This is a genomic window from Rhodococcus sp. NPDC004095 (genome assembly GCF_053604015.1).
In genome coordinates this window covers 56,937-172,279 of the sequence record NZ_JBSGGS010000002.1, presented here as the reverse complement: position 1 = coordinate 172,279, position 115,343 = coordinate 56,937, and the positions used below count along the sequence as shown (strand labels likewise).

General features: G+C 70.3%; 108 protein-coding genes and 1 pseudogene (2 of these 109 cut by a window edge). 31 read left to right on the top strand and 78 right to left on the bottom strand.

All coding sequences use genetic code 11. The features are described from left to right. Positions 1-47, top strand: partial view of a non-homologous end joining protein Ku gene (ku, locus tag ACWEPG_RS04030; protein WP_450113785.1) — the 3' portion only. Its footprint begins 796 nt before the window's first position; only the last 47 of its 843 coding nucleotides appear in the window; its start codon lies off the left edge, out of view; the stop codon is at positions 45-47. 52 nt (positions 48-99) lie between these two features. Here the strand turns inward: ku and ACWEPG_RS04025 are convergent, their stop codons facing one another. From ACWEPG_RS04025 to ACWEPG_RS03985, 9 genes are all read right to left on the bottom strand, one after another. Further along, positions 100-558, bottom strand: a complete 459-nt coding sequence (locus ACWEPG_RS04025) for a DUF4334 domain-containing protein (RefSeq protein WP_450113786.1) — start codon at positions 556-558, stop codon at positions 100-102. Continuing rightward, positions 555-1,706, bottom strand: a complete 1,152-nt coding sequence (locus ACWEPG_RS04020) for an NAD(P)-dependent alcohol dehydrogenase (RefSeq protein WP_450113801.1) — start codon at positions 1,704-1,706, stop codon at positions 555-557. Before ACWEPG_RS04020 ends, ACWEPG_RS04025 begins: the two co-directional genes overlap by 4 nt. Positions 1,707-1,807: 101 nt before the next feature. Further along, complete coding sequence (locus ACWEPG_RS04015) at positions 1,808-2,212, bottom strand: metal-sulfur cluster assembly factor (RefSeq protein ID WP_450113787.1); 405 nt, start codon at positions 2,210-2,212, stop codon at positions 1,808-1,810. Continuing rightward, complete coding sequence (gene sufU / locus ACWEPG_RS04010) at positions 2,209-2,718, bottom strand: Fe-S cluster assembly sulfur transfer protein SufU (protein ID WP_450113788.1); 510 nt, start codon at positions 2,716-2,718, stop codon at positions 2,209-2,211. Before sufU ends, ACWEPG_RS04015 begins: the two co-directional genes overlap by 4 nt. A gap of 1 nt (position 2,719) precedes the next feature. Beyond that, entirely contained in the window at positions 2,720-4,024 is a 1,305-nt protein-coding gene (locus ACWEPG_RS04005) for a cysteine desulfurase (RefSeq protein ID WP_452593935.1), read from the bottom strand. Between the two features lie 4 nt (positions 4,025-4,028). Next, entirely contained in the window at positions 4,029-4,835 is an 807-nt protein-coding gene (gene sufC, locus ACWEPG_RS04000; RefSeq protein ID WP_450113790.1) for a Fe-S cluster assembly ATPase SufC, read from the bottom strand. Between the two features lie 49 nt (positions 4,836-4,884). Beyond that, complete coding sequence (sufD, locus tag ACWEPG_RS03995; protein ID WP_450113791.1) at positions 4,885-6,105, bottom strand: Fe-S cluster assembly protein SufD; 1,221 nt, start codon at positions 6,103-6,105, stop codon at positions 4,885-4,887. Further along, positions 6,105-7,559: a Fe-S cluster assembly protein SufB gene (gene sufB / locus ACWEPG_RS03990; RefSeq protein WP_450113792.1), complete on the bottom strand. Its 1,455-nt coding sequence runs from the start codon at positions 7,557-7,559 to the stop codon at positions 6,105-6,107. The genes sufD and sufB overlap by 1 nt, the downstream gene beginning before the upstream one ends. A 107-nt stretch (positions 7,560-7,666) precedes the next feature. Further along, complete coding sequence (locus ACWEPG_RS03985; RefSeq protein ID WP_450113802.1) at positions 7,667-8,335, bottom strand: helix-turn-helix transcriptional regulator; 669 nt, start codon at positions 8,333-8,335, stop codon at positions 7,667-7,669. 241 nt (positions 8,336-8,576) lie between these two features. Here ACWEPG_RS03985 and mptB point away from each other — a divergent pair, with 241 nt between their 5' ends. The 6 genes from mptB to ACWEPG_RS03955 all read left to right on the top strand — a co-directional run bounded on the left by mptB (position 8,577) and on the right by ACWEPG_RS03955 (position 15,192). Further along, a complete protein-coding gene (gene mptB, locus ACWEPG_RS03980) occupies positions 8,577-10,280 on the top strand; it encodes a polyprenol phosphomannose-dependent alpha 1,6 mannosyltransferase MptB (protein ID WP_452594068.1) in 1,704 nt (567 codons plus the stop codon). After that, positions 10,277-11,215 carry an ABC transporter ATP-binding protein gene (locus tag ACWEPG_RS03975; RefSeq protein ID WP_450113793.1) on the top strand — a complete coding sequence of 313 codons (939 nt, stop codon included), beginning with the start codon at positions 10,277-10,279 and terminating at the stop codon, positions 11,213-11,215. The genes mptB and ACWEPG_RS03975 overlap by 4 nt, the downstream gene beginning before the upstream one ends. A 2-nt stretch (positions 11,216-11,217) precedes the next feature. Then, positions 11,218-12,012 (top strand): ABC transporter permease, encoded by a 795-nt coding sequence (locus ACWEPG_RS03970; RefSeq protein ID WP_450113794.1) that lies wholly within the window; start codon positions 11,218-11,220, stop codon positions 12,010-12,012. 54 nt (positions 12,013-12,066) lie between these two features. Then, a complete protein-coding gene (locus ACWEPG_RS03965) occupies positions 12,067-13,497 on the top strand; it encodes a hypothetical protein (RefSeq protein ID WP_452594067.1) in 1,431 nt (476 codons plus the stop codon). A 141-nt stretch (positions 13,498-13,638) separates the two neighbouring features. Continuing rightward, positions 13,639-14,619, top strand: a complete 981-nt coding sequence (locus tag ACWEPG_RS03960) for a COX15/CtaA family protein (protein WP_450113795.1) — start codon at positions 13,639-13,641, stop codon at positions 14,617-14,619. Positions 14,620-14,703: 84 nt separating this feature from the next. After that, complete coding sequence (locus ACWEPG_RS03955; protein ID WP_450113796.1) at positions 14,704-15,192, top strand: SRPBCC family protein; 489 nt, start codon at positions 14,704-14,706, stop codon at positions 15,190-15,192. 84 nt (positions 15,193-15,276) lie between these two features. On the opposite strand, the gene ACWEPG_RS03950 is transcribed toward ACWEPG_RS03955, so the two are convergent. Continuing rightward, on the bottom strand, positions 15,277-15,642 hold the full coding sequence (locus tag ACWEPG_RS03950) for a hypothetical protein (protein ID WP_450115689.1): 366 nt from the start codon (positions 15,640-15,642) through the stop codon (positions 15,277-15,279). Positions 15,643-15,675: 33 nt separating this feature from the next. On the opposite strand from ACWEPG_RS03950, the gene ACWEPG_RS03945 reads away from it, so the two are divergent. Next, positions 15,676-16,641 carry a quinone oxidoreductase family protein gene (locus ACWEPG_RS03945; RefSeq protein ID WP_450115688.1) on the top strand — a complete coding sequence of 322 codons (966 nt, stop codon included), beginning with the start codon at positions 15,676-15,678 and terminating at the stop codon, positions 16,639-16,641. 75 nt (positions 16,642-16,716) lie between these two features. Here ACWEPG_RS03945 and ACWEPG_RS03940 read toward each other — a convergent pair whose 3' ends face one another. Then, entirely contained in the window at positions 16,717-17,697 is a 981-nt protein-coding gene (locus tag ACWEPG_RS03940; RefSeq protein ID WP_450115687.1) for a heme o synthase, read from the bottom strand. 406 nt (positions 17,698-18,103) lie between these two features. Between ACWEPG_RS03940 and tkt the strand changes: the two genes are divergently transcribed. From tkt to pgl, 5 genes are all read left to right on the top strand, one after another. Further along, positions 18,104-20,206 carry a transketolase gene (tkt, locus tag ACWEPG_RS03935; RefSeq protein ID WP_450135269.1) on the top strand — a complete coding sequence of 701 codons (2,103 nt, stop codon included), beginning with the start codon at positions 18,104-18,106 and terminating at the stop codon, positions 20,204-20,206. A gap of 5 nt (positions 20,207-20,211) precedes the next feature. Continuing rightward, a complete protein-coding gene (gene tal, locus ACWEPG_RS03930; protein WP_452593934.1) occupies positions 20,212-21,324 on the top strand; it encodes a transaldolase in 1,113 nt (370 codons plus the stop codon). A gap of 3 nt (positions 21,325-21,327) precedes the next feature. Then, positions 21,328-22,896 carry a glucose-6-phosphate dehydrogenase gene (zwf, locus tag ACWEPG_RS03925; protein WP_450115684.1) on the top strand — a complete coding sequence of 523 codons (1,569 nt, stop codon included), beginning with the start codon at positions 21,328-21,330 and terminating at the stop codon, positions 22,894-22,896. 67 nt (positions 22,897-22,963) lie between these two features. Continuing rightward, complete coding sequence (gene opcA / locus ACWEPG_RS03920; RefSeq protein WP_450115683.1) at positions 22,964-23,872, top strand: glucose-6-phosphate dehydrogenase assembly protein OpcA; 909 nt, start codon at positions 22,964-22,966, stop codon at positions 23,870-23,872. Positions 23,873-23,948: 76 nt separating this feature from the next. Then, the gene (gene pgl, locus ACWEPG_RS03915; RefSeq protein ID WP_450115682.1) at positions 23,949-24,695 is read left to right on the top strand and encodes a 6-phosphogluconolactonase; all 747 of its coding nucleotides are present in this window, start codon (positions 23,949-23,951) and stop codon (positions 24,693-24,695) included. 4 nt (positions 24,696-24,699) lie between these two features. On the opposite strand, the gene ACWEPG_RS03910 is transcribed toward pgl, so the two are convergent. Then, a complete protein-coding gene (locus ACWEPG_RS03910; protein ID WP_450115681.1) occupies positions 24,700-24,864 on the bottom strand; it encodes a hypothetical protein in 165 nt (54 codons plus the stop codon). A 107-nt stretch (positions 24,865-24,971) separates the two neighbouring features. Then, a complete protein-coding gene (locus tag ACWEPG_RS03905; protein WP_450115680.1) occupies positions 24,972-26,333 on the bottom strand; it encodes a DUF4185 domain-containing protein in 1,362 nt (453 codons plus the stop codon). Between the two features lie 88 nt (positions 26,334-26,421). Here ACWEPG_RS03905 and ACWEPG_RS03900 point away from each other — a divergent pair, with 88 nt between their 5' ends. Then, entirely contained in the window at positions 26,422-27,315 is an 894-nt protein-coding gene (locus ACWEPG_RS03900) for a glycoside hydrolase family 25 protein (RefSeq protein WP_450115679.1), read from the top strand. A gap of 10 nt (positions 27,316-27,325) precedes the next feature. Here the strand turns inward: ACWEPG_RS03900 and ppc are convergent, their stop codons facing one another. From ppc to secG, 3 genes are read right to left on the bottom strand one after another with little or no spacing between them, the layout of a single operon-like run. Then, positions 27,326-30,187 (bottom strand): phosphoenolpyruvate carboxylase, encoded by a 2,862-nt coding sequence (gene ppc / locus ACWEPG_RS03895; RefSeq protein WP_450115678.1) that lies wholly within the window; start codon positions 30,185-30,187, stop codon positions 27,326-27,328. Between the two features lie 43 nt (positions 30,188-30,230). Beyond that, positions 30,231-30,641, bottom strand: coding sequence for a PPOX class F420-dependent oxidoreductase (locus tag ACWEPG_RS03890; RefSeq protein WP_450115677.1), 411 nt, complete (start codon positions 30,639-30,641; stop codon positions 30,231-30,233). Position 30,642: 1 nt separating this feature from the next. Continuing rightward, positions 30,643-30,876 (bottom strand): preprotein translocase subunit SecG, encoded by a 234-nt coding sequence (secG, locus tag ACWEPG_RS03885; RefSeq protein ID WP_450115676.1) that lies wholly within the window; start codon positions 30,874-30,876, stop codon positions 30,643-30,645. Positions 30,877-31,173: 297 nt separating this feature from the next. Here secG and ACWEPG_RS03880 point away from each other — a divergent pair, with 297 nt between their 5' ends. Continuing rightward, complete coding sequence (locus tag ACWEPG_RS03880) at positions 31,174-32,097, top strand: tyrosine-protein phosphatase (protein ID WP_452593933.1); 924 nt, start codon at positions 31,174-31,176, stop codon at positions 32,095-32,097. Positions 32,098-32,166: 69 nt separating this feature from the next. Here the strand turns inward: ACWEPG_RS03880 and ACWEPG_RS03875 are convergent, their stop codons facing one another. Together ACWEPG_RS03875 and ACWEPG_RS03870 are read right to left on the bottom strand one after the other, a co-directional pair. Beyond that, positions 32,167-33,825: an FAD-binding dehydrogenase gene (locus ACWEPG_RS03875; RefSeq protein ID WP_450115674.1), complete on the bottom strand. Its 1,659-nt coding sequence runs from the start codon at positions 33,823-33,825 to the stop codon at positions 32,167-32,169. A 7-nt stretch (positions 33,826-33,832) separates the two neighbouring features. Next, a complete protein-coding gene (locus tag ACWEPG_RS03870; protein ID WP_450115673.1) occupies positions 33,833-34,435 on the bottom strand; it encodes a TetR/AcrR family transcriptional regulator in 603 nt (200 codons plus the stop codon). A gap of 118 nt (positions 34,436-34,553) precedes the next feature. On the opposite strand from ACWEPG_RS03870, the gene speG reads away from it, so the two are divergent. Next, positions 34,554-35,075 carry a spermidine N1-acetyltransferase gene (gene speG, locus ACWEPG_RS03865; protein ID WP_450115672.1) on the top strand — a complete coding sequence of 174 codons (522 nt, stop codon included), beginning with the start codon at positions 34,554-34,556 and terminating at the stop codon, positions 35,073-35,075. 18 nt (positions 35,076-35,093) lie between these two features. On the opposite strand, the gene ACWEPG_RS03860 is transcribed toward speG, so the two are convergent. After that, positions 35,094-35,537, bottom strand: coding sequence for a nitroreductase family deazaflavin-dependent oxidoreductase (locus ACWEPG_RS03860; RefSeq protein WP_450115695.1), 444 nt, complete (start codon positions 35,535-35,537; stop codon positions 35,094-35,096). Between the two features lie 165 nt (positions 35,538-35,702). On the opposite strand from ACWEPG_RS03860, the gene ACWEPG_RS03855 reads away from it, so the two are divergent. Continuing rightward, positions 35,703-36,608 (top strand): tyrosine-protein phosphatase, encoded by a 906-nt coding sequence (locus ACWEPG_RS03855; RefSeq protein WP_452593932.1) that lies wholly within the window; start codon positions 35,703-35,705, stop codon positions 36,606-36,608. Between the two features lie 99 nt (positions 36,609-36,707). After that, a complete protein-coding gene (locus ACWEPG_RS03850; protein WP_450135256.1) occupies positions 36,708-37,190 on the top strand; it encodes a nuclear transport factor 2 family protein in 483 nt (160 codons plus the stop codon). Positions 37,191-37,269: 79 nt separating this feature from the next. Here the strand turns inward: ACWEPG_RS03850 and tpiA are convergent, their stop codons facing one another. From tpiA to ACWEPG_RS03780, 14 genes are all read right to left on the bottom strand, one after another. Then, a complete protein-coding gene (gene tpiA, locus ACWEPG_RS03845; RefSeq protein ID WP_450115669.1) occupies positions 37,270-38,055 on the bottom strand; it encodes a triose-phosphate isomerase in 786 nt (261 codons plus the stop codon). A 2-nt stretch (positions 38,056-38,057) separates the two neighbouring features. Continuing rightward, a complete protein-coding gene (locus ACWEPG_RS03840) occupies positions 38,058-39,269 on the bottom strand; it encodes a phosphoglycerate kinase (protein WP_450135254.1) in 1,212 nt (403 codons plus the stop codon). Between the two features lie 5 nt (positions 39,270-39,274). Beyond that, positions 39,275-40,294: a type I glyceraldehyde-3-phosphate dehydrogenase gene (gene gap, locus ACWEPG_RS03835; RefSeq protein ID WP_450115667.1), complete on the bottom strand. Its 1,020-nt coding sequence runs from the start codon at positions 40,292-40,294 to the stop codon at positions 39,275-39,277. Between the two features lie 166 nt (positions 40,295-40,460). After that, positions 40,461-41,444 carry a DNA-binding protein WhiA gene (whiA, locus tag ACWEPG_RS03830; RefSeq protein WP_450115666.1) on the bottom strand — a complete coding sequence of 328 codons (984 nt, stop codon included), beginning with the start codon at positions 41,442-41,444 and terminating at the stop codon, positions 40,461-40,463. Further along, positions 41,435-42,499 carry a gluconeogenesis factor YvcK family protein gene (locus tag ACWEPG_RS03825; RefSeq protein ID WP_450115665.1) on the bottom strand — a complete coding sequence of 355 codons (1,065 nt, stop codon included), beginning with the start codon at positions 42,497-42,499 and terminating at the stop codon, positions 41,435-41,437. The genes whiA and ACWEPG_RS03825 overlap by 10 nt, the downstream gene beginning before the upstream one ends. Then, positions 42,496-43,392: an RNase adapter RapZ gene (gene rapZ, locus ACWEPG_RS03820; protein WP_450115664.1), complete on the bottom strand. Its 897-nt coding sequence runs from the start codon at positions 43,390-43,392 to the stop codon at positions 42,496-42,498. The genes ACWEPG_RS03825 and rapZ overlap by 4 nt, the downstream gene beginning before the upstream one ends. Next, positions 43,389-45,626 carry an excinuclease ABC subunit UvrC gene (gene uvrC, locus ACWEPG_RS03815; RefSeq protein WP_452593931.1) on the bottom strand — a complete coding sequence of 746 codons (2,238 nt, stop codon included), beginning with the start codon at positions 45,624-45,626 and terminating at the stop codon, positions 43,389-43,391. Before uvrC ends, rapZ begins: the two co-directional genes overlap by 4 nt. 64 nt (positions 45,627-45,690) lie before the next feature. Then, the gene (locus tag ACWEPG_RS03810; RefSeq protein ID WP_450115694.1) at positions 45,691-46,089 is read right to left on the bottom strand and encodes a PH domain-containing protein; all 399 of its coding nucleotides are present in this window, start codon (positions 46,087-46,089) and stop codon (positions 45,691-45,693) included. Positions 46,090-46,140: 51 nt separating this feature from the next. Next, positions 46,141-46,626, bottom strand: a complete 486-nt coding sequence (gene ribH, locus ACWEPG_RS03805; protein ID WP_450115662.1) for a 6,7-dimethyl-8-ribityllumazine synthase — start codon at positions 46,624-46,626, stop codon at positions 46,141-46,143. Beyond that, on the bottom strand, positions 46,623-47,876 hold the full coding sequence (locus ACWEPG_RS03800; protein ID WP_452593930.1) for a bifunctional 3,4-dihydroxy-2-butanone-4-phosphate synthase/GTP cyclohydrolase II: 1,254 nt from the start codon (positions 47,874-47,876) through the stop codon (positions 46,623-46,625). The genes ribH and ACWEPG_RS03800 overlap by 4 nt, the downstream gene beginning before the upstream one ends. Before the next feature lie 138 nt (positions 47,877-48,014). Beyond that, entirely contained in the window at positions 48,015-48,623 is a 609-nt protein-coding gene (locus ACWEPG_RS03795) for a riboflavin synthase (protein WP_450115660.1), read from the bottom strand. Between the two features lie 62 nt (positions 48,624-48,685). After that, a complete protein-coding gene (ribD, locus tag ACWEPG_RS03790; protein ID WP_452593929.1) occupies positions 48,686-49,741 on the bottom strand; it encodes a bifunctional diaminohydroxyphosphoribosylaminopyrimidine deaminase/5-amino-6-(5-phosphoribosylamino)uracil reductase RibD in 1,056 nt (351 codons plus the stop codon). Position 49,742: 1 nt separating this feature from the next. After that, entirely contained in the window at positions 49,743-50,426 is a 684-nt protein-coding gene (rpe, locus tag ACWEPG_RS03785) for a ribulose-phosphate 3-epimerase (protein WP_450115658.1), read from the bottom strand. A 10-nt stretch (positions 50,427-50,436) separates the two neighbouring features. Next, a complete protein-coding gene (locus tag ACWEPG_RS03780; RefSeq protein WP_450115657.1) occupies positions 50,437-50,793 on the bottom strand; it encodes an MmcQ/YjbR family DNA-binding protein in 357 nt (118 codons plus the stop codon). Positions 50,794-50,879: 86 nt separating this feature from the next. Here ACWEPG_RS03780 and ACWEPG_RS03775 point away from each other — a divergent pair, with 86 nt between their 5' ends. The 7 genes from ACWEPG_RS03775 (at position 50,880) to ACWEPG_RS03745 (ending at position 58,328) form a co-directional block, all read left to right on the top strand. Continuing rightward, complete coding sequence (locus ACWEPG_RS03775) at positions 50,880-51,530, top strand: hypothetical protein (protein ID WP_452593928.1); 651 nt, start codon at positions 50,880-50,882, stop codon at positions 51,528-51,530. A gap of 169 nt (positions 51,531-51,699) precedes the next feature. Continuing rightward, positions 51,700-53,067, top strand: coding sequence for a hemolysin family protein (locus ACWEPG_RS03770; protein WP_452593927.1), 1,368 nt, complete (start codon positions 51,700-51,702; stop codon positions 53,065-53,067). Then, entirely contained in the window at positions 53,064-54,080 is a 1,017-nt protein-coding gene (locus tag ACWEPG_RS03765) for a hemolysin family protein (protein WP_452593926.1), read from the top strand. The genes ACWEPG_RS03770 and ACWEPG_RS03765 overlap by 4 nt, the downstream gene beginning before the upstream one ends. A gap of 174 nt (positions 54,081-54,254) precedes the next feature. Then, positions 54,255-55,613: a hemolysin family protein gene (locus ACWEPG_RS03760; protein ID WP_452593925.1), complete on the top strand. Its 1,359-nt coding sequence runs from the start codon at positions 54,255-54,257 to the stop codon at positions 55,611-55,613. A gap of 23 nt (positions 55,614-55,636) precedes the next feature. Further along, positions 55,637-56,224 (top strand): Chromate resistance protein ChrB, encoded by a 588-nt coding sequence (locus ACWEPG_RS03755; protein WP_450115693.1) that lies wholly within the window; start codon positions 55,637-55,639, stop codon positions 56,222-56,224. Beyond that, complete coding sequence (locus ACWEPG_RS03750; RefSeq protein WP_450115652.1) at positions 56,221-57,405, top strand: MFS transporter; 1,185 nt, start codon at positions 56,221-56,223, stop codon at positions 57,403-57,405. The genes ACWEPG_RS03755 and ACWEPG_RS03750 overlap by 4 nt, the downstream gene beginning before the upstream one ends. 107 nt (positions 57,406-57,512) lie before the next feature. Further along, the gene (locus ACWEPG_RS03745) at positions 57,513-58,328 is read left to right on the top strand and encodes a CPBP family intramembrane glutamic endopeptidase (protein ID WP_450115651.1); all 816 of its coding nucleotides are present in this window, start codon (positions 57,513-57,515) and stop codon (positions 58,326-58,328) included. Between the two features lie 21 nt (positions 58,329-58,349). On the opposite strand, the gene ACWEPG_RS03740 is transcribed toward ACWEPG_RS03745, so the two are convergent. The 4 genes from ACWEPG_RS03740 to def are packed head-to-tail and all read right to left on the bottom strand — an operon-like array spanning position 58,350 to position 61,716. Then, positions 58,350-58,721 carry a hypothetical protein gene (locus tag ACWEPG_RS03740; protein WP_450115650.1) on the bottom strand — a complete coding sequence of 124 codons (372 nt, stop codon included), beginning with the start codon at positions 58,719-58,721 and terminating at the stop codon, positions 58,350-58,352. Between the two features lie 55 nt (positions 58,722-58,776). Next, on the bottom strand, positions 58,777-60,261 hold the full coding sequence (locus ACWEPG_RS03735; protein ID WP_450115649.1) for an RsmB/NOP family class I SAM-dependent RNA methyltransferase: 1,485 nt from the start codon (positions 60,259-60,261) through the stop codon (positions 58,777-58,779). Next, a complete protein-coding gene (fmt, locus tag ACWEPG_RS03730; protein WP_450115648.1) occupies positions 60,258-61,196 on the bottom strand; it encodes a methionyl-tRNA formyltransferase in 939 nt (312 codons plus the stop codon). The genes ACWEPG_RS03735 and fmt overlap by 4 nt, the downstream gene beginning before the upstream one ends. Before the next feature lies 1 nt (position 61,197). Continuing rightward, on the bottom strand, positions 61,198-61,716 hold the full coding sequence (def, locus tag ACWEPG_RS03725; protein WP_452593924.1) for a peptide deformylase: 519 nt from the start codon (positions 61,714-61,716) through the stop codon (positions 61,198-61,200). A 350-nt stretch (positions 61,717-62,066) separates the two neighbouring features. Between def and ACWEPG_RS03720 the strand changes: the two genes are divergently transcribed. After that, complete coding sequence (locus ACWEPG_RS03720; protein ID WP_452593923.1) at positions 62,067-62,879, top strand: matrixin family metalloprotease; 813 nt, start codon at positions 62,067-62,069, stop codon at positions 62,877-62,879. A gap of 43 nt (positions 62,880-62,922) precedes the next feature. Here the strand turns inward: ACWEPG_RS03720 and ACWEPG_RS03715 are convergent, their stop codons facing one another. The 20 genes from ACWEPG_RS03715 to ACWEPG_RS03620 form a co-directional block, all read right to left on the bottom strand. Continuing rightward, complete coding sequence (locus tag ACWEPG_RS03715; protein WP_450115645.1) at positions 62,923-63,939, bottom strand: esterase/lipase family protein; 1,017 nt, start codon at positions 63,937-63,939, stop codon at positions 62,923-62,925. 74 nt (positions 63,940-64,013) lie between these two features. Then, a complete protein-coding gene (locus tag ACWEPG_RS03710; RefSeq protein WP_452593922.1) occupies positions 64,014-64,862 on the bottom strand; it encodes a helix-turn-helix transcriptional regulator in 849 nt (282 codons plus the stop codon). A 126-nt stretch (positions 64,863-64,988) separates the two neighbouring features. After that, entirely contained in the window at positions 64,989-65,216 is a 228-nt protein-coding gene (locus ACWEPG_RS03705; protein ID WP_452594066.1) for a pentapeptide repeat-containing protein, read from the bottom strand. 263 nt (positions 65,217-65,479) lie between these two features. Next, positions 65,480-67,177: an alpha/beta hydrolase gene (locus ACWEPG_RS03700; RefSeq protein ID WP_450115642.1), complete on the bottom strand. Its 1,698-nt coding sequence runs from the start codon at positions 67,175-67,177 to the stop codon at positions 65,480-65,482. 27 nt (positions 67,178-67,204) lie between these two features. After that, the gene (locus ACWEPG_RS03695; protein ID WP_450115691.1) at positions 67,205-69,169 is read right to left on the bottom strand and encodes a primosomal protein N'; all 1,965 of its coding nucleotides are present in this window, start codon (positions 69,167-69,169) and stop codon (positions 67,205-67,207) included. 122 nt (positions 69,170-69,291) lie between these two features. Continuing rightward, entirely contained in the window at positions 69,292-70,506 is a 1,215-nt protein-coding gene (gene metK, locus ACWEPG_RS03690) for a methionine adenosyltransferase (RefSeq protein WP_450115641.1), read from the bottom strand. Positions 70,507-70,664: 158 nt separating this feature from the next. Further along, entirely contained in the window at positions 70,665-71,948 is a 1,284-nt protein-coding gene (gene coaBC / locus ACWEPG_RS03685; protein WP_452593921.1) for a bifunctional phosphopantothenoylcysteine decarboxylase/phosphopantothenate--cysteine ligase CoaBC, read from the bottom strand. Positions 71,949-72,030: 82 nt separating this feature from the next. Further along, a complete protein-coding gene (gene rpoZ / locus ACWEPG_RS03680; protein ID WP_378506277.1) occupies positions 72,031-72,324 on the bottom strand; it encodes a DNA-directed RNA polymerase subunit omega in 294 nt (97 codons plus the stop codon). Between the two features lie 51 nt (positions 72,325-72,375). Beyond that, positions 72,376-72,942, bottom strand: a complete 567-nt coding sequence (gmk, locus tag ACWEPG_RS03675) for a guanylate kinase (RefSeq protein WP_450115690.1) — start codon at positions 72,940-72,942, stop codon at positions 72,376-72,378. Between the two features lie 74 nt (positions 72,943-73,016). Continuing rightward, the gene (gene mihF, locus ACWEPG_RS03670) at positions 73,017-73,337 is read right to left on the bottom strand and encodes an integration host factor, actinobacterial type (protein ID WP_050066004.1); all 321 of its coding nucleotides are present in this window, start codon (positions 73,335-73,337) and stop codon (positions 73,017-73,019) included. A 125-nt stretch (positions 73,338-73,462) separates the two neighbouring features. Further along, on the bottom strand, positions 73,463-74,332 hold the full coding sequence (gene pyrF, locus ACWEPG_RS03665; RefSeq protein WP_452593920.1) for an orotidine-5'-phosphate decarboxylase: 870 nt from the start codon (positions 74,330-74,332) through the stop codon (positions 73,463-73,465). Further along, on the bottom strand, positions 74,329-77,676 hold the full coding sequence (gene carB / locus ACWEPG_RS03660; RefSeq protein ID WP_452593919.1) for a carbamoyl-phosphate synthase large subunit: 3,348 nt from the start codon (positions 77,674-77,676) through the stop codon (positions 74,329-74,331). Before carB ends, pyrF begins: the two co-directional genes overlap by 4 nt. Further along, positions 77,676-78,842 (bottom strand): glutamine-hydrolyzing carbamoyl-phosphate synthase small subunit, encoded by a 1,167-nt coding sequence (gene carA / locus ACWEPG_RS03655; RefSeq protein WP_450115637.1) that lies wholly within the window; start codon positions 78,840-78,842, stop codon positions 77,676-77,678. Before carA ends, carB begins: the two co-directional genes overlap by 1 nt. A 23-nt stretch (positions 78,843-78,865) precedes the next feature. Then, complete coding sequence (locus ACWEPG_RS03650) at positions 78,866-79,351, bottom strand: PH-like domain-containing protein (RefSeq protein ID WP_450115636.1); 486 nt, start codon at positions 79,349-79,351, stop codon at positions 78,866-78,868. Continuing rightward, positions 79,348-80,649, bottom strand: coding sequence for a dihydroorotase (locus ACWEPG_RS03645; RefSeq protein WP_452593918.1), 1,302 nt, complete (start codon positions 80,647-80,649; stop codon positions 79,348-79,350). Before ACWEPG_RS03645 ends, ACWEPG_RS03650 begins: the two co-directional genes overlap by 4 nt. Then, positions 80,646-81,590 (bottom strand): aspartate carbamoyltransferase catalytic subunit, encoded by a 945-nt coding sequence (locus ACWEPG_RS03640; protein ID WP_450115634.1) that lies wholly within the window; start codon positions 81,588-81,590, stop codon positions 80,646-80,648. The genes ACWEPG_RS03645 and ACWEPG_RS03640 overlap by 4 nt, the downstream gene beginning before the upstream one ends. Continuing rightward, a complete protein-coding gene (gene pyrR, locus ACWEPG_RS03635; protein WP_450115633.1) occupies positions 81,587-82,207 on the bottom strand; it encodes a bifunctional pyr operon transcriptional regulator/uracil phosphoribosyltransferase PyrR in 621 nt (206 codons plus the stop codon). The genes ACWEPG_RS03640 and pyrR overlap by 4 nt, the downstream gene beginning before the upstream one ends. A gap of 198 nt (positions 82,208-82,405) precedes the next feature. Then, the gene (nusB, locus tag ACWEPG_RS03630; protein WP_450115632.1) at positions 82,406-82,912 is read right to left on the bottom strand and encodes a transcription antitermination factor NusB; all 507 of its coding nucleotides are present in this window, start codon (positions 82,910-82,912) and stop codon (positions 82,406-82,408) included. A gap of 1 nt (position 82,913) precedes the next feature. Continuing rightward, on the bottom strand, positions 82,914-83,477 hold the full coding sequence (gene efp / locus ACWEPG_RS03625) for an elongation factor P (protein WP_450115631.1): 564 nt from the start codon (positions 83,475-83,477) through the stop codon (positions 82,914-82,916). A gap of 16 nt (positions 83,478-83,493) precedes the next feature. Continuing rightward, the gene (locus ACWEPG_RS03620; protein WP_450115630.1) at positions 83,494-84,600 is read right to left on the bottom strand and encodes an aminopeptidase P family protein; all 1,107 of its coding nucleotides are present in this window, start codon (positions 84,598-84,600) and stop codon (positions 83,494-83,496) included. A 124-nt stretch (positions 84,601-84,724) separates the two neighbouring features. Here ACWEPG_RS03620 and ACWEPG_RS03615 point away from each other — a divergent pair, with 124 nt between their 5' ends. After that, positions 84,725-85,426, top strand: coding sequence for a B-4DMT family transporter (locus ACWEPG_RS03615; protein ID WP_452593917.1), 702 nt, complete (start codon positions 84,725-84,727; stop codon positions 85,424-85,426). Between the two features lie 56 nt (positions 85,427-85,482). On the opposite strand, the gene aroQ is transcribed toward ACWEPG_RS03615, so the two are convergent. The 10 genes and pseudogenes from aroQ to ACWEPG_RS03565 all read right to left on the bottom strand — a co-directional run bounded on the left by aroQ (position 85,483) and on the right by ACWEPG_RS03565 (position 96,113). Then, positions 85,483-85,908, bottom strand: coding sequence for a type II 3-dehydroquinate dehydratase (gene aroQ, locus ACWEPG_RS03610; protein ID WP_450114993.1), 426 nt, complete (start codon positions 85,906-85,908; stop codon positions 85,483-85,485). Then, a complete protein-coding gene (gene aroB, locus ACWEPG_RS03605) occupies positions 85,905-87,014 on the bottom strand; it encodes a 3-dehydroquinate synthase (RefSeq protein ID WP_452593916.1) in 1,110 nt (369 codons plus the stop codon). Before aroB ends, aroQ begins: the two co-directional genes overlap by 4 nt. Then, the gene (locus ACWEPG_RS03600; protein ID WP_450114995.1) at positions 87,011-87,538 is read right to left on the bottom strand and encodes a shikimate kinase; all 528 of its coding nucleotides are present in this window, start codon (positions 87,536-87,538) and stop codon (positions 87,011-87,013) included. Before ACWEPG_RS03600 ends, aroB begins: the two co-directional genes overlap by 4 nt. Then, positions 87,535-88,722 carry a chorismate synthase gene (gene aroC, locus ACWEPG_RS03595; protein ID WP_450134765.1) on the bottom strand — a complete coding sequence of 396 codons (1,188 nt, stop codon included), beginning with the start codon at positions 88,720-88,722 and terminating at the stop codon, positions 87,535-87,537. Before aroC ends, ACWEPG_RS03600 begins: the two co-directional genes overlap by 4 nt. Positions 88,723-88,765: 43 nt before the next feature. Beyond that, positions 88,766-89,191 (bottom strand): prepilin peptidase, encoded by a 426-nt coding sequence (locus ACWEPG_RS03590; protein WP_452593915.1) that lies wholly within the window; start codon positions 89,189-89,191, stop codon positions 88,766-88,768. Between the two features lie 50 nt (positions 89,192-89,241). Further along, positions 89,242-90,081: a shikimate dehydrogenase gene (locus ACWEPG_RS03585; protein ID WP_450114997.1), complete on the bottom strand. Its 840-nt coding sequence runs from the start codon at positions 90,079-90,081 to the stop codon at positions 89,242-89,244. 10 nt (positions 90,082-90,091) lie between these two features. Then, positions 90,092-91,288, bottom strand: a pseudogene (locus ACWEPG_RS03580) (endolytic transglycosylase MltG); the annotation flags it as partial. A 23-nt stretch (positions 91,289-91,311) separates the two neighbouring features. Beyond that, on the bottom strand, positions 91,312-91,860 hold the full coding sequence (ruvX, locus tag ACWEPG_RS03575; RefSeq protein ID WP_452593914.1) for a Holliday junction resolvase RuvX: 549 nt from the start codon (positions 91,858-91,860) through the stop codon (positions 91,312-91,314). Then, positions 91,857-94,523 (bottom strand): alanine--tRNA ligase, encoded by a 2,667-nt coding sequence (gene alaS / locus ACWEPG_RS03570; RefSeq protein WP_452593913.1) that lies wholly within the window; start codon positions 94,521-94,523, stop codon positions 91,857-91,859. Before alaS ends, ruvX begins: the two co-directional genes overlap by 4 nt. 165 nt (positions 94,524-94,688) lie before the next feature. After that, positions 94,689-96,113 carry a replication-associated recombination protein A gene (locus ACWEPG_RS03565; protein WP_450114999.1) on the bottom strand — a complete coding sequence of 475 codons (1,425 nt, stop codon included), beginning with the start codon at positions 96,111-96,113 and terminating at the stop codon, positions 94,689-94,691. Positions 96,114-96,243: 130 nt separating this feature from the next. Between ACWEPG_RS03565 and ACWEPG_RS03560 the strand changes: the two genes are divergently transcribed. After that, positions 96,244-97,881: an alkaline phosphatase D family protein gene (locus tag ACWEPG_RS03560; protein WP_450115000.1), complete on the top strand. Its 1,638-nt coding sequence runs from the start codon at positions 96,244-96,246 to the stop codon at positions 97,879-97,881. A 67-nt stretch (positions 97,882-97,948) separates the two neighbouring features. On the opposite strand, the gene ACWEPG_RS03555 is transcribed toward ACWEPG_RS03560, so the two are convergent. Together ACWEPG_RS03555 and aspS are read right to left on the bottom strand one after the other, a co-directional pair. Further along, on the bottom strand, positions 97,949-99,166 hold the full coding sequence (locus ACWEPG_RS03555; RefSeq protein WP_450115001.1) for a kinase: 1,218 nt from the start codon (positions 99,164-99,166) through the stop codon (positions 97,949-97,951). Positions 99,167-99,322: 156 nt separating this feature from the next. After that, on the bottom strand, positions 99,323-101,095 hold the full coding sequence (aspS, locus tag ACWEPG_RS03550) for an aspartate--tRNA ligase (RefSeq protein WP_450115002.1): 1,773 nt from the start codon (positions 101,093-101,095) through the stop codon (positions 99,323-99,325). Between the two features lie 165 nt (positions 101,096-101,260). Between aspS and ypfJ the strand changes: the two genes are divergently transcribed. Further along, entirely contained in the window at positions 101,261-102,199 is a 939-nt protein-coding gene (ypfJ, locus tag ACWEPG_RS03545) for a KPN_02809 family neutral zinc metallopeptidase (protein ID WP_450115003.1), read from the top strand. Positions 102,200-102,256: 57 nt separating this feature from the next. On the opposite strand, the gene ACWEPG_RS03540 is transcribed toward ypfJ, so the two are convergent. Then, complete coding sequence (locus ACWEPG_RS03540; RefSeq protein WP_450115004.1) at positions 102,257-103,405, bottom strand: AI-2E family transporter; 1,149 nt, start codon at positions 103,403-103,405, stop codon at positions 102,257-102,259. A gap of 84 nt (positions 103,406-103,489) precedes the next feature. Next, the gene (locus tag ACWEPG_RS03535) at positions 103,490-104,590 is read right to left on the bottom strand and encodes an Rv2578c family radical SAM protein (protein ID WP_452593912.1); all 1,101 of its coding nucleotides are present in this window, start codon (positions 104,588-104,590) and stop codon (positions 103,490-103,492) included. Between ACWEPG_RS03535 and ACWEPG_RS03530 the strand changes: the two genes are divergently transcribed. After that, positions 104,589-106,325 (top strand): FAD-dependent oxidoreductase, encoded by a 1,737-nt coding sequence (locus ACWEPG_RS03530; RefSeq protein WP_452593911.1) that lies wholly within the window; start codon positions 104,589-104,591, stop codon positions 106,323-106,325. The genes ACWEPG_RS03535 and ACWEPG_RS03530 overlap by 2 nt on opposite strands. Before the next feature lie 12 nt (positions 106,326-106,337). Here ACWEPG_RS03530 and ACWEPG_RS03525 read toward each other — a convergent pair whose 3' ends face one another. The 7 genes from ACWEPG_RS03525 to ACWEPG_RS03495 all read right to left on the bottom strand — a co-directional run bounded on the left by ACWEPG_RS03525 (position 106,338) and on the right by ACWEPG_RS03495 (position 114,404). Next, the gene (locus ACWEPG_RS03525) at positions 106,338-106,604 is read right to left on the bottom strand and encodes a DUF1876 domain-containing protein (RefSeq protein WP_450115067.1); all 267 of its coding nucleotides are present in this window, start codon (positions 106,602-106,604) and stop codon (positions 106,338-106,340) included. A 25-nt stretch (positions 106,605-106,629) separates the two neighbouring features. Then, positions 106,630-107,223, bottom strand: coding sequence for a TetR/AcrR family transcriptional regulator (locus tag ACWEPG_RS03520; RefSeq protein ID WP_450115007.1), 594 nt, complete (start codon positions 107,221-107,223; stop codon positions 106,630-106,632). Then, positions 107,220-109,241, bottom strand: coding sequence for an MFS transporter (locus ACWEPG_RS03515; RefSeq protein WP_450115008.1), 2,022 nt, complete (start codon positions 109,239-109,241; stop codon positions 107,220-107,222). The genes ACWEPG_RS03520 and ACWEPG_RS03515 overlap by 4 nt, the downstream gene beginning before the upstream one ends. Before the next feature lie 122 nt (positions 109,242-109,363). Further along, entirely contained in the window at positions 109,364-111,361 is a 1,998-nt protein-coding gene (locus ACWEPG_RS03510) for a 5-oxoprolinase/urea amidolyase family protein (protein ID WP_450115009.1), read from the bottom strand. Continuing rightward, complete coding sequence (locus ACWEPG_RS03505) at positions 111,358-112,017, bottom strand: urea amidolyase associated protein UAAP2 (protein ID WP_450115010.1); 660 nt, start codon at positions 112,015-112,017, stop codon at positions 111,358-111,360. The genes ACWEPG_RS03510 and ACWEPG_RS03505 overlap by 4 nt, the downstream gene beginning before the upstream one ends. Further along, positions 112,014-112,877, bottom strand: coding sequence for an urea amidolyase associated protein UAAP1 (locus ACWEPG_RS03500; RefSeq protein ID WP_450115068.1), 864 nt, complete (start codon positions 112,875-112,877; stop codon positions 112,014-112,016). The genes ACWEPG_RS03505 and ACWEPG_RS03500 overlap by 4 nt, the downstream gene beginning before the upstream one ends. Before the next feature lie 9 nt (positions 112,878-112,886). Continuing rightward, on the bottom strand, positions 112,887-114,404 hold the full coding sequence (locus ACWEPG_RS03495) for an amino acid permease (RefSeq protein WP_450115011.1): 1,518 nt from the start codon (positions 114,402-114,404) through the stop codon (positions 112,887-112,889). A gap of 191 nt (positions 114,405-114,595) precedes the next feature. On the opposite strand from ACWEPG_RS03495, the gene ACWEPG_RS03490 reads away from it, so the two are divergent. After that, a protein-coding gene (locus ACWEPG_RS03490; protein ID WP_450115012.1) for a putative nucleotidyltransferase substrate binding domain-containing protein crosses the window boundary here: on the top strand, positions 114,596-115,343 show its 5' portion. Its footprint extends 659 nt past the window's final position; only the first 748 of its 1,407 coding nucleotides appear in the window; it begins with the start codon at positions 114,596-114,598; the stop codon falls past the right edge of the window.

Genomic DNA, 115,343 nt, shown 5'->3' with positions numbered 1-115,343 from the left:
AGGGCCCGACGAAGGCGTCGCCCGGGCGCAAGGCCAAGACCGGCTGACGGCCCCAGACGTCGGTTGTCAGGATCGCGCGTCGGTCGTCACGGTCGAGCGTCAGTCGTCGCGATCGAGGACGAACCAGAAGTGTTCGCCGCCGTCGAGGACGTTCTTGCCGTTCATCACCCCGAGCAGGGTGTCGGGGCCGACCCGTTTGAAGTGGTCGAACACCGGCATCCCGTCGTAGACCATCGTCGCGGTCGACTCGCCCCGGAACTCGACCATCCACAGGCTCGCCTCGCCGTTGCCCGCCTCGACGTCGGAGAACAGGTTCCCGTCCGCGTCGCGGCAGATCAGCGGCTGCACGTCGAACCGGGAGCCGAACGTCTTGCCGTACCAGCGTGTCCGGTCGAGCAACCGGCCGGTGCGGTGCCCGGTCCGCATGCCGCGACCGCGCCAGCTCCCCGACAGCTCGTCGACCCGGACCACCGGCAGTTCGTCCCACAGCCGGTCCAGCTCCCGCGGATCCACGGTCTCCGCCGCGAGCAGCTTCTCGACATGGTCGTGAACAGTCATGATGCGCCTTCCTGAGTGAACGTGAGGACCGCCTTGACCGCCGCACCGGAACGGGCGGCGTCCAGCGCGGCGGCGAGGTCGTCGAACGCGAACGTCGTGATCAGCTTCTCGAAGGGGAACCTGCCTGCCCGCCACAACGAGATCAGCTCGGGGATGAACTGCTGTGGGTCGGCGTCGCCCTCGATCACGCCGGTGACACTGCGCCCCAGCAGGAGTGCGGATTGGTCGAGCGTGACCGGGTTCCGCTGTCCGCGCAGGCCGACGGTCGCGCAGCTGCCGGGCGAGCGCAGCACCGACACCGCGGTGCCGAGCACCTCGGCGGTGCTGACGGTGTCGACGCTGTGGTCGGCTCCGCCGTCGGTCACCGCGCGAATCCGGCGCGCCAGATTCGGTTCCGCGCTGTCGATCACGGTGCTCGCGCCGAGGGCGAGTGCCAGTTCACGGCGTGCGGGCACCGGGTCGACGACCACGATCGTCGCGCACTCGGCGACCACCGCGGCCAGCACCGCGGCGAGACCGACCGCACCGGCGCCGAACACCACGATCGAGGCGCCCGGCCGCGGACGCAGCACGCGCAGCACCGCCCCGGCACCGGTCTGGACACCGCAGCCCAGCGGTCCGAGGAGTTCGATCGGCAGATCACCGTCGACCCGGACGGCGTCGGCGGCACGGACGACGGCTCGGGTGGCCATCGACGACTGCCCGAACCAGTTGCCGTGCAGTGCAGTCCCGTCCAGGCGCAGTGTGGTGGTGCCGTCGGGTCGCCGGCCCGAGTGGTTCAGGACCGCGAAGTGCTCGCAGTAGGCGGGGCGGCCCTCGTCGCAGTTGCGGCAGCCGCGGCACGCGGAGTAGCTCAGCACGACCCGGTCGCCGGGTGCGAGCGTGTCGACCTCGGTGCCGACCGCCTCGACCACCCCGGCACCTTCGTGACCGAGTACGGCCGGCACCGGGATCGGGATGCTGCCGGCAGCGGCGGTCAGGTCGGTGTGACAGATGCCGACCCCGGCGATCCGTACCAGGACCTCGTCCTCCTGCAGGGCGTCGACCTCGACGTCCCTGATCTCGAACGGGTCGCCGAATCCGCTAAGCACCGCCGCACGTGCTCGTGTTCCCACCCACACCCCCGAAGGTCCGCACTCGCCCGCCATCGTCGACACCGGATGAGAATCGTGATTAACTTCCTGCGCGAGTGTAGACGCGAAAACCCCGCCGATACAGGGGGTCGGCGGGGTTTTCCGGGAGGGGTGCGTCAGACGGTGAAACCGAGCGCCCGAAGCTGCTCGCGGCCGTCCTCGGTGATCTTGTCCGGACCCCACGGCGGCATCCAGACCCAGTTGATCTTCAGTTCCTCGACGAGGCCGCTCTTGACCAGCGCACCGCGGGCCTGCTCCTCGATGACGTCGGTCAGCGGGCAGGCCGCGGACGTCAGCGTCATGTCGATCGTCGCGACCGACTCGTCGTCCACGGCGATGCCGTAGACCAGGCCGAGATCGACGACGTTGATGCCGAGTTCGGGGTCGACGACGTCGCGCATCGCCTCCTCGAGGTCGTCCACGAATGCCTGCTGTTCCGGGGTCAGCTCGACCGCCGGTTGCGCCGGCGTCGTGTCGGTCGCGACGGCCTCGTCGGGCGTGCCCGCCTGGGTTTCGGTCATGATGCAGATCCTCCGGTCACCGCCGGCACGGTGCCGGCCCCGTCACCCGAGGCCGCAGGCGCGTCCTCGGTATCAACTATCTGAACAACGGCGTCCTTGAATGCCATCCATCCCAGCAGCGCACACTTCACACGCGCCGGATACTTCGCGACACCCGCGAACGCGATGCCGTCGCCGAGCACCTCCTCGTCGCCCTCGACGGTGCCGCGGCTGGTGACCATCTCGTTGAACGCCTCGACCACGTCGAGCGCGTCGGTCACCGCCATGCCGGTCACCTGGTCGGTGAGCACCGATGTCGCGGCCTGACTGATCGAGCAGCCCTGACCGTCGTACGACACGTCACCCACGCGACCGTCGTCGGTGATCGCGACCCGCAACGTGATCTCGTCCCCGCACGTCGGGTTGACGTGATGCACCTCGGCGCCGAACGGTTCGCGTAGTCCTCGGCCGTGTGGGTGCTTGTAGTGGTCCAGGATCACCTCCTGGTACATCTGCTCCATCCGCATGTCAGGACGCCCCGTCGATCGTGCCGTCGTCCTCGCGCAGCGGCTCGAGAACCTGGTGGGTGCCGAAGAACTCCTGCGCCCGCCGGATCGCGGCGGCGAGGGCGTGCACCTCCTCGGCGGTGTTGTAGACCGCGAACGACGCCCGCGCGGTCGCCGCGATGCCGAACCGCCGGTGCAGCGGCCACGCGCAGTGGTGCCCGACCCGGATCGCCACGCCCTCGTCGTCGAGGATCTGGCCCAGGTCGTGGGCGTGGATACCGTCGACGACGAACGACACCGCGCCACCACGATTCTCGGCGGTCACGGGTCCGACGATCCGGACCCCGGGCATCGCGCCGAGCAGGTCCAGCGCCAGCTCGGTCAGTTCGTGCTCGTGGGCCGCGACGGCGTCCATCCCGATCGCCTCGAGGTACTCCACGGCCGCACCGAGCCCGACCACCTGCGAGGTCATCGGCACGCCTGCCTCGAACCGCTGCGGCGGCGCCGCATAGGTGGTCGCCTCCATCGTGACCGTCTCGATCATCGACCCGCCGGTGATGAACGGCGGCATCGCCGCCAGCAGCTCCCGCTTGCCGTACAGCACGCCGACCCCGGACGGGCCCAGCATCTTGTGTCCGGAGAACGCCGCGAAATCGACGTCGAGGGCGTGGAAGTCGACCGGCATGTGCGGCACCGACTGGCACGCGTCGAGAACCACCAGCGCACCGACCGCCCGCGCCCGCCGCACCAGCTCCTCGACCGGCGCAACGGCGCCGGTCACGTTCGACTGGTGGGTGAACGAGACGACCTTGACGTTCTCGCTCAACTCCAGCGAGTCGAGGTCGATCCGGCCGTCGTCCGTCACCCCGTACCAGCGCAGCGTCGCGCCCGTCCGGCGGGCCAGCTCCTGCCACGGCACCAGGTTCGCGTGATGCTCGAGCTCGGTGATCACGATCTCGTCACCGGGCCCCACGTGCCGATCGAACCGGGCGTCGCCGAGCACGTACGTGACCAGGTTGAGCGCCTCGGTCGCGTTCTTCGTGAACGCCAGCTCGTCCGGGTCCGCGCCGACGAACCGGGCGATCGCCACCCGGGCGTTCTCGTAGGCGTCGGTCGCCTCCTCGGCGAGCTGGTGCGCGCCGCGGTGCACGGCCGCGTTGCAGGTGGTGAGGAACTCACGCTCGGCGTCGAGCACCTGGACCGGTCGCTGCGAGGTGGCCCCGGAGTCCAGGTACACCAGCGGCTTTCCGTCCCGCACCGTGCGGCTCAGGATCGGGAAGTCCCGGCGGATGCTCGTGACGTCGAGCGCGCGCACGGTGCTGGTCATGGAATCAGGCTCCCGCCGTCGCTGCCTGGGTGAAGCGGACGTAGCCGTTGGCCTCGAGCTCGTCGGCCAGCTCGGGGCCGCCCGACTCCACGACCTGACCGCCGACGAACACGTGCACGAACTGCGGCTTGATGTAGCGCAGGATCCGCGTGTAGTGCGTGATCAGCAGCACGCCGCCGTGCTCACGCTCCTGGTAGCGGTTCACGCCCTCGGAGACGATCCGCAGCGCGTCGACGTCCAGACCGGAGTCCGTCTCGTCGAGGATCGCGATTTTCGGCTGCAGCAGGCCCAGCTGCAGGATCTCGTGGCGCTTCTTCTCACCACCGGAGAAGCCCTCGTTGACGGAGCGCTCACCGAAGGCCGGATCGATCTCCAGCTCGCTCATCGCCTCCTTGACCTCCTTGACCCAGTGCCGCAGCTTGGGTGCCTCGCCACGGACGGCGGTGGCGGCGGTGCGCAGGAAGTTCGACATCGACACGCCCGGCACCTCGACCGGGTACTGCATCGCGAGGAACAGGCCGGCGCGGGCCCGCTCGTCGACGCTCATCGCGAGGACGTCCTCACCGTTGAGGGTGATGCTGCCGGACGTGATCTCGTACTTGGGGTGACCGGCGATCGCGTAGGAGAGGGTGGACTTGCCGGAGCCGTTGGGGCCCATGATCGCGTGCGTCTCACCGGACCGCACCGTCAGGTTCACACCCTTGAGGATGTTGATCGGTTCGGCGTTCTCGTCGGTCTGCGCGACCCGGACGTGCAGATCCTTGATCTCCAGCACGGAAGGCTCGGCGGCGGGGGTTTCGGGGGTAGTCATTCAATGAGTCCTTTGAGAAGTGTTGTGCCGGCGGCTGACTCGCCGGAATTCAGACGCCGACCGCGGCGAGCTCGACCTCGATGGCCGCTTCGAGGCGCTCGCGCACCTCGGGGACGGCGATGCGCTCGATGATCTCGTGGAAGAAGCCCCGGACCACCAGGCGCCGGGCCTGCTCCTCCGAGATTCCGCGCGAGCGCAGGTAGAACAGCTGCTCGTCGTCGAACCGGCCGGTGGCGCTGGCATGGCCGGCGCCGACGATCTCGCCGGTCTCGATCTCCAGGTTCGGCACCGAGTCCGCGCGGGCGCCATCGGTGAGCACCAGGTTGCGGTTCATCTCGTAGGTGTCCGTGCCTTCGGCCGCGGCACGGATCAGCACGTCGCCGACCCAAACGGTGTGCGCGTCGGGCTGATGCGCCTCGGCGCCGGCGACGCCCTGCAGCGCGCCCTTGTACACGACGTTCGACTTGCAGTGCGGCTGAGAGTGGTCCACCAGCAGCCGGTGCTCGAAGAACTGGCCGGCGTCCGCGAAGTACAGACCGAGCAGCTCGGCGTCGCCGCCGGGACCGTCGTACTTCACCACCGGAGTGACGCGGACGACGTCGCCGCCGAGCGTCACCGCCGTGTACCGCAGCACCGCGTCGCGACCGATGCGGGCGTGGTGCGCGGCGACGTGCACGGCGTCGTCGGCCCAGTCCTGCACCGCGACCACGGTCAGCTTCGCGCTGTCGCCGAGCACGAACTCGACGTTCTCCGCGTAGGTTCCGCTGCCCTTCTGGTCGAGCACCACGGTCGCCGAGGCGAACGCCTCCAGACGAATCTGGATGTGCCCGTAGCCGACCTGTCCCTCGCCGGGACCGGTGACGACGACGTTGATCGCGTCGGCGATCTCGCGTTCGGTACCGACGGTCACCACGGTGGCCGTCTCGAAGCCCGAGTACGCCTGCGCGGCAACCCGATCCGCCGGGACACCGCCCTGACCGAGCCGGGTGTCGTCGCGGCCGACCGTCTCGACGGTGACCCCGTCCACCGCCGTCACCTCGACGGTCGCGGAACCGGAGCGGACCGCAGAGCCGTCGTGCAGGCCGCGCAGCCTGCGCAGCGGGGTGAACCGCCACGCCTCGTCGCGACCGGCGGGCACCTCGAACGCATTCACATCGAACGACGTGAAGACCTCGCCCTTATTGGTGGCTGGCGCCGCCTGCGCATTCGTCGCAGGGTTCTCACCGGCGACGGCAGCCTTCACGCCCGTCGCCTCGCTTGCGTTGGCCACTAACCCACGGCCCCTTCCATCTGCAGTTCGATCAGGCGGTTGAGCTCGAGGGCGTATTCCATCGGCAGCTCCTTGGCGATCGGCTCCACGAAGCCGCGCACCACCATTGCCATTGCCTCGTCCTCGGTGAGGCCGCGGCTCATCAGGTAGAACAACTGGTCGTCGGAGACCTTCGACACGGTCGCCTCGTGACCCATCGACACGTCGTCCTCGCGGATGTCGACGTACGGGTAGGTGTCCGACCGGGAGATCTGGTCGACCAGCAGCGCGTCGCACTTGACGGTCGACTTCGAGCCGTGCGCGCCCTTGTTGACCTGGACCAGGCCACGGTAGGAGGCACGGCCACCGCCGCGGGCGACGGACTTCGACACGATCGTCGAGGACGTGTGCGGCGCCAGGTGCAGCATCTTCGCGCCGGTGTCCTGGTGCTGGCCCTCGCCGGCGAACGCCACGGAGAGCACCTCGCCGCGGGCGTGCTCGCCCATCATCCACACGGCCGGGTACTTCATCGTGACCTTCGAGCCGATGTTGCCGTCGATCCACTCCATCGACCCGCCCGCGTCGACCTTGGTGCGCTTGGTCACCAGGTTGTACACGTTGTTCGACCAGTTCTGGATCGTCGTGTAGCGGCAGTGGCCGCCCTTCTTGACGATGATCTCGACGACCGCCGAGTGCAGCGAGTCGGACTTGTAGATCGGCGCGGTGCAACCCTCGACGTAGTGCACGGAGGCACCCTCGTCGACGATGATCAGGGTCCGCTCGAACTGGCCCATGTTCTCGGTGTTGATCCGGAAATAGGCCTGCAACGGGATGTCGACGTGCACGCCCGGCGGCACGTAGATGAACGAGCCGCCCGACCACACCGCGGTGTTCAGCGCCGAGAACTTGTTGTCCCCGGCCGGGATCACGGAGCCGAAGTACTCCTTGAAGATCTCCGGGTGCTCACGCAGTCCGGTGTCGGTGTCCAGGAAGATCACGCCCTGGGCCTCGAGGTCCTCGCGGATCTGGTGGTAGACGACCTCGGACTCGTACTGCGCCGCGACACCGGCGACGAGACGCTGCTTCTCCGCCTCCGGGATGCCCAGCTTGTCGTAGGTGTTCTTGATGTCCTCGGGCAGATCTTCCCAGGATTCGGCCTGCTTCTCCGTGGACCGCACGAAGTACTTGATGTTGTCGAAGTCGATGCCCTCGAGGTTCGACCCCCAGTGCGGCATCGGCTTCTTGTCGAAGGTCCGCAGCGCCTTGAGCCGGATGTCGAGCATCCACTCGGGCTCGTTCTTCTTCGCGGAGATGTCCCGCACGACGGCCTCGGACAGGCCACGCTGTGCGCTGGCACCTGCCACGTCGGCATCGGACCAGCCGTACTCGTAGTGGCCGAGCGAGGCGATGGCCTCGTCCTGCGTCAGGGTCGGCTGGTCGGGGCGGCCGGCTGCCTGATCCTGGGTGACGGTCATGCGAGCTCCTTCCGGAGTCTTGTTACGTGAGTCGTGTTGCGTGCGCGGCGCGGGCTGGGCACCGACGACGCGATGTTCGTGGGAGGGCGGAGTTCGTCGCTCGGTGGTCAGGTCGCTTCCTGGTGCACGGCACCGGGTGCGACCAGCGGTACGTGGGTGGTGCACGCGCAGTCCCCGTTGGCGATGGTCGCGAGCCGCTGCACGTGGGTGCCGAGGAGCTCCGCGAACGCCTGCGTCTCCGCCTCGCACAGCTCGGGGAATTCGGAGGCGACGTGGGAGACCGGGCAGTGGTGCTGGCAGATCTGCACACCGTTGCCGACCGGCCGGGTGGTGGCCGCGAACCCGGCGGACGTGAAGGCGTCGGCGATCGCGTCGGCGGTCTGCTCCACCTCGGCGGTGTCACCTCCGGTTGCGGGATCGATGTCGGCGACGATCGTCTGGACGCGGCGCCGCGCGAATTCGACGATCGCCGCCTCGCCGCCGATCTCGCGAAGCTGACGCATCGCGGCTCCGGCCAGGTCGTCGTACGAGTGCCCGAGCCGCGAGCGGCCCGCGGCCGTGAGCTGGAACTGCTTGGCCGGCCGGCCCCGTCCCTTCTGCTGCCAGCTCGCCGACCGCGTCGCACGGGCCTCACCGGCGTCGATCAGCGCCTCGAGGTGACGACGCACCCCGGCGGCACTCAGACCCAGCTCGGCGCCGATCTCGGTGGCGGTGATCGGCCCCTGTTCGAGCAGCAGCTTGACGACGGCCGCGCGGGTGTGACCCTCGTGACCCATCGCGGTGCCCGACGGCAGCGCCGAACGAGACGCGGCAACAGGCGCAGGACCTGCGCTTTCGCGATGCTCGGGGCGGATGTCTGCCGTTTTCACAACACCAGTGTGACGGAATTCGACCCGACGGTCCACCAAGGGTGCCCTGTGTAACACCGCTACGCTGCATCCTGTGCCGCAGACCGACGACACACCGGAGTCCGGTGACAGCGCAACCGCCGGGCCCCTATCCCGACGGGGCACTGCCCTGCTCTCTCGGTCGCAGACCCTCCTCAGCCGTGCCCTCGGACTGAACGGACCCCGCGACGGTTTCGCCGTCTCCAGCCTGCACGGCGACGAACCCGAGGCCCCCGGCCTCAACGCCCGCGAGACCGCACAGCTGCGTGGCGTCCGGCGCTTCGGCGCGACGGGCGCCCTGCTGATGGCACTCGGCGCTCTCGGTTCGGGCGCGCAGCCCGTGCTGCAGAACCCGGTCCAGGGACTGCGCCTCCTCGGCCTGCCCGCACGGATGCCGAGCGTCGCCATGACCATCACCCTGACCGGCAGCGCGATGGTCGTGCTGGCCTGGCTGCTGCTCGGCCGCTTCGCGGTCGGCAGCTTCCGCGAGGGTTCCGCCGTGCGACGGCTGACCCGGTCCCAGCTCGATCGCACCCTGCTGCTCTGGGTGGTCCCGCTCGCGATCGCCCCGCCGATGTTCAGCAAGGACGTCTACTCGTACCTCGCGCAGTCGGAGATCGCCGCCCGCGGCCTCGACCCCTACGCCATCGGTCCCGCGCAGGCCCTCGGCGTCGACCACATTCTGACCCGGACCGTCCCGACGATCTGGCGGGACACCCCCGCCCCGTACGGCCCGCTGTTCATCTGGATCGGGAAGGGCATCTCCGCCCTGACCGGCGACAACATCGTCGCGGGCATCTTCCTGCACCGCCTGCTCGCCCTCGCGGGCGTCGCGCTGATCGTGTGGGCCCTGCCCCGGCTCGCGCGCCGCTGCGGGGTCGCGAGCGTGACCGCGCTGTGGCTCGGCGCCGTCAATCCCCTGCTGTTGTTCCACCTGGTTGCCGGCATCCACAACGAGGCCCTCATGCTGGGCCTGATGCTCGCAGGCATCGAGATCGCGCTCCGCGCGATCGAGGGCGCAGACCCGATCCGGTTCAGCATCCGCGAGGGACGCAGCCTCGCCCTGCTCCTGGCCGGGTCCGGGCTCATCGCGCTGTCCGCGACGGTGAAGATCCCCACCCTACTTGCCCTCGGATTCATCGGCATGGCCCTCGCCAGGCGGTGGGGCGGCACGTTCCGGTCGGTGTGCGCTGCCGCGGCGCTGCTCGCCGCGGTCACGATCGTCGTGGTGCTCGCGGTCAGCCTGATCAGCGGGCTCGGATTCGGCTGGCTGAGCCCCGACACCCTGGGCACGGCCAACGAGGTGCGCAGCTGGATGTCGCTGCCGACCCTGCTCGGCCTGGGAACCGGTCTGGCCGGAGTGCTGCTCGGCCTGGGCGACCACACCACCGCCGTGCTCAGCCTGACCCGGCCGATCGCGTCACTGGCAGCGGCATTCGTTGCACTGCGGATGCTCGTCGCGGTCCTCCTCGGCCGCATCCACCCGATCGGCGCGCTCGGTGTGTCCCTCGGATTCCTGGTGCTCCTGTTCCCGGTCGTGCAGCCCTGGTACCTGCTGTGGGCCGTCATCCCCCTCGCCGCGTGGGCGACCCGGCCGGTGTTCCGCATCCCGGCGATCGCGCTGTCGTCGGTGGTCAGCCTGATCGTCATGCCGAACGGCGGCGAGTACCCGCCGTTCGTCATCGTGCAGGCCGCGATCGCCACCGTCCTCGTCTGCGGTTCCTTCATCGTCCTCACCCGCAACCGGCTGCCGTGGCGGGTCGAGACCGAGGCCTCGAACAGCGGGGCGTCGGACAGGACCGCAACCCCCGACGCCTACTCTGAGGTCCCGTGAGTTCTTCCGTGTCCGAACAACCCGTGCTCCGACTCAGCGGTGTGGTGAAGGCGTTCGACGGCACCGTCGCCGTCGACGGTCTCGACCTGACCCTCGACCGCGGCCAGGTGCTGGCCCTGCTCGGACCGAACGGCGCCGGGAAGACCACCACCGTCGAGATGTGCGAGGGATTCCAGCGACCGGACAGCGGAACCGTTCGGGTCTTCGGCCTCGACCCCGCCGTCGCCTCCGGCGACGTGCGCGCCCGCATCGGGGTGATGCTCCAGGGCGGCGGCGCCTACCCGGGCTCCAAGGCCGGCGAGATGCTCGACCTGGTCGCCGCCTACTCAGCGGACCCCCTCGACCCCGAATGGCTGCTGCGCGAACTCGGCCTCACCGACGCCGTCCGCACCCCGTACCGTCGGCTGTCGGGCGGCCAGCAGCAACGCCTGGCGCTCGCGTGCGCCCTCGTCGGACGCCCCGAACTGGTGTTCCTGGACGAACCGACCGCGGGCCTCGACGCCCAGGCACGGTTGATGGTGTGGGAACTGATCGAGGCGCTGCGCCGCGACGGCGTCTCGGTGCTGCTGACCACCCACCTGATGGACGAGGCCGAGGCACTCGCCGACCGGCTGGTGATCATCGACCACGGCCGCATCGTCGCGGAGGGCACCCCGAGCGAACTGACCCGGCACGGCGCCGCCGGCCGGCTTCAGTTCACCGCGCCCGCACACCTCGACCTGACCCGGCTGGCGGCGGCCCTGCCCGCGGGCTTCACCCCGAGCGAGCCGACCGCAGGCAACTACGTCGTCGAAGGCGACATCGACCCGGCCGTGCTCGTCGCGGTCGCCACCTGGTGCGCCGAACTCGACGTGCTCGCCACCGAGATCCGCGTCGACCAGCGCCGCCTCGAGGACGTCTTCCTCGACCTCACCGGAAGGGAGCTGCGGGGTTGACCATGTCCAACACCGACCGTCTCGCCGACAACCGGTTCACACCCGGCACCTTCGCGCCGAACCCGCGACCCGCACCGCCGCTGCGGATGCTCACCGCGCAGACCCGGCTCGAGCTGACCCTGCTCCTGCGCAACGGGGAGCAGCTGCTGCTGACGATGTTCATCCCGATCACGCTGCTGATCGGCCTCACGTTGCTGCCGCTGGGCGACCTCGGGGATCCCCGGGTGAACCGGGTGATGCCCGCGGTGATGATGGTCGCGGTGATGTCGACCGCGTTCACCGGGCAGGCCATCGCGGTCGGGTTCGACCGCCGCTACGGCGCGTTGAAACGGCTCGGCGCCACGCCGCTTCCGCGATGGGGCATCATCGCGGGCAAGAGCGCGGCGGTGGTGATCGTGGTCGCGATCCAGATGGTCCTCCTCGGTGCGATCGGATTCGCGCTCGGCTGGCGACCGGACCCGGCCGGGCTCCTGCTCGGTGCGGTCGTGATCGCCCTCGGCACCGCGATGTTCGCGGCACTCGGCCTGCTGCTCGGCGGCACGTTGAAGGCCGAGATCGTCCTGGCGCTGGCGAACGTGCTGTGGTTCGTGATGGCGGGCATCGGCTCGGTCGTGTTCGGCGGCGACGGCATCCCCGACGCGTTGCACACCCTGGCCCGGCTCGTGCCGTCCGGGGCGCTCGCCGAGGCCCTCGACCACGCCGTCTCCGGGTCGGTGGACGTATTCGCGATCGCGGTGCTCATCGTGTGGGGCGCGGTCGCGGCGTGGCTGGCGACCCGCTGGTTCAAGTTCACCTGACCGAAACTCCGGACAGGCGGGCAGGTCCGCGGCCATCATTCATCGGTGCCGATCATGCGCCCGACCCTCGTCCCGCTCCTCGCCGCCGTCACCCTCGCGGTCACGGGCCCTCCCGCGCTCGCACAGCCGGCATGGGGGCCGCTGGCGCCACCGAACCCGCACCTGGGACCGGTCGGCACGGCCACCATGCACGGGGACGCCGGGTCGTCCGATGCCACCCCGCTCGCCGGCCCCGGCACGGGAGCGGTCGGGGCCACCGAGATCCCGCTGCTGTCCGCATGCCCGACCCTGCTCGAGGGGTCCGACGGGCGGGTCGTCGCGTTGTGCACCGCCGTCCTCGGCCGGAAGCCGACGGTCCATCTGCTCGACGCAGGCAATACCCGGTCGGTGGCATCACTTGAGCTGGCGAAGGGCAGCCTGCTCGGCGGCGTCTACGCCTTCCTCGACGATCAGAACCGCCTCGTCGCCGTCGACGGCAACCGGCAGCTGCAGCGCATTGGCCACACCGCCGACGCCCTGTTCGTCGACTCCACGGTCGACCTGTCCGGAGCGGTTCCCGACGGCGACGCGGTGACCGGCCTGGTTCCGGACTGGTCCGGCAACGTCTGGTTCGCCACCGGAGGCGGCGTGGTCGGCACGCTCGATCCGGCCGGGACCGCACGCACCCTCCGGCTGCCCGCAGGCGAGCAGGTGCAGAACAGCATCTCCAGCTCCCCCACCGGGGTGTCCGTGGCCACCACCCACGCCCTGTACCAGCTGTCCGCGGGTGCGGACGCCGCCCCGACGATCGACTGGCGGCACACCTACGATCGCGGGTCCGCCCGCAAGCCGGGCCAGCTCAGTTGGGGCACCGGCTCGACGCCGACCTTCTTCGGCCCCGGCACCGGCCACGAGTACGTCGCGATCGTCGACAACTCGGACACCCGGGTGAATCTGATCGTGCGCCGCGCCGACACCGGCGACGAGGTGTGCCAGGCGCCGGTACTGGCCGCCGGAGGCCCGGGCAGTGAGAACTCCCCGATCGGCGTCGGCAACTCGGTGTTCGTGGCGGGTACCTACGGGTATCCGTACCCGACGGTGCCGGACGGTGCCGGTCCGGCGGTGCCGTCGTCCGCGCCGTTCACCGGCGGCATGACCCGGGTGGACATCGACGGTTCCGGCTGCCACGTGGTGTGGGACAACGCGGTGCGCAGCTCGGCGGTTCCGCACCTGTCGACCGCGGACGGCAACCTGTACACGGTGGTCCGGAAGGGGCAGCCGAACACGACTCCCCTCGACGGATTCGCGTTCGCGGTGATCGACCCCGCCACCGGCGCCGTCGTCTCCGAGTCCGGTCAGCCCGGCACCATCGCCAACGACACCCTGCAGATGTCGGCGCTGATCACCTCGCGGGGCGACTACCTGCAGGGCACGATCACCGGGCTGGTCCGGGTCCGGGCAGGCGACAGCGGCAGTATTGGCAGCGCGGGCAGTTCGGGGAGCTGACCGCCCCAACGACCGCGGCCAGCCGCCCCAACGACACGGCGGCGGGCCGCCCCAACGACACGGCGGCGGGCCGCCCCAACGACACGGCGGCGAGCCGCCCCAACGACACCGTGTAGTTGACCGGGCTCTACCATCGGACCCGTGCTGTATCGCGGCTTCGTGAGCCTGGTCAACCGTCTCCCCCTGCCTTCCCTGGCGGTCCAGAAGTGGATCGCGTTCGCGGTGATCCTGTCGCAGGGCGGCATCGCGGTCACCGGCTCGGTGGTCCGGGTCACCGCGTCCGGCCTCGGCTGCACCACGTGGCCGCAGTGCCACCCTGGCAGTTTCGTCCCGACGGGCAACTCGACCGCGCCGTGGTTTCACCAGGCCGTCGAGTTCGGCAACCGACTGCTCACGTTCCTGGTGATCGCGACCGCGGCGGCGGCGGTCATCGCGGTGACCCGCGCCGCCCGTCGCCGCGAGGTGCTGTTCTACGCGTGGCTGATGCCGCTGTCGACGGTGCTGCAGGCCGTGATCGGCGGCATCACGGTGCTCACCGGACTGCTGTGGTGGACGGTCGCCGTGCACATGCTGGTGTCGATGGCGATGGTGTGGCTGTCCGTGATCCTGTTCCACAAGATCGACCAGCCGGACGACGGCGTCGACGTGATCGTGCTGCCCAGGCAGCTGCGCTGGCTGACCGCGCTGTCCGGGGTGGCGCTGGCCGGCACTCTGGTCGCGGGCACGATGGTCACCGGCGCCGGACCGCACGCCGGTGACAAGAATCCCGAACGCACCGTCGAGCGCCTCGGCCTGGACATCACCAACCTCGTGCATCTGCACGCCGAACTTCTGGTCGGCTACCTGGCGCTGCTGGTCGGCCTCGGGTTCGCGCTGTACGCGGTCGGGGCGCGCGACGCGGTGAAACTGCGCATGAAGGTGGTCGTCGCCCTCGTCGCCCTGCAGGCCTGCGTCGGCCTGGTCCAGTTCTGGACGCACGTCCCCGCCGTCCTGGTGACCATCCACGTCGCCCTGGCCGGTGCGTGCACCGCCGCGACCGCGGCCCTCTACGCCGCGGGCCGGGTCCGCGAACCCGCGCCCACACCGGCCACGCCGGCCGCCACCGGCGTCACCGTCGACTGACCGGCACCCGCTCCGGATCGCGCATCGGCTCGGCATAGCATTCGGCACGCGTCACCCACCGAATCGAGAGCCGAAGGAGCCGTCATGCGCCTGCGCGACACCCCGACCGTCGAGGTCACCGAACGTCTGACCTGCAGCCCGGAGCGTGCCTGGACACTGGTGATCGACATCGATCTGCCGACCCGCGCCGACGGCGAACTGCAGCGGACGGAGTGGCTGGACGGCGCGACCGTCGTCGCCGTCGGCGCCCGGTTCCGCGGGTACAACGCGAACGCGCAGATGGGCGAGTGGCACACCGAGTCGGAGGTCGTCGAGGTCGAGGACGGCCGACGCTGGGTGTGGCGGGTGGGTCCGGCGGACGAGCCGTTCGCCCACTGGGGTTTCGAGGTCGACTCCGACGGTGACGGCGCCCTCGTCCGGCAATGGGCCAAGGTGGGCACCGGGCGGTCGCCGCTCGCCGACTTCATCGACCGGCACCCGGACCGGGAGGCCGCGATCCTCGATCACCGGATGTCGGTGTGGCGCGACGGGATGACGGCCAATCTGGCAGTGCTCAAGCAGCTCGCCGGCTGACCGTCTCTCTCCAGCCGACACAAAGACGTCGGGCCGGCTCACCGTGACGGTGAGCCGGCCCGGTTCGTGTGCGCCGCGGAAGGGTCAGCCGAGGCCGTTGCGGGCCTTCGGGAAACGAGTCTGGTTGGCAACCCAGCCGGCCATCTTCTGCCAGTGGCCGACCCGCGGGGTGACGATGCTGGTGACCGAGCGCTCCCAGCCGGAGGTGCCGAGACCCTCGACCGCGGCGACGACGGCCTTCGCGGTGGCGAGGTCGTCGACGACCTGGTCGCCGAGGACGCCGTCCGCGCCGACGAGGGTGATCCGGACGCCGTCCAGACCGATCGGCTGTACGACAGCGGTGGCGGAGCCGCCGTGCTCTGCGACGAATTTGCGCACCGCGGTGACGGTCCGCGGCGGTGCGACGACGGACGGGGCGGCCGCGCCGGAATCCTGGGTGTCCACACTCATGCGCTCAGGATACGACAGGGCAGAATCGTCGCCATGCGCGCAATCACCGTCGCCGAGTTCGGCGGCCCCGACGTCCTGCAGTACACCGAGATCCCGGACCCGGTTCCGGGTGAGAACGACGTGCTGGTCCGCACCGAGGCGATCGGCGTCAACTACATCGACACCTATTTCCGCACCGGCGCGTACGCGATCGACCTGCCGTACGTCGCCGGCGCCGAGGGCACCGGCGTGATCGAGGCGGTCGGCTCGAATGTCACGGACCTGCGACCCGGTGACCGCGTGGCGTGGTCCGACGCGCCGTCGAGTTACGCGGAGCTGGTCGTGGTCCCGGCCGCGAAGGCCGTCCCGGTCCCGGACGGCGTCCCCGCCCCGCAGGCCGCGTCGGCGCTGCTGCAGGGCATGACCGCGCACTACCTGCTGCACTCGGTGTACCCGGCGCAGCCCGGTGACACGGTGCTCGTGCACGCGGGCGCCGGCGGCGTCGGCCAGATCCTGACGCAGCTCGCCACCGCGCGCGGGGTGCGGGTGATCACCACGGTGTCGACCGACGAGAAGGCGGCGCTCTCGCGCGAGTGCGGGGCCGCCGAGGTGCTGCGCTACGGCGCCGATCTGGCCGAGCGGGTTCGGGCCCTCACCGGCGGCGAGGGCGTCGCGGCCGTGTACGACGGTGTCGGCGCCGACACGTTCGAGGCCAGCCTGGCGTCGCTGAGGATCCGTGGCACCCTGGCCCTCTTCGGGGCGGCCAGCGGACCGGTGCCGCCGTTCGACCCGCAGCGCCTCAACGCCGCCGGCTCGCTGTTCCTGACCCGGCCCACGCTTGCGCACTACACCCGGGACCGCGAGGAGCTCCTGTGGCGGTCCGGGGACGTGTTCGCCGCGATCGCCGACGACACGCTCACGATCCGGGTCGGCGCGACCCACCGTCTCGCCGACGCCGCGCAGGCGCACCGCGACCTGCAGGCCCGCAAGACGACCGGATCGATCGTCCTGGTGCCGTGACCGGGAAAGAGTGAAGGACCGTTCGGGTTCCCGGAGGACCCGAACGGTCCTTGTCACCCGCCCGACGGTGTCGGGTCAGGAGAAGAAGCTGGCGATCGTGTCCCAGCCGAGGACCGAGTCGACGGCAAGACCGAGGCAGACGACGGCGAGGTAGTTGTTCGACTGCAGGAACAGGCGCAGGGGCTTGACCTGCTCACCACGGCGCACGCCGGTGTAGAGCTGGTGCGCCATCAGCAGGAACCAGGCACCGGCGACCAGCGCAACCGCCGCGTAGATGACGCCCGCGGCGGGCACCAGGACCAGTGTGGTCAGTACGGTCAGCCAGGTGTAGACGAGGATCTGCTTGGTGACGCGTTCCTCGGTCGCGATGACCGGGAGCATCGGCACGCCCGCGGCCTTGTAGTCCTCCTTGTACCGCATGGCCATCGCCCAGGTGTGCGGCGGCGTCCAGAAGAAGATCACCAGGAACAGGACGATCGGTTCCCAGCTGAGGCTGCCGGTGACCGCGGCCCAGCCGACCATCACGGGCATGCAGCCTGCGGCGCCGCCCCAGATGACGTTCTGCCAGGTCCGCCGCTTGAGCACCATGGTGTAGACGAGTACGTAGAACGCGATGGTCAGCGCGATCAAGATCGCGGCCAGCGGGTACGTCGCCCACCACAGCCATCCGAAGGACGCGACACCAAGGGCAAGGCCGAAGATCAGTGCGTGCGACGTGGGCACCGCCATCCGAGCCAGCGGGCGCCGGGCCGTGCGCTTCATCACCTTGTCGATGTCGGCGTCGACCACGCAGTTGAGGGTGTTCGCGCTCGCGGCGCCCATCCAGCCGCCGAACAGCGTCGCCAGGATGAGCGGGAAGTCGACGGTGCCGCGGTCCGCGAGGAGCATCGCCGGGATCGTCGCGACGAGCAGGAGTTCGATGACCCGAGGCTTGGTCAACGCCAGGTACGCGAGGAGCGTCCCGGAGATTCGACCCCAGAGGGAGTCCGACCCACTGGCGGGGGTGGCATCGGGGGCACCAGCGAGACCGTGTCCGCCACGCTCCACTATCCGCACCGTTACTCCTACTTCTCGGGCCCCGCCGATGGGCCCGGTTGACTGGCTCGACCCACAGGGGCCGGCGCCGCGCGTACGACTACCGCTTCAGTGGTCCACCGGATCATGGGGCAGCCGCGATCGCTGCGCCACGACCGGGGACCCGAGCACTACTACACCCGATGGTAGACGGCTCGCCGAGCAGAACCGAACCGGGCACGGGTCGAATGGTCCGAATCGGACACCCACCGCGACCGCGTCACACCCCCGACGCGCAGGACGGACGCCGGATCGACCGGCACGCGCACGAGCACTAGGGTTGGGTCGGCACTACGCTGGTGTGTCGGAACCGACGGCGGGTCCACCGCACCCATCGTTCGTCCCGCCGTCACCGTGCCGCTCACCGATGTCAGGAGACTTCAAGCTCGTGTCGACCACAGACGAGATCCGCGTCCTCACCCAGCCCGTGCATCCCGCCGACTGGACCGACCTGGACACCAAGGCGGTCGACACCGCACGTGTCCTCGCCGCCGACGCCGTGCAGAAGGTCGGCAACGGCCATCCCGGCACCGCGATGAGCCTCGCGCCCCTCGCCTACACTCTCTTCCAGCGCGTCATGCGCCACGACCCCTCGGACGCCGAGTGGGTCGGTCGCGACCGCTTCGTCCTGTCCTGCGGGCACTCCAGCCTCACCCTCTACCTGCAGCTGTACCTGTCGGGTTACGGCCTCGAGCTGTCCGACCTCGAGTCGCTGCGCACCTGGGGTTCGCTGACCCCGGGCCACCCCGAGTACGGGCACACCACCGGCGTCGAGATCACCACCGGTCCGCTCGGCCAGGGCCTGGCGTCGGCGGTCGGCATGGCGATGGCGGCGCGGCGTGAGCGCGGCCTGTTCGATCCGGACGCCCCCGCCGGCACCAGCCCGTTCGACCACCACGTGTACGTGATCGCCTCCGACGGCGACCTGCAGGAGGGCGTCACCTCGGAGGCGTCCTCGATCGCCGGCGTGCAGCAGCTCGGCAACCTGATCGTCTTCTACGACGACAACGAGATCTCCATCGAGCACGACACCCACATCGCGTTCGGCGAGGACGTCGCCAAGCGCTACGAGGCGTACGGCTGGCACGTGCAGCGGGTCGAGGGCGGCGAGAACGTCTCCGCGATGCTCGACGCGGTCGAGGCCGCGAAGGCCGTGACGGACAAGCCGTCGATCATCGTCCTGCGCACCATCATCGGGTACCCGGCGCCGACGAAGATGAACACCGGCGACGTGCACGGCGCCGCGCTCGGCGCCGACGAGGTCGCGGGTGTGAAGAAGGCGCTCGGCTTCGACCCGGAGAAGAACTTCGACGTCGACCCGGCCGCCCTCGCGCACGCCCGTGAGGTGAAGGCCCGCGGCGCCGCGGCGCACGCCGAGTGGCAGCAGACGTTCGACGCCTGGGCGGCCCGGGAGCCGGAGCGCAAGGCCCTGTTCGACCGACTGGACGCCGGCGCGTTCCCCGAGGGATGGACCGACGTCCTCCCGACGTGGGAGCCGGACACGAAGGGCGCCGCGACCCGCAAGGCGTCGAGCAAGGTGCTCAACGCGCTCGGTCCGATCCTGCCCGAGCTGTGGGGCGGTTCCGCCGACCTCGCGGGCAGCAACAACACCACCATCGACGGTTCCGACTCGTTCGGCCCGCCCTCGATCTCGACGAAGGACTGGACCGCGCAGCCGTACGGCCGCACGCTGCACTTCGGCATCCGCGAGCACGCGATGGGGTCGATCCTCAACGGCATCGCGCTGCACGGTCCGACCCGCCCGTACGGCGGCACGTTCCTCGTGTTCTCCGACTACATGCGTCCGGCGGTCCGACTGGCCGCGCTGATGGGCGTCCCGTCGATCTACGTGTGGACGCACGACTCGATCGGCCTGGGCGAGGACGGCCCGACGCACCAGCCGATCGAGCACCTCGCGGCGCTGCGCGGCATCCCGAACATGTCGGTGATCCGGCCGGGCGACGCGAACGAGACGGCGCAGGCATGGCGGTACGCGCTGGAGAACACCACCGGCCCGACCGCGCTGGCGCTGACCCGTCAGGACATCCCCGTGCTCGAGGGCACCGCGGACAAGGCGGTCGAGGGCGTCAAGCGCGGCGCCTACGTGCTCGAGGACTCCTCGACCGGCACCCCGCAGGTGATCCTGCTCGCGTCCGGTTCCGAGCTGTACCTGGCCGTGGAGGCCCGCAAGGCCCTCGAGGCCGACGGCATCGGCACCCGCGTGGTGTCGGTCCCCTGCCTCGACTGGTTCAACCAGCAGGACCAGGCGTACCGCGACGAGGTGCTGCCGCCCGCCGTCCGTGCCCGCGTCTCCGTCGAGGCCGGTATCGCGATGCCGTGGTGGCGTCTGCTCGGCGACGCCGGTGAGGCCGTCTCCATCGAGCACTTCGGCGCCTCCGCCGACCACAAGACGCTGTTCCGCGAGTTCGGGTTCACGGCCGAGAATGTCACCGCCGCGGCCCGTCGCACCCTCGATCGAGTGAAGGGCTGATCGCCATGGCACAGAATCAGAATCTCGCCGACCTGTCGGCCGCCGGTGTGTCGGTGTGGCTCGACGACCTCTCGCGTGGACGCCTCCAGACGGGCAACCTGGCGCAGCTGGTGGCGGAGAAGTCCGTCGTCGGCGTGACCACGAACCCGTCTATCTTCCAGGCCGCGCTCAAGGGTCCGGAGTACCAGGCGCAGCTGCACGAGCTCGCCGGCCGCGGTGCGAACGTGGACGACACGGTCCGCGCGCTCACCACGGACGACGTCCGTGAGGCGTGCGACCTGCTCACCCCGCAGTACGAGGCCAGTGCCGGCGTCGACGGCCGGGTCTCGATCGAGGTCGACCCGCGCCTGGCGCACGACACCGAGGGCACGGTCGCGCAGGCGATCGAGCTGTGGAAGATCGTCGACCGGCCGAACCTGCTGATCAAGATCCCGGCCACCCTCGCGGGTCTGCCCGCGATCACCCAGGTGATCGCCGAGGGCATCAGCGTCAACGTGACGCTGATCTTCTCGGTGGAGCGGCACAAGGCGGTCATCGACGCCTACCTGGCCGGGCTGGAGGCCGCGAAGTCCGCCGGGCACGACCTGTCGACGATCCACTCGGTCGCCTCGTTCTTCGTGTCCCGGGTGGACACCGAGATCGACGCCCGGCTGGAGAAGATCGGCACCGACCCCGCCCTCGCGCTGCGCGGCAAGGCCGGTGTGGCCAACGCCCGCCTCGCGTACGCGGCCTACCAGGAGGTCTTCGAGTCCGGTGGCCGGTTCGCGGAGCTCGCGAAATCCGGTGCGCGCGTGCAGCGTCCGCTGTGGGCGTCGACGGGTGTGAAGAACCCCGAGTACCCGGACACCCTGTACGTCACCGAGCTGGTCGCGGCGAACACGGTGAACACCATGCCGGAGAAGACTCTCGACGCCGTCGCCGATCACGGCACCGTCACCGGTGACACCATCACCGGGACCGCCGCGGCGTCCCAGGAGGTCTTCGACGCGGTCGCCGGCGCGGGCGTCGACCTCACCGATGTCTTCGACAAGCTCGAGACCGAGGGCGTCGACAAGTTCGAGGTCTCCTGGAACGAACTCCTCGAGGCCACCGCCGCGTCCCTCACCGCGGCGTCCTGATCGATGGGGAGCACGGGCACCGCGTCGCAGCGCAGGACCGGCACCGCCGACGCGTGGATCAATCCACTCCGCGACGAGCGAGACAAGAGACTGCCGCGAATCGCGGGCCCGTGCTCCCTGGTGATCTTCGGGGTCACCGGTGACCTGGCGCGCAAGAAGCTGATGCCCGCGGTGTACGACCTGGCGAACCGGGGGCTGCTGCCGCCCGGTTTCGCCCTGGTCGGGTTCGCCCGCCGGGACTGGGCGGACGAGGACTTCGGCAAGGTCGTGCACGACGCGGTTCGCGAGCACGCGCGCACCGAGTTCCGGGAAGAGGTGTGGGACCGCCTTGCCGAGGGAATCCGCTTCGTGCAGGGCAGTTTCGACGACGACGCCGCGTTCGCCGAGCTGACTCGCACCTTGGCCGCGCTCGACGCCGAGCGCGGTACCAGCGGCAATCACGCCTTCTACCTGGCCATTCCGCCCGTCGCCTTCCCGACGGTGTGCGAGCAGCTGTCCAGGTCCGGGCTGGCCAAGCCGGTCGAGGGCCAGTGGCGACGGGTGGTCATCGAGAAGCCGTTCGGTCACGATCTGGAATCCGCGAAGGAACTCAACGCGGTCGTGAACACGGTCTTCCCCGAGGACTCGGTGTTCCGTATCGATCACTACCTGGGCAAGGAGACGGTCCAGAACATCCTGGCGTTGCGGTTCGCGAACCAGCTGTTCGACCCGATCTGGAATGCCCATTACGTGGACCACGTGCAGATCACGATGGCCGAGGACATCGGACTCGGCGGACGTGCCGGGTACTACGACGGTATCGGCGCCGCCCGTGACGTGATCCAGAACCATCTCCTGCAGCTGCTCGCGTTCACGGCGATGGAGGAACCCGTCAGCTTCGAACCGTCCGAGCTACAGGCGGAGAAGATAAAGGTGCTCTCGGCGACCCGGCTCGCCGAACCCCTGGACGAGACCACCGCCCGCGGCCAGTACGCGGGCGGCTGGCAGGGCGGTCGCCAAGTGGTGGGCCTGCTCGACGAGGAGGGCTTCTCCAAGGATTCGACCACCGAGACCTTCGCCGCGATCACCCTCGAGGTGGACACCCGTCGCTGGGCCGGTGTTCCCTTCTACCTCCGTACCGGAAAGCGTCTGGGGCGCAGGGTGACCGAGATCGCGGTCGTGTTCAAGCGCGCCCCGCACCTGCCGTTCGACCAGACCATGACCGAGGAACTGGGCCAGAACGCCCTGGTGATCCGGGTGCAGCCGGACGAGGGCGTCACGATGCGTTTCGGCTCCAAGGTGCCCGGATCCTCGATGGAGGTCCGGGACGTCAACATGGACTTCAGCTACGGGCAGGCCTTCACCGAGTCCTCCCCCGAGGCGTACGAGCGGCTGATCCTGGACGTGCTCCTCGGCGAACCGTCGCTGTTTCCGGTGAACGCCGAGGTCGAATTGTCCTGGAAGATCCTCGATCCGGTGCTCGAGCGCTGGGCGGCGAACGGTCGCCCCGACCCGTACGAGGCGGGCACCTGGGGACCGGATTCGGCACTGGAGATGCTGCGCCGCACCGGGCGCGAATGGAGACGGCCGTGACGACGTCGTCGGACACGACCATGACGACGTTGTCGGGGGCGACCGTGACGATGGGAGAATTCCACTCGTGATCATCGACATTCCCGCCACCACCACCGGCGCCGTCAACAAGCGTCTGGTCGAACTCCGGGAAACGGGCGGCGCGGTCACGCTGGGCCGGGTGCTGACCCTGGTGGTGAGCACCGACGACGACGAGAACGCGGAATCGGTGATCGAGGCCGCCAACGAGGCGAGCCGCGAGCACCCGTGTCGCGTGATCGTGGTGACCCGCGGGGACCGGGACGGCGAGTCCCGCCTGGATGCGCAGATCCGGGTCGGTGGGGACGCGGGCGCATCCGAGGTCGTGGTGCTGCGCCTCTACGGTGAGCTCGCCGGACACGAGGACAGCGTGGTGATCCCGTTCCTGCTGCCGGACACCCCCGTGGTGGCGTGGTGGCCGGACAGGCCACCTGCCGTTCCCGCACGAAATCCGCTGGGACAGTTGGCCATCCGCCGGATCACCGACGCGACCGGAGCCCCCGACCCGGCGGCGACCATCAAGTCGCGACTGCAGGCGTACACCGCGGGCGACACCGACCTGGCCTGGGCGCGAGCCACCCCGTGGCGCGCGCTGTTGACCTCGGCACTCGACCAGCCGCCGCACGAGCCTCTGTTGTCGGCGACGGTGTCCGGGCTGGCCACCGAGCCCGCGGTCGACCTGATCGCCGGGTGGCTGGCCAGCCGGATCGACGGCCCGGTGCGCCGTCTGGCCGGGGAGCTGCGGATCGAGATGCACCGCGAAACCGGCACGATCGCGCTGAGCCGGCCGCAGACGGGGAAGACCGCGACCCTCAGCCGCACGGGAGCACCGGATTCGCTGGTGTCGTTGGCGCGCAGGGAAACCCGCGACTGTCTCGCCGAGGACCTGCGCCGTCTCGATCCGGACGAGATCTACCACGCCGCGCTCGCCGGCCTGGACCGGGTGGTCTACGAATAGCCGGGCCGACTGCGTTAATCATTCGACTGGATAAGGGTCCTCCACGGATCGGTCCGGAACACATAGGGTGAGACCCATGACTGATTCCGTGACCGTGCAGACGTACGACGACGCCGACGCCCTCACCTCGGCGGCAGCCCGGAAGTTCATCGACGTGATCGTCGCGGCGCAGGCCGCGCGCGGCTCCGCCTCGATCGTCCTCACCGGCGGCGGCAACGGGATCGGTCTGCTCCGCAAGCTGCGTGCCGATTCCGGTGCGATCGACTGGTCGAAGGTCGACGTCTTCTGGGGTGACGAGCGTTTCGTACCGGCCGGACATCCGGACCGGAACGAGGTGCAGGCCCACGAGGCGCTGCTCGACCACGTGCCGGTCGAGGCGGCCAGGTTGCACCCGATGCCGTACGGGGACGGCGCGTACGCCGGCGATCCCGACGCGGCCGCGCACGCCTACGAGCACCTGCTCGCCGCACACGCGAACGGCGGCCCGATCCCCGACTTCGACGTGCACCTGCTCGGCATGGGCGGTGAGGGACACGTCAATTCGCTGTTCCCCGACACCGACGCGGTCCGCGAGGACACCCGTTTCGTGGTCGGCATCACCGACTCCCCCAAGCCGCCCGCCGAACGGGTCACGCTGACGCTGCCCGCTGTGCGCCGGGCACGCCGGGTGTGGCTGCTGGTCGCCGGTGCGGACAAGGCGGAGGCCGTGGCCGCGGCGGTCGCAGGCGCGAACCCGCTCGACATTCCGGCCGCCGGGGCACTCGGGGTGGAGGAGACCGTGTGGTTCCTCGACCGGGCGGCCTCGGCGAACCTGCCGGCCTGACCGGTCACTCGCCGGCCGTTCCCTCCTCGGCGGGGCGGGGATTCGTCTCTCGCGGCGTGGGATCCACCCGCCTGCCGTGCAGGAGGACGTGACTGCGGGGCGTCGCCCGCGTCGTCGCGAGCCCGCGGACGCCGCCGCGCCAGTCGTGCGTTCCCGTGCACCGGATCATCGTGGGACTCCTTCTCGCATCCTGTGCTGAGTTGGACGCGCGGGACCTCGGCCCGGTTCCAGGGCGATCCGGCGTCACCGGCATGCCTCCGGCCGGACGCCGACGAATCAGGGCCGCGCACCCCCGCGGCGACGGCGATCGGCCGGTCGCACCTGACCGGGCTTCGGCGGCGATGCCTCACCGGCACGCACCAGCGCGAGGCATTCGGTCATCTCGTCGGCGCCGGCCTCGCCGCACGCGAGGTCGGCGAGCACCGACGCCCGATCCGCCTCCTTCACGCCGGCCAGCTCGTCGCCACCCGGGCCCGCCGGAGGTGACCCCGGATCGCCGGACAGGCGCGCGACTGCCTGCGCGACGCCGCTGTCGGCGAGTGAGGCGTAGCGGGCGAAGGGGGCGATCGGCCCGACCACGGACGCGTGCCACTGCCGCACGCCGTACATGACGAAGCCGGTCGGCGGCGTCAGGCCCGGCGCGATCCACTGCGACAACCCGAAGTGGACGTCGGCGAGGGTGGACAGCGGGTGGATGCCGGGCGCGTAGTGCAGCGGCGCGACGACGAGGGACACCTGGGGCTGGGCCGGGGTCCACGGCGCGTCCGGCGCCGACGCGATCCGCGAGACCGTCGACCCGATCGAGTAGTCGGTGTACATCAACACGATCCGACCCTGGACGATCTGGGCGTTCAGTTCGCCGATCTTGTTGCCCGGCACCGAGTTGTCCGCCGCGAGCAGTATCGGCGTGGGTGACTGCCGCCCCCACCGCCACGCTCCGCCGGTGTATCCCCAGAACTCCCAGCCGTTCTCGACCGCGAGCCCGGCCCAGTGATGTCGCATCAGGTAGATGCCGCCGTCGTTCGACCGCCCCGCGGGAGTACCGAAGACGTGGACGTGGTTGCCCCACAGGATCATCGACTGGTTCTGGAAGAATCGGTACCACGGGTGTGCGCTGGGAAACGTGATGATCGGGCTCGGCTGATACCACTCGGCATCGGGGTCGTGGGACACCCACAGCGCGGCGAAGTTCGTGGACCACGTCGTGGTCGCGGGGTCGGTGGCCCAGTCGCGGACGGCGAAGGTGCTGACCACGGTGTCACCGTCCGGCAACTGCAGCCCGCTGTTCGGGATGTGCGTGAACGCCTCGCCCGCCGGCGCCGGCACCGGTTCGGTGACGTGCCGATACGGAATGATCTGCGCGGCGCGAGCGCCACCGACCGCGTTGTCCCAGCGAATGCCACGCAGCAGGTCCGCGTTCGAGGTCCGCAGCGACACCGGACTGCGCCAGCCGCCGCCGTTCCACCCCGGCTCCGGGCAGTGGTTGTCGAAGGTGTCCCCGTGCAGCGAGTGCGTGTAGCCCTTGGCATTGCGCCACATGAAGCACAGGTCGGTGCCCTCGAAGCCGAAACGGGTGGTGACGCCGGGACCGGTGATCCGGCCCGGATCGAACGGATTGGGTACGCCCACCGCGACCACGCTCCCAGTTTAGGCGCGGCCGGAACCGCCCGGGCCATATAGTGAAACCACCCGATCGGTCGCCAGCCACCGCAGACGGAGAGTGCTCATGACGCTCTACGGCATCGACATCTCCAACTACCAGGCCGGACTCGATCTCGCCGCGGTCCGCGCCGAGGGCTTCGAATTCGTGTGGGCCAAGGTGTCGGAGGGCATCCACTACCGCGATCCCACCTGGCCGGGATTCCGCGACGCCGCCCGCGCGAACGGGTTGCTCCTCGCGGGCTACCACTACGTGCGCGCCGACTCCTCCGCCGACGCACAGGCCCGGACGTTCGTCGAGCACCTCGGCGACACCACGATTCCCGCGATGCTCGACTTCGAGGCCGATTCCGGTGACATGGAAGTGTTCTGGGCGGTCGCGAACGCGATCGACGCCCTCGGCGTCCACGTCGCGCTGTCCTACATCCCGCGCTGGTACTGGCAGCAGATCGGCAGGCCCGACCTGTCCCAAGTACCGGGGCTGATCCAGTCCAGCTACGTCGTCGGGACCGGCTACGCGAGTGTGCTCTACCCCGGTGACGATTCCTACCGGTGGACGGGGTACGGCGGCAAGAGCGTCGACATCCTGCAGTTCACCTCGTCGGCCCTGGTGGCCGGCCAGAAGGTGGACGCCGACGCGTTCCGTGGAACCCGGGAGGAACTCGCCACGCTGATCTCACCCGCACCGCGACAGGAGGGGGACGGCATGACACCCGAGCAGGCACAGCAGCTCAGGGACATCTGGACCCAGCTGATGGGTCCGAACGGCAACGGCTGGCCGCAACTGGGCAACCGCACGCTGGTCGACGCCTGCGCGGTGATCCTCGACCAGCTGGTCGGCCCGGATCACCGGTTCGGCGGCTGGCCACAGACCGGTGGTCGCACAGACACCGACGCCATCGCCGCCATCGGTGCGGCACTGAACATCCCCGGTTTCAGCGACACCAAGGCCGAGCGGTGAGCGGCGCCGGCTACCCGCTGTTGCGGAGCGCGGTGGCCAAACCGTTCATGGTCAGCTGGATGCCGCGGCGGACGAGGTCGCTGTCGTCGCCGGCGCGGTAGCGGCGCAGCAGTTCGACCTGCAGGTGGTTGAGGGGTTCGAGGTACGGGAACCGGTTGTAGATCGACCGTTCCAGCGCGGGGTTGTCCGCGGTCAGCGAGTCGTTTCCGGTGATCGCGCGGTACATCGCCACGGTCCGCGCATGTTCGGCGGCGATCATCCCGAAGACCCGTTCCCGCAGCGCTGCGTCGGGGACGAGTTCGGCGTAGCGCGCGGCGAGTCCGAGGTCGGACTTGGCCATCACCATCGCCATGTTCGACAGCACGGTGCGGAAGAACGGCCACCGCCGGTACAGGTCGGTGAGCCGGGCCAGCCGGTCCGCGTCGCCGCCGACCCAGGATTCGAACGCGGTGCCGGTGCCGTACCAGCCGGGCAGCATCACCCGCGCCTGGCTCCAGGACAGCACCCACGGGATGGCACGCAGGTCGGCGATCGACCGGGTGGGCTTGCGGGAGGTGGGCCGGGACCCGATGTTCAGCGCCCCGATCTCCGCGACCGGGGTGGAGGTGGTGAAGTACTCGACGAAACCCGGTGTGTCGTGGACGAGTTCCCCGTACGCGACGCGGGCCCGTTCGGCGAGGTCGTCGAGCAGCAGATAGGCGTCGTCGGCGTCGGGTCCGAGTCCCTCGACGTCGAGGAGCGACGACTCCAGGGTGGCTGCGAGCAGTGTCTCCAGGTTGCGGTGCGCGATCGGGGGCTGGGCGTACTTCGCGGCGATCACCTCACCCTGTTCGGTGATCCGCAGCGACCCGGCGACCGCGCCGGGCGGCTGGGCGAGGATCGCCTCGTAGCTCGGTCCGCCGCCGCGGCCGACGGTGCCGCCGCGACCGTGGAAGAGCCGCAATCGGATTCCGGTGTCGCGGGCGGCCTCCACGAGGTCGAGTTCGGCGCGGTAGAGCGCCCAGTTCGCGGCGAGGTAGCCGCCGTCCTTGTTGGAGTCCGAGTAGCCAAGCATCACCTCCTGCAGCCCGCCGTGGGCGTCGACGAGGGACCGGTACTCCGGCACCGCGAGAGCGGCGCGCAGCGTCGCCGCTCCCCCGCGCAGATCCTCGATGGTCTCGAACAGCGGCACCACGTTCGGTCCGCGATGGTCCGGTTCCCCCGGAACCAGCAGCCCGACCTCCTTGAGCAGCACCGCGGCCTCGAGCATGTCGCTGACGGAGGTGCACATGCTGATGATGCAGTTCGGGACGGCGGCGGCGCCGAGTTCGGCGACCGCGTCGGCGGCGGCCGCGAAGATGGCCAGCTCCGAGGTGGTGCGTTCACCGAACGTGGCGCCGGGACGGGTCAGCGGGCGCCGGGTGCGCAGTTCCGCGGCCAGCAGGGTGACCCGCTCGTCCTCGCCGAGCAACCGGTAGTCCGGATGCACCCCCGCCCACGCGAACAGTTCAGCGATCACCTCCTCGTGCACCTCCGAGTTCTGCCGCAGGTCCAGGCCGGCCAGGTGGAATCCGAACGCCTCCACCGATTCCCGGATCGTCGCGAGCCGGTCGTCGGCGAGGACGCCGTCGCCGTGCCCGCGTAGGGAGGTGTCGAGGACCGCCAGGTCGGCGAGCAGTTCGGTGGCGGTCCCGTAGGGCGCGAGCCCGGAGTCGGCGAGGGCGGCCGACGAGGTGCGGGCGAGGTCGTCGCCGAGCACCGCGATCGCGGTCTCCGTGAGCCGGGCCCGCATCCCGCGCAGCGCCCGCCGGTACGGTTCGTCCATCCGCGACGGCGCGTCGTCCCCGGACGCCGCGGCCAGGGCCTCCAGTTCGGCCGAGACGGTCACCAGGCGCACCGACATCGCCAGTTCCTGCTCGAGGGTCTCGAGGTCGTGCAGGTGCCGGTCGAGGGCGGTGGCCGCGGCCCGGTGCGTGGCCCGGTGCACCACGTCGGCGGTGACGTTGGGGTTGCCGTCCCGGTCGCCGCCGATCCAGGACCCGGTGCGCAGCATCGGTTCGGGCAGCAGACCGGCGTCCGGCCACCGCGTCCGCAACTCCCGGCGCAGCGCCGCATTGATCCTCGGAACCACCTCGAACAGCGCGGCGTCGTAGTACCGCAGCCCGACCTCGATCTCGTCCTGAATCCGCAACCTGGACAACCGGATCAGTGCGGTCTGCCAGAGGGTGAGGATCTGCCGGTACAGCCCGCCCTCGACCTCGGCGGCCTCCGCGGCGTCCAGCACGGTCCGGTCCCGAAGCCGCATCAGGTCGGTGATCCGGTTCTGCGTTTCGAAGACGGTGCGACGCCTCGTCTCGGTCGGATGGGCGGTGATCACCGGTACCACCTGTGCGCCCGCGAGTGCGTGCGCGACCACGGCCGAATCCAGCTGTGCGGCGTCGAGTTTCGCATAGGTCGCGGCGAGGCTGCTGTCCTGCGGCGGCTCCCCCGCCCGGATGTGGACTGCGCGGCGCCGCTCGCGGTGCAGGTCCTCGGCGAGGTTCGCCAGCAGCGCGAAGTGGCTGAATGCCCGGATCACCGGGATCGCCTGATCTACCGGCGTCTCGGCGAACAGGTCGGCGAGTTCGGCGCGGTCAACTTCGGAACGGCGCACCCGGAACGACTCGACCCGCGCGCGTTCGACCAGGTCGAACACCTCGACACCGGCCTGTTCGCGGACGACCCGCCCCAGGAGGCCGCCGAGCAGGCGGATGTCCTCACGCAACGGCTCGGTGGCGGACAGTCCGGATGCAGCCGCTCCGCTGCGCTGCGCGCCGGTACCCGATGCGGCGGCTCCGCTGCGCTGCGCGCCGGAAGCGCGGGACGGGTCGGGGCTGTGCTGCGACGTCGTCATCGCCCCAGTATCGGGGCGACGACGAGGTCCCGCAGTGCGAGCGTCAGGCCTTGAAAACGACCGCGTCGGGCGTGAGCCTGCCGATCACCCGGGGCGTGCCGGGGGCATCGAACTCCCAGCGCTCGGCGCCGGTGTACTTGGTGGCGAGGGTGTGGATCAGCGACCCGTCCGGGTCGTCGGTGAAGGTCACCGTGCCGCGCACCTCGAGGTAGCTGTAGGGCCGCGCCGCGGGATACACCAGCAGCGTCGCCCGCGGGTCACGTTCGAGGTTGCCGGTCTTGCGGCGGCCCTTGACGGTGGAGAACAGGACGTCGCCGCCATCGCGCTGCACCCAGATGACCGACAGCTGAGGCTGCCCGGACGGCTCGACGGTGGCGAGGGTCGCGAACTCGGGTGCGTCGATCAGCGCGGCACCCGCGTCGGGAAGGACCGCGGATCGGATCAGGTCCGCCACGTCAGCTGAACTTGATCTCGAGGCCGATGCCGACGATGGCGATCAGCCACAACGCGGCGGTGAAGACCGTCAGCCGGTCGAGGTTCTTCTCGACGACGGTGGACCCGGACAGGCTGGACTGCACGCCGCCGCCGAAGAGGCTGGACAGGCCGCCACCCTTGCCGCGGTGCAGCAGCACCAGCAGGACCAGCAGGAGGCTGGTCACGATCAGCAGGATGTCCAGGAAAAGTCTCATCTCGGCGGTACGCTGCCCTTCACGAAACGGTTGTGGCCACAAGTCGTCCCAGCCTACCCGCACGGCCGCACCGCCGACGACATCTGGTCGTTTTTCGAGACTGCCCAGAATTGCGCTCGTTCAGCGCGAGCGCTCGCCTCGTGCGGCCGCCGATCATCGATCGGACTGTGATGTGAATCACATTCACGTGGAATCTCCCGCCCAACGGGACCGTTTCGCCGCCATCGACCCTTTCCCTGTGACCCTCGTCTCACTTCCACTCCGGAAGCGCACGCACCTCCGTCAGAAGGGCCCTCGATGGCACAGTCCCGCACGGTGACCGGCCTCCTCGCCGTCACGACCGTTGCACTGCTCACACCCCTCGTCACCACTGGAATCGCGCAGGCCGCCCCTGCAGTCCCGGTGGTCATCGCCGACGTCCTGGGCACCGGGTCCGCAGGCGGATTCGGCAGTGCCGCTCCGGCGGCCGATGCGCCGCGCCTGGCGAGCGTCGACAACTTCCGTGACGTCGCAGGTACGGGCGACGGGTACTCGGCGGTCTTCGGCCTGTCGCACGTGAACAAGGGCGTGTTCTACCGCTCCAACGCGATCGTCCCGAACGAGGCCGATCTCGCCACCCTCGCGGGCCTCAACCTGTCCACCGTCTTCGACCTGCGCACCGACGCCGAGGTCGCAAAGAAGCCCGACGTGCTCCCCGACGGCGTCACCTACACCCATCTGCCGATCGGAGCAGGGGATTTCAGCACAGAGCTGTCACGGATCAAGTCCCCCGACGACTCGCGCACCTTCATGCAGTCGATGAACCGGCAGTTCGTCACCGGTGAGAACGAACGCGCCATGTTCGGCGCGATGCTCACCGACATGGCCACCGCGCAGGGGCCGATGGTGTTCCACTGCACCGCGGGCAAGGACCGGACAGGGTGGACGACCTACCTGCTCCTGTCCATCGCCGGGGTGAACTCCGAGACGATCATGGACGACTACCTGCTCACCAACGAGTACGCGAAGAACTCGATCGCCGCGAATCTCGAGTCCCTGCAGCGCCTCTTCGGCGATGCCGCGGTGAACATGGCGCCGCTGGTGTCGGTGGAGCCGAGCTTCCTGCAGGCGGGCATCGACCAGCTGACGGCCGACTACGGCACCCTGGACGCGTACCTCACCAACGGGCTCGGTCTGTCCGCCGGCACCGTCGGCCTGTTGAAGGCCAAGCTGATCGGCTGATCACCGGGGACGCCCGTGCGTGGTGCGCGCCCCGACCGGGGTGACCACCACGCACGGGCCACGGCGCCGCTACAGCCGGCGCGCCAGCGCCCGCCCGGCGCTGCGGCCGGAGAAGATGCAGCCGCCCAGGAAGGTGCCTTCCAGCGCGTTGTAGCCGTGGACGCCGCCGCCGCCGAAGCCCGCGACCTCGCCCGCCGCGTACAGCCCGTCGAACGCGGCACCGTCCGGTCGGATCACCTGCGCGTCGAGGTTCGTCTCGAGCCCACCGAGCGTCTTGCGCGTCAGCAGGTTCAGCCGAACCGCGATCATCGGACCGTGCGCCGGATCCTGCAGCTTGTGCGGCTTGGCGACGCGGATCACCTTGTCCGCCGGGTAGGTGCGGGCGTTGCGGACGGCCATCATCTGCATGTCCTTGGAGTACGTGTTGTCCACCTCCCGGTCCCGGGCCACGACCTCGCGTTCCACCTGCGCGAAGTCCAGCGGCGGACCGGGGTTGATGGCGTTCATCCCGTCGACGAGGTCGCGCAGGTTGTCGCGGACGACGAAGTCCTCGCCGTGCTGCTTGAACGCCTCGACGGGTCCGGTCGCGCCCTTCTTGACGCGGCCGAGCAGCAGCTTGAGGTCCTTGCCGGTCATGTCGGGGTTCTGCTCGGAGCCCGAGAGCGCGAACTCCTTCTCGATGATCGACTGGGTGAGGACGAACCACGTGTGGTCGTGTCCGGTGCCGAGAATGTGCTTGAGCGTCGCGAGGGTGTCGAATCCGGGGAACAGCGGGACGGGCAGGCGCTGTCCGGTCGCGTCGAGCCACAGCGACGACGGGCCCGGAATGATCCGGATGGCGTGATTCGGCCAGATCGGGTCCCAGTTGACGATGCCCTCGGTGTAGTGCCACATGCGGTCGCGGTTGACGATGTTGCCGCCCGCGTCCTCGGTGATGCCGAGCATCCGGCCGTCGACGTGCGCGGGCACACCGGTGATCATCCGCTCCGGGACCCGGCCGAGCCGTTCGGTCGGCCAGTTCTTCTTGACCAGGTCGGGGTTGCCGCCGATGCCGCCGGAGGTGACGATCACCGCCTGCGCGCGCAGCTCGAACTCGCCGGCGCGGTCCCGATTGGACTTCACGCCGCGCGGTTCGTGGGACGGGGCGAGCACGGTGCCGCGGACACCGACCGCCGCACCGTTCTCGACGATCAGCTCGTCGACCTGGTGCCGGTACCGGAAGGTGACCAGCCCGCGGGCCGCGGCCTCGAGCACCGGTTCGCGGAAGACCCGCACCACCTCGGGGCCGGTGCCCCAGGTGATGTGGAAGCGCGGCACCGAATTGCCGTGCCCGGTGGCCAGTCCGCCGCCGCGTTCGGCCCACCCGACGTTCGGCATCACCCGCAGGCCCAGCTCGTGCAGGTAGGAGCGCTTGTCCCCGGCGGCGAAGTTCACGTACGCCTGGGCCCACTGCCGCGGCCAGTGGTCCTCGCGCTCGCGGTCGAATCCGGCACTGCCCAGCCAGTCCTGCAGCGCCAGCTCGTAGGAGTCCTTGATCCCCATGCGGCGCTGTTCGGGACTGTCGACGAGGAACAGGCCGCCGAGCGACCAGAACGCCTGCCCGCCGAGGTTGGCCTCGTTCTCCTGCTCGACGACCACGACGGACTTGCCCGCCCTGGTCAGTTCGTAGGTGGCGACCAGGCCGGCGAGCCCACCTCCGACGACGATGACATCGGCTGTCTCGGACATCTGCACCTCACTTGTTTTCGCTGTAACTACGGAGGACGTGGACGAACAGGTCGGTTCGGGCACGGGCGATCCGGGCGTCGTCGGGTTCCATCAGGACCTGGACGGACGTGCCGTCGTGGACGGCGACCAACGCACGGCCGAGCGCCTGCGGGTCGGTGATGCGGCGCCCGGCGCGCGCCAGTGCGTTCTCCACGACCGGCAGGATCGTCGCCTGGATGGCAGCCTCCCTGGCCGCCATCACCGATTTCAGTGCCGGGTTCCGGAGGGCGTGCGCGGTGAACTCTGCGGTGATCCGGTACCAGCGGTCCTCGACCGGGATCGCGGCGAGGATGCGGGCGGCGGCGCGGTCGAGGTCGAGGTCGAACTCGTCGGCCGATTCGTCCGCTGCCACCGCGTCCCGGATGTCGGCGAGCATTGCGGCCGACCGCTGCTCCCACATCGCGAGGAACAACTCGTCGAGCGAGTCGAAGTTGGAATAGAACGCCCCGCGCGTGAATCCGGCCCGCTCGCAGACCTGCTCGACGGTCGATCGACCGAACCCCTCCTCGGCGAACACGTCGAGGGCGGCGGCAAGCAACCGCTCCCGCGTCTGCGCTCGACTCCTCGGCATGTTCGATACATTAATGTATCGAACGGTCCGGTGGGGTCGATCCGGGCAACCGTCCGAGTCCGCGCCACACCGCCGCGACAGCGGCCGGGCACGACCCGTCGGCGATACGCTCGATTTCATGGCCGACAACTCGACGACGGCGAACCTGCGCCCCCTGGAACGAACCGACCTGCCGTTCGTGCATCGGCTGTTCAACGACTCGCAGGTGATGCGCTACTGGTTCGAGGAACCGTACGAGTCCCTCGCGGAACTGACGGAGCTGTACGACCGGCACGTCCACGACGAACGGGAGCGACGCTTCGTGATCGAGGTGGACGACGGCGCGGTCGGCCTCGTCGAGCTGGTGGAAATCGACTACATCCACCGCAACTGCGAGTTCCAGATCATCGTGGCGCCCGGGCACCAGGGCAAGGGTTATGCCGGCATCGCGACCCGCAAGGTGCTCGCCCACGCGTTCGGCGTGCTCAACCTTCACAAGGTCTACCTTCTCGTCGACACCGAGAACCACGCGGCCGTGCACATCTACGAGAAGGTCGGCTTCACCGTCGAAGGCGTACTGCGCGAGGAGTTCTTCGCCGCGGGCAGTTATCGCGACGCCACCCGGATGGGAATCTTCCAGCGCGACTTCCTCGCGCAGTAGGCCCGAACGACCCGGCGCTCAGCGCGGGGCGAGCACCACGACCGGGATCGGGCGGGTGGTGTGCCGCTGATACGCGCTGTACCGGTCACCGTTGTTGGCATCGGCGGCGGCGAACAGTCGCGCGTAGTCCGGGTCGTCGGGGCCGAGCAACCGAGCGGTGACCGGAATCCTCGTCGTGCCGACCCGGATCGACGCCTCCGGGTGCGCCTTCAGGTTGAAGTACCACCCCGGCGACTGCGGGGCACCACCCTTGGACGCCACGACGACGTAGTCCTCGCCGTCCCGCACGTACGTCAGGCTGCTGACGCGCGGCTGCCCCGTCTTGGCGCCGACGGTGTCGAGCAGCAGGCACGGCACCCCGAGGATGCGGTGACCGATCCGGCCGTTCGTGCGCTCGTACACCCACTGATGGAATCGCAGCACCTGCACTCCGGCCTTCTTGACGATCGGGTTCTCCTCGATCTGCACGAGACCACCTCCGGATTGTGTGTGACCAAGCGTAACCAGACCGGACCCGGCCAGGGCGACCGAAATCACACCCGGCACCCACTGATCGGGACAGAACCGACGTCGGCACCCTCGCCGCCCTACCGTCCCGGAATGCCCAAACCGCATGAAGGGACCCCAATGAGCCTGTCCGCCAACCGGATCCGTCGCCACGCCCTCGCCGCCATTGCGTTGACCGGCGCCATGTCGATCACCGGCCCTCTCGTTGCGCACGCCGAGCCCGCCACCTTCGGCCTCGCCGATCTCGGATCCACCAGCACGTCACCGGCGGCGACTCCGCGCCTGTCCTCGGTGAACAACTTCCGTGACATCGCGGGACCGGACTCCGGCTATGTCGGCACCGGGGGCCTACATGTCCGCCGGGGGCTGTTCTACCGGTCCAACGTCCTCACCCCCAGCGCGGCAGATCTCGCCGCGCTGGAGAGCCTGGGCCTGACGGCGGTGTACGACCTGCGCACCGAGGCCGAGGTTGCCGCCAAGCCCGAGACCGTGCCCACCGGGGCCGCCTACACCCGGATCTCGGTCCTCGCCGCCGACCCCAGCGCCGACATCGCGTCCCTCGAGACCCCGGAGCAGGCCCGCACCTACGTGCAGGGCGGATACCGCGACACCGCGAACGACACCGTGGCACGGGCCGGCTACGGACAACTGCTGACCGCACTCGCGGAGACCTCTGGGCCGCAGGTCTTCAACTGCACCGCGGGCAAGGACCGCACGGGCTGGGCCACCGCGCTGCTGCTGAGCATCGCCGGCGTCTCACGCGAGACCATCGTGCAGGACTACCTGCTGAGCAACGAGTACTCCGCCGCGACCATCCAGGCCTCGATCGACCGCGTTGCCGCGACGAAGGGCGAGGCGGCCGCCGCGGTCTACCGGGAACTCCTCGGCGTCGACGCGAGCTACCTCGAGGCCTCGTTCGCCGAGGTCGACAAGAACTACGGCACCTTCGACCGGTACCTCGTCGACGGCCTCGGACTCTCGCCCGCGACGATCGCCAAGCTGAAGTTCACGCTTCTGGTCGGGTAGGCGAGTTCGGACGGGCGCGTCCAGGTGTCGGCGCGCCCGTCCGGGGACCGACTTCCTCGCCGCACTGCCAAGTTCGGCCGGATCCGCGACACTGGAGTGATGAGGGCTTGGTTCCCCCTGGGTGCGGCGACGGTGATCGCCGGACGGTATCTGCTGCTCCGCGCGCTGCTGCGCAAGTTCCGCGGAGACCTCGCCGCGCTCAACGCCGGAGACCATCGCCCGCTGCTCGGCTCGTATCACCCCGACGCCGTCCTCCGTTTCGCCGACGGCGATCACCGCTGGGCGGGCGTACACCGGGGCCGGCCGGCGATCGAGCGTTTCCTCGAGAGCTTCGTCAGGGCCGGACTCCAGGGCGAGATCGTCGAGGCCTACTTCGGCGGCGCGCCGTGGCGGCTGACCATCGTCGCCCGCTTCGACGATCACGCGATCGGACCCGACGGTGCAGTCCTGTACCGGAACCGCTCCGTTCTCCTGCTGCGCACGAGGTGGGGACGCGTCGTCGAGCAGGAGGACTTCTTCGAGGACACCACCCGGATCGCGGCCTTCGACGCCCGCCTCCGGGAGCTGGAGCAGCACGACTGAACCGAGCCCGAAACGCCGGTGGGCGCGTCGTCCTCGAAAGGTCCACGCGCCCACCGGCGTTCGTTCGGTGACACTCAGATCACGGGAGGGGTCCCCCGGCGGCGATCGCGGAGAGCGTCGCGAACTCGTCGGCCTTGAGCGAGGCTCCGCCCACGAGGCCGCCGTCGACGTCGGGCTGAGCGACGAGCTCACCGACGTTCTTGGCGTTGACCGAGCCGCCGTAGAGCACCCGCACGTCCGCCGCGACCTCGGCGGAGGCCAGCTCGGCGAGGGTGGCGCGCACCGCGGCGCACACCTCCTGCGCGTCGGCGGCCGAGGCCACCTTGCCGGTGCCGATGGCCCACACCGGCTCGTACGCGACGACGATCTTGCCGATCTGCTCCGCCGAGAGGCCCGCGAGCGAGCCCTTCAGCTGCGCGACGTTGTACGCGACGTGGTCGCCGGCCTCGCGGATGTCGAGACCTTCGCCGATGCAGACGATCGGGGTGATCCCGTTCGCCAGCGCCGCCTTGGTCTTCGCGAGCACGATCTCGTCGGTCTCGCCGTGGTACTGGCGACGCTCCGAGTGCCCGACCACGACGTAGGTGCAGCCCAGCTTGGCCAGCATCGACCCGCTGATCTCACCGGTGTACGCGCCGGACTCGTGCTGGGAGACGTCCTGCGCACCGTAGGTGAGCAGGAGCTTGTCGCCCTCGACCAGGGTCTGCACGGACCGGATGTCGGTGAACGGCGGGATCACCGTCACGTCGACCTTGTCGAAGTACTTCTCGGGCAGCGAGAAGGCGATCTTCTGCACCAGGGCGATGGCCTCGAGGTGGTTGAGATTCATCTTCCAGTTGCCTGCAATGAGCGGCTTGCGTGCCATGCCTACGCCTCCAGCACTTCGAGGCCGGGCAGCGTCTTGCCCTCGAGGTACTCGAGGGAGGCGCCGCCGCCGGTGGAGATGTGCGAGAAGCCGTCCTCGGGCAGACCCAGCAGCCGCACCGCGGCCGCCGAGTCGCCGCCGCCGACGACGCTGAACGCGCCCTTGCCGGTGGCACCGATGATCGCCTCGGCGACCCCCTTGGTGCCGGCGGAGAACTTCTCGAACTCGAACACGCCCATCGGCCCGTTCCAGAACACCGTCTTGGCGCCGGACAGGATCGCCGCGAAGCGTTCCACCGACTCCGGTCCGATGTCCAGGCCCATCCAGCCGTCCGGGATCTCCAGCACGGACACCGTCCTGGCCTCCGCGTCGGCGGAGAAGGAGTCCGCGATCACCACGTCCTGCGGGATGTGGATGACGTCGGCGTACCGCTCCAGCAGCGACTTGCAGGTTTCGATCATCGACTCCTCGCACAGCGAGTTGCCCACCGAGACCCCTTGCGCGGCAAGGAAGGTGTAGTACATGCCGCCGCCGATGACCAGGGTGTCGGCCTTGGTGGCCAGCGCCTCGATCACGGCGAGCTTGTCGGAGACCTTCGAACCGCCGAGCACGACCGCGTACGGCCGCTCGGAGTCCTGCGTCAGCTTCTGCAGGACCTCGACCTCGGTCGCGACGAGGGTGCCCGCGTAGTGCGGCAGCAGCGTCGCGACGTCGTAGACGGACGCCTGCTTGCGGTGCACGACACCGAACCCGTCCGACACGAACGCGCCGTTCATGTCGGTCAGTTCGACGAGTGCCTTCGCCAGCGCGAGCCGCTCCGCGTCGTCCTTGCTGGTCTCGCGCGGATCGAAGCGGATGTTCTCGAGCAGCAGCACGTCTCCGTCGGTGAGGCCCTCGGCCCGCGCGAGCGCGTCCTGGCCGACGACGTCACCGGCGAGCTGGACGTTGCGGCCGAGCACCTCGCCGAGCTTCGCGGCGACCGGCGCCAGCGACAGCGCCGGGTCCGGCTCGCCCTTCGGGCGACCCAGGTGCGCCATCACGATGACCTTGGCCCCGGCCTCGGCCAGCGCCGAGATGGTCGGCGCCGAGGCCAGGATGCGGCCCGGATCGGTGATGGTGTCTCCGTCCAGCGGGACGTTGAGGTCCGAGCGCACCAGCACGGCGCGACCGGCGACCCCCTCGTCCAGCAGGTCCTTCAGCGTCTTGACTCCCACCGCGATCAGAGGGACTTCGAGACGAGACCGATGAGGTCCGCGAGACGGTTGGAGTAGCCCCACTCGTTGTCGTACCAGGAGACGACCTTGACCTGGTCGTCGATGACCTTGGTCAGCCCGGCGTCGAAGATCGACGAGTGCGGGTCGGTGACGATGTCCGAGGAGACGATCGGCGCCTCGGTGTACTTCAGGATGCCCTTGAGCGGGCCCTCGGCCGCGGCCTTCATCGCGGCGTTGATGTCCTCGATGGACGCCGTCTTCTTCAGGTTCGCGGTCAGGTCGGTGACCGAGCCCGTCGGGATCGGCACGCGCAGCGCGTAGCCGTCGAGCTTGCCGAGCAGCTGCGGCAGGACCAGGCCGATGGCCTTGGCGGCGCCGGTGCCGGTCGGGACGACGTTCAGCGCGGCGGCGCGGGCGCGACGCAGGTCGCTGTGCGGGCCGTCCTGCAGGTTCTGGTCCTGGGTGTAGGCGTGGACCGTGGTCATCAGACCCTTGACGATGCCGAACTCGTCGTCGAGCACCTTGGCGATCGGGCCGAGGCAGTTCGTGGTGCACGAGGCGTTGGAGATGATGTTCTGGCTGCCGTCGTACTTGTCGTCGTTGACGCCCATCACGATGGTGATGTCCTCGCCCTTGGCGGGCGCGGAGATGATGACCTTCTTGGCGCCGGCCTCGAGGTGGCCCTTGGCCTTGGCGGCGTCGGTGAAGATGCCGGTGGACTCGACGACGACGTCGACACCGAGGTCGCCCCACGGCAGCTCGTTGAGCGGGCCGCGGTGCGCGAGCGCCTTGATCTTCTTGTCGCCGACGACGATGGTGTCGTCGCCCTCGAGCGAGACGTCGTGCGGCAGGCGGCCGAGGATGGAGTCGTACTTGAGCAGGTGAGCGAGGGTCGCGTTGTCGGTCAGGTCGTTGACCGCCACGATCTCGATGTCGGTGGTGCCGAGCGCCTTCTGCGCATCGACGGCCCTGAAGAAGTTACGTCCGATACGGCCGAAGCCGTTGACGCCTACCCGGACAGTCACAATTCGCTCCTTTTGACCAGTTTTCATGTGCAGTGATCAGATGTGTGCCACAGCCTAGTGGGCGCACTCGGTGGCGCCCACCACTCCCCCGGACGGGCTCAATGAGAAACCCCACCCCGGCGCGCGGGCGCTTCGCGGTGGTGCGCGGCACCAGCTTCCGTGACGACTATGCCTCGTCGAGCAGGTCCGCGGTGACCGCGGACTCGGTGTCCGGGACGCCGGTCTCCTTGGCCTTCCGGTCCGCCATCGACAGCAGCCGGCGGATCCGCCCGGCAACCGCGTCCTTCGTCATCGGCGGGTCGGCCAGCTGGCCCAGTTCCTCGAGCGATGCCTGGCGGTGCTGCACCCGCAGGCTGCCCGCCGCGGCGAGGTGGTCCGGCACGTCCTCGCCGAGGATGTCGAGCGCCCGCTCGACCCGGGCCGCGGCCGCGACCGCGGCCCGCGCCGACCGGCGCAGGTTGGCGTCGTCGAAATTGGCGAGCCGGTTCGCGGTGGCGCGCACCTCCCGGCGCATCCGCCGTTCCTCCCAGGTCAACCGCGTGTCCTGGGCACCCATCCGGGTGAGCAGCGCGCCGATCGCGTCCCCGTCCCGAACCACTACGCGGTCAGCGCCACGCACCTCGCGTGCCTTCGCCGACACCCCGAGGCGCCGCGCCGCACCGACCAGCGCGAGGGCGGCCTCCGGACCCGGGCAGCTGATCTCCAGCGCCGACGAGCGGCCCGGTTCGGTCAGCGAACCGTGGGCGAGGAACGCCCCCCGCCAGGCGGCCTCGGAGTCGACGATGCTGCCGCCGACGACCTGGGCCGGCAGCCCGCGCACCGGCCTGCCGCGCATGTCCAGCAGCCCGGTCTGACGCGCGAGGGCCTCCCCGTCCTTGTTCACCCGCACGATGTACCGGGCGCTCTTGCGCAGTCCACCCGCGCCGAGCACGTGCACCTCGGCGCCGTAGCCGTAGAGGTCGTGGATCTCGCCCCGCAGTCGGCGGGCCGTCGAGCCGAGGTCCACCTCGGCCTCGACGACGACCCGACCGGCGACAATGTGCAGTCCGCCTGCGAACCGCAGCAACGACGACACCTCCGCCTTGCGTGCGGACACCTGGGTCACCACGAGCCGACTCAGCTCGTCCTTGACCTCTGCTGTCATTGCCACGAACTGGGCTCCCTTCCCGTATGTGTCGATTCCGCTTCGCGGTCGTCGGTGTCTCCGGCCGCACAGCCGTGCCGATCCCCCCGCGCGAGCGCCGCCGAGGCGATGTCGTCGAGCGCGGCGGCGAGTTTGCCCGGGTGATGTGTGGCGGTTCCGGGTCGCGCGACATCGGCATAGCCGACGGTGGCGCCGAGGCGCCCGGCCGCGCGGCACAGATGTTCGCGTTCGCGTCCGGCCGGGACCGATTCCGCATCGACGAGGACGTCGTCGACCCGCAGGTCCGGCGCGTGTTGCGCGAGGACGTGCAGGTGCCGTTCGGCGGAGAAGCCCGCGGTCTCCCCCGGTTCCGGTGCGAGGTTGAGGATCAGCGCCTTACGCGCGCTCGTCTCCCGCAGCGCTGCCGCCAGTTCGGGCACCACCACGTGCGGGATGACACTGGTGAACCACGAGCCGGGCCCGAGCAGCACCAGATCCGCCCGCCCGATCGCGGCGAGCGCGTCGGCGGTGGCCGGAGGATCGGGCGGCACGAGCCGGACCCGACGCACCTGACCGGGCGTCGTCGCGACCGCGACCTGCCCGCGAATGGTCCGGCACACCCGCGGATCGGCCTCCAGCCCCACCACGTCCGCCTCGATGGCGAGCGGGATCGGCGACATCGGCAGGACCCGGCCGCGGATCCGCAGCACCCGGGCCATCTCGTCGAGCGCGCTGACGGTGTCGCCGAGCACCTCGGTGAGGCCTGCCAGGATCAGGTTGCCGACGGAGTGACCGGCCAGCGCGCCGGTGCCGCCGAAACGGTGCTGCAGCGTCGACGTCCAGGTCTGCACGTCGGGTTCGTCGGCGGCGAGGGCGGCGAGAGCCATCCGCAGATCACCCGGCGGGATGACGCCGAGTTCGGAACGCAACCTGCCCGACGAGCCGCCGTCGTCGGCGACCGTGACCACCGCGGTCACGTCGTCACTGAGCCGCCGTGCCGCGCTGAGCGTCGCGTACAGTCCGTGCCCGCCGCCGAGCGCGACGATCGACGGACCCCGCCCGTCCCGTTCCGGCACCGTCATTCGCGCCCCAAATCGCGGTGCACGACCTTCACCGTGATGCCCGTGTCCGCCGCGAGCCGGGCCGCGAGGGCCTCGGTCATCGCGACACTGCGGTGTTTGCCGCCGGTGCATCCGACCGCGATCGTCATGTAGCGCTTGCCCTCCCGGCGGTATCCGTTCGTCGTCAATTCGACGACGTGATGGTAGGTGTCGAGATAGTCCTGCGCGCCCTCCTGGCCGAGGACGTAGTCACGCACGGAGTCCTCGCGGCCGGTGTGTTCGCGCAATGCGGGGATCCAGTGCGGGTTGGGCAGGAACCGTACGTCGCAGACCAGGTCCGCGTCCATGGGCAGCCCGTACTTGAATCCGAACGACTGCACGGTCACCGCGATGGACGCGGCGTTCCCGCCGCCGAACGCGGCCTCCACCCGGTGTCGCAGCTCGTGCGCAGAAAGCGACGACGTGTCGATGACCAGGTCGGCATCGGCCCGCACGGGCGCCAGCCGAGCCCGCTCGGCGGCGATGCCCTCGATCAGCGTCCCGTCGCTGCCCTCGCTCTGCAGCGGATGGCTGCGCCGGTTGTGCTCGAATCGGCGCACCAGCACGGCGTCGCTGGCCTCGAGGAACAGCACCCGGGTGCGGGTCGCCTTCTCGGCGACCTCCTTGACGACCGTCGCCAGTTCGCCGGTGAAGCGCCGGCTGCGCACGTCGATGACCACCGCGAGTTTCGGGATCCGCGAGGTCGGGGACAGCCCGAGGTCGACCATCCGCGTGATCAGCTCGGGGGGCAGGTTGTCCGCGACGTACCAGCCCATGTCCTCGAGCACCTTCGCGGCCGTGCTCAGGCCCGCACCGGACAGTCCGGTCACCAGGGCCACGTCGATGTCCAGCTGTTCGCGGGCGTTCTCGGTCACTCGACTCCTGCCCTTCTCGACTCGGCGGTTCTCGATTCGGTAATCATCGATCGCGGATCATCATCCCCCACGCGGACCGAATCGTCGGTTTCCTCCGCCGTGGTGTCAGCGGTGTCACCGATGATCTTCACCGCAGTGTCGCCCGCGTTCTCGGCCGGAGCGTCCCCGCCGAGCGCCGCGAGTACCGCCCTGGCGGTGGTGATCCCGACTCCGGGAACGGCGGTGATCTCCTCGACCGTCGCCTCCTTGAGCTTCGCGACGGAACCGAAGTGGGTGACGAGCGCGGTGCGGCGGGTCTCGCCGAGACCCTTCACCGAATCGAGCGCGGACGCGGTCATCCGGCGCGAGCGCTTGCTGCGATGGAAGGTGATCGCGAATCGGTGCGCCTCGTCCCGGACCCGCTGCAGCAGGAACAGCGCCTCGCTGGTGCGCGGCAGGATCACCGGGTCCTCCTCCCCCGGTACCCACACCTCCTCGAGACGCTTCGCGAGGCCGACGACCGCGACATCGGTGATGCCGAGGTCGTCGAGGACCGCCGCAGCCGCGGTGACCTGTGGCTTGCCGCCGTCGACGACGAACAGGTTCGGCGGGTACGCGAACCGCCGCGGCCGGCCCGTCTGCGGGTCCAGCGCCGCGGCCGGCGCGAGGTCCCCGCCGTCCTGATCGAGTGCCGCCGCCGTGTTGGTCGGCGGCACCGCCGCCGTGCCCATTGGCGGCACCGCCGCCGTGCCCATTGGCGGCACCGCCGCCGTGCCCATTGGCGGCACCGCCGCCGTGTCCTGCGCGTGCCGCAGGAACCGCCGCCGGGTCACCTCCGCGATGGAGGCGACGTCGTCGGAGTGACCGTCGCCGGCGGCCTCCCTGATCGAGTAGTGCCGGTAGTCGGACTTGCGCGGCAGGCCGTCCTCGAAGACGACGAGGGAGGCGACCACGTCGGTGCCCTGCACGTGGCTGATGTCGATGCATTCGATGCGCAACGGCGCCTCGTCCAGGTCGAGCGCCTCCTGGATGCCCTGCAGGGCCGCCGAGCGCGACGTCAGGTCACCCGCCCGCTTGAGCTTGTGTTGCGCGAGAGCCTCTTTCGCGTTGCGTTCGACGGTCTCGGCGAGGGTCTTCTTGTCGCCGCGTTGCGGGACCCGCAGCGACACCGCGGACCCGCGGAGCCCGCTGAGCCACTCCTGCAGCTTGTCCACGTCGGCGGGCAGCACCGGCACCAGCACCTCCCGCGGCACGACGGTCACCTTGTCGGCCTGCAGTCCGGGCTGGTCGGCGAGCGCGGCCTGTTCGCCGTAGAACTGGGTGACGAACTGTTCGACGAGGTCCCCCATCCCGCCGTCCGCGTTGTCGTCGCCGTCGCCGGTGAGTTCGACGACCCAGCCGCGCTGTCCGCGGACCCGGCCGCCGCGCACGTGGAACACCTGCACGGAGACCTCGAGGTCGTCGGCGGCGAACGCGACGACGTCGGCGTCGGTGCCGTCGCCGAGCACCACGGCCTGCTTCTCCAGCGCCTTGCGCAGCGCCCCGAGGTCGTCGCGGAGCCGGGCCGCGCTCTCGAAGTCCAGGTCGTCGGAGGCACGCTGCATGCGGTGCTCGAGTTCACGGACCAGTTTGTCGGTGCGCCCGGCGAGGAAGTCGCAGAAGTCCTCGACGATGCGACGGTGCTCGGCGGCGCTGACCCGCCCGACGCACGGCGCGGAACACTTGTCGATGTAGCCGAGCAGGCAGGGGCGGCCGATCTGGTTGTGCCGCTTGAACACTCCCGCCGAGCAGGTGCGCGCCGGGAACACCCGCAACAGCAGGTCGAGGGTTTCGCGGATCGCCCAGGCGTGCGAGTACGGACCGAAGTAGCGGACGCCCTTGCGGCGCGGGCCGCGGTAGACGAACAGCCGCGGGTACTCCTCGTTCAGCGTCACCGCGAGCACCGGGTAGGTCTTGTCGTCGCGGTAGCGGACGTTGAACCGGGGGTCGAACTCCTTGATCCAGTTGTACTCGAGTTGCAGCGCCTCGACCTCGGTGCCGACCACCGTCCATTCGACGCTGCCCGCCGTGGTGACCATCTGCCGGGTCCGCGGATGCAGCGAGGCGACGTCCGCGAAATACGAGTTCAGCCGGCTCCGCAGGCTCTTCGCCTTGCCGACGTAGATGACCCGGCCGTGGGGATCGCGGAACTTGTACACGCCCGGCTGCGTCGGAATGGTTCCGGTGGCGGGGCGATAGGTGGCGGGATCGGGCACGAATCCAGGTTAGTCGGATGCTCCGACGCGCCGCGGACCGGCGAGTCCGCGGCGCACGTCGGGGTCAGCCCCGGTCGTCGGGTGCGTACCTCGCGGCCAGCGTCCGGAACGACCGGACGGCGGAGACGGCGTGCTCGCGGTCGTTGGCCTGGATCGCCATCACCGGGATGTACTCGTCGTCGGGCAGCTCGATCCGCGCCCAGGCGGCCCCGTCAGGGAACGACAGGCCCTGCACCAGGTCCCAGTCCACCCGGCGCTCGCCGAACGCGTTGCGGACCAGGACACCGTCCGCGTTCGCACGCAGCCGCGGCCGGGCGAGCAGCAGAACCAGGCCCGCAAGCAGGACGCCGATGCCGACCATCGCCAACTGGTCGATCAGCCGGAAGTACACCCCGGTCGCGGAACTGCGGAGGAAGATGCCGAGCACGACGAACAGGACCACGCAGGCGGCGGCCACGATCATCGCCGCTCTGGCCGACTTGCGGCAGCGGACGTCGAGGTCCCAGGTGGCCACTCAGTTCCCCGCTCGCTCGCGCAGGTTCTTGAGGGTGACCGCGGTGTCGATCGCCGCGGCGCACGCCTGCCCACCCTTGTCCTCCACGGAGCCGGGCAGCCCGGACCGGTCCCGGGCCTGCTGCTCGTTGTCCGTGGTCAGCACCCCGTTCGCGACGGGGGTTCCCTCGTCGAGCGCGATCCGGGTCAGTCCGTAGGTCACGGCGTCGCACACGTACTCGAAGTGCGGGGTGCCGCCGCGGATCACGACACCAAGCGCCACCACGGCGTCGTGGGTGCGGGCCAGCTGCTGCGCGACGACGGGGAGTTCGATCGCGCCGGCCACCCGGACCAGGGTGACGTCCTCGATCTGCGCCTGCTTCGCCACCCGCTTCGCCCCGGCGATCAGCGCCTCCGAGATCTCGGGGTGCCACGAGCCGGCGACGATTGCGAGCGTGAGGTCCTTCGCCTGACCCAGCTGCAGGTCGGGTAGTCCCTGTCCGCTCACAGCGCGCCGCCCTTCTCGAATTCGTCGAGGCCGGCCAGGTCGTGGCCCATCCGGTCCCGCTTGGTGCGCAGGTAGGTCAGGTTCTCGGCGTTGGCGCGAAGCGGCATCGGCACCCGCTCGAGGATCTGCAGCCCGTAGCCGTCCAGGCCGACGCGCTTGGCCGGATTGTTGGTCAGCAGCCGCATCGACGTGATGCCGAGGTCGACGAGGATCTGCGCACCGATGCCGTAGTCACGGGCGTCGGCGGGCAGTCCGAGCTCGAGGTTGGCGTCGACGGTGTCGGAGCCGGCGTCCTGCAGCTGGTACGCCTGCAGCTTGTGCATGAGGCCGATGCCGCGGCCCTCGTGCCCGCGCATGTACAGCACCACGCCCCGCCCCTCGGCCGCGACCATCTCGAGCGCGGCGTCGAGCTGCGGGCCGCAGTCGCAGCGCAGCGAACCGAACACGTCACCGGTCAGGCACTCGGAGTGCACCCGGACGAGTACGTCGCCGCCGTCCCCGTCGGGGCCGGCGAGGTCGCCCTTGACCAGGGCCACGTGCTCGACCTCGTCGTAGATGCTCTGGTAGCCGACGGCCTTGAACTCGCCGTGCGGGGTGGGGATCCGCGCCTCGGCGATCCGCACGACGTGCTTCTCGTGCTTGCGGCGCCACGCGATCAGGTCCGCGATGGAGATCAACGCGAGGTTGTGGTCGTCGGCGAAGACGCGCAGCTCGTCGGTCTGGGCCATGTGGCCCTCGTCCTTCTGGCTGACGATCTCGCAGATCACGCCGGCCGGGCGCAGGTCCGCCATCCGGGCCAGGTCGACGGCGGCCTCGGTGTGGCCGGGCCGGCGCAGCACGCCGCCCTCCTTGGCGCGCAGCGGCACGACGTGGCCGGGGCGGGTGAAGTCGCCCGCGCCGGAGTTCGGGTCGGCGAGCAGTCGCATCGTGGCGGCCCGGTCGGACGCCGAGATGCCGGTGCCGATGCCTTCCTTCGCGTCGACCGTGACGGTGTACGCGGTGCCGTGCTTGTCCTGGTTGGACGAGTACATCGGGGGCAGCCCGAGCCGGTCGCAGTCCTCGCCGTCCAGCGGAACACAGAGGTACCCGGAGGTGTAGCGGACCATGAAGGCCACCAGTTCGGGTGTCGCCTTCTCGGCGGCGAAGATGAGGTCGCCCTCGTTCTCGCGGTCCTCGTCGTCGACCACGACGACCGCCTTGCCTGCCGCGATATCGGCGACTGCGCGCTCGATACTGTCGAACCTGGTCACGTCCTGCGCTCCATCATTCTCGAATGCGTCGTGCACCCTTGAGGTGCACCTCAACAGTACGGCCCCCTCCGTGTGAGGCCGTCACCGTGTCCTACCGGGCGGTACCCACCAGGCCTACCGGGCGGTACCCACCAGGCCCTAACGGCCGGCGTTCTGCAGCCGCTCGACGTACTTGGCGATCACGTCGACCTCGAGGTTCACCAGCGTGCCCGGCGTGGCGGTCCCGAGGACCGTCAGCGCGAGCGTGGTCGGGATCAGCGAGATCTCGAACCACTCCCGATCCGCGTCGCCGCCGAGCGCGGACACCGTCAGCGAGACGCCGTCGACGGTGATCGAGCCCTTCTCCACCACGTACCGCGAGATCGAGGCAGGCAGCGAGATCCGCACGACCTCCCAGTTCTCGGACGGCGCGCGGCTGACGATCGATCCGGTGCCGTCGACGTGCCCCTGCACCAGGTGGCCGCCGAGCCGGCTGTTCAGCGCGGCCGCACGCTCGAGGTTCACCTTGCTGCCGACGACCAGGGCGCCGAGGCTCGACCGGTTGAGCGTCTCGGCCATCACGTCGGCGGTGAAGGAGTCGCCGTCGACGACGTCGACGACGGTCAGGCAGACGCCGTTGACCGCGATCGAGTCACCGTGGCCGGCGTCGGAGGTCACCAGTGGGCCACGGACCGTGAAGCGGGCCGCGTCGGCCAGGTCCTCCTTGGCGACGATCTCGCCCAGTTCTTCGACGATGCCGGTGAACACAGTCTCTGTATCTCCTCGTGTGGTGGGTGACGCGTCTTCGATTGTTCGGAAGGCCGGGATCGTCAGGGACGTTCGGGGCCGTCGGGCCGTTCGGGTCTGTCGGGCCGTTCCGGGCGCAGGGTCAGCAGCAGGTCGGGTCCGAGGGTCTCGACCGACTCGCGTTCGAACCGCAACGCCTGCGCGATGGTGCCGACCCCAGCATCCTCCACGGCCGCGGCGCCCGCACCGAGCAGTACCGGTGAGAGGAATGCCTGAACGCGGTCGACGAGCCCGGCGGCCAGGAACGCCCCGGCCAGTCGCGGACCGCCCTCCAGCAGTACGTCCGGCCGGTCGGTGAGCGCGGCGAGCACCTCGTGCGGGTCGCGGGTGCGCAGCACCAGCGTTTCGGCGGCGTCGTCGAGGATCCGGGCCGAGTGCGGGATCTCGCGTTCGCCCACGACGACCCGGAGCGGTTGCCGCGCCGCGAGGGTGCCGTCCGGTTCCCGGGCGGTCAGCCACGGGTCGTCGGCGAGGACGGTGCCGGTGCCGACGACGATCGCGTCGAGCTTCACACGGTCGGCGTGCACGCGGGCACGGGCGACCGGCCCGGTTATCCACTGACTGGTTCCGTCGGCGGCGGCGCTGCGGCCGTCGAGGGTGGCCGCGAACTTCCAGGTGACGTGGGCCCGCCCGGTGCGCTGCCGGTGCAGCCACGCGCGCAGCGGCCCGGACGCGACGAGTTCGGCCCCGATTCCCCCGGCCACGTCGACACCGGCGGCACGCAGGGTGGCCGCGCCACCGGAGGCCTGCGGGTTCGGGTCGGCGACGGCGTAGACGACGCGGGCGATCCCGGCCTCGAGCAGCGCGTCCGCGCACGGTCCGGTGCGACCGACGTGGTTGCACGGCTCGAGGGTGACGACCGCGGTGCCGCCGCGGGCGCGGGGACCGGCGGCGCGCAATGCCATCACCTCGGCGTGCGGCCCGCCGACCGGACTGGTCGCACCGACCCCGGCGATCGCACCGTCGGCGTCGAGAATCACAGCACCGACCGGCGGATTCGGGCTGGTGGTCCCGCGCACCCGTTCGGAGGCGTCGACCGCCACCTCCAACGCGGTCAGCTCTTGCGCCGAATCCGGCACGTCACACTGCCAGGGTCAGGTGCGGCGACACCGACGCCGCCTGCGCGCGCAGCTTCCGGACCGCCTCGCCCGGGTCGGCGGCGCCGTAGACGGCGGAGCCTGCGACGAAGCAGTCGACACCCGCCTCGGCGGCGGCCTCGACGGTGTCCGTGTTGATGCCGCCGTCGATCTCGACGATCAGCGTGAGCTCACCGGAGTCGACCAGCCTGCGCACCGCGCGCGCCTTGCTCAGCACCTCCGGGATGAACGACTGGCCGCCGAAGCCGGGCTCGACGCTCATCACCAGCAGCGTGTCGAACTCCTTGAGGATCTCCAGGTACGGCTCGATCGGGGTGCCCGGCTTGACCGACAGGCCGGCCTTCGCGCCCGCGGCGCGGATGTCGCGGGCCACGGCGATCGGGTCGTCGGTGGCCTCGGCGTGGAACGTGACGTTGTGCGCGCCGGCCTCCGCGTACGGCGGCGCCCAGCGGCCCGGGTTCTCGATCATCAGGTGGCAGTCGAGCGGAATGTCGGTGGCCTTGAGCAGCGACTGCACGACCGGCAGTCCAAGCGTCAGGTTGGGCACGAAGTGCGCGTCCATCACGTCGACGTGCAGCCAGTCGGAGCCGGCCACGGCGGCGGCCTCGTCGGCGAGTCGAGCGAAATCGGCGGACAGGATGGACGGAGCGATCATCGGGTGAGCCACACCTGCGAGTTTAGTGGGTGCCCGGATCGTCCTCGCCGCGGCTGGCGCGCAAGCGCTTCGGGGCCTTCAGGCGCCACGATTCGGCGAGTAGCTCCACCAATCGATCGCGGTCGACGATGTCGAGATCGACCAGGATCGCGCCGTGTCCGTCGTAATGCGCGGTGGTGAAGTACGCCGGATCACCGGAGGCCAGCAGCGCCTCCTTCTCGTCGAGTCCGCACATCAGGACCAGTCCGCCCTCCGCCTCCGACCTCAGCCGCGCGAAGCCCTTCCCCGCCACCTTCAGCGCGGGCGTGCGGTACCAGGTGGATTCCTCGACCTCCGGCAGCCGGCTCGCGAGGGCCACCACGTCGTCCCAGGTGTGCATGGAATCGAGTGTGCGCCACCGCGACCCGGCAGGCTTGGACGAACGGGAACCGCGCGCGGCGGGCCCCTCGCGGCTACGCTCGACCGGTGACGCCCGATCGCATCGTCCGCCTGCGGCGTGAGGCGTGGGGATTCGCCATCGGATCGGTCCTGTTCGCGGTCGGGGCGGTGCCGCAGTACGCCGAGGCGGTCGGGCCCGTCCTCACCAACCTCACGTTCTTCGTCGGCGCCGTCTTCTTCACCGTCGCCGCCCTGATCCAGCTCGCCCTCAGCGGCAGACGGGCGCCCCGGCGCCACACGAACCCGGCGGACCGGGCCGACTGGTGGGCTGCGGCCGTCCAGTTCGGCGGCACGCTCTGCTTCAACGTGAGCACGACGGACGCCCTGATCACGGCCGTCGACACCGAGACACGCCTGTCCGACGGCTGGCGACCCGACGCCGTCGGCTCGATCTGCTTCCTGGTCGCCAGCGGCCTCGCGGTCGTCGCCACCAGGGATCGCCACACACTCTGGGACACGCGGGCCCGGACGTGGCACGGCACCTGGCTCAACATGCTCGGATCCGTCTTCTTCGCCTTCTCTGCCGTCGGCGCGTACACGCTTCCCGCGACCGATGACCTCGTCAGCTCGTTCTGGGCGAACCTGGGCACCTTCCTCGGTGCCCTGTGCTTCCTCGCCGCAGCGCTGTTGAGCCGCCGCGCGATCCACCCGGGCGAGGTGCGGACCGCCGCATCCTGACCCGGCCGCGTCGCCGACACCGGCAATTTGGGCGATTTGCCCTATTCTCGGGTGCGCCCTTGTCGCCACCCCTTCAGAGAGAGTTCATGAGACGCGCGTCGCGCAAATACCGAAGACCCGTCCCGCCCCGCACTGATCACGGTGCCGCCCCCACTGCGGCGGTGAGCCCGTGCTGACCGCCCTGAGCATCCTCCTCGGCATCGTGGTCGTCCTGCTGATCACCGCCCTGACCGGCTACTTCGTCGCTCAGGAATTCGCGTTCATGGCCGTCGACCGGTCGCGGCTCAAGGCCCGCGCCGAAGCCGGCGACGCCACCGCCAACCGCGCCCTTGCCGTCACCCGCCGCACCTCGTTCATGCTGTCCGGCGCCCAACTGGGCATCACCGTCACCGGACTGCTCGTCGGTTACGTCGCCGAGCCACTCATCGGGCGCGGACTCGGCGACGCGCTCGGCGGGATCGGCATCCCCACCGCGGTGGGTGTCACGGTCGGCGCCGTCCTGGCGGTGCTGTTCTCCACGATCGTGCAGATGCTCTTCGGTGAACTGTTCCCGAAGAACCTCGCGATCGCCCGCCCGGAACCCGTCGCCGGACGCCTGGCGTTGTCGACGACGATCTACCTCAAGCTGTTCGGCTGGCTGATCCGGCTGTTCGACCAGTCGTCGAACCTGCTGCTGCGGGCCCTGCGGATCGAACCGGTCCACGATGTGGAACATTCGGCGACCCCGCGCGATCTCGAGCACATCGTTGCCGAGTCCCGGGACACGGGCGAGCTGCCGCGGGAGTTGTCGGCGTTGCTCGACCGCGTCCTCGACTTCCCCACCCGCACCGCCGAACACGCGATGATCCCGCGGGCCCGGGTGGACACCGTCCGCGCCGACGACCCGATCGAGACCGTGCTCGCCCGGATGGGTTCGGGTCACACCCGCTACCCGGTGGTCGGATCCTCCAGCGACGACCTGCTCGGCGTGATCCACCTGCACGACCTGCTCGGGCCGGAACCCGCAGGCACCGCCGCGGCCCACATTCGACCGGCAGTGATCGTGCCCACCACGCTGCCGTTGCCGGACGTGCTCACGCAGCTCACCACCGCGAGGGACGAGATGGCGCTCGTCATCGACGAGTACGGCGGGTTCGCCGGCGTGGTCACCGTCGAGGACATGGCCGAGGAACTGGTCGGGGAGATCGCCGACGAACACGACCCGGCCCGCGAGGCCAACGCGGTCGAGGCCGTCGACGGCGGCTGGCTGATCCCGGGCGGGGTCCACGTCGACGAGGTCGCGCGCATTCTCGACGAACATCTGCCGGAGGACGACGACTACGAGACCCTCGCCGGTCTCGTCATCGCCGAGTTCGGCGGGCTCCCCCGGGCCGGGGACACGCTGAGCATCCGACTGCCCGTCGACCCGGCCGATCTGGTCGCCGACGAACCGCCCCCGCCGACGTCACTGCACGTCGAGGTGCGGGCCGTGGAGAAGCACGTGCCGTCGTCACTGTTCGTGACCGTCCGCACCGACGGAGAGGAGCCGAGCCGATGAGCAATCCGTGGATCGTCCTGGCGGTCACCGTCGCCCTGATCGCGGCGAGCGCGTTCTTCGTCGCGGTCGAGTTCGCGCTCATCGCGGCCCGCAGGCACCGGCTCGAGGACGCGGCCCCGACGAGCCGGTCGGCACGCGCGGCGCTGCGCAGCGCCTCCGAGCTGTCGGTGCTGCTCGCCGGGTCGCAGCTCGGCATCACCGTGTGCACCCTGGCCCTCGGTGCGGTGACCAAACCCGCCGTGCACCACTGGCTCACCCCGCTCTTCGCCGACTGGGGCGCACCCGCGTGGCTGGCCGACGTCGCAGGCTTCGTCCTGGCCCTGCTCATCGTGACCTTCCTGCACCTGGTGGTCGGCGAGATGGCACCGAAGTCGTGGGCCATCGCACACCCGGAGAGGTCCGCGACGATCCTGGCGATCCCGATGCGCGGGTTCATGTGGCTCACCCGGCCCCTGCTGACGTGGCTCAACCGGATGGCGAACCGGCTGCTGGAGAAGGTCGGTGTCGAGCCGGTCGACCAGGTCGGGTCCGGACAGGACCCGGAGGCGCTGCGGCACCTGGTCGAGCACTCCGCGACGGTCGGCACGCTCGACGAGCGGTACCACGGTCACCTCACCAGCGCACTCGAGCTGGAGTCGCTCGCCGTCGGCGACATCGTCCGCCCGAACGCGGACCCGAGCAGCGTCGACGGGGATGCCACGGTCGAGGAGATCCGTGCCGTCGCCGACCGCAGCGGGCACCTGCGGCTGCTGGTCCGCGGCGCCGACGCCATCGAGGGCGTGCTGCACGTGCGGGACAGCGTGCGGGCGCCGACCGGCCTCCGTGCCCGCGACCTGATGCGGCCGGTGCTGGCACTCGACGTCCGGACGCCGGTGTACGAGGCACTGGCCACGATGCGCGAGACCCGCAGCCACATCGCCGTGGTGCGCGGCGAGGACGATCGGCTGGTCGGCCTGATCACCCTCGCCGACGTCCTCGCCCGCCTGCTGCCGACCAACGGCGTCGCGACCTGACCCGGCCCGTGGCGGCAGGAACGGCCCTCGGGTCGCCCGCCGCCACGGACCTGTCGTGGGCCGCCGCGCCTGCCTAGACTGACCACATACCCGGGATGGTCGGCCGGGGTGTGAGGTGAAAGGCATGGACGGCCACGACAGACCCGGCCGCCCGATTCCCACCGGGTGGATCTCGTGAACGCGGGCACCGCACTCAACGTCGCCCTCGTACTGGCTTTCGTACTGATCGGCGGCGTGTTCGCGGCGACGGAGATCGCGCTGGTGTCGATGCGAGAGAGCCAGCTCCAGGCGTTGTCCCGGCGCGGCCGCCGCGGTGCCCGGACCGCCCGTCTCGCCCGCAATCCCAACCGGTTCCTGTCCGCGGTGCAGATCGGCGTCACCGTGGCCGGGTTCTTCTCGGCGGCGTACGGAGCCTCCACGATCGCCCCCGATCTCGCACCCACCCTGCGGGACTGGGGTCTGCCGGGCGAGGCGGCCGATGCGGCGGCCCTGATCGGAACCACGCTGATGGTCGCGTACCTGTCGCTGGTCCTGGGCGAGCTGGTGCCGAAACGCATTGCGCTGCAACGATCGACTGGTGTCGCACTCGCCACCGGGCCGCCCCTGGATCGGTTCGCCACCCTGGTGCGACCGGTCATCTGGCTGCTGTCCGGCACGACCGACCTCCTTGTCCGGATGCTCGGCGGCGACCCGGCCCGCAAGTCGGAGGACGTCACACCCGAGGAATTGCGCGAACTCGTCACCGGCCACCGCGCACTGCCCGAGGAACAACGCCGCGTGCTGTCGGAGGTGTTCGACGCCGGCGAACGTTCCCTCACCGAGGTGATGCGGCCGCGCACGGACGTCGACTGCCTGGAGGCGGACACCACGGTCGACGACGCCCGCGAACAGGCGATCACACTCGGACACAGCCGGTTTCCGGTCGTCGTCGGCGGTTCGCTCGACGACGTCGTCGGCTTCGTCCACGTCCGCGACCTGCTGCGCGCCGATCCCGGCCGCGGGTCCATCGTCGCCGACCTGTGCCGGCCGCTGCTCCAGTTCCCCGGCAGCAAGCGGGCGCTGGCCGCACTCGCCGAGATGCGCCGGGACCACGAGCAGATGGTCCTCGTCATCGACGAGTACGGAGGCGCCGCGGGCATCGCGACGCTCGAGGACATCGTCGAGGAGGTCGTCGGCGAGATCGGTGACGAGTTCGACCGCACATCGCCCGCCGTCCCCGACGCCGCCGGGCAGCACAGCCACACCGTCGACGGCCTGCTCGTCGTCGCCGACTTCGAGAAGAGCACCGGCATCCGCCTGCCGCCCGGACCGTACGACACGGCGGGCGGCTTCCTGCTGCACCGGTTGCAGCGCCTCCCCCGGGTGGGCGACGAGGTGACCGTTGCGGGCCACCGGCTGACCGTGAGCGAGCTCGACGGCCATCGCATCGCCCGGATCCACGTCGCCGCGCCCGGTCGTCCACCGGCGCAGACGCGCGGCTCCCTGCGTCACCGCGATCCGCGCGAGCAGGACTCGACACAGAAGAAGATGTAACGCCTGCTACTCTTCCCTGTGTGATGGAATCCGAAACGTCGCGGTCGCGATGGATGGTGCTGATGGTGAAGCTGGCGGCACAGCCGTCGCGGCACCGTGTCGCGGTGTGGCGTGAACTACGCAAGGTCGGCGCCCTGTCCCTGGGGCAGGGCGTCTGGGCGGTGCCCGACGTGCCGGTGTTCGCGCCCGGACTCACGCGGGCGCGGGAACTCACCGATCGGGCCGGCGGCGAGACCGTGATGCTGCGGGCCTCGGGTGTCACGGACGACGACGGCGACCGATTCGAGGCGATGTTCACCGCGGCACGCGAGGACGACTGGTCGGAGTTCCTGGCCGACTGCGGGAAGTACGAAGCGGAGCTGGACAAGGAGATCCGCACGGCCAAGTTCACGCTCGCCGAGCTCGACGAGGAGGAGCAGAGCCTCGACCGCCTGCGCCGCTGGCATCGCGACATCAAGGCCAGGGACGTGTTCGGCGCACCGAGCGCCGCCACCGCCACCGAACGACTGCGGGTGTGCACCGAGCGACTCCAGGACTACACCGAGCGCGTGTTCGAGGCGCTCCACGGCGCCGATTCGGCGACCACCGACGGGGACGAGGCGCGGGCATGAACGCACCGCAGACGGCCGCGACGCGGTCGCAGCTGTGGCCGCTGTACGCGGCGGGGTTCACCACCGCGTTCGGAGCGCACTCGGTGGCAGCCAGCCTCGGGTCGGAGGGCAGCGACCTGCACACGTCGCTGCTGTACCTGGGCCTGCTGCTGGCCCTGTACGACGGCGCCGAAGTCGTGCTCAAGCCGGTGTTCGGCACGCTCGCGGACCGGATCGGGGCACGGCCGGTGATGATCGGCGGCCTGATCGCGTTCGCGGTGTGTTCGGCGGTGTTCGTGGCCGCCGACGACACCGCCTGGCTGTGGGTCACGCGACTGGGGCAGGGTGCGGCCGCGTCGGCGTTCTCCCCCGCCGCAGGCGCGCTGGTCGCGCGGCTGAATCCGAGCGCGTCGCACGGCCGCGCGTTCGGGAGCTACGGCTTCTACAAGAGCCTCGGTTACACCCTCGGCCCTCTGCTCGGCGGTGTGATCGTCTGGCTCGGCGGGCTGCCCGCACTGTTCGTCGTGCTCACCGTCATCGCCGCCGCGACCGCGGTGTGGGCGACGCTCGCGGTCCCGACGGTGCCGCCGCTGCCCAAGCCGCGCCAGACGCTGCTCGGGTTGGCGCGCCGTCTGAGCGACCGGACGTTCCTCGGACCGACGACCGCACTCGCCGCGGCAACCGCCGCCCTCTCGGTGGGCGTCGGCTTCCTGCCGGTGTCCGGCGCCGCCGCCGGACTCGGCCCCGTCGCCACGGGTGCCGCGGTTTCGGTGCTCGCCGCCACCGCGGCGGTCGTGCAGCCCCGCGTCGGGCGTGCCCTCGACGCCGGACGCTTCTCGGCCTCGGCGGGGATGACCACCGGAATGGTGATCACCGCCGTGGGTCTGGCATTCGCGATGGTCCCCGGCCTGGCCGGGGTGCTGCTCGCCGCGGTCGGGATCGGTGTGGGCACCGGGGTGATCACACCGCTCGGGTTCGCCGCGCTCGCGTCGTCGACCCCGCCGGAACGCATCGGCCAGACGATGGGCGCCGCGGAGCTCGGACGCGAACTCGGCGACGCCGGCGGCCCGCTGCTGGTGGCCGGCGTCGCGGCGGCCGCAACCCTCACGGCGGGCTTCGCCGCGCTCGCGGCGGTCGTGGCGGCGCTGACGGCGACCGGGCTGCGACGCGGCGCACGCAGCACCGTGGACCGGTCACGGTAGCGACCCCGCCAGCCGTCGGGTCGTCGGCCTAGGCGACGACCCGACACCGAAGCCGACACGGGGCGCGGTGTGCGCGCAATCGCCCGACACGCCCCTAGTCTGGCGTCGTGGACACCCCGAAGCACGAGGCGTCGCCCCGCATCACCGGACGGAACCTCTCCTACCTGGCCTTCGCCGTGATCGTGGTCGTGTACCTGGCGATCATCCAGTTCGGCGGGCACCTGATCGCCGGCTGGGCCGACGAGGACGACACCCTGACCATCCGCGGGGTGGTCTTCACCATGCTCATCCCCCTCGGACTCGCCCTGGCGTTCACCTACGGTGTCATCGCGGCTCTGGGATGGTGGCGTCCGGCCATCACCGACGACCGCCCCGTCAACCGCTGGGTGTGGTTCGTGCCCGTAGTCCTCGTCGTGGCGATCCTGCTCGGAATCGACTACGGCGCGCTCGCGGAGAAGGGCTGGCTGTTCGTCGTCACCCTGCTCGTCGTCACCCAGTTCGTCGGCTGGGGCGAGGAGGGCATGTTCCGCGGCATCGGCGTGACGGTGCTGCGGAACCACGGACTCCGCGAAGGTCAGGTCGCACTGTGGTCCAGCGTCATCTTCGGTGCGGTCCACCTGTCGAACGTCTTCGGTCACGGCGCGTCCGCGCTCCCGCAAGCGATCCTGGTCAGCCTCGCGGGGTACTTCTTCTACCTCACGCGCCGAGTCTCCGGAAGCAACGTCCTCAACTCCGTTCTGCACGGATTGTTCGACTTCGCGCTGCTCAGCGGCACCGCCGTGCTGGTGGATCAGCAGGGCTACGCGGGGTCCTTCGCACCGATCCTGGCGTACCCGCTCATCGCCGCCGTCCTCCTCGTCAAACGGCGCGACATCGAACCGTCCCGCCGCGCCGACGGCGACACGATGTCGGCCCCCGCCTGACGGCGCCGACCCGGCACCGGACTACCGGCGTCCTCGCTCGGATTCGGCCCGATCCGGATCGAGATCGACGGCGACCGTGACCGCCCCGGCCGCGTCCCGGCTGCTCACGGCGTGCCCGGTTCGCGTCCCCTCGGGCAGTTGCACCTCGATCTGCCCACCGTCTCCGGTGAAGTTGCGCCACCACGACTTCTGGTCGGGCATCGCGACCCGGATCAGCAGCTCGTCTCCCTCGCGCCGGTAGGAGACGGGAAGCTCGACCCTCGAACCCGACCGACGCCCGGTGTAGCCGACGACGACGATCCCCCGCCCGAGCATCCGCCCGACGACCGGAAGGGAAAGGGCAGGCACGACCAGCCTGTTGGCGAACGCCGCCGCTCGCGAGAATGCACTCATGGCGCCGAGTCTGCCCCGTGACGGCGCTCCTCGCCACGCGGGCCAGCGCCCGCTGTCACTCCGGCTTGCGCAGCGCCGCCATGAACATCGCGTCGGTGCCGTGCCGGTGCGGCCACAGCTGCACACCGGGGCCGGCGCCGAGTCCGGGGACGTCCGGGACGAAGTCGCGGGTGTCCAGCTGCGTCACCCCGTGCCTGCGGACCGCGTCGGCGACCACCGCGACGGTCTCCGACAGGTGCGGCGAACAGGTGGAGTACAGCACCACGCCGCCGGGCCGGACCAAGTTGATCGCCGACGCCAGCAGCTCACGCTGCAGGGTGACCAGTCCGGTGACGTCCTCGGGGCGGCGCCGCCAGCGTGCCTCGGGCCTGCGCCGCAGCGCACCGAGACCGGTGCAGGGGGCGTCGACGAGGATCCGGTCGAATCCCGGTGTCAGGCCGGGATCGCGACCGTCGGCGACGTGCACGTCGACCGGCAACCCGCGGGTGGTCTTGCGGACGAGGTCGGCGCGGTGCGGCGCGGGTTCTACGGCGTCGACGCGGGCACCGTCGATGTCCGCGAGCGCACCGAGCAGGGCGGCCTTGCCGCCGGGGCCGGCGCACAGATCCAGCCATCGCCCGCCGTCCGCACCGACGACCGGCGCGAGGGTGAGGGCGCGAGCCACGAGCTGGCTGCCCTCGTCCTGCACGGCGGCCAGGCCCTCCCGGACCGGCTCGAGTAGGCCGGGGTCGCCGCCGTCGAGATGCACCGCGTACGGCGAGTAGGGGCCGACCTCGCCGCCGGTGATCAGCGCCAGCTCCTCGGCGGAGATCTCCCCTGGCCGCGCGACCAGGTGGACGGCGGGGCGGGCGTCGTCGGCGGCGAGGACCTGCTCGAGTTCCGCGGCGTCCGCGCCGAGCGCGTCCGCGAACGCCTGCGCGATCCACACCGGGTGGGCGTACCGGAACGCGAGATGCCCGACCGGGTCCCGCGCGGCGTCGGGGGCGAGCGCGGTCACCCACTCGTCCTCGGACTTCTCCGCGACGCGACGGAGCACCGCGTTGACGAATCCGGCTCGGCCACCACCGAATTCGGTGCGCACCAGGTCCACCGAGGTGTCGACGGCGGCGTGCGCCGAGATCCGGGTGCGCAGCAACTGGTACGCACCGAGGCGCAGCACGTCGAGCAGCGGGCCGTCGATCTCGTCGACCGACCGGCCGGCACCGGCGGAGATCACCGCGTCGAGCAGACCCTGGGCCCGGCAGGCGCCGTAGGTGAGTTCGGTGGCCAGCGCCGCGTCCCGGCCGTCGATGCCCCGTTCGCGCAGCAGCGCGGGCAGGACCAGGTTGGCGTAGGCGTCGCGTTCGCGGACCGCGCGCAGCACGTCCCGCGCCGCGAGCCGGGGCCGATCGACACCGGCGCCGTCGGGCCGCTTGGCCTGGCGCGGACGAGTGTTGGGCCGCTTGGCGTTCCGGTTCCCGGACCCGGGCTTCTGCCCGGATTCGGCCCCGGCACGGGGTCCGCCGCGATGGCCACGGGAGGGACGACGGGACTCGGTCACTGTGCACGCACCTCGGGGTCGAGGCGCGCTCCACGCGCCCAATCTGCTGCCGCCATGAGCTTCTTTCCTTGTGGTTGAACCTGGCTCAACCGGACCGCGGTCGTCGCGGTCCCGACGTAGCAGCCGTCCTTGCGAACCAGGAACTGTCCGGCCTCCAGCGGCTCGGGCAGTGTGCCGTCCGGGACCGGGGTCACCGGGCCCACCTTGAGCCGCAACTCCCCCACCTGCGTCCACGCGCCGGGCGCGGGTGTCACGGAGCGGACCAGGCGATCCACCGCCTGCGCCGGGGCATCCCAGCGGATCCGCGCCGACTCCACGGTGACCTTCGGGGCGTGTGAGACGCCGTCGACGGGCTGCGGCACGGCGGTCAGCGCACCGTCCTCGATGCCGTCGAGGACGGACTCGAGCAGCACGGCGCCGCTGTCCGCGAGCCTGCCGAGCAGGTCACCGGTGGTGTCGGTGTCCCGGATACGTTCGGTGGCGACCCCGAACACCGGCCCGGTGTCCAGGCCCTCCTCGAGCTGGAAGACGCTGGCGCCGGTCATGTCGTCACCGGCCGCGATCGACGCCTGCACCGGAGCCGCGCCGCGCCACGAGGGCAGCAGCGAGAAGTGCAGGTTCACCCAGCCGTACTTCGGGACGTCGAGCACCGGACGCGGGAGCAGCGCGCCGTACGCGACGACGGGGGCGCAGTCCGGCGCCAGTTCACGCAGCCGCGACAGGAAGTCGGGATCCGACGCGCGGGCCGGGGTGAGGACTTCGATGCCGTGCTCGTCGGCGAGCAGGCCGACGGGTGACCGGGTGACCTTGCGGCCGCGACCGGCGACGGCGTCGGGGCGCGTCACCACGGCGACCACCTCGTGGCGCGGCGAGGCGAGCAGCCGGGCCAGGGACGGGACTGCGGGCTCCGGGGTGCCCGCGAAGACGATGCGCATGTCAGCGGCCCCCGACCGTGACACCGGCACGGAACCAGTCGGATTCGCGGATGGTCCGCATCGCGACCTTGCGCGCCTCGGGTTCCATCCGGGACGGGAACAGCACCCCGTCGAGGTGGTCGGTTTCGTGCTGGACGCACCGCGCCATGAGCCCGCTGCACTCGAAGGACACCGGCTCGCCGTGCTGGTCGACGCCGGAGACGCGGACATCCATCGCCCGCCGGACGTCGCCGCGCACACCGGGAATGGACAGGCACCCCTCGCTCCGCACGTGCTCCTCGCCACCGAGCACCTGGTAGGTGGGGTTGACCAGGTGCCCGACCATGTCGTCGCAGTCGTAGGCGAACACCCGCAGCAACACTCCGATCTGCGGGGCCGCGATCCCGACGCCGCCGCGATCACGCATCGTGTCGAACAGGTCCGTCACCAGTTGCTCCAGCTCGCGGTCGAAGGTGACCACCTCGTCCGCTCGGGTCCGGAGGACGGGATCGCCGAAGAGGCGAACGGGCTGGATACTCACGTGGCTGCTCCCGGGGAACTCGATGCGGTGTCGTGAACAGTCTAAGGATGCGCGCGGGCCATCCCGAACCGACTGACGACGAGCGGGGCGACAAGCGGGTGAAGGAACACGCAGTTCCCAGTGCGGATGGCTGACCTCGAAGTCGGGTAGTCGGCTACTCGTGTGTTCCCGCACCGGGGACATCAATCTGGACGGGTGGACACGGAGCCTGCTGCGCGGCGGCGGTTCTTGCCAACACCTCGACCGATCGGCCGGCGAGGTCGAGGCGTCACGGCTGCGAACACAGCGCCGTTGTTCACGCATTCTCAGCACCTACTGATCACCCAAGGATCCAGGAGGAGGGGGCCACGATGTCAGGAAAGACGGAGGCCGCGACTTTGACCACCGGTGGTGGTTACTCGACACAAGTCAAGCCGAACACCGATCCGTTTCGGCCGCGAAACCGCGATGATGCGGCCCGCGAGGCCGAACCGCTGGTCCATGCCTACGGGCCCGGCGCCATTTGCGACACCGATACCCGAGGATTCCCGACTCCGGGAAACCGATCACCGGCCGAACTCATCATCAATGCGCCGGAGGGGTTCATTCCACTTTGGGCGAAAGACGTCACCCTGCGGTGGCGATTTCAGGAACGATCCATGCTCCTCTTCGAGAACCCGGATTCCGCCAGAACGGCTGTCAAGAAGCTGTTCGGGAAAGCGCTCTTGGCGTGGGGTGACGCAGCTCCGGTCAAATTCACCGAGGGAAACGACGCCTGGGACTTCGAGATAGTGGTGAGGGAGTCCGATCGATGCAGCGTCAACGGGTGCGTCCTGGCGAGCGCCTTCTTTCCCGACCCGGGCCGCCACGAACTGGTGATCTATCCCCGAATGTTCACGCAGAGTGCGAACGAACAAGTGGAGACCCTGGTTCATGAAATAGGTCACACCTTCGGTCTACGGCACTTCTTCGCGAACATCAGCGAGACCGCCTGGCCCAGCGAACTGTTCGGGAAGCACAAGCCACTCACCATCATGAACTATGGCAGCCAGAGTGTGTTGACCGATGACGACAAAGCTGATCTGAAAAGCCTGTACCAGGCTGCGTGGAGCGGTGAACTGTCGGCGATCAATGGAACTCCGATTCAACTGACGGTGCCGTTCAGCAGTATCGGAGCACGGTAGGAGGTGCCCTGCGCGCACTCTCGCGCCGAGAAACCCCACGAGGTCAGCGCCCGATCATGCCGATCATGCCGGTGCCGAGCGGTACCGGTACGCACGCCGGCGCGGCGGCCGCCGGGTCGAGTGCCTGCCGGACGAGGCCGACGGTGAACGCGTCGTAGACCATGTTCATGTGGCCGGTCTTGTTCTGCGGGCACATGTCCTGGATCAGGATGTTCGTCGCGCCGGCACCGCGCAGCGCGATGTTGGTGTACGGCTGGATCATCTCGTCGTAGCGGGTGCCGATCGTCGTGTACCGCACCCCGGGCACCGTGTCGCTGCCGCCGTTGAGTCCGGCGAGAAAGTCCGAGCCCTGCGCCTGCTGCTCGACCGCCGTGGTGGTGAACAGGCTGACCACCTGGCGCCCTCCGGGGACCGCGTCCGCCACGGGGACGAGGCCGTAGAAGATGCCCCCGTAGCTGGGTGAGGCCACTCCGACCCACCGGTCCACGACCGCCGCGCCGCCGAGCTTGTTCACGAAGTAGCGAGTCACCGTCGCGCCCTGGGAGAAGCCGACGAGGTCCACCTTCTCGGCGCCGGTCGCACCGCGCACGCGGTGGACGAACTCGGCGACCTGATCCGCGCTGAGGTACATGTCCTCGGTGCCGAATGTATCCGCGCCCGGAGCTCCGCCGTAGTTCACGGCGAACACGCAGTAGCCGTCGGCCTTCAGCCGAGGGGCGATGGCGGCCCAGTCGGAGTAGGAGTTCGAATCACTGCCGTGCGCGAGGATCACCGGGTTCGGGTGGCGATCGGTTGGCAGGCACCCGAAGTCGTTGGTTCCGGGCGGAACGCTGCCGGGGTGGGCGTCGGCGTAGTCGGCGGCTGCGGCGTGGGTCGTCTGCACAGGGCCCGGCACCGTCGGCGTCTGTGACACCGACGGGGTCCCGACCGGCGGACCCACGCTGCCCGGATCCGCCGAGCCCGCCACGCTGCCGAGATCCGGCGCTGCCACCGCCGCGGCGGGCCACACCCCCAGCGCACCGACACACGTCAGCGCTGCCGCCACCACGTTCCTGAACATTGCGTTTCCCCTCCCGACCCAAATGGTGTCGTCCATCATCGCCGAGTTACCAGGAGATTCACAGCAAAAGGCGCTCAGTCCGCGATGTCGGGCTCGGCGGCGGTGGCCGAGTGGGGCGCCGGATCCTCCGCGAGGATGCGGTAGATCGAGCGACGCGCCTCGGCGAGCACCTCGCCCGCGGCCGCGGCCTGTTCGGCGGTTCCGGCGGAACCGACCTGCCGGACCGCGCTGGTCAGCTGACCGAGCAGTGCCCGCAACTCCTGGGCGGGCCTGCCCACCGCCGCGCGAACCTCATCCCACGGGTTGCCGAGGTCGGCCCGGTGCTCCTCGACGTACGCCGTCCCGGCCTCGGTCAGGCGCGCGGTCTTGCGGCCGGCGACCTTCTCGATCAGCACCAGACCCTCGTCCTCGAGCTGCGCGAGCGCCGGATAGATCGAACCGGGGCTCGGCTTCCACACGCCGTTGCTGCGTTCGGCGATGCGCTGGATCAGTTCGTAGCCGTGCATCGGCTCCTCCCCGAGCAGCAGCAGAACCGCCGACCGGACGTCGCCGCGTCGACCGCGGCCGCCGCGGCCTCGACCGCGGCCGACCCGCTCGCCTGCCGGGTCCTGGGCTCCGCGCCGGAAGCCGGGACCGTAGTGCCCTCGCGGGCCGTAGTCCCCGCGGGGACCGAAATCCCCTCGCGGGCCGTAGTCGCCCCGGGGGCCGTAGTCACCACGGGGACCGAAATCCCCTCGCGGACCGTAGTCACCACGCGGACCGAAGTCTCCTCGGGGACCGAAATCGGCTGCACCGGAGCCCGATTCGTCAGGACCGGGGGCGCCACCTGCAGACGGCCCGAAGTCGCGTCGAGCGTCGCGACCGATGCGGCCCGGCCGCCTGCCACGCCCTCGGCGATCGAAATCTCGCTGGAAGTTCTCCATGTTGGATGTTCCTCTCGTAATTCGGACCACGGGGCGTACGTTCGCCTCGACCGCGTCCATATCGACACGTCCACGATATATCGGCAATAGGTCTACGACAACCCACGAAGTGGTTCAACTCACAGTTCAGCAGTCCCCGGCGCTCTCCGGCGGCTCGAAGCCCTCGGGCCAGCGCGTGCGGTCGTCGTGACAGATGCCGTCGAGCACTGCATCCGTCAGCGCCACCCCCGTGAGGTTCGCGCCGGCGAGGTCGGCCCCCGTCAAGACCGCCTGCCCGAGGACCGCGTCCGACAGATCGGACTCGGACAGGTCGGCGCGGGCCAGGTTGCTGCCCTGGAACCTGACGCTGCTCAGGTCGGTCTCGGACCGAGGATCGCCTCGAAGAAGTTGTCGCCGGACAGATCGAGGCCGGACAGATTCTGGCCCGCGAGGTCGATACCTCCTGCTCCTCAGCCTCGCGCTCCAGGTCCGCCCACGACCGGGACGAACGCGCGACCGGCTCCTGCCGCGGCCGCGTTCGCTTCGACTCGTTCAGGCGCATGGCCGCATGCCAACGGCCGCCGGCAGCGAAACCGCGCATTCCGCGGCCGGTCACCACACGGGTGTGAGGCCACTCATTACCCGGTCAGCGCCGCCCGCACCCGGTCGGTGTCCGCCTGCGTCCAGCCCGCGGGCGACAGGATCTGCGCCCACATGTCGGCCGCCTCGGGGCCGTAGGCATGGCCGTGGCCGGCCGGCACGTCCGCCGAGAACACCATGTCGAGGGTCACCTGCCAGAACGTGACCAGGGGCATCCAGCTGATGTTCGGATCCACGTCGCGGCCCCGCGGCTCCTCGAGCCAGTCCGGCTTGTTGAACAGCAGCGAGGGCGACCACCACACGATCGGATCGCTGGCGTGCTGCCAGTACACGACCCGGCGGGGTCCCCACTCGGTTCCCAGGTCGAGATCCTGCGGGTCGGACGCGAACCGCACTGCCCGACCCCCGTCGATCACCGGCAGGATCTCGGTCGAACCGGCGTCACGGTCCGCCGTCACTTCCTGCCACTGCGGGGTGAAGTTCGGCGTTCCCACCCACAGCGCACCGTCGACGCGGGTGGCCATGTCCTGGTAACCCGCGAACGCGTTCTGGCCGCCGTAGGAGCCGAGGCTCTCGCCGAAGACGACCAGCTTCGGTCGAGTCTCCGTCGGCAGGTCGATCCAGCGCGCGAACACCGCGTTGAACAGCGCCCGGCCGGCGACCTGCGGCGTCTGCCGGTCCGCGATGAAGGCCAAGGGGCTCGGCAGGAACGAGTACTGCATCGACGCGATCGCCGTGTCGCCACCCTCGATGTACTCGAGCGAGGAGGCGACGTTCTGGTTCACCCATCCACGACCCGTGGTGGTGTTGACCGCCAACACCTTTCGTTCCCATGCCTTCGTGCGGTCGAGTTCGGCAACCACCAGGTCCGCGACCTCGGCGACCGAGTCCGCGGACTCGCGGCCGGCGTAGACGCGAATCGGTTCCAGTGCCGGGCGTCCGGTGACCGCGGTGATGGCGGCGGCGTCGGGACCGCGTCCGACGAACGTCCGGCCCTCCTGGCCGAGGGTGTCCCAGGCCTGAGCGGACGCCGGTGACCCGCTGCGCTCGGGTGCCGTGGGCTCCGTGACGCCCTCGGCCGTTGCGGTGTCGGCCCCCGAAAAGCTCCAGTTGGCGAACGCGATCAAGCCGTTGTACAGAGCGCCGTTGATCACCAGCACAGCGAGCACGACCGCCGCGATCAGACCTGCGACGTTCGCGGCAGCACGAGGCACGTACCGCCTGGCGAACCGGCTCATGCGAATGGTGCCTGCGCGGATACCGCGGGCAGCCGACAGCAGCACGAACCACACCACCACCGCGACGACGAACACGAACAGCGCGTGACCGCTCTCGGTGTGCTCCACGGACACCAGATCGCGAACCTGGTTCTGCCACACACCGCCCAGGACGAGGAGCACCGGGACGGTGATCACCGCGGCTGCCCCGAGCAGCCACCAGCCGATCCGGCGGGTGCGCGGCGACCACGCGGGGCTCACGCCGCAGCCGCGCACCAACCAGGCGGCGAGGCAGCCGATTCCGTAGCCGATCGCCACCGAGATCCCGGTCGCGAGACCCTGCAGATACCAGGCCCGCGGCAGCAGCGACGGGCTCATCGACCAGGTGAAGAACAGCAGGGCCGTCGCCAGCCCAACGGGATGGAGGCGACCAAGATAGCGCCGCAACCGATCCCAGCGGCCCGGCGAGGCGGACGCGGGGACCTCGTCGTCGACGACAGTGTCCAGAGCAGTGGTCATGGTCGAGAAGACTAGACGGTCCGGGCGTCATCCGACGCGCAGCGGATCGATCTGCACCCGAACCGATCCGGGCTCCCGGCGCGCGCTGCGCGCCGACTGGGCCTGTGCGAGCGCCCGCGCCAGTGCGCCGCCCGCCCCGCGCGGCACCCGCAGCAGCATCCGCTCGACCTCGTCCGGTTCGGGGTCGTCACCGTGCAGCGGCAACCGCTCCCCCGGTGGCAGCGGCACCGGCCCGAGGACCTCCACCTCGTCCGGCAGCGCCGCCGCCGCGAGCAGACTCTCGATCGCCGCATGTCCGCCGTCGACTGCCGCCATGTGCACGGTCGGCGGGAAGCGGACCTCGGCACGCTGGTCCAGCTGCGACTGCGCCGCGCCGGCCGGGTCCCAGCGCACCAGTGCCTGCACGACCGGGATCGACGCGTCCGCGACCACGACCACGCGGCCACCCTCGGAGGCCGGTCGCACCAGCGCCCCTGCGGTCATCCACCGGCGCAGGGTCTCCTCCTCGGCGCGCAGGTCTGCGCGGCCGAGGAGCGCCCACCCGTCGAGCAGCAGTGCGGCGCCGTACCCGCCGGGCATCACCGGTTCCGCCCCCACCGTCGAGACGACCAGCGCCGCACCGGGTTTCACCGTGGTGAGGACGTCGCCACCCCCGGAGGTCCGGACGGGCACGCCGGGGAACGCGCGACCGAGCTCCTCCGCGGTGCGACCCGCACCGACCACCACGGCACGCAGTTGCCGCGAACCGCACGTGCCGCATCGGTGCGTCGCGTCGGCGACACCGCACCAGCGGCAGCTCGGGGTCCCCGCCCCGTCCGGCCCGGCGGCGGCAGGCAGCGAGAGCGGACCGTTGCAGTGTCGGCACCGGGCCGGAGCGCGGCACTTGCCGCAGGCGAGCGAGGGGACGTACCCGCGCCGGGGCACCTGCACCAGCACACCGGCACCGGCGGAGAGGGCCTCACGAGCGGCCGAGAACGCGATCGCGGGCAGCCGCGCAGCCCTCGCACCGGGGTCCCGCGCGAGCGCGTGATCGCTGTCGGCGAGCGCGGTGACCTGCGGGGCCCGCGCCCGCACCACGGCCCGGTCGGCGACCAGGTCGTTCGCCCAGCCGGTGTCCACGAGGGCCTGCGCCTCCGCGGTCCGCGAGTGTGCGGCGACCACTGCCGCACAGCCGGTACCGTGGGCGCGCAGCAACGCCACCTCACGCGCGTGCGGGTAGGGCGACCGCGGCTCGGCGTGCAGGTCGTCGCCGTCGTCCCACACCACGATCAGCCCGAGATCGGGCACCGGCGCGAACACCGCGCTCCGGGTGCCGACCACCACCTTCGCGGTGCCCCGCAGCGCGGCGAGCCAACGGCGGTAGCGCACGGCCGGTCCCAGGCCCGCCGCGAGCGGCACCACCAGATCGTCGCCGAGGACCTCCACGCACGCCTGCGCGACCCTGTCGAGGTCCTTCTGGTCGGGGACCACGAGCACCGTCGACCGGCCGCCCTGCGCGACCACGGCCGCGAGCTCGGCGAGCCGTCGCGGCCAGTCCTCCCCCGGCAACGCCTGCCACACTGCGCGCGGGCCGCGACCACCACCGAGGGCGGTCAGGAAGCTGTCGCCGTGCCGGTACGCCGTCCACGGCTGCGGGTCCACGGGTTCCCCGGTCACCTCGGCGGGCTCGGGCGCCGGTTCGGCCTCGACTCGCGCGTGGCGCGGTGGGATCGCGAGCCGCAGCACGTCCGCTCGGGTCCCCGCGTACCGGGCGGCGACGGCGTCGACCAGCGTCGCGACCTCGGGCGTGAGCACCGGTTCGGACGACACCACGCGCTCCAGGTAACCCAGTTTGCCGGGATGCTCGCTCGTGGCGGCGCGGTCGAGCAGGAAACCGTCGACCAGGCGGCCGGAGAACCGGATCCGCACCCGCACCCCCGGCTCGGCCTGCTCGTCCATCTCGCGCGGGACCAGGTAGTCGAACACCCGGTCCAGGTGCGGCAGCGGCAGCATCGGCAGCACCCGCGCGACCGGCAGCTCGGCCGCGGCCTCACGGGCGGCGGTCACGCGCCCCACCGGGCACAAAGACGCGAGCCGCCCACCGGGATCGGTGAGCGGCTCGACGCAGAGATCACTTACAGCCCGGCGGCCGCGCGCAGCTTCTCGGCGCGGTCCGTGTGCTCCCACGGCAGGTCGACGTCGGTGCGGCCGAAGTGGCCGTACGCCGCGGTCTGCGCGTAGATCGGGCGCAGCAGGTCCAGGTCGCGGATGATCGCGCCGGGACGCAGGTCGAAGATCTCCGAGATCGCGGCCTGGATGCGGGCCGGGTCGGTCTTCTCGGTGCCGAACGTCTCGACGAACAGTCCGACCGGGGCGGCCTTGCCGATCGCGTACGCGACCTGAACCTCGATGCGGTCCGCGAGGCCCGCGGCGATCGCGTTCTTCGCCACCCAGCGCATCGCGTACGCGGCCGAGCGGTCCACCTTCGACGGGTCCTTGCCGGAGAAGGCACCGCCGCCGTGGCGGGCCATGCCACCGTAGGTGTCGACGATGATCTTGCGGCCGGTCAGGCCGGCATCGCCCATCGGGCCGCCGAGCACGAACTTGCCCGTGGGGTTGACCAGCAGGCGGACGTTCGAGGTGTCGAGGGTCTCACTGGCGAGATCCGTGAGCACCGAGCCGAGCACCTTCTCCCGGATGTCCGGGGTGAGCAGGTTGTCCAGGTCGATGTCGGCGGCGTGCTGCGTGGACACGACCACCGTGTCGAGGCGGACCGGCCGGTCGCCGTCGTACTCGATGGTGACCTGGGTCTTGCCGTCCGGGCGCAGGTACGGCAGCACGCCGGTCTTGCGGACCTCGGTGAGGCGGCGCGAGAGCCGGTGCGCGAGCGCGATCGGCAGCGGCATCAGCTCGGGCGTGTCGGTGCACGCGTATCCGAACATCAGACCCTGGTCACCGGCGCCCTGACGGTCGATGTCGTCGTCGGAGCTGCCCTCGACCCGCGCCTCGTGCGAATGGTCGACGCCCTGCGCGATCTCCGGGGACTGCGCGCCGATCGCGATGTTCACGCCGCACGAGTTGCCGTCGAAGCCCTTCGCCGACGAGTCGTAGCCGATCTCGAGCACCTTGTCGCGCACGATCTTCGGGATGTCCGCGTAGGCGGAGGTGGTGACCTCACCCGCGACGTGCACCTGGCCGGTCGTCACCAGCGTCTCGACTGCGACGCGGCTGCGCGGATCCTGTTCGAGCAGGGCGTCGAGGACGGAGTCGCTGATCGCGTCACAGATCTTGTCGGGGTGACCCTCGGTCACGGACTCGCTGGTGAATAGCCGACTACCGGACTTGCTCACAGATCTCCCTCTCACCAACTGACGTTGTGTACCGGACACGACCCTAGTGCCTGGCTGTACGGATAAGAACAATTCGAATCAGGCAACCGGGCACCGGTTGCCGCTTATGACTTCACAGTACGAGTATCCGGCTCACCCGGCACCCGCAACCCGCGTGGCTAGCCGGAAAGCAGGTCGGTGACCGCATCGAGCACCCGACTCGCCATCAGCGCCTTCGAGCCGTGGGCGAGCGCGTGCTCCGACCCGTCCGAGGCGAGCAGCCAGCCGTCGTTGCTGTCCACCTCGAACGCCTTGCCGTCACCGACGGCGTTGACGACGAGCAGGTCACAGCCCTTGCGGGCGAACTTGGCCCGGGCGTGGGTGAGGACGTCGCCCTGCGCGTCCCCGGTCTCGGCGGCGAACCCGACGATCCGGATACCGGCGGGCAGGTCACCGTCGCGGCGGGCCTGGACCAGTCCGGCGAGGATGTCGTCGTTGCGAGTCAGCGGGATCACGTCGGGCTCGTCGGCGCCCTTCTTGATCTTGGCGGCCGCCACCGTCGACGGCCGGAAGTCGGCCACCGCGGCGGCCATCACGACCGCGTCGGCGGCGGTTGCAGCGCCGATCCCGGCAGCTCTGTCGACCGCCACCTTCATCTCCTGTGCGGTCTTGACCCGGACCACGTCCACGGCGGCCGGATCGGCCAGCTCCGCGGTGTAGCCGGCGATCAGGGTGACCTGGGCGCCACGCTGGGCGGCGAGCCGGGCGATCGCGTAGCCCTGCTTGCCCGAGCTCCGGTTGCCGAGGAACCGCACCGGGTCGAGTGGCTCGCGGGTGCCGCCCGCGGAGACCACGATCCGCTTGCCCTCCAGGTCGCGCGGCAGCCCGTCCGCGCGCTCCATCAGCAGGTTCGCCAGCGCGACGATCTCGTCCGGGTCGGGCAGCCTGCCCGCGCCGGTGTCCTTCCCGGTCAGCCGGCCCGACGCCGGTTCGATGACGACGACCCCGCGCGACCGGAGGGTGGCGACGTTGTCGACGGTGGCGGGGTGCTCCCACATCTCGGTGTGCATCGCCGGCGCGAACAGCACCGGGCAGCGGGCCGTGAGCAGGGTCGCGGTCAGGAGGTCGTCGGCGCGGCCGTGCGCGGCGCGCGCCATCAGGTCGGCGGTGGCGGGCGCGACGACGACCAGGTCGGCCTCCTGCCCGAGCCGCACGTGCGGGACCTGCGGTACGTCGGCGAACACCTCGGTGTCCACCGGGTTGCCCGACAGGGCCTCGAACGTGGCCCTGCCGACGAACTCCAACGCCGCCGCGGTCGGCACCACGCGGACCTGATGACCGGCCTCGGTGAAGCTGCGGATGATCGAACATGCCTTGTATGCGGCGATACCGCCGCTCACCCCGACGACGATGCGTCGCGGTGAACCGGCGGTATCGGAATGTGAATCCGTCACGGACGTCACAGTATCCGCACGTGTGCGGGGCTGGCGGAGTGGGTCACTCCCGTGTGAGCGGGGTGGGTCACACCGCTGTCAGCGGAGTGGGTCACTCGCCCTCGGTGTGCTCGAGCAGGTCCGAGTGGATCTCGCGCATCGCGATGGACAGCGGCTTCTCCTGCAGGCCCGGCTCGACCAGCGGGCCGACGTACTCGAGGATGCCGTCGCCGAGCTGGTTGTAGTAGTCGTTGATCTGCCGGGCCCGCTTGGCCGCGTAGATCACCAGCGCGTACTTCGAGGAGGTGCGCTCGAGCAGCTCGTCGATCGGCGGGTTCGTGATGCCCAGCGGGGTGTCGTAGGCCGGGATGCCGTGACGATCGGTCGCGACGGTGGTTGCGCTCACTAGGTCTCCTGGTGGTGCGGTTGAGAACAGACGAAATTACGACAAGAGGTGCTATCGCTTGTTGCCGACCAACAAGGATACCAACTCGTCGCAGGCTCGGTCGACGTCGTGGTTCACGATCACCTCGTCGAACTCGTCCTGGGCGTCGAGTTCGACACGCGCGGTCTCCAATCGCCGCGCGACGGCCTCCTCGGATTCGGTGCCGCGGGAGGTCAGCCGCGAGACCAGTTCCTCCCAGCTGGGCGGCGCCATGAACACGAGCACCGCCTCCGGCATCGCGGCCCGGACGGCGCGGGCGCCGGCCAGGTCGACCTCCACCAGCACCGGGTGTCCGGCCTCGATCGCGGCCCGCACCGGGGCGGCCGGGGTTCCCGACCGCTGCAGTCCGCCGTGGATCTCTGCCCACTCGAGCAGGTCGCCGTCTGCGATCATCCGATCGAATTCGGCCGGGGTGACGAACCGGTAGTCACGGCCGTCGACCTCGCCGGGTCGCGGGTCTCTCGTCGTTGCAGACACGCTGAAGACCAGGTCGGGGAGCCGGTCGTGGAGCTTGCGCACCACGCTCGACTTACCGACGGCGGAGGGGCCGGCCAGTACCACCAGCCGGCCCCTCCGCACTGCGTTCTCCCCCGCCGCGGGCGGCGGGGTGGTCTCGCGGTCTGACACGTTGTATGCGTCAGCCACCTGTGAACTCAGGCCTCGAAATCGAACCTGGTCAGCAGGGCCTTGCGCTGGCGATCGCCGAGGCCGCGCAGGCGGCGGGTCGGGGCGATCTCCAGTTCGGTCATGATCTCCTGCGCCTTGACCTTGCCCACCTTGGGCAGGGCCTCGAGCAGGGCCGAGACCTTCATCTTGCCGAGGATCTCGTCGTTCTCGGCGTCCTTGAGGACCTGCTTGAGGTCGGTGCCGCCGCGCTTGAGGCGCTCCTTGAGCTCAGCCCGGGCCTTACGGGCGGCAGCCGCCTTCTCCAAAGCAGCAGCGCGCTGCTCATCGGTCAACTGGGGAAGGGCCACGGTTCCTCCGTCTCGTCGTGTGCAATGTCTACAACCCCCGGATAACCAGGGGCGATAGCGACCGTACTCACGCCGGGCGCCGATTGCTAACCCACCCCCGGGACGGCGGCGTCGAACCGGGTCGGCTATGCGAGTCCGGCCTCGACCTCGTCGCGGACCCGCTGCGCCGCCTCTCGCAGCGCGGTCACGGACGGACCGTGCTTGAGGACGTCACGAGAAGTGTTGGGCAGCAACAACTCTCGTGATCCTTCGAAAATCTCTGCGAGATCCGTCACGGTGGCGCCCTGGGCGCCGAGGCCGGGAGCGAGGATCGGGCCGGAAAACTCCGACAGATCCAGGCCATGGCCGCGGGTCGCCCCGACGACCAGGCCCACCGTGTCGTTGCCGTCACGGTTCTGCGCCACTGCGGCGTCCACGATCGACTGGGCCACCGACGGCCCCTGCCCGGCACCGGACGGACCCTGCCCAGCGGAAACGCCGTCAGCGGCGGTCCTGGCGCCCTGCAACACCCCACCCTCGGGATTGGAGGTGCGAGCCAGCGCGAACAGTCCCCTGCCGGTCTCGGTGGCCAGCGCGACCGCCGGATCGAGCGCCCCGAAACCGAGGTACGGCGACACCGTCACCGCGTCCGATGCCAGGGGCGAGCCGTCGCCGAGCCATGCCTGCGCATAGGCCGACATCGTCGAGCCGATGTCGCCGCGCTTGGCGTCGGCGACCACCAGGGTGCCCGCCTCCCGCAACGCCACGATCGTGCTCTCGAGCACCGCGAAGCCTGCGGAGCCGTACGCCTCGAAGAACGCCACCTGCGGCTTCACGAGGGCCACCTCGCCTGCGAACGCCTCGACGCAGATCTCGGCGAACGCCCCGAGTCCCGCGGCGCTCTGCGGCAGCCCCCACGCCTCCAGCAGCGGCGGGTGCGGGTCGATGCCGACGCACAGCCGGCCCCGGCTCCGGACCGCGGTCCGGAGCCGGTCGCCCCAAGCGGGTTCGGTCACGAGGTCTGCTCGCGCAGCACGGCGTGCAGGTCCTGCAGCGAACGCACCCCGATGTCACCGCGGATACCCGCCTCGATGCCCTGGACGGCCGCGGAGGCGCCCTGGACGGTGGTGATGCACGGGATGTTGGCTGATACAGACGCCGCACGGATCTCGTAACCGTCGACGCGCGGTCCCGAGTTGCCGTACGGCGTGTTGATCACCATGTCGACGTCGCCGGCCTTGATCTGGTCGACGATCGTCAGCGCGCCCTCGGGCAGGGTCTCCCCGGAGTGCTTGTGCACCTGCTCGCACGCGATTCCGTTGCGGCGCAGAACATCCGCGGTCCCTTCGGTCGCGAGGATCTCGAAACCGAGGTCGGCGAGCCGCTTGACCGGGAAGATCAGCGACCGCTTGTCCTTGTTCGCGACGGAGACGAACACCTTGCCGCTGGTCGGCAGCGACCCGTAGGCCGCAGTCTGGCTCTTGGCGAACGCGGTACCGAAGTCCTTGTCGATGCCCATCACCTCGCCGGTCGACTTCATCTCCGGGCTCAGCAGGGTGTCGATACCGGTGCCGTCGGCGCGACGGAACCGGTTGAACGGCAGCACCGCCTCCTTCACTGCGATCGGCGCCCCGTCCGGCGTCGAGCCCCCGTCGCCCTCGGCCGGCAGCACCCCGGAGGCACGCAGGTCGGCGATGGACTCGCCGAGCATCACCCGGGCACACGCCTTCGCCAGCTGCACCGCGGTCGCCTTGGAGACGAACGGCACGGTCCGCGACGCGCGCGGGTTGGCCTCTAGGACGTAGAGGATGTCGTCCTTGAGCGCGTACTGCACGTTGAGCAGGCCCTTGACGCCGATGCCCTTCGCGAGGGCCTCGGTGGAGCGGCGCACGTTCTCCAGGTCGGCGCGTCCGAGCGTGATCGGCGGCAGCGCGCAGGCCGAGTCGCCGGAGTGGATGCCGGCCTCCTCGATGTGTTCCATCACGCCGCCGAGGTACACCTCGGTGCCGTCGCACAGCGCGTCCACGTCGATCTCGACGGCGTCGTCGAGGAACCGGTCGACCAGGACCGGACGATCGTCGGAGATCTCCGTCGCGCGCGAGATGTAGTCCTGCAGCGAGGCCTCGTCGTAAACGATCTCCATGCCGCGGCCGCCGAGCACGTACGACGGACGCACCAGCACCGGGTACCCGATGCCTGCGGCGATGTCGCGGGCGCCGTCGAAGGTGGTGGCGGTGCCGAACTTCGGCGCGGGCAGGCCGGCCTCGGTGAGCACGCGACCGAACTCGCCGCGGTCCTCGGCCAGGTCGATGGCCTCGGGGCTGGTGCCGACGATCGGGACTCCGGCCTCCTTGAGCCGCCGCGCCAGACCCAGCGGGGTCTGGCCGCCGAGCTGCACGATGACGCCGGCGACGGTGCCCGACGCCGACTCCGCGCGGAACACCTCGAGCACGTCCTCGAAGGTCAACGGCTCGAAGTACAGCCGGTCCGCGGTGTCGTAGTCGGTGGAGACGGTCTCCGGGTTGCAGTTGACCATCACGGTCTCGTACCCGGCCTCGGACAGGGTCAGCGCCGCGTGCACACACGAGTAGTCGAACTCGATGCCCTGGCCGATGCGGTTCGGGCCGGAGCCGAGGATCAGCACCTTCGGCTTGTCCCGTTGCTCGGCGACCTCGGTCTCCGCGTTCGGGTCCAGCTCGTACGTCGAGTAGTGGTACGGGGTCCTGGCCTCGAACTCGGCGGCGCAGGTGTCGACAGTCTTGTACACCGGGTGCACGTGCAGCTCGTCACGCAGCGCGCGGACCGCGTCCTCCCCCGCCCGGTCGTCGCCGAGCTCGGGCCGCAGCGCGGCGATCTGCCGGTCCGACAGGCCGTGGTACTTGGCCTGGCGCAGCGTCAGCTCGTCCAGGTTCTCGGCGCCGCGGATGTGCTCGCCCAGCTCGTGGATCTGCTGGAACTGGTCGAGGAACCACGGGTCGATCCTGGTCGCGTCGAACAGCTGCTCGACGGTCGCGCCGAGCGCAAATGCCTTCGCGATGCCGTACATGCGGCCGTCCTGCGGAACCGAGAGGTCCTTCAGCAGGGCCTCCAGGCTCTCGGCCTCGATCTCCGGGCCCGTCCACCAGCCGGCGCGCTTGGTCTCCAGCGACCGCATGACCTTGCCGAACGCCTCGGTGAAGTTGCGGCCGATGGACATCGCCTCGCCGACCGACTTCATCGTGGTGGTCAGCGTGCCGTCCGCGCCCGGGAACTTCTCGAACGCGAAGCGCGGGGCCTTGACGACGACGTAGTCGAGCGTCGGCTCGAAGCAGGCCGGCGTCTCCTTGGTGATGTCGTTGACGATCTCGTCGAGCGTGTAGCCGATGGCCAGCTTGGCGGCCATCTTCGCGATCGGGTAGCCGGTCGCCTTCGACGCCAGCGCCGACGAGCGGGACACGCGCGGGTTCATCTCGATGACGACCAGGCGGCCGTCGGTCGGGTCCATCGCGAACTGGATGTTGCAGCCACCGGTGTCGACGCCGACCTCGCGCAGGATCGCGATCGAGAGGTCGCGCATCTTCTGGTACTCGCGGTCGGTGAGCGTCATCGCCGGGGCGACGGTCACCGAGTCACCGGTGTGCACACCGACCGGGTCGACGTTCTCGATCGAGCAGACGATGACCACGTTGTCGCGGCCGTCGCGCATGAGCTCGAGCTCGTACTCCTTCCAGCCGAGGATGGACTCCTCGATCAGGACGTTCGCGGTCGGGGACGCGGCCAGGCCGCCACCGGCGATGCGCTCGAGGTCCTTCTCGTTGTACGCCATGCCGGAGCCGAGGCCGCCCATGGTGAAGGACGGCCGCACGACGACCGGGTAGCCGAGCTCGGCAACGGTGTCGTGCACCTCCTCCATCGTGAAGCAGACCCGCGAGCGGGCCGACTCGCCGCCGACCTTGGCGACGATGTCCTTGAACTTCTGCCGGTCCTCACCGCGCTGGATGGCGTCGAAGTCGGCGCCGATCAGCTCGACGTCGTACTTGGCGAGGATGCCGCGCTCGTGCAGCGCGACGGCGGTGTTCAGTGCGGTCTGCCCGCCGAGAGTGGCGAGCACGGCGTCGATCTTGTTGCCCTGCTCGGCTTCTCGGGCGATGACCTTCTCGACGAAGTCGGCGGTGATCGGCTCGACGTATGTGGCGTCGGCGAACTCCGGGTCGGTCATGATCGTGGCCGGGTTGGAGTTGACGAGCGAGACCCGCAGGCCCTCCTCGCGGAGCACGCGGCACGCCTGGGTGCCGGAGTAGTCGAACTCGCAGGCCTGGCCGATGACGATCGGTCCGGAACCGATCACCAGGATGTGCTGAAGATCTGTGCGGCGTGGCATTAGTTCTTGGCTCCTTCGAGCAGGCTGGTGAAGCGGTCGAACAGGTACGCGGCGTCGTGCGGGCCGGCCGCGGCCTCGGGGTGGTACTGCACGGAGAAGGCGGAGCCGTCGAGCAGACGGACACCCTCGACCGCGCCGTCGTTGGCGCAGGTGTGGCTGACCTGGGCGCGACCGAACGGGGTGTCGAATTCCTGACCGGCCTCGCCCTCGAGAGCGAACCCGTGGTTCTGCGCGGTGATCGCGATCCGGCCGGTCTCGTGCTCGACCACCGGGATGTTGATGCCGCGGTGACCGAACTTCATCTTGTAGGTGCTCAGTCCCAGCGCGCGGCCGAGGATCTGGTTGCCGAAGCAGATGCCGAACAGGGGCAGGCCCTGTCCGAGGACCTCCTTGGTCAGGTGCACCGCACCGTCCGCGGTCGCCGGGTCGCCGGGGCCGTTGGACAGGAACACTCCATCGGCGTTCAGGTCGAGGATCTGCTGGAGACTCGCCGTGGACGGCAGCACGTGCACGCGGATGCCGCGCTCGGCGAACATCCGCGGGGTGTTGGTCTTGATGCCGAGGTCGATGGCGGCGACGGTGAACCGTGCCTCGCCACCGATCGGTTCGATGACGTAGCCGGCATCGGTGCTGACCTCGCGGGCCAGGTCGGCGCCGAGCATCGACGGCTGTCCCTGGACGGCCGCGAGCATGGTGGCGTCATCGGTGAGCGCACTGCCGGAGAAGACACCGGCGCGCATCGAGCCGCGGGTGCGCAGGTGCCGGACCAGGGCGCGGGTGTCGATTCCGGCGATGCCCACGACGCCCTGGGCGACCAGCTCGTCCTGCAGCGACCCGGTCGATCGCCAGCTGGAGGTGCGGCGCGACGGGTCACGGACCACGTAGCCGGCGACCCAGATCTTGTTCGACTCGCCGGACGCCTGCGGTCCGGCGGACAGCGCCTCGCCGTCCTCGCCGTTCCAGCCGGTGTTGCCGATCTGCGGCGCGGTGGCGACCACGATCTGGCGGTGGTAGCTGGGGTCGGTGAGCGTCTCCTGGTAGCCGGTCATGCCGGTGGAGAACACCGCCTCGCCGAGGGTCTGTCCGACGGCGCCGAATTCGACGCCGCGGAAGATCCGTCCGTCCTCGAGGACCAGGGCCGCGGGCCCACCATGCACGATGCTCACGCTTTCTCTCCGTTCAGCAGCCATCACTGGCTCACTTCGTTCACCCAGACCGGGTACACGGTCTTGTCGTCTCCACGGAATCCGGTGTCGATCTCCGTTCCGGTGGGCAGCTCCCACCGGATCACCAGGACGCCGTCCTTGCTCATGACCTTGCCCGCCAGGCCGCGCTCGGTGCGGATCGCACGGATCGACTCCTGCGGGATCCAGATCGCCGATGCCCCGTCGCGTTCCAGCAGGACACCACGCTCGTGGCGGCTGAGCTGTCCGGTGGCGCGGAACCCGAGGTCCCCGACCGCGATCCGGTCCTGCCAGCTCGGTGCGAGCGTGCTGCCGACGTACAGCCCGGTGCTCGGGGCGATCAGCTGGGCACCGAGGTCGGCCGGCACCGCAGGCAGTTCCCCGACCCGATCCTGCTGGCGCTTGGCCCGGCCCTTCCAGCCCCAGTACATCAGTGCCACGAACAGCACCCACACCGCGATGAACCCGACGGTGATCAGCACCCGGCTCATCGCTGCACCTTCCCGTCGAGCACGGTCGGCTTGCCGCGCAGCAGCGTTGCGGTGACCTTGGCGCCGAACGTCATCGCCTCGTAGGGGGTGTTGTTCGCGATCGAGGCGAGGTCGGGCCCGTGCACGGTCCATTCGTGGCTCGGGTCGACCAGGGTCAGGTTGGCGGGCTCGCCGACCGCGATCGGACGGCCCTGGTCGGGCAGTCCGACGATCTCCGCGGGGCGTTCGCTCATCACCTTCGCGACGCCACGCCAGTCGAGCAGGCCGGGCTCGACCATGGTCTGCGCGATGATCGACAGCGCGGTCTCGAGCCCAAGCATGCCGGGCCGCGCCTGCGCGAACTCGCAGCACTTGTCCTGCTCGGCGTGCGGGGCGTGGTCGGTGCCGACGCAGTCGACGGTGCCGTCGGCGAGCGCCGCGCGCAGTGCCTCCACGTCGGAGCGTTCGCGCAGCGGCGGGTTCACCCGGTTCACGCCGTCGTAGGTCTCGAGCCGCGAATCGTCGAGCAGCAGGTGGTGCGGGGTGACCTCGGCGGTGATCGAGATGCCCTGCCCCTTGGCCCATTTCAGCAGTTCGACGGTGCCCGCGGTGGACGCGTGGCAGATGTGGACTCGGGCGCCCGCGTCCCGGGCGAGCAGTGCGTCGCGGGCGACGATCGATTCCTCCGCGGCACGCGGCCAGCCGCCGAGGCCGAGACGGGCGGCGGTCGGGCCCTCGTGCGCGACGGCACCGACGGTCAGGCGCGGCTCCTCGGCGTGCTGGGCGATCAGGACGCCGAGCGCGCTGGAGTATTCGAGGGCGCGGCGCATGATCAGCGGGTCGTCGACGCAGTGGCCGTCGTCGGAGAACATCTTGACCTGCCCGACGCCGCCGGCCATCATCGCCATCTCGGCGAGCTGCTTGCCCGCGAGACCGACGGTGACCGCTCCGACGGGATGGACGTCGACGAGGCCGACCTCCTGCCCGAGGCGCCACACGTGGTCGGTGACGACCACGGAGTCGGCGACGGGATTGGTGTTGGCCATCGCGAACACCGCGGTGTAACCGCCGAGCGCGGCGGCCGCCGACCCGGACTCGATGGTCTCGGTGTCCTCACGGCCGGGCTCGCGCAGGTGCGTGTGCATGTCCACGAAGCCCGGCAGCAGGATCTGGCCCGCGGCGTCGACGACGGTCGCGCCCGCGGGCGATTCGAGGCCTGCACCGATCTCGGCGATCTCGCCGCCGCGGATCAGCACGTCGGTCGGCTCGCCCTCGCCGTAGATCCGGGCACCGGTGATGAGGACTTCGGGAGAGCTCACAGCGCCGCCCCCTCCTCGGTTCCGACCAGCAATCCGAACAACACGGCCATGCGGATGTGAACTCCATTCGTAACCTGCTGCAGTACAGCAGTTTTCGGTGAATCTGCGACGGCGGACGAGATCTCCATGCCGCGCAGCATCGGACCGGGGTGCAGCACGACCGCATGCTCGGGCAGCTGCGCCATGCGCTTCTCGGACAGCCCGTAGGTGACCGAGTACTCGCGGGGCGACGGGAAGAACCCGCCGTTCATCCGCTCGGCCTGCACCCGCAGCATCAGCACGGCGTCCAGGCCGGGCAGTTCGGCGTCGAGCGAATGCGAGACCGAAACGGGCCAGGTGGACACCCCGACAGGGAGCAGGGTCGGCGGCGCGACCAGCACCACCTCGGCACCGAGCATCGCCAGCAGGAAGGCATTCGAGCGGGCCACCCGGCTGTGCAGGATGTCGCCGACGATCGCGATCCGCTTGCCGGCGATCTCGCCGAGCCGCTGGCGCAGGGTCAGTGCGTCGAGCAGCGCCTGCGTGGGGTGCTCGTGGGTGCCGTCACCCGCGTTGATCACCGCGGGTCCGTCGCCGTCGGCGCCCGTCCACTCCGCGATCCGGTGCGCCGCACCCGACGCGGGGTGTCGCACGATCAGCGCGTCCGCGCCGGCGGCGTGCAGGGTCAGCGCCGTGTCGCGCAGCGACTCCCCCTTCTTCACCGACGAACTCGAGGCGCTGACGTTGATCACGTCCGCGCTCATCCACTTGCCGGCGACCTCGAACGAGACGCGGGTGCGGGTGGAGTTCTCGAAGAACACGGTCATCACGGTGCGACCGCGCAGGGTCGGCAGCTTGCGGACCTCACGGCCGAGCAGCGCCTGCTGGAATCGTTCGGCCTCGTCGAGCAGTGCGGTGGCCGACTCCGCGGTCAGGTCGGTGACCGAGAGCAGATGCTTCACTGGGGGGTTCCCTCATTCTCTCCGCTGCTGAGCGTGACGGCATCGACGCCGTCCTGTTCGACCAGCAGCACCTGGACGTCCTCGCTGCGCGCGGTGGGCACGTTCTTGCCGACGTAGTCGGCGCGCAGCGGCAGTTCGCGGTGGCCGCGGTCGACGAGAACCGCCAACTGCACGGCCTGCGGGCGACCGAGGTCGCGCAGCGCGTCCAGCGCGGACCGCACCGAGCGGCCGGAGAAGAGCACGTCGTCGACGAGGATCACCAGCGCGCTGTCCACGCCGCCGTCCGGCACCGAGGTGCGCTCGAGCGGCCGGTGCGGCTTGGTACGCAGGTCGTCGCGGTAGAGGGTGATGTCGAGGGAACCGACCGGTGGCCGGATCCCGGAAAACTCTTCGATCTTCGCCGCGAGGCGGTGAGCGAGCGTTGTGCCGCGGGTCGGGATCCCGATCAACACCACCCGAGGTGGATCGGTCTCCGCGTCGAGCGCGGTCTTCTCGATGATCTGGTGCGCGATCCGGGCGATCGTGCGACCGACGTCGGCTGCGGAGAGCAACTCGCGGCCGGAGGGCTTGGGCGCCCCGGGTTCTTCGTGCGCCGAGGAGTCGGCAGGCGTGGACAAACTGGACCTCCTTCTCCGCCTCTCGGGACGGGTCGTTAAAGGATGTCTGACGTCGCTCAGCCTATCAGCGCGGGCCTCGATCACCCGCACCCGCACGGGGTGTGCTCAGCCACAACACCCGGAACGGCCGAAGGGCACCTTCGTACGGTCGGACCGTACGAAGGTGCCCTTCAGCCAGGCGGAGCCGAGGTGTTCGGATCAGGCGTCGTCCGTGTTCGCCGACTGCTGCGGCGAGGCAGACTGCGCGGTCGCCGCCGCCGCCGCCCGCACCTGGGGTGCGACCAGGACGACCTGCCCGAGGATGCCGTTGACGAACCCCGGCGACTCGTCCGTGGACAGTTCCTTGGCGAGCTCGACCGCTTCGTCGACGGCCACCACCGGCGGCACGTCGGTCGCGTGGAACAGTTCCCAGACCGCGATCCGCAGGATGGCGCGATCGACGGCGGGCAGCCGGTCGAGCGTCCAGTCCTGCAGATGGTCCGAGATGACCCGGTCCAGCCGGTCCAGGTTCTCCGCGACGCCGGTCACCACGGTCACCGTGTACGGGTTGACGGGCGCGACGGTGTCGTCCTTGGTGGACAGCTCGACACGCTCGGCCGCGAGGTTCACCGGGTCGAGGTCACGCGCCTCCGCCTCGAACAGGAAGTCGACGGCGCGCTTGCGGGCCTTGTGCCGGGCCCCGAACTTCTTCTTGCTGTCGGTCACGCTACGAGTTCACGCGACCCAGGTAGTTGCCGTCACGGGAGTCGATCTTGAGCTTGTCGCCGGTGTTGATGAACAGCGGGACCTGGACCTCGGCACCGGTCTCCAGGGTGGCGGGCTTGGTGCCGCCGGTGGAGCGGTCGCCCTGCAGTCCGGGATCGGTGTGCTGGACCAGCAGCTCGACGGTGACCGGGAGCTCGACGAACAGCGGCGCGTCCTCGTGCGTGGCGACCTGGACCTGCATGTTCTCAAGCAGGAACCGGTGGCCGTCACCGACGGTGGCCTCGGGGATCGAGATCTGGTCGAAGGTCTCGCCGTCCATGAACACGTAGTCGCTGCCGTCGTGGTACAGGTAGGTCATGTCGCGGCGGTCGACCGTCGCGGTCTCGACCTTGACGCCGGCGTTGAAGGTCTTGTCGACGTTCTTGCCCGAGGTGACGTTCTTCAGCTTGGTGCGCACGAACGCGGGACCCTTGCCCGGCTTCACGTGCTGGAACTCGACGATCTGCCAGAGCTGGCCCTCGATCTTCAGTACGAGCCCGTTCTTGAAATCACTGGTGTCAGCCACTGGCTTCGCGTCTCCTTTAGACGATTGTCAAATCTTTGCTGGTGAGCGTGAGGAGCTCCGGCTCCTGCTCGCGAACCACGAGGGTGTCCTCGATCCGGACGCCTCCGCGCCCGGAGAAGTACACCCCCGGCTCCACGGTCACCGCAGCACCGGCTAGCAGTGTACCGGTGCCGCCCTTGCCGATCCCCGGCGCTTCGTGGATCTCCAGGCCGACGCCGTGTCCGAGACCGTGCAGGAACAGCTCCCCGTAGCCCGCCTCCTCGATCACCGCACGGGACGCAGCGTCCACCGCACCCACCTCGACGCCCGGCGCCAACGCCGCCCGGCCTGCCGCCTGCGAGCGCAGCACCAGGTCGTACACGTCGCGCTGCCAGGCCGCCGCCGACTCGAGCACGTAGGTACGGGTCATGTCGGAGTGGTACCCCGCGACGGTCGCACCGAAGTCGAGTTTGACGAAGTCCCCCGACGCCAGCACCGCGTCGGTGGGCCGGTGGTGCGGGATCGCCGAGTTCGCCCCGGCCGCGACGATCGTCTCGAACGAGATGCCGTCGGCGCCGTGTTCGAGCATCAGGAACTCGAGCTCGCGGCCGACCTCCCGCTCGGTCCGGCCCGGCCGGAGGCCCCCGCGCTCGATCAGCACCGCCAGGGCCAGGTCCGCCGCTGCGCAGGCCCGTCGCAGCAGACCGATCTCGTGTTCGTCCTTCACCTCACGCAGCCGCTCGACCAGGCCCGGGCTGCGGGTCAGGGTCAGGTCGGGCGCCGCGGACTGCCACGCCGCGAGGGCGTCGACGGTCACCACGTGACTCTCGAAGCCGACCCGCACCCCGTCCCGGTCGGCGAGGCTGCGGACCAGCGCGCCTGCGCTCGACCGGTCGATCAGGGCACGCAGGTCCGGCACCTGCTCTCCGACCTGGGTGACGTAGCGACCGTCGGTGCAGATGATCGTGCGGTCCTCCGCGCCCCGTTCGTCGCCGAGGTCGACGATCAGCGCCGCGTTCGAGCCGGTGAATCCGGTCAGGTAGCGGATGTTGAGCAGGTCGGTGACCAGCAGAACGTCGAGGTCGCGGTCGGCGAGCAGGTGGCGCAGCGCGGCACGTCGCGCAGCATGGTCGGCAGAGGACATGTGTTCAACGTACGACAGGTCGAGCCCGATCCGGACGAGGGCGATCGTCCGATTCGCCGGATGTCTGTCACCTCGAGTGTCGGTTGGGTCACAACGCGAACGTGATGCTCGTTACGCTGTCCGCATGAACCCCTGGATTGTTCGTGGTCTCGGTATGGCTTTCGTACACGTCGTGACGCGCGTCGTGCTCGGAATCGCCATCACCGCGTGGCCCCTGCACGGCTCCCTGATGCGGTGGCTCGGCATCATCGTCGTCGTTCTCGCGGCCCTCGTCTGGGCGGGCATCGACGGCATCCGCGACGCCCGGGCGCATCCGGCCGAGGGCGACGAGACGGACCTGACGATGCGGTGGCTCAAGGCCGCGGCGGTCGCCGGACTGCTCTCGGGCGCGGCCTGCTGGCTCGTCGGCGCCGTCTCGGACATCGCGCTCGGCGAGAACTCGCTGTTCTTCGAGCTGACCTCCGGCGCCGCGTTCACCCTGCTGCTCGTGTTCGTACCCGCGATGCTCGCGGTCGCCGTGGGCCGGTTCATCGCCCACCGCGACGCCGACAAGGCGGAGTCAGCGGTTGCCGCCGCCCGGGTCCCGGTCGCGGTCGGCGCGGCGGGCGCGACCGGCACCGAGGCGACCGAGCAGTGGTCGCACGAGGATCAGTGGTCGGACGAGAGCGGCGACGGGTACGGGTTTGCCGAGGGCCCCTACTCGGACGACAACCCGACCGAGATCTTCCGGCCGGCCGGCCGTGGCGACGAGCAGGGCCGCCACCACACAGACGACGCGTCCGCCGACACCGAGGTGTTCCGCGCCGTCCAGCCGCCGAAGGAGTAACGAGAACCACGCCGCCGTGAGCGACCTTCCCCGGCGGGAAGGTCGCTCACGGCGCGTCAGCGCTCGGCCAGGAAACGCAGCGCGAGGGCGTAGCCCTGGACGCCGGCCCCGACGATGACGGCGGTCGCGATCGGGCTGAGGTACGAGTGGTGCCGGAACTCCTCACGGGCGTGCACGTTCGAGATGTGCACCTCCACCAGACCGGCGGTCAGTTCCGCGCACGCGTCCCGCAGGACGACGGAGGTGTGGGTCAGTCCGCCGGCATTGAGGATCACCGGCTCCCCCGCGTCGGCCGCGTCATGGATCCAGCCGAGCAGCTCGCCCTCGTGGTCGGACTGCCGGACCTGCACGTCGACCCCGAGCTCAGCGGCGGTGCGTTCACACAGCGCGACCAGGTCGGCGTGCGTGGTGGAGCCGTACACCTCGGGCTGACGCCTGCCGAGCCGACCGAGGTTCGGCCCGTTCACCACCTGGATCGTCACAGCAGCACCGTACCGGCGGTTCCGCCGGGCTCGCGCGAGATCGCGGAGTAGGCGGCGGCCAGCAGCGTCGGATCCGGGCCCTCGAGGCGGCTCGGCTTGGCGAGTCCGTCGAGGACGACGAACCGGAGCATCCCGGCCCGGTTCTTCTTGTCGGTCTGCATGCCCTTCATCAGGTCCGCGAACGCGTCCGCGTCGTAGCCGGTGGGCAGGCCGATCAGTTCCAGGATCGTCTTGTGCCGGTCCGCGGTGGCATCGTCGAGGCGACCGGCGAGACGACCGAGCTCGGCGGCGAACACCAGGCCGACGGACACCGCGGCACCGTGGCGCCAGCGGTACTTCTCACGACGCTCGATCGCGTGCCCGAGGGTGTGGCCGTAGTTGAGGATCTCCCGCAGGTTCGACTCCTTGAGGTCCGCGGCGACGACCTTCGCCTTGACCTCGACGGACCGGCGGATCAGTTCGGGCAGCACGTCGCCGGTCGGGTCGAGCGCGGCCTCGGGGTCGGCCTCGATCAGGTCCAGGATCACCGGGTCCGCGATGAAGCCGGTCTTGATCACCTCGGCCATGCCGGCGACGATCTCGTTGCGCGGCACCGTCTCCAACGTCGCCAGGTCGATCAGCACCGCGGACGGTTCGTGGAACGACCCGACGAGGTTCTTGCCCGCCTCGGTGTTGATGCCGGTCTTGCCGCCGACCGCGGCATCGACCATCGCGAGCAGGGTGGTCGGCACGTGCACGACCTTCACCCCGCGCATCCAGGTCGCGGCGACGAACCCGGCGAGGTCGGTCGCGGCGCCGCCACCGAGGCTGACGACGGCGTCGCTGCGGGTCAGGCCGATCCGGCCGAGCACCTCCCAGCAGAAGCCGGCGACCGTGAGATCCTTGCCGTCCTCGGCGTCGGGGATCTCGATGCTGTGCGCATCGATGCCCCGGTCCTTCATCGCCGCCTTGAGCACGTCCGCGGTCGCCGCCAGCGTCGGCTGGTGGATGATCGCGACGGTGCGAGTGCCGAGCAGTTCACCGACGATGTCGTCGAGCAGGCCGCGCCCGATGATCACCGGGTACGGGCTGGCCGTCTCGACCTGGACGCGCACGGGTTCGGTCACTGTCTGCCTCTTTCCTTCGGTGGTTCGAGTTTGGCCAGCAGCTGCTGCACCACCCGGGCGGGGCTGCGGCCGTCGGTGCGCATCCGGATGGTCGCGACCTCCCGGTAGAGGGGTCGGCGGCGGCGCATCAGGTCTCGGTACTTCTGTCGCGGGTCGCCGCCGTTGAGCAGCGGCCGGGTGGTGTTCGCCCCGGTCCTCTTGAGCCCCTCTGCGACGCTGATCTCCAGGTACACGACGGTGTGCCCGGCCAGCCGGGACCGGGTGGCGTCCGAGAGGATCGCGCCGCCGCCCAGGGACACGACGCCGTCCTGCTCCTCGAGCGCGCGCCGGACCACATCCTCCTCGATGGTCCGGAACGTCGGTTCGCCGTCCTCGGCGAAGATCTCCGGGATGGTGCGCCCGGTCTCGCTTTCGATCGCGACGTCGGTGTCGTAGATGTCCACGTCGAGCGCCCGGGCCAGGCGGCGTCCGATCGTGGACTTGCCCGCCCCCGGCGGCCCGATCAGGACCGCACGCGGAGTCACCGCGCCAGCCGCTCCCGCACGGCCGCGAGGTAGCCCTCGACGTTGCGCTGGGTCTCGGCGGCGGAGTCGCCACCGAACTTCTCCAGCGCGGCCTGCGCGACGACGAGCGCGACCATCGACTCGGCGACGACACCGGCCGCGGGCACGGCGCACACGTCGCTGCGCTGATGGATCGCGACGGCTTCCTCGCCGGTGGCCATGTCGACCGTGGACAGCGCCCTCGGGACGGTGGAGATCGGCTTCATCGCGGCACGCACCCGCAGCGCCTCGCCGTTGGTCATGCCGCCCTCGAGGCCCCCGGCCCGGTTGGTCGAGCGCAGCACGCCGTCGGGGCCGGGCCGCATCTCGTCGTGGGCGGCGCTGCCACGGCGGCGCGCGGTCTCGAAGCCGTCGCCGACCTCGACACCCTTGATGGCCTGAATTCCCATGAGCGCGGCGGCAAGTCGCGAGTCGAGACGGTTCTCGCCGCTGATGAACGATCCGAGTCCGACGGGCAGTCCCTCGACGATCACCTCGACGACGCCGCCGAGGGTGTCGCCGTCCTTCTTGGCCGCCTCGATCTCCGCGATCATCGCGGCCTCGGCCGCCTTGTCGAATGCTCGGACCGGGCTGGCGTCGACGCTCTCGAGATCGGCGGCCTGCGGTCCGGGACCGACGTAGGGCTCGGACGCGCCGATCGAGATGACGTGCGAGACGACCTCGACGCCGAAGACCTGGCGGAGGAAGTTGCGGGCCACGGTGCCTGCGGCGACCCGGGCCGCGGTCTCACGGGCGCTGGCGCGTTCGAGCACCGGCCGCGCGTCGTCGAAGCCGTACTTGAGCATGCCGGAGAAGTCGGCGTGCCCGGGCCGCGGGCGGGTCAGCGGCGCATTGCGGGCCAGGTCCTTGAGCAGTGCCTCGTCGACCGGGTCGGAGGCCATCACGGTTTCCCACTTGGGCCACTCGCTGTTGGCGATCTCGATCGCGACGGGACCGCCCATGGTGCGGCCGTGCCGGACGCCGCCGACCATGGTGACGACGTCCTTCTCGAAGCTCATGCGGGCGCCGCGGCCGTATCCGAGGCGGCGGCGGGCAAGTTGGGTGGCGATCTCGTCCGAGGTGACCTCGACCCCGGCGACCATTCCGTCGAGCATCGCGACGAGGGCGGGTCCGTGGGATTCTCCGGCAGTTATCCAGCGCAGCACGCCGACCATCATTCCACGCGGCAACCACTGCAATGCACACCGGTCACAGAGACAACGAGACGAGCGTCGCCAGGCACATGGACGGCCCGTGAGGCAGGCTCGCCGCGCGGCGGCCGCCGATTCGCAGGACGACACCGGCGGCCGCCGTCAGAATCAGCGCCCCGACCGCGGCCGCGAGCCACACCCGCGCCCCGGCGACGCCGGTCACCGCGCCGAGACCGACCGCGAGTTTGACGTCGCCGCCGCCCATCGCCGCGGGCGCGACCAGGTGCACGAGCAGGTAGCCGCCGGCCAGCAACGCGGCCCCGACCAGCGCCGGACGCAGGTGGCCGGTGGCCGCCGCGACCGCGAACATCACCACCGAACCCGGCAGCGTCAACAGGTTCGGCAGCCGCCGCGTCCGCAGATCGATCACGCTGAGCCACCCGCACCACGCCGCGAGCAGCAGGAATCCCCCGATGTCCCCCATGACGGCAGCGTGCCATGCGTCGGCGCCGGCACCCCGGACGCGACCTGGGGTTACGCGCCGCCTGTGGATGAAAGCGGCGGCAGTACCGCGGCCATCGCCTCCCTCGGCGCCGGCCGTCCGGTGAACTGTTCGACCTGACCGAATGCCTGGTTGAGGAGCATCCGCAGGCCGTCGACGACGGTGCCGCCCGCCGCCTGGACGGCGGATGCGAGCGGTGTGGGCCACGGGTCGTAGATCGCGTCGAACACGACCGGGGCGTGCGCGACCGCCGCGGCGTACGGGGCCACGGCGGCGGCCGGGACCGTACTGACCGCGACGGCTGCGTCCCGGCACACGTCGGCGATGGCCGACTCGTCGAAGCTCTGGTGGCGGGCCCGCAGTCCCACCGCCCGCGCGCAGTCGAGGGTTTCGCCGGCCCGGTCGGCGGACCGCGCGACGACGGTGACCTCGACGGCCCCGAGGTCGGCGAGCGCACGCAGCGCGGGACGGGAGGTACCGCCGGCGCCGATGACCACGGCGCTCGACCCGCTCAGGTCGACGACTCCGACCTCGGCGAGCGCGCCGGCGACACCGTCGACGTCGGTGCAGTCGGCACGCCAGCCACCGTCGATCCGGACCAGGGTGTTGGCCGAGCCGACCTGCACGGCCCGCTCGGTGCGTTCGGTCGCGTATGCGAGCGCCGCGAGCTTGCCGGGCATCGTCACCGACAGGCCGACCCACTCCGGTCCGAGACCGTCCACGAGCGCGGGCAGTTGCTCGCCGGTGCACTCGATGCGGTCGTACGTCCAGTCGGTCAGCCCGAGCGCCCGGTACGCGGCGAGGTGCAGTTGCGGGGACCGGGAGTGCTCGATCGGCTTGCCGAGGACCGCTGCCCTGCGCGGACCGGTCACGCCCGAATTGTCAACGCCCACTGCTCAGGATCCCGCTTTCGACTGCCTTCTTGCTGTTCTCGAGATGCTCGGTGTAGCTCTTCGTGAACAGGGTGGTGCCCTTGTCGTCGATGGTGACGAAGTACAGCCAGTCCCCCGCCGGGGCGGTCTCGACCGCCTGCACCGCCGCGATGCTCGGCGAGGAGATCGGGGTGGCGGGCAGCCCGTCCTTGGCGTACGTGTTCCACGGCGTGACGGTGGCCCGGTCGACGTCGGTGGTGGCGAGTTCGGTGGTGTCGAGCGCGTAGTTGACGGTCGAGTCGAACTCCAGCCGCTGCGGCACGGCGAGCCGGTTGACGATCACCCGGGCCACCTTCCCGAAGTCGGCGGGCAGCGACTCCCGTTCGACCAGCGACGCGGCGATCAGCACCTGGTACGGGTTCAGCCCGACATTCGTGCCTGCGGTGGTGATGCCCGTCGCCTCGTACTTGGCGGCGCTTCCGCTGACCAGTCCGCGCAGGATCTCGGTGGGTGTCGCGCCGGGGTCGAAGTCCCAGCTGCCTGCCGCGATCAGGCCCTCCAGCTGGCGGTTGCGATCCGGAACGCCACGCACCTGCGCCAGCGCCCAGTCGGGGACGCCGAGCGCGCTCAGGTCGACGCCCGCGCCTGCCGCGTCGAGGTCGGCGACGCTGACGCACTGGAGCGCGCCGGACGCGGACGGCAGGCAGCTGGCCTCGGAGATCAGGGTGTAGATGCCGCGCTTGGTGGCGCCGGTCTTGACGTCCCGGGTGTCGTGCAGCTGCCGACCCTCGGAGATCACCAGCGACCCGACCCGCGAGGACGGGTCGACCAGCGCGCTGACCGCCTGGGCCGCGGGCAGCTTGGACTCGACATGGTAGAAGCCCGGCTGCAGCGAGTTCATCGACGCGTTCTTCACGGCCGCGTTGTAGAACGCGGAACTGCTTGCCACCACGTCCTTCTCGGCCATCTGAGCACCGATCTCGGTGGCGGTGTCACCGGCGCGGACCTCGACGACCACCTCCGGTCCGGCCTCGCCGTCGGCGTAGTCGGCGGGCAGGTCGGGCCCACCGAGCAGCCCCTTCGCGACGTATCCGGCGCCGGCGACGGCGGCCACCCCGACCACTGCCGCGGCGACGACGGTCGCCCTCCGCCCGCGTTTGCGGCGGGAGGCCGCGGCCTCACGGGCTCGGCGGGCGTCTGCACGGCTCACATACTGCCGGTGCTCGTCGGTCACTCGTGGTCCTCCGTCGACAAATCCTCGGTCTGCGCCGTACGCAACACCGCGCTTCGCTGATCGAGCCACCCCTGGAGGATCGCGACGGCCGCGGCCTGGTCGATCACCGACCGCTGACCCTTGGCCTTGACCCCACTCTCGCGCAGGGCTCGCGACGCGGTGACCGTCGTGAAGCGCTCGTCGGTCATCCGGACCGGGACCGGAGCGATCCGGTCCCGGAGCCGGTCGGCGAATTGCAGGGCCAGACCGGCGGCGGCGCCGCGCTCCCCTCGCAGGGTTTGCGGCAGACCGACGATAACCTCGACCGCCTCGTATTCCTCGACTATCGCGACGAGGCGCGCCAGATCGCTGGTATCCGCCCTGCTCTTGGCCCGCGGCACGGTCTCCACCGGCGTGGCGAGGATGCCGTCGGGGTCGCTGGCCGCGACCCCGATCCGGACACTCCCCACGTCGATGGCGATCCGCCTGCCCCGGCCGGGGTCGTCGACGCCGGGCTGGTCGGCACGACCGGGCTGGGAGGCACCCGGTCCTTGCGCATCGGTCACCCGGCGAGCTCGGCGACGCGGGTCCGGGCCGCGGCCAGCGCGGCGGGGATGCCGGACGCGTCGGCGCCCGACCCCTGGGCCATCTCCGGCTTGCCGCCGCCGCGGCCGCCGATCAGCGGGCCGAACGCACCGACCAGTTCACCGGACTTGATGCCGAGGTCCTGCGCGGCCTTGTTGGCGCTGACGACGAACGGCACCTTGCCGCCGGTGGCGCCGAGCAGCACGACCACGGCCGGTTCGGTGCCGAAGCGACCGCGGATGTCGGTGACGAGGGTGCGCAGGTCGCCGCCGGAGACGCCGTCGGGCGCCTGCTCGGCGACCAGGAGCAGGCCCCCGATCCGCTCGGCCTTCTCCACGAACCCGGCCGCCGAGGCGAGTACCGCGGCCGCCTTGGTGGCCTCGAGTTCCTTCTCGGCGACCTTGAGCCGCTCGACGAGCTGCTCGACGCGGCCGGGCACCTCCTCGGAGGGCACCTTCAGCGCGGTCGCGACGCCCGCGAGCAGCGCGCGTTCCTTGGCCAGGTAGCGGTACGAGTCGAGGCCGACGAAGGCCTCGACGCGCCGCGCCCCGGAGCCGACGGACGACTCGCCGAGCAGCGTGATCTGGCCGATCTGTGCGGACGACTGCACGTGGGTGCCACCGCACAGCTCCATCGAGAACGGTCCACCGATCTCGACGACGCGGACCTCGTCGCCATAGTTCTCGCCGAACAGTGCCATCGCGCCCATCGACTTGGCCTTCTGCAGGTCGGTGACGAACGTGTTGACGGTGTGGTTGGCGGCGACGGCCTCGTTGGCGACGGCCTCGATGTCGGCGAGTTGCTGCGCCGACAGCTGGTTCTGCCACGCGAAGTCGAATCGCAGGTAGCCGGGCTTGTTCAGCGAACCCTTCTGGGTGGTGTTCGGGCCGAGGACCTGCCGCAGCGCCGCGTGCACCATGTGCGTGCCGGAGTGGCCCTGGGTGGCGCCGGACCGCCAGGACGGGTCGACCTGCGCGAGGATCGCGTCGCCCTCGGTGATCTGGCCCTCCTCGACGGTGACCCTGTGCACCCACACCTTCTTGGCGATCTTCTGCACGTCCCGGACCCGGACCTTGAGGCCGGGCGCGGTGATGGTGCCGATGTCGGCGATCTGGCCGCCCGACTCGGCGTAGAGCGGGGTGCGGTCGAGGATGACCTCGACCTCCTGCCCGGCGGTCGCGGTGGGCACCCGGACACCGCCCGAGATCAGCGCGAGAACCGTTGCTTCCGTGGTCAATTCGACGAAGCCGGTGAATTCGGTCTCGCCGCGGTCGACGAATTCCTTGTAGATGCTCAAGTCGGCGTGCGCATGCTTGCGCGCCTGCGCGTCCTCCTTGGCCCGCTTGCGCTGCTCGGCCATCAGCGAGCGGAAGCCGTCCTCGTCGACGGACAGGCCGGCCTCGGCCGCCATCTCGAGGGTCAGGTCGATCGGGAATCCGTAGGTGTCGTGCAGGACGAACGCCTCGTTGCCACCGAAGACCTTCTTGCCTGCGGCCTTGACGTCGTCGGCCTCGGCCTCGAACATCTTCGAGCCGGACGCCAGGGTGCGCAGGAACGCGGTCTCCTCGCCGACCGCGACGGCGAGGATCCGCTCGAAGTCGGACTCGAGGACCGGGTAGGACGGCGCCATGGTGTCGCGGACGACGGTGACGAACTCGCCCATGCTCGGCTTGTCGGCACCGAGGAGCTTCGCGGAGCGGATGATGCGGCGCAGCAGCCGGCGCAGCACGTATTCGCGGCCCTCGTTGCCGGGGTTCACGCCGTCCGCGATGAGCATCACCGCGGTGCGGGCGTGGTCGGCGATGACACGGAATCGGACATCGGCTTCGTGGTCGCTGCCGTAGGTGCGACCGGTCAGCTCCTCCGCCTTGGTGATGACCGGGCGCACCAGGTCGGTCTCGTAGACGTTGTCGACGCCCTGCAGCAGGAACGCAACCCGCTCGACACCCATGCCGGTGTCGATGTTCTGCTTCGGCAGCGGCCCGAGGATCTCGAAGCTGTCCTTGCCGCTGCCCTCGCCACGCTCGTTCTGCATGAACACGAGGTTCCAGATCTCGAGGTAGCGGTCCTCGTCGGCCTCGGGCCCGCCCTCGGCGCCGTACTCGGGACCGCGGTCGTAGTAGATCTCCGAGCACGGGCCGCACGGGCCGGGGACGCCCATCGACCAGTAGTTGTCGGCCATGCCCCGGCGCTGGATGCGCTCCTCGGGGATGCCGATCTCGTCGCGCCAGATGTCGCGGGCCTCGTCGTCGTCGAGGTAGACGGTGACCCAGAGGCGTTCGGGGTCGAAGCCGTAGCCGCCGTCGTCCTGGGAGTCGGTCAGCAGCGACCAGGCGTGCTTGATGGCCCCGCGCTTGAAGTAGTCGCCGAAGCTGAAGTTGCCGGCCATCTGGAAGAAGGTGTTGTGCCGGGTGGTGACGCCGACGTTCTCGATGTCGCCGGTGCGCACGCACTTCTGGACGCTGGTGGCGGTGGAGTAGGCCGGGGTCTGCTGGCCGAGGAAGAACGGCTTGAACTGCACCATGCCCGCGTTGACGAACAGCAGGTTGGGGTCGTCGAAGATCAGCGAGGCGCTGGCCACCTCGGTGTGACCCGCCTTGACGAAGTGGTCGAGGAATCGCCTGCGGATCTCGTGGGTCTGCACCTGGTTGCCCTTCGCGTGTCTACTGAATCTGTCGTCGATGTCGCCGCGTACGGCAAATCGACCCTTCACAAGCTTAACGTCAGCGTCATTCGAGTTCTTCTGCGCAGCCGCGCACCGGACGTGATCTGCACACTCGGTGGGGTGAAGATCACGTACCGGGGGGCGTCAGCCGCGGACGATCCGCCGCAGCTTGCCGACCCGCGCGCCGATCTCGCGTTCGGCGCCGTGGGTGGTCGGCTCGTAGTAGTCGACGCCGACGAGTTCGTCCGGCGGGTACTGCTGCGCGAGCACACCGTCGGTGGTGTCGTGCGGGTACTTGTAGCCGATCGCGTTGCCGAGTTTCTGCGCCCCGGCGTAGTGGCCGTCGCGCAGGTGCGACGGCACCGTCCCCGCCTTGCCCGCCCGGATGTCGGCCATCGCGGCGCCGAGGGCCGCGGTCACCGCGCCGGACTTCGGGGCGGTCGCGATGTGGATGGTGGCCTGCGCCAGCGCGAGCTGCGCCTCCGGCATCCCGACGAGCTGCACGACCTGCGCGGCCGCGGTCGCGGTCTGCAACGCGGTCGGATCGGCCATGCCGACGTCCTCGCTGGCGTGGATCATCAGGCGACGCGCAATGAACCTCGGGTCCTCGCCTGCGACGATCATCCGCGCCAGGTAGTGCAGCGCGGCGTCCACGTCGGAGCCGCGCAGCGACTTGATGAACGCACTGGTGACGTCGTAGTGCTGGTCCCCGTCGCGGTCGTAACGGACGGCGGCCTTGTCGACGCTGGCCTCGACCGCCTCCAGGTCGACCACCGCGCCGCCACGATTTCGGCCGGCGCCGCCGTCGCGATCGAGGACCGTCCCGGACGCGGCCTCCAGTGCGGTCAGCGCCCGCCGCGCGTCACCGCCCGCGAGCCGGACCAGGTGATCGGTGGCCTCCTCGGTCAGCGTGACCGCGCCGCCGAGTCCCCGCGGGTCGGTCACCGCCCGGTCGAGCAGTTGCCGGATGTCGCCCTCGGTCAGCGACTTCAGCTGCAACACCAGGGACCGCGACAGCAGCGGCGAGACGACGGAGAACGAAGGGTTCTCGGTGGTTGCGGCGACCAGCAGCACGATCCGGTTCTCCACGGCCGCGAGCAGCGCGTCCTGCTGGGTCTTGGAGAAGCGGTGCACCTCGTCGATGAACAGGACGGTCTGCTCCCCCGCCGTGAGCCGGCGGCGCGCCATGTCGATGACGGCGCGCACGTCCTTGACCCCGGCGGACAGCGCCGACAGCGCCTCGAACCGGCGGCCGGTTGCCCGGGAGATCAGCGACGCGAGGGTGGTCTTGCCGGTGCCGGGCGGGCCGTACAGCATCACCGACGCCGCACCCGACCCATCGACGAGACGGCGCAGCGGCGCGCCGGGACCGAGCAGGTGATCCTGGCCGAGCACCTCCCCGAGCGTCTCGGGGCGCATCCGGACCGCCAGTGGCGCGTCGGGCCGGGTCGGTGCGAGCCCGCCGGTGACGCCGCCTGCGCCCGCGGCCGGTTCCCGGTCCGTGCCCGGCGCCTCGAACAGGCCGCTCTCCTCGGCCGCGCTGTCGGACGGTCCCAGCCAATCGCTCACGGGCTCGAACCTACCCGGCTGGGCGCGGTCGGCGACCGGTGGGCGACCGCTGTCGGAACAGTGCGTGAACACCCGATCGGAACCGCCGCCAGCGATTGAACAACCGTCCAGCTTCGGCTGTCATCCAGTGATGCCCGCCTACGACGCACCCCTGTTCACCCGCCGCACACTGCTGCGCGGCTCGACCCTCGCCGCCGGCGCCGCACTGCTGTCGGGCCGGACGGCGGCCGCGGCCCCGGTCCCCGCGTTCGCGCACGGGGTCGCCTCCGGGGATCCGCTGCCCGACCGGGTGATCGTCTGGACCCGGATCACCCCGTCCCCGGAGGCCGTGCCCGGATCGGGCGCGGGGGCGCCGGTGCCGGTGCGCTGGGAGGTCGCCGCCGATCCCGGGTTCACCGCCGTGGTCCGGGCCGGCACCGTGACCGCGTCCCCGGACGCCGACCACACCGTGAAGGTGGACGTCACGGGGCTGACGCCGGCGACGGGCTACCACTACCGGTTCACCGCGCCCGACGGGACGCGGTCCGCGACCGGCCGCACCCGGACCGCTCCGCACGTCGACGCCGACGTCGCCCGGCTCCGGTTCGGCGTGGTGTCGTGTTCCAACTGGGAGGCCGGGTACTTCTCCGCGTACCGCCATCTCGCCGCACGCGACGACCTCGACGCGATCGTGCATCTCGGCGACTACATCTACGAATACGGCCGCGGCGAGTACGGCGCCCGCGGCGGATCGGTGCGACCGCACGATCCGCCGCACGAGATCGTCTCCCTCGCGGACTACCGGATCCGGCACGCGCAGTACAAGACCGACCCGGACCTGCAGGCGCTGCACTCCCGGCTGCCGTTCATCGCCGCCTGGGACGACCACGAGACCGCGGACAACGCCTGGGTGGGTGGCGCCGAGAACCACACGCCCGCGACCGAGGGGAACTGGGCGAGCCGTTACGCCGCGGGCAGACGCGCCTACCTGGAATGGATGCCGGTCCGTGTGACCCGCGCCGATCAGCCGCTGTACCGGCGTTTCCGGTTCGGCCGGCTCGCGGAACTGTCGATGCTCGATCTGCGCAGCGACCGCGACGAGCAGGTGCCCGCCACGTCGGCGGCCGTCGACTCCCCCGACCGCAGCATCACCGGCCGCACTCAGCTCGACTGGCTCACATCCGGGCTGGTGACGTCCCCGGCGCACTGGCGGCTGGTCGGCAATCCGGTGATGATCGCACCGGTCCTGTTGCCCCCGTTGGATGTTCGCACGACCGAGGCCCTGACCGACGCGGTCGGGCTGCCGAGCGCCGGACTGCCGTACAACGCCGACCAGTGGGACGGGTACACCGCCGACCGGCGTCGGCTGTTCGACGCGCTCGCCGCGGGCGCGGTACCGAACACCGTCTTCCTGACCGGGGACATCCACTCGTCGTGGGCCGCGGAACTCCCCGTCGATGCGGCGGCCTGGCCCACCGGCCTCACCGTCGGCACCGAGTTCGTGGTGCCGTCGGTGACGTCGCCGAACATCGACGACACGCTCGGCGTGCCGCCGCGGACCGCGTCACCGGCCGTCGAGGCCGCACTGCAGGCGACGAATCGGCACCTGCGTTACGTGGAGCTGGATTCGCACGGCTACGGAATCTTCGATGTGGACAGCAGGCGCGCCCAGATGGACTGGTATTTCCTGTCGGACCCGGTCGATCCCGGCGCGACCGCCCGGGTCGGCGCCAGCCTGGCGGTCGCCGACGGCACCCAGCGACTCTCCCCGGCCACGCCGCTGCCCTGACCGGCCGGTCCGGCCGAAGAACGGACGGGGTCGCCGGCTCGGGTGAGCCGGCGACCAACGTCGGACCTCAGGTCCAGACGTCCACGAGCCGTTCGGCAACGTCGTGGGCGTGGTCGGCGACCGCGGCCACCTGGGCGTGCTCGGCGAACTCGCCGAGTGCCCGCCACCGCGCGGTCAGCGCCTTCGACCGCGGCGCCGACAGCTGGTGCTCGCGGACCGCGGCGATGCGGGTGTGGTCCTCGGGCAGGAACCAGTAGGTCGACAGCCACACCCACACCAGCTGAGCCTCGAGGAGCCGGGAGTAGAGGGTGCGGTCGTCGGCGAGCTGCGGCCACATTCCGACGACCTCGGCTCGCCATGCCTCGATCATCGCCAGCGACCTCTGGGTGGACAGTTCGAAGCTGCACAGGCAGCCGGGGAACGAGATCAGCGCGTACGCGAGGTCGAGGGTGGCGTCCCGGAATCCGCCCCACTCGTAGTCGAGGAACCGCACGCCTTCGTCGTTGACGATGATGTTGTCCGGGCACAGGTCGGACGGGCTGAACGCGCGGTGCCGGCCGCCGTCGAACAGGGCGGTCGCCCGCTGCGCGATCTCGAAGACCTCGGGTGCCACACCGACGCCGAGATCGCGGTCCAGCATGCCGGGCAGCTTGGGAACGGTGGACGTGACCTGGCCGGAGACGGCGTTGCCGAGCTGCGCGACACCGGATCGGCGCAGCAGCGCGGTGAAGTCCTCCTCCCGCCCGACGGTCGCGGCGTGCATCCGGCCCATCGACTGGGCGAGGGCCATCAGCGAGTTGGTCACGACGGACTCGTCCTGCCGCACGAGCAGCCGCGCGAGTGGGGTGGCGTCCCCGAGGTCGGTGAGGATCAGCAGGCGGGCGGACAGGTCGTAGGCGATCAGCGACGGACCGGGCCGGGTGTCGGTCGCCAGCGCGGTCGCGAACTGGTACGACACCGCTTCGCGCAGGAATGCGGTGTCGGCGACCTCGCCGCGCACGTCGTCACCGGGACCGGCCGCGCCGCCTTCGAACGTGCCATCCGGGTAGACGGCGACGCTGCGCGCGTGCGCGACCTCGGAGAGCTCCCGAACCTGCTTGATCACCAAGGTTCGGGGCAGCGAGAACGGGTTCGCGGCGCACCGGACGCGCAGCACGACGGTGCGGCCGCTTCCCCCGAGATCGACGGGATCGACGAGGGTCACCGGTGCGCCGGTCCGGCGCTCGAGCAGCCGTTCGGCTGCGGCAACCACTTCTGAAACTGGATCAGCCAAGAGTGCGGTCATAGCGACACACAACCTACCCGTCCGAAGTGACACCGTGGGTGCACTCGTCGATGTCGATGACACCCGTTACCGCATTGCTCCCGAGCCGACCAGCAGGAACGGACCGGTCCGTACGCTTTGTTGCGAAACGGTCACGGTCGGCTCGGGAGCGGGAGGTCAGGCCTCTTCGGGTTCCGGCTTGAAGTCGATGCCCGACTCCTTGCGCTGCAGTTCGGTGATCGGCGCGGGCGCCTCGGTGAGCGGGTCGACACCGCCACCGGACTTCGGGAACGCGATCACCTCGCGGATGGAGTCCATGCCGGCGAGCAGCGCGGTGATCCGGTCCCAGCCGAACGCGATGCCGCCGTGCGGCGGCGCACCGAACGCGAAGGCGTCGAGCAGGAAGCCGAACTTCTCCTCCGCCTCCTCGTGCGAGATACCCATCACCTTGAAGACGCGCTCCTGGACGTCCTTGCGGTGGATACGGATCGAGCCGCCGCCGATCTCGTTGCCGTTGCAGACGATGTCGTAGGCGTAGGCGAGCGCCGAACCCGGATCGGTGTCGAAGGTGTGCATCGACTCCGGCTTCGGAGAGGTGAACGCGTGGTGCACCGCGGTCCACGCGCTGTAGCCGAGCGCGACGTCACCGCCGGCGACCGCGTCCGAGGTCGGCTCGAACAGCGGCGCGTCGACGATCCACACGAAGGCCCACTCGTTCGGGTCGATCAGGTCCTGCTTGCGGGCGATCTCGCCACGGGCGGCGCCGAGCAGGGCACGAGACGACTTGGTGGTGCCGGCGGCGAAGAAGATGCAGTCGCCGGGCTTCGCGCCGACGTGGTCGGTCAGACCTGCGCGCTCGGTGTCGGTGAGGTTCTTCGCGACCGGGCCGGTGAGCTCGCCGTCCTCGCCGACGAGCACGTAGGCGAGGCCCTTGGCGCCACGCTGCTTGGCCCACTCCTGCCAGGCGTCGAGCTGACGCCGCGGCTGGCTCGCACCGCCGGGCATGACGACCGCACCGACGTACTCGGCCTGGAACACCCGGAAGGTGGTGTCCTTGAAGAACTCCTTGCACTCGACGAGCTCCACACCGAACCGCAGATCGGGCTTGTCGGAGCCATAGAGACGCATCGCGTCGGCGTACGTCATCCGCCGGATCGGGGTGGTGATCTCGTGCCCGATCAGCTTCCACAGGTTGGCCAGGATCTCCTCGGCGAGGAGGATCACGTCCTCCTGCGTCACGAAGCTCATCTCGATGTCGAGCTGGGTGAACTCCGGCTGTCGATCGGCGCGGAAGTCCTCGTCGCGGTAGCAGCGGGCGATCTGGTAGTACCGCTCGATGCCGCCGACCATCAGCAGCTGCTTGAACAGCTGCGGCGACTGCGGGAGCGCGTAGAAGTTGCCCGGCTGCAGGCGCGCGGGCACGAGGAAGTCGCGCGCGCCCTCCGGGGTCGAACGGGTCATGGTCGGGGTCTCGACCTCGACGAACTGGTGGTGTGCGAGCACCTCGCGCGCGGCGGCGTTGACCTTGGACCGCAGCCGGATCGCGTGCGCCGGTCCCTCGCGGCGCAGGTCCAGGTAGCGGTACTTGAGCCGCGCTTCCTCGCCGGGGTTGTCGTCGAGCTGGAACGGCAGTGGCGCACTCTCGCCGAGCACCTCGAGGTGGGTCGCGTTGACCTCGATCGCGCCGGTGGGGATCTCGAAGTTCTGGTTGCCCTCGGGTCGGACCTCGACTACACCGGTGACCTTCACGCAGTACTCGGCGCGCAGCTTGTGCGCCTGCTCGAGGACGTCCTCGCTGCGGAAGACCACCTGGGAGACACCGGACGCGTCACGCAGGTCGATGAAGATGACGCCGCCGTGGTCGCGTCGCCGCGCAACCCAGCCGGTGAGGGTGACGGTCTGGTCGGCCTGCTCGGCTCGCAACGAGCCGGCGAGATGGGTGCGCAGCACGGGGTTCCTTTCACACTTCCAGTCACACAGGATCTGGGACTTCTTGTCCTGTGATCCTACGGAGGTGCGGATGCGAAGACACAATGCACCGGAGCATCGCGAACGACGCCAAGCGTGCCAAGCTGATACGTCATCGAGTAATGCGACAGCAAAGGGTGGCAGGCAATGACCTTCAACGAGGGCACACGGATCGACTCGGGCCGGGTCCAGGTCGGAGGAGGCGGTGGTGGCGGCGGCCGGGGCGGCAAGTTCGCGCTCGGCGGCGGCCTGGGTGGCCTCGTGGTTCTGGTCCTCGCTCTCCTGCTCGGCGGCAACCCGGGCACACTGCTCGGCAACCTCTCGGGCGCCACCGACAGCTCGCAGCTCGGCACCGGCGCGGTCGACACCCTGCAGAACTGCGAAACCGGCGCCGACGCGAACCGGGACGTGAACTGCCGGGTCGCGTTCACCGCGGCCAGCCTGGACTCGGTGTGGGGTCAGCAGCTCGAGGCCCAGACCGGTACCCGCTACGTCGAGCCGGGCGTCATGCTGTTCTCCGGTGCCGTGAACACCGGCTGCGGCACCGCCACCAGCGAGGTCGGCCCCTTCTACTGCCCCGCGGACACCACCGCCTACTTCGACACCAGCTTCTTCCAGCTGCTCGTCGACCAGTACGGGTCCTCCGGCGGCCCGCTCGCCCAGGAGTACGTGGTCGCGCACGAGGTGGGCCACCACATCCAGAACCAGCTCGGGGACATCGGGCGTGCGCAGACGGACCCGCAGGGTCCGGAGTCCGGTGCCGTGCGCACCGAGCTGCAGGCCGACTGCTACGCCGGCATCTGGGCGCACTACGCGGACAACCAGCCCGGCCCCGACGGCGGTGCCCCGTTCCTGAAGCCGCTGTCGCAGTCCGACATCAAGGACGCCCTCTCCGCGGCGTCGTCGGTCGGTGACGATCGCATCCAGAAGGCCGCGACCGGCCGGGTCAACCCGGAGGGCTGGACGCACGGTTCCGCCGAGCAGCGGCAGAAGTGGTTCCTCACCGGCTACACGACCGGCAAGGTCGCGGACTGCAACACCTACGCGGCCCGTGACCTGGACAACCCGGCGGCACTGGGAAGCTGATCTCCGACGCACTTCGCAGACGGCCGCCACCGACGCTCGCCGGTGGTGGCCGTCGCGTCATCCGGGTGGCGGCGCCTCCGGTTCGGCGTGCTGCTCGTGCACGAGTTCGTAACGGCGACCGTAGGTTTCGACGATCGCCTGGATGACCGCGACGACCGGAACGGACACCAGCGCGCCCACCGCGCCGAACAGGGAGGCGCCGACGATGACGGACCCGAACGCCACCGCCGGGTGGATCGAGACCGTCTTGGACGTGATCCGCGGGTGCAACAGGTAGTTCTCCACCTGCTGGTAGGCGGTGCCGAACACGACAACCCACACACCGTCCATCGGCTGCTGCGCCGCAGCGATGATCGCCGGCAGCGCGATCGCCAGGTAGGTGCCGAGGGTCGGGATGAACTGCGAGACCACACCGGTCCAGATCGCCAGCGGCAGCCAGTACGGCACCCCGATCACCATCAGGAAGATCCCGGTGGCGAAGGCGCTGACGGCGGCCAGGATCAGCCGGGACACCACGTACCCGCCCGCCTTGTCGACCGAGATCCCCCACACCGTGGAGATGATCTCCTGCTGCCGCGCCGGGAACCACCGCGAGATCGTCCGCCGCAGCTGCGGACCCTCCGCCGACATGTAGAAGACGAACATCAGCAGCGTCAGGCCCTGGAAGACGACCCCGACCAGGGACGACACCACCCCGAGCACGCTGGGCGTGTACTTCTGCGCGAGGTCCTTGATCGTCTCCGGGGTGATCTTGATCAGATCCTTGCCGGTGGCGAAGTCGGTGCCGAAGGTTCGGTTGGCCCACTCGGTCACCCTGGACAGCGCGTCCGGCAGCGCGGTCAGCAGCTGGGCGAGCTGCTCGGCGAGCAGCGCACCGAAGACCGCGACGAATCCGATGGCGAACAGGATCAGCGCGACCATCACGATGCCGGTACCCGCGCCGCGCCGCAGCCCTCTGCGTTCGAACCAGTCGACGACCGGCTCGATGGTGACGCTCGCGAGCCAGGCCAGGAACAGCAGGCCGAGGAAGCCGCGCAGGTTGTGGAAGAGCCAACCCGACATCTGGTAGGCGGCGATCGCGAGCAGCACGTACACGATGGCCAGTCGCAGCCAGCGGATGTTCGCCCTGTGCCCCCCGTCCTCGGCCCGCTTCGGCGCGGCCGGTTCCGGCGTCTCCGGGACGTCCGCGTCCCCGTCTTCGCTCATCGCACCCTCCGCACTCGGATGGCTCGTGCCGTCCAGCCGGAATCTACCCGCCCGTTGCGCACCGAGCCGGGCGGTGACACTCGATCAGAACAGGGTGAGCGCCGGCGCCGCACCGGCACCGATGAGTTCCCGTGTGAGCGAGGCGGACTCCTGCCGCGGGCCGGCCGCACCGCCGAATCGGCCGCCGCCACCGTCGTCGGCGGCGCCGCCGTCATCGGCGGCATCGCCGCGGCCGAGCCCGTACTTCTCGACCAGCGGGGTGACACGCCCGCGCAGCCACGTCTTGTACTCGGGCGTGACGTACGCGCCACGGCCGTACAGCTGCCGGTAGCGGCGGATCAGCGCGGGATGGTGTTCGGCGAGCCAGTTCAGGAACCAACCACGGGTGCTGCCGCGAAGGTGCATCGGGAACACGGTGACCCCGCTCGCGCCGGCTTCGGCGATCGAGGCGAGCAGTCCGTCGAGATGTGCGGTGGAGTCGGTGAGATACGGGATCACGGGCGCGACCATGACGTTGCAGTCGAAACCGGCATCCGCTATCGCACGGATCAGCTCGAGCCTGGCCCGAGGCGAGGGCGTACCGGGTTCGATCGCTTTCTGCAGCTCGGCGTCACCGATCGCGAGCGACACCGAGATCGACACGGGCACCTGCCGGGCGGCGAGGGTCAGCATCGGCAGGTCCCGGCGCAGCAGCGTGCCCTTGGTCAGGATCGAGAACGGCGTCCCCGATTCGGCGAGTGCGCCGATGATGCCCGGCATCAGCCGGTAGCGGCCCTCGGCTCGCTGGTAGGGGTCGGTGTTGGTGCCGAGTGCGACCGGCTCGCGTTTCCACGACCGGCGGGCCAGCTCGCGGCGCAACACGGCGGCGACATTGGTCTTGACCACGACCTGGCTGTCGAAATCGGCTCCGGCGTCGAGGTCGAGGTACTCGTGTGTGGGCCGCGCGAAGCAGTACCGACAGGCGTGCGAACAGCCCCGAAAAGCGTTGACGGTGAACCGGAACGGCAGCGGCGATCCGTCTGGCACCCTGTTCAGCGCCGATTTGCACAGCACCTCGTGGAAGGTGATCCCCTCGAACTCGGGAGTCTGTACGCTGCGCACGTGCCCCACCCGGGCCAGACCGGGCAGGGCACCGTCGTCGATCTCCGACCGCACGGCCTCGAGTGTCTGCCCCTGCCAACGCATGCGCACAGTCGAACACGTGTTCTATGGCAAGTCAAGCCCCGCCGCGAATCGGTATGCCGCCCAGGCGATCACCTGCGACAATCGAACCATGACCTCGGCAGTCGATCCGAAGTTTCCGCACACCAGCACCGACGTCCTGATCGTGGGAGCCGGACCGGTCGGGCTCACCCTGGCGGTGCAGTTGCGCCGCCGCGGCGTCGACGTCCTCGTCGTCGATCGGCGGCCGGAACGCGCGCCGTTCGCGAAGGCGGTCGGTGTCTCGCCACGAACCCTCGAGGTGTTCGACTCGATGGGGATCGTCCGAGCTGCGCTCGACGCGTCGATCACGATGCGCGGCCAGCTCGTGTACTCCGACGATGCCGCGGCCGTGCGAATGGAGATGCCGCTCCCGGACGTCATCCCGTACCGGTTCGTCGCGATGCCGCAGTACGAGACCGAACGAATCCTGACCGACGCCCTCGCCGCCCACGGCGGCCACGTCACGCGCGGAGTCGAGTTCACCGGCTTCGATCAGCACGACGACACGGTCACCTCGACCCTGCACGGGCCGCGAGGCGGTTCCACGGTCTCGTCCCGCTACCTGGTCGGGTGCGACGGCGCGCACTCACTGGTCCGCAAGGGGCTCGGCGTGGAGTTCGAGGGCGACGCGTTCCCCGAGGAGTACATGCTCGCCGACGTCGAGGTCGACTGGTCGCTGCCCGCCGGATTCGGCGTCCGGGCGATGCACCACACCGACGGCTCGGTGGACGACCTGATGGTCGCGATCCCACTGCCCGGCCGTCATCGCTACCGGATCTCGATGCTCGTCCCCGACGAGTTGGCGACGGCGGCGACGCCGGGCGCGGTCGCACACGGACTCGAGGGCGGCCGGGCCCCCGACCTGCATCACGTCCAGGCCGTCCTGGACCGGCTCGCGCCGGAGCCCACGACCGCGTCGAATCTGCGCTGGTCGTCGGTGTTCCGGATCAGTCACCGCCTCGCCGCGCGCTATTCGCACGGCCGGGTGTTCCTCGCGGGCGACGCCGCGCACATCCATCCGCCGACCGGCGCGCAGGGTATGAACACCGGCATCCAGGACGCCACCAACCTGGCGTGGAAGCTGGCACTGGCGGTGCAGGGCCTGGCCGCCGAGGACCTCCTCGACACCTACCACCTGGAACGGCATCCGGTCGGCGAGGAGGTGGTCGGCCGGACCGTGCGGCACGCCCGTCAGGGCATCGGCGCAGGCGAGACCGACGCGTCCGTCGCGGTACTGCGGGAGGCCCAGTTGCTCGTCGCCTATCCGGACAGCCCCCTCGTCGGTGCCGACGGGCATTCCGAGAACGATCCCGGCCCGCACCCCGGGGAACGGGCTCCGGACGCCGGCGGACTGGGTCAGGATTCCACCGCGCTCCCGGCCCGGGTGCACGACCTGCTGCGTCACCCCGGGCACACGCTACTGCTGTACGCGTCGGACGCGGGGCAGGTCGACGCGCAGCTCGACCTGGCCGCCGTCACCATGGACCGGTACGGCCCGCTGGTGCGGTGTCACGTGATCGTCGATCCGGCCGCGCAGATCCCGGATGTGTCCGGAATCGTGTTGCGCGACAACGACGGCCGGTTCGCGCAGACGTACGGATCCCGAGGCGGGGCCGGGTATCTGATTCGCCCCGACGGCTACCTCGGGTTCCGCGGCAGTGCGGTGACGGCGGTACGGATCGACGGGATCCTCTCCGGCACGATGCGCCACCGGTAGCGCGACGGCGCACTACGCGTAGAGCAGGGCCTTGCGGTGGGTGCTCGCCTCGATGTCGGCCGCGGTGGCCTCGATCAACTTGTGCGACAGATCCGCGAACGCACGGGCCGCCGCCAGCTCGTCGCCGATCGCAGGGACATCCGCGTCGGTCGGATTGAGCCTGGCCAACCCGACGCCCACCAGTTCCGGTTTACCCTCTGCATGCAGCCGGGCCTTGGCCCGGGTCCGGCCGTCGTGCTCGTCGATTTCGATGGTCACCGACCACTTCTTCGCTTCCATCACGGTCGCCTCCTCGACTCACACCTCAACGATGGCAGCCTGGCGGCCGTACGTCGAGGGGCTCGTCGACGATGGCCTGCACCAGCCCGCCGTAGCGCCGGATCAGGTCCTCGCGGCCGATGACGTCGGGTCCGAGCAGACCGACACTCCGGACCCCGCTCGCAAGTCCGAGCATCGTGGTGAGCACCAGATGGGTGCGGACGAGTTCGGTTGAGGTGTCACCGATCCGGTCCGCGATGGCCCTCACGTAGCGGCGCCGGATGTCCTCGCGCGCGGTGTCCTGATCGACCGCTTCGTGGATCAGCGTCGGCGCCATGGCGAGCGGGTCGGGCTCGTCGTTGTCGCGGCGGTCGAGGAGCCTGCGGACCAGTTGGTACCCGATCGGCTCCGCCGCCGCGGGCGGCTCGTCGGGCACCGCGTGCGACGGCTCCTCGAGGACGGACGCCGACGGATCCGCTGCCGCGAACAGTTCGGCCTTGCTGCCCGTCAGCTTCATCACCAGCGCCGGGGAGCAGCCGGCCGCGGCGGCGATGTCCTTGATGGTCGTCGCGGTGTAGCCGCGCCGGGCGAAGAGGTCCCGGGCGGCGGCGATCACCGTCTCCCTCGTGGATGCGGTCACGGCGCCACCGTGCCCGCGCCCGATCCGACCCCGGCGACGGCCGCGACCTCGTGGTCGGGATCGAGATCGAGGTCGATCTCCGCCGGCCGGGACAACTGGACGAATTGCCGGGTCGCGGTGCGCCGGTCGGCGGTCAGCACGGTGACGAGATGGCGCCCCGTCGAGGGTTGCGCGAACTCGTAGTGCCCGTCCGCGTCGGTGCGCGTGGTGCCCACGTACTCCCCCGTCGCCCTGACCAGGCTGACCACCGCGTCCGGGACCGAGTGGCCGCCGTCGGTGACCCGCCCGCCGAGCCGGAGCCGGTGGGTGAGCACGACCGACTGCCGGGTGTCGGAGCCGTCGAAGTCGATCACCTGGGACCGCGGCGCCCAGCCGTCCGCATTGGTGACCACCAGATAGGGACCGGGCTGCGGCAGCACCACGGAGAACTCGCCGGTGTTGTCGGCGCGGCTCCAGTCGACCGGCTCGCCGGTGGTGCGCAGCACGGTGACCACGGCCTGTCGGATCGGGCGCATACCGGAGTGCAGCACCGCTCCGCTGACGACGATCTCGTCCGGCGCGGTGTCGGCCGCGGCCTTCGCGATCGGCGGCGTCTCCGCGGCGTGGGCGGACCGCGGGATGAACGCGGCGACCGTGGCGGCCGCGAGACCCGCGACGGCGGCGACCCCGAACACGACCTGGAAGGCGGCCAGCGAGGGCAGCTCGTGTCCGGCGACGGAGAGGGTGACGGTCGTCAGAATCGCAGAGATGACCGCACTCGAGACCGAGGTGCCGACCGAGCGCAGCAGCGTGTTGAGTCCGTTGGCGGAGGCGGTTTCGGTGATCGGCACCGAGCCCATGATGAGCATCGGCATGGCGCCGTAGGCGATCGCGGTTCCGGAGGTGACCAGCATCGCTCCGAGCACGATCAGCGGCACCGACCCGGTCAGGAAGACCCGCGCGGTGTACGCGCCCGCCAGCACCAGGCCGCCGATGACCAGGGTGAGGCGGGGACCGATCCGCCGGATCAGTTTGGCGGCGATCGGCGCGACCACGACCATCATCAGCCCGGCCGGCATCATGCACAGTCCGGCGACGAGTACCGACAGGCCGTGCCCGTATCCGGTGGCCTCGGTCATCTCCAACTGCTGGGTGGTCGACATCATGTTCGCGTACATGGACAGGCCGACGAGCAGTCCGGCGATGTTGGTGAGCAGCACCGGCCTCCGGGCGGAGGTCCGCAGGTCGACCATCGGCTGGTTGACCCGCAGCTCGTACGGGAACCACAGCGCGAACGCGACGACCGCGATCACCAGGGCTCCGACTGTGCGGCCGCCGAACCAGCCCCAGGTGCCACCCTTGGAGATCGCCAGCAGCAGGGACGCCAGCGCGACGGACAGGAGCACCGCGCCGCCGATGTCGAATCGGCCGGGAGTGCGGACGGGCGATTCCGGCACCACGGTGAGCACCGCGATCACCAGGGCGACACCGGCTCCCGCGGACACCCAGAAGATGGCGGACCATCCCAGATGCTCGTAGATCAGGCCGGCCAGCGGCAGGCCGAGCGCGGCACCGATGCCGAGGGTGGCGCTCATCAGGGAGGTGGCCCCGGCGACCTTCGACTTGGGCAGCTCGTCGCGCAGGATGCCGATACCGACGGGGACGAGAGCGGAGGCCAGTCCCTGCATCCCCCGGCCGATCAGCACCGCGGGGAAGCTCGCGCCGACTGCGGCGATGACCGAGCCGACGATCATGGTGCCCAACGAGACCAGCATCATCCGCCGTTTCCCGAACATGTCGGCCAGCCGGGAGACGATCGGGGTGGCGATCGCGGCGGTCAGCAGCGTGATCGTGACCAGCCAGGATGCGGTCGTGTAGTCGATGTCGAGGATGGTCGGGAACTCGGCGAGCAGCGGGATGACCAGCGTCTGCTGCAGGGCGACCAGTGTGCCGGACAGGCAGAGCACGGTGGTGAGCACCCCGGTCGACGCCCGCGACGACGGTGTCGAACGACTGGACGGCTTCGAGTGGACTGACAAAGGGCAACTCCGGGATGCGAACTCGGAAAGAGAAGGGGGTGAACGGGTATTTACCCTCGTGCAGTGAACACCCGTTCACCCCTCTCCCGCAACCCGGACAAACCCGGCTTCCATCACCCAGGTCAGGCGGCCGCCTCACCGGTCTTCGCGAACTCCCCGGCGGCCGCCCAGGCGTCGCGCTCGGCGGCGAAGGCCGCCGACTGCGTCGTCCGGAACGCCGCGATCGAGTCGGCGTTCGACGCGAGGAACGTCTCGTGCTCGGCGAGCGAGAAGCTGCCGTCGGTGATCTGCACTCCGCCCGGTCCACCCGCGGCGGTCTCCGCGCGCAGCTCGAGAAGTTCGTCGGGCTCGACCGGGTACCAGGAGATCCGGTCGAAGAACCGCAGCAGCCACGGCGTGCCGTCCTCGAAGGCCCGCGAGTTGTCCGGGAACCGGTGGTTCCACACCTGGGTGGTGCGACCGACGAACTGGTAGCCGCCCGGCCCCTCCATCCCGTAGATGCAGAGGTAGGCACCACCGATCCCGACCGCGTTCTCCGGGGTCCACGTCCGCGCCGGGTTGTACTTGGTGGTGACCAGGCGGTGGCGAGGATCGAGCGGGGTCGCGACGGGGGCGCCGAGGTACACGTCGCCGAGGCCCAGCACCAGGTACTCGGCGTCGAAGACGGTGTCGAAGACGTCGGCGACCGAGTCGAGTCCGTTCATCCGGCGGATGAATTCGATGTTCCAGGGGCACCACGGCGCGTCGGCGCGCACGCCGTGCACGTACCGCTTGATCGCTTCCCGGGTGGACGGGTCGTCCCACGACAGCGGCATCCGTACGTGCCTGCTGGGCACCACCAGCTGCGACGAGTCGGGGATCTGCTCCTCCGCCTCGGCGAGCAGACCCATCAGCGTGGGCACGGGAAGCACGTCGGGGTCGACGCGGACCTGTAGCGACCGGATGCCCGGCGTCAGATCGAGCAACCCGGCCGGCCGCTCCGCCTCCAGCCTCTGGTGGAGCGCGTGAACGCGGGCCCGCAGCGCCAGGTCGAGGGTGAGGTCGCCGTACTCGACGAGCACGTTGTCGTCCCCGGAGCGGCGATAGGTCACCGGCGTCGCGCCGTCCCGGCGCGCGATCACTCCGTCGTCCCCGTCGCCACCGGAGGAGAACACCGCGGGCAGACCGGCGCGACGGGCGACACCGAGGTCCCCCAGTCGCGCCGCGTGCGCGGCCTTGACCGGCACGAATCGAACCCGATCCCCCGGGCTGAGCTGGCCGAGCTTCCAGCGCTCGGCGGCGACCACGGTGACCGGGCACACGAATCCGCCCAGGCTGGGACCGTCCGGCCCGAGCAGAATCGGCGTGTCACCGGTGAAGTCCAGTGCTCCGACGGAATACGCGTTGTCGTGGATGTTGGACGGGTGCAGACCGGCCTCGCCGCCGTCGGGGCGGGCCCAGTCCGGCTGCGGACCGACGAGGCGGACGCCGGTGCGGTCGGAGTTGAAGTGCACCTCGTAGTCGGTGGCGTAGAGCGTGTCGATGTCGGCGCGGGTGAAGAACTCCGGCGCACCGTGCGGCCCCTCGGTGACCGCGATCTCCCACCGGCCGGCGATCACGGGCCGGTGCTCACCCGGAACCGGCTGCGCCAGATCCGGATTCCCGGCCGTTCCGAGAGTGAGCACGTCGCCGGCCTGCAGCGCCCGGCCCTCGTGTCCACCGAAGCGGCCGAGGGTGAACGTCGCTCCACTGCCCAGGTGGTCGGGAACCTCGATCCCGCCCTGGATCAGCAGGTAGATCCGCAGGCCGGGACCGCTGACGGTACCGATGTCGAGAAGTCCGCCCGCGGGGACGGCGACGGGCTGCCAGGACGGCACCGTGATCCCGTCCACTCGGACCCGCACCGGCGCGCCGGTGACGCAGACGACGGCCTGCTCGGCGAACCGGAGGGCGGGACCGGACATCGCGAACTCCAGACCCGCTGCGCCCTCGGGATTTCCGACCGCGATGTTGCCGAGCCGGAAGGACAGGTCGTCCATCGGCCCCGACGGCGGCACGCCGATCTGCCAGTATCCGACCCGGCCCGGCCAGTCCTGGACGGTGGCGAGCATTCCCGGCCGCTCGACCGCAACGCTGGTCATCGCTCCTCCTCACGGGTGACGATCATCCGGACCTCGGTGGGGTCGAAACCGTTGCACGGGTTGTTGATCTGCGGGCAGTTCGACACGAGCACCAGCGCGTCGATCTCGGCGCGCAGTGCCAGGCGCTTGCCGGGAGCCGACAGTCCGTCGACGATGCCGAGGGTGCCGTCCGCGTCGACGGGCACGTTCATGAAGAAGTTGATGTTGGAGACCAGGTCACGCTTGCCCAGGCCCCACTTCGCGCCTTCGATCAGGAAGTTCTCGACGCAGGCGTGCTGGTGCCGGGTGTGGTGGCCGTACCGAAGGGTGTTCGACTCCTGCGAGCAGGCGCCTCCGACGGTGTCGTGGTTGCCGACCTCGTCGCCGACGATCGTCATCAACGCCGTGCCGTCCTGGGCGCGCAGCACCGATCCGGTGGTGAGGAACAGGTTGCGTTGCGCGGTGACGGTGGCCGCGGCGTCGTAGCGGGCGGTGCGGTCGGCGGCCGCGTAGATCAGGGTGTCGACGGCCTGGTTGCCGTGTAGGTCCACGATGGTGAGGACGTCGCCGGCGCGGACGACCGCCGACCACGGTCCGCGGGAGCCGACGATCTCGTCGAGGACGACGGTGCCGGGAACGAGCGCGAGGGCCTCGGCGGCGAGCAGGGTGGCGGTCATCGGGCGTCCTTTCCGAACCGCGACGCGGTCTGGGTGAGATCGGACTGCGCCGCAGTCCAGCTGTCTTCGGTGTTCAGTACCGCGCGGAGGTATTCGGGATCGTCGTTCGGCAGTGCGTCGAGGTCCGCGGGCGCCCGCCAGGCGAGCACCTCGAGCGGGGTGGTCTCGAAGGCCGGTGCGACGTCGAGGGGGTGGGCGGTGTTGGCGATCAGCACGATCACCGGCAGGTGCAGCAGCAGTTCGACCGCGGTGTCGGGCCCGGCGTTTCCGGTCGGAGTCAGCGCACCGTCCGGTTCCACGCGGACACCGTGGAAGAAGGACAGTGCCGGCGGCAGGTCACGCGGGGCCAGGTCGTGCTTGGCGGCGGCGAGGGTGAGCAGTTCCCGGCCGGCAGGCGAAGCCGAGTGCACGGCGCCGTCGCCGTACTTGGCGGTGTTGCCGGCGAGAGTGGTCGTGCCGCAGAACGTGTCGTGGGCGCCGGAGGTGTCGGCGACCACGGTCGCGAGCACCCGTCCCTGGTCGGAGAGCAGCGGATGCCCGACCCCGAGGTACGCCTGCCACGGCACCTTCACGGTGTCGGCCACGTTGAGGCGCTCGTGCGGAGCGTCGGCGCGGTACAGCAGGACGGTGGCGCAGGCGCGACCGCCGATGTCCCGCAATCGGATCCGGGCGCCCCGGGCGAGGACCTTGCTCGTGTAGCGGCCACCGGGGACGGTCTCGGCCCAGGTGAGCCGATCCGCGTCGATTCCGGCGGGTGGGGTCGGCCACGCGGACGCGGGCAGCACCGGCATCGAATCGGTGATCTCTCCGGCCTGCGAGCGGGCGTGCTCGCGGGCGGCACTGGTGGTGGCGGTGTTCACGGACACGGGTCAGGCTCCAATCGTGACGGGTTTCGGGACGGCCTTGCCGCGCGGGTAGCAGAGCGCTCCGAGGAGCACCACGGCGGCGACGGTGAGCGGACCGGCCCACTGCAGGACCGGGTATTCACCGGTCGGGTTGAAGATCTCGGCGCGCGGCCAGGCGAGGTTGACCACCATCAGCGAGCCGTAGACGACCGCGGCGATGTTGACGGGCAGACCCCAGCGGCCGAGCGAGAACAGCGGCTTGCCCTCGGCGTCGACCTGCGGTCCGCCGTTCGGCCAGCCCTTCAGTCGCCGCACCAGCAGCGGCACGGTGACCAGCAGGTACGCCAGGTAGATCAGGATGATGCAGACACTGGACAGGGTCGCGAAGATCGCCGAGTTGCCGACGTTGACGGCAAGGACCGCGATGCACAGCACGCCGATGAGCACGGACGGCGCGATCGGGGTTCCGGTGCGCGGGTTGACCTTCGAGAGCATCGACGACGCAGGCAGCCGGCCGTCGCGTGCCATGGAGAACATCAGCCGCGACGCCGCGGTCTGGATCGCGAGGGTGCAGACGGTCACCGCGATCGCCACGTCGACCAGCAGCAGGGTGCCCCACGGCGAGGACAGGATCGAGTTCAGCACGTACGGCAGTCCCTCGGTGGCGAGGCGGCCGTCGGTCAGGCTGGGCGCGGCCATCAGCGCACCGACGATCATCAGGCCGCCACCGAGTGCGGACACCGACAGCGCCAGCCGGATGGTTCGGGGCGCGACGCGGCGCGGGTTACGGGTCTCCTCGGCGAGTTCGCCGGCGGATCCGAAGCCGACCATCACGTACGCGGCCATCAGGCCGGAGACGATCCAGGCCCAGATGTAGCCGGGCTGGCCGCCGGCCTCACCGGTGTCGAACACCACCTGCGGGCCGCGCTGGGCGTGCGTGAAGAACATGCCGATCACCGCGATGACGCCGATGATCTCGCAGGTGACGCCGATGTTGTTGATCCGCGACATCCAGTTCACGCCGACGCAGTTGACGGTCGTGGTCAGCACCAGCAGCACCGACCCGAGGAGGACCGCGTTGGCGGCACCGGACGACGAGGTGAGCGAGGGGTCGTCGCCGATGACCTGGAAGCCGCTCCACACGTTCGGCAGCACCACCTGCAGTGCGATGGCCGCGGCGGAGGCGGTGACGATCTGGGCGAGGATCATGAACCAGCCGGCGAACCAGCCGATCACCTCCCCCGCCATGCGGCGTGACCACTGGTAGATCGCTCCCGAGATGGGGTACCGCGCAGCGAGTTCCGCGAAGCACAGCGCAACCATGAACTGGCCCAGGAAGACCACCGGCCAGGTCCAGAAGAAGGCCGGGCCGGCGAATCCGAAGCCGAGGCCGAACAGCTGGAAGATCGTGGTGAGGATGGAGACGAACGAGAAACCGGCGGCGAACGAGGCGAACTTGCCGAGGGAGCGGTGCAGCTGCTGCTCGTACCCGAATTCGGCGAGGTCACCGTCGTCACCGGTCTTTGATGCCACGGTCGTCATGGGCTCTCCTGCGAGGTGCGCGGTCGGCGGGTTTCTGTCGGTTGACAGTTTTCGTGGCGCCCGTTTTCTGACGGTGTCTCCCGCGTTTCGCCGTGTAGCGGTTGCGTTTCGGGGTGATGACGCCTGTTACACCACCATTTCGGACTGCTCACAGCGCCGGTCTCCCTGGCGTTCCTGTCAGGATGGGGCCCATGAACGAACCGCTGGTGGTGCGCGACCCGGCGATGCGGCCGGTCGGAGAACTGCTGCACGCACCGGCCCTGACCTGCGCGCCCGAGACATCCGTCGCCGAGGCCGCCCGTCTGATGACCGACAGTCGTCGCCGCTGCGTGCTGATCCGCCTCCGCGACGACCTGCTCGGCATCCTCACCGAGGGCGACCTGCGCCGGAGAGTGGTTGCGGCGGGGCAGAGTCCGCAGGTCCCGGTGTCCGCGGTGATGAGTGCGCCCGCGCGCACCGTGCCTGCGGCCACGCTGGGCGCGGACGCCCTGCTGGACATGCTCGCGCACGGCGTCCGCCGCCTGCCCGTCGTGTCCGACACCGGGGAAGCGCTCGGGGTCGTCGAGGACACCGACCTGCTCGCCAATGCCACCCGCGGAGGTTTCCTGGTGCGCGGTGACATCGCCCGCGCCGAGGACACCACCACACTCGTCGCCGCGACCGCCCGCATACCCCGCCTGGTGACGGAGTTGACGCGGGCCAGGGTCGCGGCAACCGACGTGAGTGCGATCCTCTCCGTCGTGGTCGGCACCGCCGTCGCTCGCGCGGTCGAACTGACCGACAGCGAATCCCCTTCCAGCGCAGCATGGCTCGTCCTGGGCAGTGTCGCGCGCCGGGAGGCGATGCCGAGTTCGGACGTGGACAGCGCGACGGTGTGGCGCGAGGGGTCGACGACGTCACGGGACGCCACCGACCGCGCCTCGCGCGTGCACACGCTGC

Excerpts from the sequence above, each read along its gene's own strand:
- ACWEPG_RS04025 (WP_450113786.1), bottom strand. The coding sequence starts at position 558 with ATGACTGTTCACGACCATGTCGAGAAGCTGCTCGCGGCGGAGACCGTG.
- ACWEPG_RS04020 (WP_450113801.1), bottom strand. The coding sequence starts at position 1,706 with ATGGCGGGCGAGTGCGGACCTTCGGGGGTGTGGGTGGGAACACGAGCA.
- ACWEPG_RS04015 (WP_450113787.1), bottom strand. The coding sequence starts at position 2,212 with ATGACCGAAACCCAGGCGGGCACGCCCGACGAGGCCGTCGCGACCGAC.
- sufU (WP_450113788.1), bottom strand. The coding sequence starts at position 2,718 with ATGCGGATGGAGCAGATGTACCAGGAGGTGATCCTGGACCACTACAAG.
- ACWEPG_RS04005 (WP_452593935.1), bottom strand. The coding sequence starts at position 4,024 with ATGACCAGCACCGTGCGCGCGCTCGACGTCACGAGCATCCGCCGGGAC.
- sufC (WP_450113790.1), bottom strand. The coding sequence starts at position 4,835 with ATGACTACCCCCGAAACCCCCGCCGCCGAGCCTTCCGTGCTGGAGATC.
- sufB (WP_450113792.1), bottom strand. The coding sequence starts at position 7,559 with ATGACCGTCACCCAGGATCAGGCAGCCGGCCGCCCCGACCAGCCGACC.
- ACWEPG_RS03985 (WP_450113802.1), bottom strand. The coding sequence starts at position 8,335 with ATGGGTCACGAGGGTCACACCCGCGCGGCCGTCGTCAAGCTGCTGCTC.
- ACWEPG_RS03970 (WP_450113794.1), top strand. The coding sequence starts at position 11,218 with ATGTCCAACACCGACCGTCTCGCCGACAACCGGTTCACACCCGGCACC.
- ACWEPG_RS03965 (WP_452594067.1), top strand. The coding sequence starts at position 12,067 with ATGCGCCCGACCCTCGTCCCGCTCCTCGCCGCCGTCACCCTCGCGGTC.
- ACWEPG_RS03955 (WP_450113796.1), top strand. The coding sequence starts at position 14,704 with ATGCGCCTGCGCGACACCCCGACCGTCGAGGTCACCGAACGTCTGACC.
- ACWEPG_RS03950 (WP_450115689.1), bottom strand. The coding sequence starts at position 15,642 with ATGAGTGTGGACACCCAGGATTCCGGCGCGGCCGCCCCGTCCGTCGTC.
- ACWEPG_RS03945 (WP_450115688.1), top strand. The coding sequence starts at position 15,676 with ATGCGCGCAATCACCGTCGCCGAGTTCGGCGGCCCCGACGTCCTGCAG.
- tal (WP_452593934.1), top strand. The coding sequence starts at position 20,212 with ATGGCACAGAATCAGAATCTCGCCGACCTGTCGGCCGCCGGTGTGTCG.
- zwf (WP_450115684.1), top strand. The coding sequence starts at position 21,328 with ATGGGGAGCACGGGCACCGCGTCGCAGCGCAGGACCGGCACCGCCGAC.
- pgl (WP_450115682.1), top strand. The coding sequence starts at position 23,949 with ATGACTGATTCCGTGACCGTGCAGACGTACGACGACGCCGACGCCCTC.
- ACWEPG_RS03910 (WP_450115681.1), bottom strand. The coding sequence starts at position 24,864 with ATGATCCGGTGCACGGGAACGCACGACTGGCGCGGCGGCGTCCGCGGG.
- ACWEPG_RS03900 (WP_450115679.1), top strand. The coding sequence starts at position 26,422 with ATGACGCTCTACGGCATCGACATCTCCAACTACCAGGCCGGACTCGAT.
- ppc (WP_450115678.1), bottom strand. The coding sequence starts at position 30,187 with ATGACGACGTCGCAGCACAGCCCCGACCCGTCCCGCGCTTCCGGCGCG.
- secG (WP_450115676.1), bottom strand. The coding sequence starts at position 30,876 with ATGAGACTTTTCCTGGACATCCTGCTGATCGTGACCAGCCTCCTGCTG.
- ACWEPG_RS03880 (WP_452593933.1), top strand. The coding sequence starts at position 31,174 with ATGGCACAGTCCCGCACGGTGACCGGCCTCCTCGCCGTCACGACCGTT.
- ACWEPG_RS03875 (WP_450115674.1), bottom strand. The coding sequence starts at position 33,825 with ATGTCCGAGACAGCCGATGTCATCGTCGTCGGAGGTGGGCTCGCCGGC.
- ACWEPG_RS03870 (WP_450115673.1), bottom strand. The coding sequence starts at position 34,435 with ATGCCGAGGAGTCGAGCGCAGACGCGGGAGCGGTTGCTTGCCGCCGCC.
- speG (WP_450115672.1), top strand. The coding sequence starts at position 34,554 with ATGGCCGACAACTCGACGACGGCGAACCTGCGCCCCCTGGAACGAACC.
- ACWEPG_RS03855 (WP_452593932.1), top strand. The coding sequence starts at position 35,703 with ATGAGCCTGTCCGCCAACCGGATCCGTCGCCACGCCCTCGCCGCCATT.
- ACWEPG_RS03850 (WP_450135256.1), top strand. The coding sequence starts at position 36,708 with ATGAGGGCTTGGTTCCCCCTGGGTGCGGCGACGGTGATCGCCGGACGG.
- tpiA (WP_450115669.1), bottom strand. The coding sequence starts at position 38,055 with ATGGCACGCAAGCCGCTCATTGCAGGCAACTGGAAGATGAATCTCAAC.
- ACWEPG_RS03825 (WP_450115665.1), bottom strand. The coding sequence starts at position 42,499 with ATGACGGTGCCGGAACGGGACGGGCGGGGTCCGTCGATCGTCGCGCTC.
- ACWEPG_RS03810 (WP_450115694.1), bottom strand. The coding sequence starts at position 46,089 with ATGATCGTGGCCGCCGCCTGCGTGGTCCTGTTCGTCGTGCTCGGCATC.
- ACWEPG_RS03780 (WP_450115657.1), bottom strand. The coding sequence starts at position 50,793 with ATGCACACCTGGGACGACGTGGTGGCCCTCGCGAGCCGGCTGCCGGAG.
- ACWEPG_RS03765 (WP_452593926.1), top strand. The coding sequence starts at position 53,064 with ATGAGCAATCCGTGGATCGTCCTGGCGGTCACCGTCGCCCTGATCGCG.
- ACWEPG_RS03755 (WP_450115693.1), top strand. The coding sequence starts at position 55,637 with ATGGAATCCGAAACGTCGCGGTCGCGATGGATGGTGCTGATGGTGAAG.
- ACWEPG_RS03750 (WP_450115652.1), top strand. The coding sequence starts at position 56,221 with ATGAACGCACCGCAGACGGCCGCGACGCGGTCGCAGCTGTGGCCGCTG.
- ACWEPG_RS03740 (WP_450115650.1), bottom strand. The coding sequence starts at position 58,721 with ATGAGTGCATTCTCGCGAGCGGCGGCGTTCGCCAACAGGCTGGTCGTG.
- fmt (WP_450115648.1), bottom strand. The coding sequence starts at position 61,196 with ATGCGCATCGTCTTCGCGGGCACCCCGGAGCCCGCAGTCCCGTCCCTG.
- ACWEPG_RS03720 (WP_452593923.1), top strand. The coding sequence starts at position 62,067 with ATGTCAGGAAAGACGGAGGCCGCGACTTTGACCACCGGTGGTGGTTAC.
- ACWEPG_RS03715 (WP_450115645.1), bottom strand. The coding sequence starts at position 63,939 with ATGTTCAGGAACGTGGTGGCGGCAGCGCTGACGTGTGTCGGTGCGCTG.
- ACWEPG_RS03710 (WP_452593922.1), bottom strand. The coding sequence starts at position 64,862 with ATGGAGAACTTCCAGCGAGATTTCGATCGCCGAGGGCGTGGCAGGCGG.
- ACWEPG_RS03700 (WP_450115642.1), bottom strand. The coding sequence starts at position 67,177 with ATGACCACTGCTCTGGACACTGTCGTCGACGACGAGGTCCCCGCGTCC.
- ACWEPG_RS03695 (WP_450115691.1), bottom strand. The coding sequence starts at position 69,169 with ATGCTGCCGCTGCCGCACCTGGACCGGGTGTTCGACTACCTGGTCCCG.
- carB (WP_452593919.1), bottom strand. The coding sequence starts at position 77,676 with ATGCCACGCCGCACAGATCTTCAGCACATCCTGGTGATCGGTTCCGGA.
- ACWEPG_RS03650 (WP_450115636.1), bottom strand. The coding sequence starts at position 79,351 with ATGAGCCGGGTGCTGATCACCGTCGGGTTCATCGCGGTGTGGGTGCTG.
- ACWEPG_RS03620 (WP_450115630.1), bottom strand. The coding sequence starts at position 84,600 with ATGTCCTCTGCCGACCATGCTGCGCGACGTGCCGCGCTGCGCCACCTG.
- ACWEPG_RS03615 (WP_452593917.1), top strand. The coding sequence starts at position 84,725 with ATGAACCCCTGGATTGTTCGTGGTCTCGGTATGGCTTTCGTACACGTC.
- ACWEPG_RS03590 (WP_452593915.1), bottom strand. The coding sequence starts at position 89,191 with ATGGGGGACATCGGGGGATTCCTGCTGCTCGCGGCGTGGTGCGGGTGG.
- ACWEPG_RS03560 (WP_450115000.1), top strand. The coding sequence starts at position 96,244 with ATGCCCGCCTACGACGCACCCCTGTTCACCCGCCGCACACTGCTGCGC.
- ACWEPG_RS03555 (WP_450115001.1), bottom strand. The coding sequence starts at position 99,166 with ATGACCGCACTCTTGGCTGATCCAGTTTCAGAAGTGGTTGCCGCAGCC.
- ypfJ (WP_450115003.1), top strand. The coding sequence starts at position 101,261 with ATGACCTTCAACGAGGGCACACGGATCGACTCGGGCCGGGTCCAGGTC.
- ACWEPG_RS03540 (WP_450115004.1), bottom strand. The coding sequence starts at position 103,405 with ATGAGCGAAGACGGGGACGCGGACGTCCCGGAGACGCCGGAACCGGCC.
- ACWEPG_RS03530 (WP_452593911.1), top strand. The coding sequence starts at position 104,589 with ATGCGCACAGTCGAACACGTGTTCTATGGCAAGTCAAGCCCCGCCGCG.
- ACWEPG_RS03535 (WP_452593912.1), bottom strand. The coding sequence starts at position 104,590 with ATGCGTTGGCAGGGGCAGACACTCGAGGCCGTGCGGTCGGAGATCGAC.
- ACWEPG_RS03525 (WP_450115067.1), bottom strand. The coding sequence starts at position 106,604 with ATGGAAGCGAAGAAGTGGTCGGTGACCATCGAAATCGACGAGCACGAC.
- ACWEPG_RS03510 (WP_450115009.1), bottom strand. The coding sequence starts at position 111,361 with ATGACCAGCGTTGCGGTCGAGCGGCCGGGAATGCTCGCCACCGTCCAG.
- ACWEPG_RS03505 (WP_450115010.1), bottom strand. The coding sequence starts at position 112,017 with ATGACCGCCACCCTGCTCGCCGCCGAGGCCCTCGCGCTCGTTCCCGGC.
- ACWEPG_RS03495 (WP_450115011.1), bottom strand. The coding sequence starts at position 114,404 with ATGACGACCGTGGCATCAAAGACCGGTGACGACGGTGACCTCGCCGAA.